Source organism: Kluyvera intermedia (assembly GCF_021440345.1).
In the GTDB taxonomy this organism is placed as follows: Bacteria; Pseudomonadota; Gammaproteobacteria; order Enterobacterales; family Enterobacteriaceae; genus Kluyvera; species Kluyvera intermedia_A.
In genome coordinates, this window is record NZ_JAKCNS010000005.1 from 1 (window position 1) to 89,312 (window position 89,312).

At 54.3% G+C, this 89,312-nt stretch carries 71 protein-coding genes and 2 pseudogenes; 33 read left to right on the top strand and 40 right to left on the bottom strand.

From position 1 onward, the window contains the following. Positions 1-302 precede the first annotated feature (302 nt). Together LZ634_RS00830 and LZ634_RS00835 are read left to right on the top strand one after the other, a co-directional pair. Positions 303-719, top strand: a complete 417-nt coding sequence (locus tag LZ634_RS00830) for a hypothetical protein (RefSeq protein ID WP_265178846.1) — start codon at positions 303-305, stop codon at positions 717-719. A 2-nt stretch (positions 720-721) separates the two neighbouring features. Further along, positions 722-1,609, top strand: a complete 888-nt coding sequence (locus LZ634_RS00835) for a bestrophin family protein (protein ID WP_265178845.1) — start codon at positions 722-724, stop codon at positions 1,607-1,609. Between the two features lie 72 nt (positions 1,610-1,681). On the opposite strand, the gene LZ634_RS00840 is transcribed toward LZ634_RS00835, so the two are convergent. Next, a complete protein-coding gene (locus LZ634_RS00840) occupies positions 1,682-3,274 on the bottom strand; it encodes an STY4199 family HEPN domain-containing protein (RefSeq protein WP_234501858.1) in 1,593 nt (530 codons plus the stop codon). Positions 3,275-3,410: 136 nt separating this feature from the next. Here LZ634_RS00840 and LZ634_RS00845 point away from each other — a divergent pair, with 136 nt between their 5' ends. Both LZ634_RS00845 and LZ634_RS00850 read left to right on the top strand, forming a co-directional pair. Then, positions 3,411-3,956, top strand: a complete 546-nt coding sequence (locus tag LZ634_RS00845) for a GNAT family N-acetyltransferase (RefSeq protein WP_234501859.1) — start codon at positions 3,411-3,413, stop codon at positions 3,954-3,956. A gap of 53 nt (positions 3,957-4,009) precedes the next feature. Continuing rightward, on the top strand, positions 4,010-4,453 hold the full coding sequence (locus LZ634_RS00850) for a lysozyme (RefSeq protein ID WP_234501860.1): 444 nt from the start codon (positions 4,010-4,012) through the stop codon (positions 4,451-4,453). Here LZ634_RS00850 and LZ634_RS00855 read toward each other — a convergent pair. Both LZ634_RS00855 and LZ634_RS00860 read right to left on the bottom strand, forming a co-directional pair. Further along, positions 4,430-5,056 carry a helix-turn-helix transcriptional regulator gene (locus LZ634_RS00855; protein ID WP_234501861.1) on the bottom strand — a complete coding sequence of 209 codons (627 nt, stop codon included), beginning with the start codon at positions 5,054-5,056 and terminating at the stop codon, positions 4,430-4,432. The genes LZ634_RS00850 and LZ634_RS00855 overlap by 24 nt on opposite strands. 351 nt (positions 5,057-5,407) lie before the next feature. Continuing rightward, positions 5,408-6,166, bottom strand: a complete 759-nt coding sequence (locus LZ634_RS00860) for an SDR family NAD(P)-dependent oxidoreductase (protein WP_234501862.1) — start codon at positions 6,164-6,166, stop codon at positions 5,408-5,410. 118 nt (positions 6,167-6,284) lie between these two features. On the opposite strand from LZ634_RS00860, the gene LZ634_RS00865 reads away from it, so the two are divergent. From LZ634_RS00865 to LZ634_RS00875, 3 genes are all read left to right on the top strand, one after another. Continuing rightward, positions 6,285-7,184, top strand: a complete 900-nt coding sequence (locus tag LZ634_RS00865) for a LysR family transcriptional regulator (protein WP_234501863.1) — start codon at positions 6,285-6,287, stop codon at positions 7,182-7,184. A gap of 118 nt (positions 7,185-7,302) precedes the next feature. Continuing rightward, positions 7,303-8,301, top strand: a complete 999-nt coding sequence (gene yhjD / locus LZ634_RS00870; RefSeq protein ID WP_234501864.1) for an inner membrane protein YhjD — start codon at positions 7,303-7,305, stop codon at positions 8,299-8,301. 274 nt (positions 8,302-8,575) lie between these two features. Continuing rightward, a complete protein-coding gene (locus LZ634_RS00875; RefSeq protein WP_234501865.1) occupies positions 8,576-9,892 on the top strand; it encodes an MFS transporter in 1,317 nt (438 codons plus the stop codon). 36 nt (positions 9,893-9,928) lie between these two features. Here the strand turns inward: LZ634_RS00875 and pdeH are convergent, their stop codons facing one another. Beyond that, entirely contained in the window at positions 9,929-10,702 is a 774-nt protein-coding gene (pdeH, locus tag LZ634_RS00880; RefSeq protein WP_112202126.1) for a cyclic-guanylate-specific phosphodiesterase, read from the bottom strand. A gap of 228 nt (positions 10,703-10,930) precedes the next feature. On the opposite strand from pdeH, the gene LZ634_RS00885 reads away from it, so the two are divergent. Beyond that, positions 10,931-11,860 carry a sugar kinase gene (locus tag LZ634_RS00885; RefSeq protein WP_234501866.1) on the top strand — a complete coding sequence of 310 codons (930 nt, stop codon included), beginning with the start codon at positions 10,931-10,933 and terminating at the stop codon, positions 11,858-11,860. 249 nt (positions 11,861-12,109) lie between these two features. Here the strand turns inward: LZ634_RS00885 and LZ634_RS00890 are convergent, their stop codons facing one another. From LZ634_RS00890 to bcsR, 9 genes and pseudogenes are all read right to left on the bottom strand, one after another. Next, on the bottom strand, positions 12,110-13,600 hold the full coding sequence (locus tag LZ634_RS00890) for a M16 family metallopeptidase (RefSeq protein ID WP_234501867.1): 1,491 nt from the start codon (positions 13,598-13,600) through the stop codon (positions 12,110-12,112). Between the two features lie 284 nt (positions 13,601-13,884). Next, entirely contained in the window at positions 13,885-15,171 is a 1,287-nt protein-coding gene (locus LZ634_RS00895) for a dicarboxylate/amino acid:cation symporter (RefSeq protein ID WP_234501868.1), read from the bottom strand. Between the two features lie 154 nt (positions 15,172-15,325). Next, positions 15,326-17,332, bottom strand: a complete 2,007-nt coding sequence (gene hmsP / locus LZ634_RS00900) for a biofilm formation regulator HmsP (RefSeq protein ID WP_234501869.1) — start codon at positions 17,330-17,332, stop codon at positions 15,326-15,328. A gap of 271 nt (positions 17,333-17,603) precedes the next feature. Beyond that, a complete protein-coding gene (bcsC, locus tag LZ634_RS00905) occupies positions 17,604-20,900 on the bottom strand; it encodes a cellulose synthase complex outer membrane protein BcsC (protein WP_234501870.1) in 3,297 nt (1,098 codons plus the stop codon). Next, entirely contained in the window at positions 20,882-21,979 is a 1,098-nt protein-coding gene (gene bcsZ, locus LZ634_RS00910; protein ID WP_234501871.1) for a cellulose synthase complex periplasmic endoglucanase BcsZ, read from the bottom strand. The genes bcsC and bcsZ overlap by 19 nt, the downstream gene beginning before the upstream one ends. A gap of 6 nt (positions 21,980-21,985) precedes the next feature. After that, positions 21,986-24,300 (bottom strand): annotated as a pseudogene (bcsB, locus tag LZ634_RS00915) (cellulose biosynthesis cyclic di-GMP-binding regulatory protein BcsB). A gap of 13 nt (positions 24,301-24,313) precedes the next feature. Beyond that, positions 24,314-26,935 (bottom strand): annotated as a pseudogene (gene bcsA / locus LZ634_RS00920) (UDP-forming cellulose synthase catalytic subunit). Then, positions 26,932-27,681: a cellulose biosynthesis protein BcsQ gene (bcsQ, locus tag LZ634_RS00925; protein ID WP_234501872.1), complete on the bottom strand. Its 750-nt coding sequence runs from the start codon at positions 27,679-27,681 to the stop codon at positions 26,932-26,934. Before bcsQ ends, bcsA begins: the two are co-directional and overlap by 4 nt. Positions 27,682-27,691: 10 nt before the next feature. Beyond that, a complete protein-coding gene (gene bcsR / locus LZ634_RS00930; RefSeq protein ID WP_234501873.1) occupies positions 27,692-27,892 on the bottom strand; it encodes a cellulose biosynthesis protein BcsR in 201 nt (66 codons plus the stop codon). A 314-nt stretch (positions 27,893-28,206) separates the two neighbouring features. Between bcsR and bcsE the strand changes: the two genes are divergently transcribed. The 3 genes from bcsE to bcsG are packed head-to-tail and all read left to right on the top strand — an operon-like array spanning position 28,207 to position 31,623. After that, positions 28,207-29,766 (top strand): cellulose biosynthesis protein BcsE, encoded by a 1,560-nt coding sequence (bcsE, locus tag LZ634_RS00935; protein ID WP_234501874.1) that lies wholly within the window; start codon positions 28,207-28,209, stop codon positions 29,764-29,766. Beyond that, positions 29,763-29,960 (top strand): cellulose biosynthesis protein BcsF, encoded by a 198-nt coding sequence (gene bcsF, locus LZ634_RS00940; RefSeq protein WP_234501875.1) that lies wholly within the window; start codon positions 29,763-29,765, stop codon positions 29,958-29,960. The genes bcsE and bcsF overlap by 4 nt, the downstream gene beginning before the upstream one ends. Then, positions 29,953-31,623 (top strand): cellulose biosynthesis protein BcsG, encoded by a 1,671-nt coding sequence (bcsG, locus tag LZ634_RS00945; protein WP_234501876.1) that lies wholly within the window; start codon positions 29,953-29,955, stop codon positions 31,621-31,623. Before bcsF ends, bcsG begins: the two co-directional genes overlap by 8 nt. 70 nt (positions 31,624-31,693) lie before the next feature. On the opposite strand, the gene dppF is transcribed toward bcsG, so the two are convergent. The 8 genes from dppF to LZ634_RS00985 all read right to left on the bottom strand — a co-directional run bounded on the left by dppF (position 31,694) and on the right by LZ634_RS00985 (position 42,175). Then, positions 31,694-32,704, bottom strand: a complete 1,011-nt coding sequence (gene dppF, locus LZ634_RS00950; protein WP_234501877.1) for a dipeptide ABC transporter ATP-binding subunit DppF — start codon at positions 32,702-32,704, stop codon at positions 31,694-31,696. After that, positions 32,701-33,684, bottom strand: coding sequence for a dipeptide ABC transporter ATP-binding protein (gene dppD / locus LZ634_RS00955; RefSeq protein WP_234501878.1), 984 nt, complete (start codon positions 33,682-33,684; stop codon positions 32,701-32,703). The genes dppF and dppD overlap by 4 nt, the downstream gene beginning before the upstream one ends. 10 nt (positions 33,685-33,694) lie before the next feature. After that, positions 33,695-34,597 (bottom strand): dipeptide ABC transporter permease DppC, encoded by a 903-nt coding sequence (dppC, locus tag LZ634_RS00960; RefSeq protein WP_234501879.1) that lies wholly within the window; start codon positions 34,595-34,597, stop codon positions 33,695-33,697. 9 nt (positions 34,598-34,606) lie between these two features. After that, the gene (gene dppB, locus LZ634_RS00965; protein ID WP_234501880.1) at positions 34,607-35,626 is read right to left on the bottom strand and encodes a dipeptide ABC transporter permease DppB; all 1,020 of its coding nucleotides are present in this window, start codon (positions 35,624-35,626) and stop codon (positions 34,607-34,609) included. A 159-nt stretch (positions 35,627-35,785) separates the two neighbouring features. Next, positions 35,786-37,393 carry a dipeptide ABC transporter periplasmic-binding protein DppA gene (gene dppA / locus LZ634_RS00970; RefSeq protein ID WP_234501881.1) on the bottom strand — a complete coding sequence of 536 codons (1,608 nt, stop codon included), beginning with the start codon at positions 37,391-37,393 and terminating at the stop codon, positions 35,786-35,788. 793 nt (positions 37,394-38,186) lie between these two features. Next, a complete protein-coding gene (eptB, locus tag LZ634_RS00975) occupies positions 38,187-39,878 on the bottom strand; it encodes a kdo(2)-lipid A phosphoethanolamine 7''-transferase (protein ID WP_234501882.1) in 1,692 nt (563 codons plus the stop codon). A gap of 215 nt (positions 39,879-40,093) precedes the next feature. Further along, positions 40,094-41,296, bottom strand: a complete 1,203-nt coding sequence (locus LZ634_RS00980; protein ID WP_234501883.1) for an MFS transporter — start codon at positions 41,294-41,296, stop codon at positions 40,094-40,096. A 171-nt stretch (positions 41,297-41,467) separates the two neighbouring features. After that, positions 41,468-42,175: an autotransporter domain-containing protein gene (locus LZ634_RS00985; protein WP_234501884.1), complete on the bottom strand. Its 708-nt coding sequence runs from the start codon at positions 42,173-42,175 to the stop codon at positions 41,468-41,470. A 154-nt stretch (positions 42,176-42,329) separates the two neighbouring features. Here LZ634_RS00985 and tag point away from each other — a divergent pair, with 154 nt between their 5' ends. Together tag and LZ634_RS00995 are read left to right on the top strand one after the other, a co-directional pair. Beyond that, complete coding sequence (gene tag / locus LZ634_RS00990) at positions 42,330-42,911, top strand: DNA-3-methyladenine glycosylase I (RefSeq protein WP_234501885.1); 582 nt, start codon at positions 42,330-42,332, stop codon at positions 42,909-42,911. Beyond that, positions 42,889-43,320 carry an N-acetyltransferase gene (locus tag LZ634_RS00995; RefSeq protein ID WP_234501886.1) on the top strand — a complete coding sequence of 144 codons (432 nt, stop codon included), beginning with the start codon at positions 42,889-42,891 and terminating at the stop codon, positions 43,318-43,320. The genes tag and LZ634_RS00995 overlap by 23 nt, the downstream gene beginning before the upstream one ends. Here the strand turns inward: LZ634_RS00995 and LZ634_RS01000 are convergent. After that, on the bottom strand, positions 43,298-45,577 hold the full coding sequence (locus tag LZ634_RS01000) for a molybdopterin guanine dinucleotide-containing S/N-oxide reductase (RefSeq protein ID WP_414467719.1): 2,280 nt from the start codon (positions 45,575-45,577) through the stop codon (positions 43,298-43,300). The genes LZ634_RS00995 and LZ634_RS01000 overlap by 23 nt on opposite strands. 220 nt (positions 45,578-45,797) lie before the next feature. On the opposite strand from LZ634_RS01000, the gene LZ634_RS01005 reads away from it, so the two are divergent. From LZ634_RS01005 to ghrB, 6 genes are all read left to right on the top strand, one after another. After that, complete coding sequence (locus LZ634_RS01005; protein WP_234501887.1) at positions 45,798-46,457, top strand: OmpA family lipoprotein; 660 nt, start codon at positions 45,798-45,800, stop codon at positions 46,455-46,457. Between the two features lie 98 nt (positions 46,458-46,555). Next, a complete protein-coding gene (locus tag LZ634_RS01010) occupies positions 46,556-47,572 on the top strand; it encodes a LacI family DNA-binding transcriptional regulator (RefSeq protein ID WP_052282954.1) in 1,017 nt (338 codons plus the stop codon). A gap of 100 nt (positions 47,573-47,672) precedes the next feature. After that, positions 47,673-48,422, top strand: a complete 750-nt coding sequence (locus LZ634_RS01015; RefSeq protein WP_234501888.1) for a sugar phosphate isomerase/epimerase family protein — start codon at positions 47,673-47,675, stop codon at positions 48,420-48,422. A 2-nt stretch (positions 48,423-48,424) separates the two neighbouring features. Then, positions 48,425-49,363 (top strand): sugar kinase, encoded by a 939-nt coding sequence (locus LZ634_RS01020; protein ID WP_234501889.1) that lies wholly within the window; start codon positions 48,425-48,427, stop codon positions 49,361-49,363. Positions 49,364-49,434: 71 nt separating this feature from the next. Continuing rightward, positions 49,435-50,715 carry an MFS transporter gene (locus LZ634_RS01025; RefSeq protein WP_234501890.1) on the top strand — a complete coding sequence of 427 codons (1,281 nt, stop codon included), beginning with the start codon at positions 49,435-49,437 and terminating at the stop codon, positions 50,713-50,715. A gap of 22 nt (positions 50,716-50,737) precedes the next feature. After that, complete coding sequence (ghrB, locus tag LZ634_RS01030) at positions 50,738-51,712, top strand: glyoxylate/hydroxypyruvate reductase GhrB (RefSeq protein ID WP_234501891.1); 975 nt, start codon at positions 50,738-50,740, stop codon at positions 51,710-51,712. Positions 51,713-51,750: 38 nt separating this feature from the next. Here the strand turns inward: ghrB and LZ634_RS01035 are convergent, their stop codons facing one another. After that, positions 51,751-52,461, bottom strand: a complete 711-nt coding sequence (locus tag LZ634_RS01035) for a DUF3053 domain-containing protein (protein ID WP_234501892.1) — start codon at positions 52,459-52,461, stop codon at positions 51,751-51,753. A 419-nt stretch (positions 52,462-52,880) separates the two neighbouring features. Between LZ634_RS01035 and LZ634_RS01040 the strand changes: the two genes are divergently transcribed. Beyond that, positions 52,881-54,254, top strand: a complete 1,374-nt coding sequence (locus tag LZ634_RS01040) for an MFS transporter (protein ID WP_234501893.1) — start codon at positions 52,881-52,883, stop codon at positions 54,252-54,254. Between the two features lie 340 nt (positions 54,255-54,594). After that, the gene (cspA, locus tag LZ634_RS01045) at positions 54,595-54,807 is read left to right on the top strand and encodes an RNA chaperone/antiterminator CspA (RefSeq protein WP_061284519.1); all 213 of its coding nucleotides are present in this window, start codon (positions 54,595-54,597) and stop codon (positions 54,805-54,807) included. A gap of 54 nt (positions 54,808-54,861) precedes the next feature. Here the strand turns inward: cspA and LZ634_RS01050 are convergent, their stop codons facing one another. The 4 genes from LZ634_RS01050 to LZ634_RS01065 form a co-directional block, all read right to left on the bottom strand. Further along, a complete protein-coding gene (locus LZ634_RS01050) occupies positions 54,862-56,481 on the bottom strand; it encodes an ABC-F family ATP-binding cassette domain-containing protein (protein ID WP_234501894.1) in 1,620 nt (539 codons plus the stop codon). 280 nt (positions 56,482-56,761) lie between these two features. After that, the gene (gene glyS / locus LZ634_RS01055) at positions 56,762-58,831 is read right to left on the bottom strand and encodes a glycine--tRNA ligase subunit beta (protein WP_234501895.1); all 2,070 of its coding nucleotides are present in this window, start codon (positions 58,829-58,831) and stop codon (positions 56,762-56,764) included. A 9-nt stretch (positions 58,832-58,840) separates the two neighbouring features. After that, the gene (glyQ, locus tag LZ634_RS01060; protein WP_061284525.1) at positions 58,841-59,752 is read right to left on the bottom strand and encodes a glycine--tRNA ligase subunit alpha; all 912 of its coding nucleotides are present in this window, start codon (positions 59,750-59,752) and stop codon (positions 58,841-58,843) included. Between the two features lie 138 nt (positions 59,753-59,890). Then, positions 59,891-60,196, bottom strand: a complete 306-nt coding sequence (locus LZ634_RS01065; RefSeq protein ID WP_234501896.1) for a YsaB family lipoprotein — start codon at positions 60,194-60,196, stop codon at positions 59,891-59,893. Between the two features lie 171 nt (positions 60,197-60,367). On the opposite strand from LZ634_RS01065, the gene LZ634_RS01070 reads away from it, so the two are divergent. Further along, entirely contained in the window at positions 60,368-61,363 is a 996-nt protein-coding gene (locus LZ634_RS01070; RefSeq protein ID WP_234501897.1) for an acyltransferase, read from the top strand. Here LZ634_RS01070 and LZ634_RS01075 read toward each other — a convergent pair. From LZ634_RS01075 to xylA, 3 genes are all read right to left on the bottom strand, one after another. Then, entirely contained in the window at positions 61,356-61,697 is a 342-nt protein-coding gene (locus tag LZ634_RS01075) for a YiaA/YiaB family inner membrane protein (RefSeq protein ID WP_234501898.1), read from the bottom strand. The two genes, LZ634_RS01070 and LZ634_RS01075, sit on opposite strands and share 8 nt — an antisense overlap. A 170-nt stretch (positions 61,698-61,867) precedes the next feature. After that, complete coding sequence (gene xylB / locus LZ634_RS01080; protein ID WP_234501899.1) at positions 61,868-63,322, bottom strand: xylulokinase; 1,455 nt, start codon at positions 63,320-63,322, stop codon at positions 61,868-61,870. Between the two features lie 78 nt (positions 63,323-63,400). Then, positions 63,401-64,723 (bottom strand): xylose isomerase, encoded by a 1,323-nt coding sequence (gene xylA, locus LZ634_RS01085; RefSeq protein WP_234501900.1) that lies wholly within the window; start codon positions 64,721-64,723, stop codon positions 63,401-63,403. A gap of 356 nt (positions 64,724-65,079) precedes the next feature. Between xylA and xylF the strand changes: the two genes are divergently transcribed. The 4 genes from xylF to xylR all read left to right on the top strand — a co-directional run bounded on the left by xylF (position 65,080) and on the right by xylR (position 70,109). Continuing rightward, positions 65,080-66,072, top strand: coding sequence for a D-xylose ABC transporter substrate-binding protein (gene xylF / locus LZ634_RS01090; RefSeq protein WP_234501901.1), 993 nt, complete (start codon positions 65,080-65,082; stop codon positions 66,070-66,072). An 82-nt stretch (positions 66,073-66,154) separates the two neighbouring features. After that, the gene (locus tag LZ634_RS01095; RefSeq protein WP_234501902.1) at positions 66,155-67,696 is read left to right on the top strand and encodes a xylose ABC transporter ATP-binding protein; all 1,542 of its coding nucleotides are present in this window, start codon (positions 66,155-66,157) and stop codon (positions 67,694-67,696) included. Beyond that, positions 67,674-68,855 (top strand): xylose ABC transporter permease XylH, encoded by a 1,182-nt coding sequence (gene xylH, locus LZ634_RS01100; RefSeq protein ID WP_234501903.1) that lies wholly within the window; start codon positions 67,674-67,676, stop codon positions 68,853-68,855. Before LZ634_RS01095 ends, xylH begins: the two co-directional genes overlap by 23 nt. 69 nt (positions 68,856-68,924) lie before the next feature. Further along, positions 68,925-70,109: a D-xylose utilization transcriptional activator XylR gene (gene xylR, locus LZ634_RS01105; protein WP_234501904.1), complete on the top strand. Its 1,185-nt coding sequence runs from the start codon at positions 68,925-68,927 to the stop codon at positions 70,107-70,109. 73 nt (positions 70,110-70,182) lie between these two features. On the opposite strand, the gene LZ634_RS01110 is transcribed toward xylR, so the two are convergent. Further along, positions 70,183-71,004, bottom strand: a complete 822-nt coding sequence (locus LZ634_RS01110; protein ID WP_234501905.1) for a protein bax — start codon at positions 71,002-71,004, stop codon at positions 70,183-70,185. Positions 71,005-71,313: 309 nt separating this feature from the next. Here LZ634_RS01110 and LZ634_RS01115 point away from each other — a divergent pair, with 309 nt between their 5' ends. From LZ634_RS01115 to LZ634_RS01130, 4 genes are all read left to right on the top strand, one after another. Next, entirely contained in the window at positions 71,314-73,350 is a 2,037-nt protein-coding gene (locus tag LZ634_RS01115) for an alpha-amylase (protein WP_234501906.1), read from the top strand. A gap of 173 nt (positions 73,351-73,523) precedes the next feature. After that, positions 73,524-74,777: a valine--pyruvate transaminase gene (gene avtA, locus LZ634_RS01120; RefSeq protein ID WP_234501907.1), complete on the top strand. Its 1,254-nt coding sequence runs from the start codon at positions 73,524-73,526 to the stop codon at positions 74,775-74,777. 360 nt (positions 74,778-75,137) lie between these two features. Further along, positions 75,138-76,235, top strand: a complete 1,098-nt coding sequence (locus LZ634_RS01125) for a collagen-like triple helix repeat-containing protein (RefSeq protein WP_234501908.1) — start codon at positions 75,138-75,140, stop codon at positions 76,233-76,235. A gap of 105 nt (positions 76,236-76,340) precedes the next feature. Then, a complete protein-coding gene (locus tag LZ634_RS01130) occupies positions 76,341-78,056 on the top strand; it encodes a ShlB/FhaC/HecB family hemolysin secretion/activation protein (RefSeq protein ID WP_234501909.1) in 1,716 nt (571 codons plus the stop codon). Here LZ634_RS01130 and LZ634_RS01135 read toward each other — a convergent pair. Then, the gene (locus LZ634_RS01135) at positions 78,048-78,509 is read right to left on the bottom strand and encodes a 4Fe-4S dicluster domain-containing protein (protein ID WP_234501910.1); all 462 of its coding nucleotides are present in this window, start codon (positions 78,507-78,509) and stop codon (positions 78,048-78,050) included. The two genes, LZ634_RS01130 and LZ634_RS01135, sit on opposite strands and share 9 nt — an antisense overlap. Before the next feature lie 259 nt (positions 78,510-78,768). Between LZ634_RS01135 and LZ634_RS01140 the strand changes: the two genes are divergently transcribed. Then, entirely contained in the window at positions 78,769-79,080 is a 312-nt protein-coding gene (locus tag LZ634_RS01140; protein WP_234501911.1) for a hypothetical protein, read from the top strand. A 44-nt stretch (positions 79,081-79,124) separates the two neighbouring features. Here LZ634_RS01140 and aldB read toward each other — a convergent pair whose 3' ends face one another. Beyond that, entirely contained in the window at positions 79,125-80,663 is a 1,539-nt protein-coding gene (gene aldB / locus LZ634_RS01145) for an aldehyde dehydrogenase AldB (RefSeq protein WP_234501912.1), read from the bottom strand. A 119-nt stretch (positions 80,664-80,782) separates the two neighbouring features. Between aldB and LZ634_RS01150 the strand changes: the two genes are divergently transcribed. Continuing rightward, positions 80,783-81,238: a glyoxalase gene (locus LZ634_RS01150; protein ID WP_234501913.1), complete on the top strand. Its 456-nt coding sequence runs from the start codon at positions 80,783-80,785 to the stop codon at positions 81,236-81,238. Positions 81,239-81,306: 68 nt separating this feature from the next. Here LZ634_RS01150 and yiaY read toward each other — a convergent pair whose 3' ends face one another. The 7 genes from yiaY to LZ634_RS01185 all read right to left on the bottom strand — a co-directional run bounded on the left by yiaY (position 81,307) and on the right by LZ634_RS01185 (position 88,577). After that, positions 81,307-82,458: an L-threonine dehydrogenase gene (gene yiaY / locus LZ634_RS01155; RefSeq protein WP_234501914.1), complete on the bottom strand. Its 1,152-nt coding sequence runs from the start codon at positions 82,456-82,458 to the stop codon at positions 81,307-81,309. A gap of 184 nt (positions 82,459-82,642) precedes the next feature. Beyond that, positions 82,643-84,493: a selenocysteine-specific translation elongation factor gene (gene selB, locus LZ634_RS01160; protein ID WP_234501915.1), complete on the bottom strand. Its 1,851-nt coding sequence runs from the start codon at positions 84,491-84,493 to the stop codon at positions 82,643-82,645. After that, the gene (gene selA / locus LZ634_RS01165) at positions 84,490-85,881 is read right to left on the bottom strand and encodes an L-seryl-tRNA(Sec) selenium transferase (protein ID WP_234501916.1); all 1,392 of its coding nucleotides are present in this window, start codon (positions 85,879-85,881) and stop codon (positions 84,490-84,492) included. Before selA ends, selB begins: the two co-directional genes overlap by 4 nt. A 97-nt stretch (positions 85,882-85,978) precedes the next feature. Continuing rightward, entirely contained in the window at positions 85,979-86,587 is a 609-nt protein-coding gene (locus tag LZ634_RS01170; protein WP_234501917.1) for a glutathione S-transferase, read from the bottom strand. A 74-nt stretch (positions 86,588-86,661) separates the two neighbouring features. After that, on the bottom strand, positions 86,662-87,798 hold the full coding sequence (locus LZ634_RS01175; RefSeq protein ID WP_234501918.1) for an HlyD family secretion protein: 1,137 nt from the start codon (positions 87,796-87,798) through the stop codon (positions 86,662-86,664). Positions 87,799-87,800: 2 nt separating this feature from the next. Beyond that, on the bottom strand, positions 87,801-88,169 hold the full coding sequence (locus LZ634_RS01180; protein ID WP_234501919.1) for a DUF3302 domain-containing protein: 369 nt from the start codon (positions 88,167-88,169) through the stop codon (positions 87,801-87,803). A 198-nt stretch (positions 88,170-88,367) separates the two neighbouring features. Then, positions 88,368-88,577, bottom strand: a complete 210-nt coding sequence (locus LZ634_RS01185; RefSeq protein WP_234501920.1) for a hypothetical protein — start codon at positions 88,575-88,577, stop codon at positions 88,368-88,370. A 274-nt stretch (positions 88,578-88,851) separates the two neighbouring features. On the opposite strand from LZ634_RS01185, the gene LZ634_RS01190 reads away from it, so the two are divergent. Beyond that, the gene (locus LZ634_RS01190) at positions 88,852-89,214 is read left to right on the top strand and encodes a YibL family ribosome-associated protein (RefSeq protein WP_234501921.1); all 363 of its coding nucleotides are present in this window, start codon (positions 88,852-88,854) and stop codon (positions 89,212-89,214) included. Positions 89,215-89,312: the final 98 nt, after the last annotated feature.

Here is an 89,312-nt window from a genome sequence, read left to right on the forward strand (position 1 = left end):
AGTTGGCAGCATCACCCAATCTGTCCTGTTAATATTTCTACGCAAGCCCTATTAATTAGCCCGCTAACGTCCTCGATAATATTAATAGCTTACTCATCATTGATTATCAAAATAACCCATAATAGGCAGCAGGTATCTACCTTATTATTTACGGTTCGTCGTTGCCACGCCATCATATAATCCATGGTATTTTGTATAGGCGGACACTTAGGCTCCCGGTAGATGCAATGCCAATAGCGCTATATCACGTTACTTCCATTACATCAGATATTTTCAAACTCCTTATTGATAAGTAAACCATGATGAACAGCGCGACTTCCCTGGAAGAAAAATCCATCCAAATCTTCAATCATAAAAACAAAATGGATAAATACTGGAACACATACTCCATGGAGTTGATAACCCAGATTACCGCCACCGAACGCCTCTACAACCATCAGATCCAACCTAGTGAAAAAGGCCGTCTTAGCGTCAACCTGTTCGGCAGCGTCAATATTAATATCATCCGTTCGCGTACCTTTGGTGAAGTCCGTATCGATTTCCAGGTAGTGTCAGATGAGTTAAGCGACCTGGAACTCCAGCCTTCCCACATTGATGCGCAGGGTAACCTCGATGGCATCATTTCAGTACAGGATAAAGCCGCCGTCTTTGCCCACTATCTGCAACGTCTGCAGGTCATTTATGACGCTATTCTGGCGCTGTCACAGGATAAGGCCTAATCATGATTGTCAGGCCGGAGCAAACCTGGTTTAGAAAGCTGTTCTCATGGCGCGGGTCGATCATGAGAAAAATATCGCCGCAGCTATGTTTCTTTATCATGCTTAACATCGTGTATCTATTTACGCTGCCGCTCTTACACCTCCACGGAATTATCGCCAAAGAGAGCTCGTTCTATTTCATTGGGATCTCTATTTCGATTTCAGTATTTCTCGGCTTTCGCAACAATACCGCCTGGCTACGCTATTGGGAGGCCCGCAAGCTGTGGGGCGACCTATTAATCGTCAATCGTTCGCTAATGCGTGAAATCATGAATACGACCCAGACCAGCCCGCAGGAGAAAAAGGTGGTGCTGGATTTAATGGTGACCTACTGCGAGACGCTCAAATCTAAACTGCGCCACGGGCCGGTGCCGGTTTGCAGGGCGCTGGATTATCAGCACCTGACGACGCCCTGTAACGCTCTGCTGCAAAACATCGGTCAGTGGCTGTATCAGCATCGCCCAAATGAATTTGTTTATCGTAACTTCAATACCTATCTGAACCAGATAAGCGCGATTCAGGGTGGCTGCGAACGCATCAGCAATACGCCAATCCCCTACGCCTATTCGCTATTGTTGCACCGCACCGTCGGTATTTTTTGCGCGGTCTACCCGCTGCTGCTGATCCACGATTTTGGTTTTCTGACGCTGCTGTTTTCGATCTTCACCACCTATGCCTTGCTGGCGTTGGATGCTATCGCCACGGAGCTGGAAGACCCCTTCGGCACGGAAGATAACGATCTGCCGTTAAACGCCATCTGCAATGCCATCGAGATTGATCTGCGGGAGATGCTAAAAGAGAGCATTGTGCCGATGAAAATGAAGCCAGACGCCCATTATCGTCTGCTTTAACACGCATTGCGCTACGTGAAAGGCGCCGAGGTACGGGGGTGTACTCAGCAAATTTTACGTAGCGCATCCCGCTTATCGAATGACGTCATAGACCGACTTTTGGATAGATAGCCACTTCTTGCTTTGCGCATCCCCGGTGGCTTTGCTGCGCTTTTGCGCACTCTCCACCGCCAGACGCTGTCGCGTAACAACCGCAGGGGTGGTGCAAAAAGTCCGCAGGTAGGATTGGCGAACCGCATCAAGCCGCGCACCGCGCGACAGTTCATGGGTCAGCGTATTGATAAAACGTCGGCAGGGCTTGGCTTCATCCATCTGGCTACGGTAGCGCAGCAGCAGATTCAGCACCGACTCATGCTGGGATGACATTGCCAGGTCGGTCCAGGCCAGCTGCCAGTTCATCCCGCCGCGTAAAAAAAGCTCGGCCACCTCGATATCGTTGCGATCGATAGCGGAACGCAGCGCGCTGCTATCCCAGAGAATTCCACGCCTGGCGAGAATTTCGCGCGCAGAGGGGAGCTGTCCCACCGCCTCATCAATGATATGCGTCGTATAATGCTGTTCGACCGGCTGCAAGGTTTCGGGTGGAGAGGTCAGAATGCTAATCCCGCCGAGCGCTATTCCCAGCACCAGAACGCCCACCGCGCCCCACAAAATAGCGGTAATCAGCCGCTCATGCGCATCCGAGTGCTCACGCGTTTCGTGATGCACGCGCTCAATGCTGTCGGCAATGGGCAGCGCATCCGCTCCCCACGCCTGCGCGTACTCGGCGGCCCGGTGCCAGTAATGCTGAACTTCACTGCCGTCGGCCGCCATCAGACTCGCTGGGTTAACCCGCGTACGTCCCTGCTCATACGCTCGCTGAACCGGCGCGGTAATTTGCTGCGTGTAATGCTCTAGCAGCAGGCATTCAATTTCAGTCAGAGGGTGATGAGCCAACAGCTTATTGCGCATCCGGCGAATATCATCCAGGAAGGCATGCAGCGTTAAACGTTGCTCAACCAGAAACGTCAGCGATGTTCCGTGGTTAAACAGTGACGAGTAATGGCGGGAAAAGGTCTTCTTATCTACCACCAGCAGCGCCAGTTCACTAAAAGACATACCGTCAAGGATCTCACCAGACGGGCTACGTGAGTGCCAGCGAGCCACTTCCTGCGCGCCAAATTGTGATTTGAGATGGTGGTGAAGATGCGGCGTATCCGGCCATACCTGCTCGACCAGCCCACATAGCATGAGCTGGATGGTCCTAATCTGCCGCTCCGCTTGTTCCTGAAGCTGATCGGCATCGCTGGCATAGCCGGTAGTAAACTTCAGCAGAGGCTGCTGTCGTTTTATCTGCTCCAGCGTCACCACAAAGCGCTCTGCGGCTATCAGCTGATTCTCCGTCGCCAACACCCCATGTTCGTACGAAGCAATTCCCTGCTGCAGATGGCGCAGCTGGAGCATGAATTCACTCAATTGACTGTCGTTAATCTTCAGGCGCTGCGCGACCACTCCCCATCCCCCCAGATTCAGACGTGCCTGATCGAGCTGTTCGAGAAACCAGCGTGGATCTTTGCCTTCCGTGACGCGCATTTTAAGTAAGGTGAGGATCTCAATTGACGCCTGACGGATGACGTTCAGGCAATGTTCAAATTGCAGGCCAATCTGATGCGATGGGGTCGGCATCTTCAATTTCCTTAATCAACAACAAGGCAATTTAGCCTTAGGATTAACATGTTGTTATTTTGTTATTTTTGTCGTTACACCATAGAGCAAATCAGGCAAATTAACAGTCCTGTCTCCTCCTTCAGAAGGTGAATTTATGATCGCGCTCACCACGGAACGTTTAAGCTGTACGCTCATTACGCCTGCCGACTGGCCTTTTTTTCTTATGCTGCAGCAGCACCCGCAGGTGATGCGCTATGTTGCGGATAACCGAAGCGAAGACGAGATACGCGAGACGTTTGACTCACGCCTGCGTCCATGGTCACCCGGCGCATCGCACTGGCTTTGCCTGGTCGTTCGCGATGCGCAAAATGTCGCGGTAGGCGTCACCGGATATATTCACCGGGAAGCTGATTGCGCCGAGGTGGGATTCTTATTTGCCCCCGAATCCCAGGGCAAGGGCTATGGCACGGAATCTCTGCGCGCTGTCTGTGATTATGCCTTTAACGAAGGTGGCATCCGCCGCCTGACCGCGACGGTCACGGTAGGCAATACGGCATCCCGAAAGACGCTTGAAAAGGTCGGTTTCAGGCTGGAAGGCGAGCTACGAGAAAGCTACCCGCTTGCCGGGAAGTGGTATAACGACTGGCTTTTTGGATTACTTAGCCATGAGTATGATAAGTCACCGACATCCGGCCCATAGGCACGCTCAGGGCTTTCTTTTACACTCTGCCTCCCGTTTATTGAGGATAAAAGATGCCGCTTGCTCCCACTATGCCCAGCCCGCAGGGACTGGATTTTATTAAACGTTATCAGGGACTTTCACTGGAAAAGTACTGCGATGAAGACGGACTGTGGCTGATTGGTTATGGTCATTTGATCCGCGACCATGAGACTTTTGATGCACCGATAACGCATTGGCTAGCGGATACATTATTCACGCTGGATGTCGGCTATTACCTGCGGGTTTTACATCAGTGTGTACGTTCGCCGTTAACACAGAGTCAGTTTGACGCCGTGCTGTCGCTGGCTTTTAGCCTGGGACCGGAAGCGGTGCAGAAATCGCCTATTGTGGATTGTATTAATCAGCAGAAGTTTCAGAGCGCGCTGGCTTTATGGCAAGGTGAAGGTGAGCGGCAAAGCAGCCTGGCCGTACAGCGCCAGGCTGAGTCGGCCTTATTCCAGACAGATATACGCTGACGCGTCCCGATTATTGAGCACCATGGCAGCCTGAGTGCGGTTCTTTACATCCAAACGCCGATATAAAGATTCCAGGTGTGCCTTGACGGTACCAGCGCTAATATTTAACGCCCGGCTAATCTCTTTATTCGATTCACCGTTAGCCAGCAGCACCAATATTTCTCGCTGACGTTGACTCAGATTATCCAGACCGCGTTTTTCCTGTTCGTACTCCATCCGCCAGTCACCCGGTAGACACATCAAGCCACGCAGCACGCTTTTGATAGTCTGTACAAAGACTTCAATACTGGCATCACGAGAGATAACCGCCTGTACGTTAAACGCCATCATATCGTGCAGCCACGCGCGATTGTACTCGTTGACCACCACGATGCTCTTCGAGTCTGGAAACTGTTGAAACTTTTCCTGCAATAGCCACTGGCAAAAGCCATGATCCATTTCACCATCAAGGATCAGTAGCGCATCCGGATGGCGCAAAAGCTGCCGCCACAGGTCATCGGCCTGACCAACTGCAGAAATATCAATTCCCGGAATATGTTCCTGTAAGCTGACTTTCATTCCATGAATAAATATTGACTGCCTGTCAAACATGACTACCTGCATAACGGATTCCCCATTGAAAAATAAACTGTTCTCTAATGACCGGAAGAGTAGTCCTCACGGTTTAAAATAAGAACTCGCCGTTTGGCCTGGGGCATTCTACGTAGATAATGAATAATCCAAATATTATAATTATGAATACTTACAACCCTGTGGCTACAATTACGCATTCACATGGCTCATTACAATTAAATTGAGGAAAGGATTAAAAAAGAAGAGCATCTAATAACATTAATTGACTGAATATAAGTCATTACAGCCATCATGGGAAATGTATAAACGGAATAAACCCGAAATCGGACTTATTCCGGCACAATGTGTTCATCGAACCCTTGCTGAGCGAGATGAAGCGGGTTACAGGAACATTCCACCCGACACTTCAATACGCTGTGCGGTCATCCAGCGCAAATTATCACTTAGCAATGCGGTAATGGCATCACCGATATCATCCGGTAAGCCGGTGCGGCCCAGCGCGGTTTGCGAAGCCACGTAGCGGTTCAGCTCTTCGTTATCACGCAGACGCCCGCCGCCAAAGTCGGTTTCAATTGCCCCAGGGGCAATACTGTTGACCGAAATCCCGCGCGCACCAAGCTCTTTGGCCTGATAGCGAGTCAGTACTTCCATCGCCCCTTTCATTGACGCATAGGCGGCATAACCCGGCAGAGCAAAACGCGCTAATCCGGTTGAGACATTGAGGATGCGGCCACCGTCAGCCATCAGCGGTAACAGCTGCTGGGTGAGGAAGAACGGCCCCTTAAAGTGGATGTTCATCAGCTCATCAAACAGGGCTTCCGAGGTTTCGGCAAAGGATGCGTAGAGGCCAACCCCGGCGTTGTTCACTAAATAGTCAAATGATTCGCGGCCCCACACCTGATGGAGCTGGGTTTTCACCTGCTGGGCAAACTCACCAAAACTCGCCACATCGCTAACGTTCAACTGCAATGCCACGGCTTTCGCCCCTGCCTGCTCAATTTCAGCGACAACCTGCAATGCCGCATCGCGCTGGCTGTTGTAGGTAAAAATAATATCTGTTCCAGCAGCAGCCAGCTTCAACACTGCATTTTTGCCTAAACCACGGCTGCCGCCGGTCACTAATGCAATACGTTGGGTCATAGAAACCTCATTTCAGATGGTGTGTACGTTGAGAACAAGCTTATTAGGTGATAAAAGAACAATAAATACCGCCAGTTGCGCTTCACTGTCTCATCTACAACAACAATGGGTCGTTTCGATGGATAAAATTCACGCAATGCAACTGTTCATCCGCGTCGCCGAGCTGGAGAGTTTTACCCGTGCGGCTGACACGCTGGGCCTTCCTAAAGGTAGCGTATCGCGGCAAATCCAGGCGCTGGAGAACCACCTCGGCTGTCGCCTGCTGCACCGTACGACGCGCCGGGTTCTGTTGACGCAAGATGGAATGGTGTATTACGAACGAGCCAAAGACCTATTGAGCAATCTGGATGAGCTGGACAGCATGTTCCAGAGTGACCCCAGCAGCGTTAGCGGACGACTGCGTGTGGATATGCCGGTCGCCGTCGCCCGCCACGTGGTGATCCCACGGTTGCCGGGATTTTTGCAGCACTACCCTGGGATCGAACTGGAACTCAGCAGCAGCGACCGTCTGGTGGATGTCATTCGCGAGGGGTTTGACTGCGTAGTGCGCGTCGGAACGCTGAAAGATTCGGGTCTTATTGCCAGGCCTCTCGGTAAACTGTCCATTATCAACTGCGCCAGCCCTGCCTATCTATCGCGCTTCGGCTACCCTGAGTCGCTGGACGACCTTAGCACCCATGCGCTGGTACACTACGCCACCACGATCGGCGTGCGCCCGCCGGGCTTTGAAGTAGCCCGAGAGAATGGCACCCAGTGGGTGAAGGCCGGGGGGGTTCTGACGGTGAACAGCACCGAAACCTATCACGCCGCCTGTCTGGCGGGGCTTGGTATTATTCAGGCTCCACGCGTCGGCGTCCGGGAAGCGCTGCACAGCGGCAAACTGGTGGAGATCCTGCCGCAGTATCGGGCAGAGCCGATGCCGGTGTCGTTAATTTATCCCCATCGCCGCAATCTCTCGCGCCGGGTTCATCTGTTCATGGAGTGGTTAACCGAGGTGTTGCAGGATTACGTTGATTGAATTCAGCATCGCAGCCAGGCCTGGCTTGCTGAAATGTAGCCCGGATGAGACGCGCCAGCGCCGACTCCGGGGAACGATCTATACTTAAGTAAAAGCTATAAAAAGGAAAATATCCCTGATGACGTCGGAAAATGACGAGAAACGTCCGCTGCAGGAATCAGAACTCAGCTCTATCTCCAGAACGCAGCAAAAAGCCAGCAAAGCGCTGGACACCGTCACCAGCACGGCGCAGAAGATCCAACGCCTCCCGGTTATCGCCCACCTGCTCCGCGCCGCCGAGCGCTTTAATGACCGGATGGGGAACCAGTTTGGCGCTGCAATCACCTATTTTTCGTTCCTATCGATGATCCCCATCATGATGGTGTCGTTCGCTGCCGCCGGGTTTGTGCTTGCCTCACACCCGACGCTATTGCAGGACATCTTTAATAAGATCCTCGTCAACGTCAGCGATCCAACGCTTGCCGCCACGCTCAAAAGTACCATCAACACCGCCGTCCAGCAGCGTACTACCGTCGGTCTGGTTGGTCTGGGGATTGCGCTCTACTCCGGGATTAACTGGATGGGTAACCTGCGCGAGGCCATTCGCGCGCAGTCGCGTGACGTCTGGGAGCGCACGCCGCAGGATCAAGAAGCGCTGTGGGTGAAATACCTGCGTGATTTCGTGTCGCTGATTGGCCTGCTCATCGCGCTTATCATCACCCTGTCGATTACCTCGGTGGCCGGCTCCGCGCAGCAACTGATCATCTCCGCGCTGTACCTCGATAGCATTGAATGGCTCAAACCTGCCTGGCGGCTGATTGGTCTGGCGATCTCTATCTTTGCTAACTACCTGCTGTTCTTCTGGATTTTCTGGCGTCTGCCGCGCCACCGTCCGCGCAAGAAGGCGCTGATTCGCGGCACGTTTATCGCAGCAATCGGCTTTGAGGTGATTAAAATCATCATGACCTGGACGCTGCCGACGCTGGTGAAATCCCCGTCAGGTGCAGCATTTGGCTCGGTCCTTGGGCTAATGGCATTCTTCTACTTCTTTGCCCGCCTGACCCTGTTCTGCGCGGCGTGGATTGCTACCGCCGAGTACAAAGACGACCCGAGAATGCCGGGTAAAACCCACGGTTAAACGTGATGTTGGGCCGAGAGATAATGAAAAATTTCGGCCCAACTCATCGTTTCAGCATATAAATCCAGCCTGTAACTTTTATTTAACCAAAAACTAGTTTTATCATCTGATTGACAAAAAATGTGAAGCATTTCATGTTTGATAATCTGCGGGTATAAAAATTATCCACTTTTTCGCTATTTTTGCCTGTTTTTACATTCCCGTTACACATTGAAATGTCGCTTTTGCTATGTCTAATATGGCCTTTCGTTCGCTATAAATATTAGAAAAGACTATGACAAGCACAACACTCGATAACGAACAGGCTTCCGCTCCGGTTAACTCACGTAATAAAGTCGTCGTGGCCTCACTCATCGGCACCGCCATTGAGTTCTTCGACTTCTATATTTACGCCACCGCCGCGGTCATCGTGTTCCCGCATATTTTCTTCCCGCAGGGCGATCCAACGGCGGCAACGCTGCAATCGCTGGCAACATTTGCTATTGCCTTCGTCGCCCGTCCTATCGGTTCTGCGCTCTTCGGCCACTTTGGTGACCGCGTTGGGCGTAAGGTCACTCTGGTGGCTTCGCTCCTGACCATGGGCATCTCAACCGTGCTGATTGGCCTGCTGCCAACCTACGAATCCATTGGCATTCTGGCACCGATGCTGCTGGCGCTGGCGCGTTTTGGTCAGGGTCTGGGTTTAGGCGGTGAATGGGGTGGTGCGGCGCTGCTGGCAACCGAGAACGCCCCACCGCGCAAACGCGCGCTGTATGGTTCGTTCCCACAACTGGGCGCGCCGATTGGCTTCTTCTTCGCTAACGGCACCTTCCTGCTGCTCTCATGGCTGCTAACCGACCAGCAGTTTATGAGCTGGGGCTGGCGTATTCCGTTTATCTTCTCTGCCGTACTGGTGCTGATTGGCCTGTATGTACGCGTCTCGCTGCATGAGACGCCGGTATTTGCCAAAATTGCCGCGGCGAAGAAACAGGTGAAAGTGCCAATGGGCACGCTGCTCAGCAAACATGTCCGCGTGACGGTGCTTGGCACCTTTATCATGCTGGCGACCTATACGCTGTTCTATATCATGACCGTCTACTCGATGACTTACAGCACTGCAGCCGCCCCAAATGGCCTGGGCTTGCCGCGTAACGAAGTGCTGTGGATGCTGATGCTGGCGGTTATCGGGTTCGGCGTGATGGTGCCTATTGCCGGTCTGCTGGCCGACCGTTTTGGCCGTCGCCCAAGCATGATCGTTATCACCAGTCTGATTATCGTCTTCGCGCTGTTCTTCTTCCAGCCGCTGCTGGGTTCAGGGGATACGTCGCTGATTATGCTGTATCTGTTGGTAGGTTTAAGCCTGATGGGGCTGACGTTTGGTCCAATGGGGGCGCTTCTGCCTGAATTGTTCCCAACGGAAGTTCGCTATACCGGGGCATCGTTCTCTTACAACGTGGCATCGATTCTGGGTGCATCCGTCGCGCCTTATATCGCGGCCTGGTTGCAGAGCAGCTATGGGTTGTTCTACGTGGGCGTTTACCTGGCGGCCATGGCGGCCCTGACCTTGATTGCGCTGCTGCTGACGCACGAAACGCGTCACGAGTCGCTGTAAATTGTTATTGCTGGCCTACGGTAGCGTAGGCCAGCGTTACACCAGGTGAATCATCAAATTATCTAAAGTCGACATCGGTACCGGTCGGGAAAGAAAATACCCCTGCGCCGCATGAGCCGGTGACTGCTGTACCTCACGCCACTCTTCCAGCGTTTCTACGCCTTCAACGATTACCCCTTCACAATAGCGGTTCATCAACTGCAACAGCAGGATAAACAGCTTGCGGCCTTCCGGGGTTTTACGCAGCATGATGAACAGATCGCGGGCCACTTTGATGTAGTCGTAGCGGACTTCGTTAAGCGCCGAGAAGTTGGCCATACCGGTACCAAAATCATCCAGCCACAGCGGGCCGAATTCACACAGCGAAGCCACCGTCGAATCCTGTGGCAACGCCATATGCTCTACCAGCTCAAAACGCAGCCACGGCAGCGTTTCAATCATCGTTTTCAGGATCCGGTCCTGCCGCATTTCCAGCAGCGTGGGCGCATCCACGTTGACCGAGGCCAGCACTTTATTCTGCACAAAGAAATGTTTCTTTTTTGCCAGCATTGCCACCTGTTCTTTGATGACATGAATTCGCTGACCAATAGAGACTGCGGCGAAGTAACGATCCGGAGCGATACGCTTTTGGGGGTCAGAGGGATGGGTCACTACCGTTAACACCTCTATCGCCATCAGGCGACCCTGGGTGGTGTAGATAGGCTGATATGTATAGACGCGCTCACACTCTTGCCAATAACGCAGCTGCTGTAGGCTATCCAGCTCCGTATCTGGAACTCTCGCCCGCTGGCTCACCTGCTTTAACGTCATTTAAGCTTCCTGTGAATAGAGGGTCAGAGGGTCTGGTCATAAGGTTATCGGCGGGGTATTTGATAACTTTATGTCCAGACCGAGCCATTTTATTTTTCTGCAAAGACGACAAATATGCCGTAACACGCGCTAGCTCAAAAAAAATAATGGAACGATGTTTTAATATAGTTGACCACCGATTAGCCACAGCGCACACTACGAAAAATTTACCGATTCAGGTTGATGACTATGTCTAAAAAAATTGCCGTGATTGGCGAATGCATGATTGAACTGTCCGAGAAGGGCGCACAAGTTAACCGCGGTTTTGGCGGTGATACCTTAAACACGTCCGTCTACATCGCGCGTCAGGTCTCCCCGGCTGAGCTCAGCGTCAATTACGTCACGGCGTTAGGCACCGATACCTTCAGCCAGCAGATGATGGATGCCTGGCAGGCGGAAAACGTCAACACCGACCTGATTCAACGCATGAGCGACCGTATGCCAGGCCTGTACTACATCGAAACCGATGATACCGGCGAGCGTACGTTCTACTACTGGCGCAACGAAGCGGCGGCTAAATTCTGGCTGGAGAGCGAGCAGTCTGCCGCTATCTGCGAACAGCTGGCGAGCTTTGACTACCTCTATCTGAGCGGCATTAGCCTGGCTATCTTAAGCCCGGCGAGCCGTGAAAAACTGCTGGCGCTGTTGAGCCAATGCCGCGCCAACGGCGGGAAAGTTATCTTCGATAACAACTACCGTCCGCGCCTGTGGGCAAGCAAAGAAGAGACTCAGCAGGTGTACCAGCAGATGCTGGAATGCACCGACATCGCTTTCCTGACCCTGGACGACGAAGATGCGCTGTGGGGCGAGAAGCCGGTTGAAGAGGTTATCGCGCGTACGCACGCAGCGGGCGTTAACGAAGTGGTGGTGAAGCGCGGCGCAGACTCTTGCCTGGTTTCCGTTGTCGGTGAAGCCCTGGTCGATGTGCCTGCGGTGAAGCTGCCAAAAGAGAAAGTGGTGGATACTACCGCGGCAGGCGATTCCTTTAGCGCGGGCTATTTGTCCGTCCGCCTTACCGGCGGCGATGCGCAGGCAGCAGCAAAACGCGGTCACCAGACGGCAAGCACCGTGATTCAGCACCGTGGGGCGATTATTCCGCGCGACGCGATGCCAGCGTAAGATTTTAGATTAAAAAAACCTCTTCCAGCTGGGAGAGGTTTTTTTTCGTCTGGAGCGAGGGTTTCCCCTCACCCCGGCCCTCTCCCCAAAGGGGCGAGGGGGAAAAGCAAACCCCACCAACCGCTCGATCCCCTCTCCCCGCTGTAGAAAGGGTTAGGGTGAGGAGAAGAAAGCCAAACTCTCCGCCGGCTCGATCGGTCCCCTCTCCCCTGTGGGGAGAGGGTTAGGGTGAGGGGTCAGCTGCTGCGCTTACTGCGCAGGTGGGATATCGGTGACATCCTGGTGGCTATCATCCACCACCGCAGCCGCTTCCGGCTTCGAGGTCAGCATGATTTTGTTCCAGGTATCCTGCAAATCCTTCATATTGAATTCAGGCTCGCCGGTCGGCTGTTGCAAAATCAGCGCCATATCCTGCGATAGCTGCTGACGCAGATCCTGGTTGAGCATATCCAGCGACAGCGTTTCAAGGAAACTCTGGCGTAGCTTCTGATACTGCTCAGGCGCGATGTCCACCACCTGATTTTGCAGCGAGCGAATCCGCTGATTCATCAGCACATCGGTGTCCATACGGGCGTAGGTCGCAAACAGCTTTTGCAGCTCAAGTTTTTTCTGCGCAACCAGCGCATTAAACTCGTCTGCCGGCAGGCCTTTATCACGCACGGCGGCCAGCTCACGCGCCACCAGCCCCAGATTGCCTTCGAGCTTGTCGCCCGGTGAGTCCAGATTAATCCCGCACTGTGCGCGCAGGTAGAGCACGCGGCAGTCAAAGCCCAGGCCGACATCTTTCATATTGGTACGGCTCAGCTTTTGCTGAACGTGCCAGAACAGCGCCTCACGGGCCAGATCGGCACGCCAGTAACGCAGCAACGTTGCCGACTCGCGGATAGGCTGCCATGCGCCGTCCCACATGATGGATAAGCGATCCTGCTGTACCGCGTTGGTCATGATGCTCACCGCTTCCGGGCGCAGCGGGGACAGCGTTGGTACCGCGGCGGGCGTTTCGCGCTTGCCTTTCAGTTCGCCAAAGATCTTGCCGATCTGTTCGATCGTCGCGCGGCTATCTACGTTCCCCACCACGATGAGGGTCATCGCGTCCGGGGTGTACCATTTGTGATAAAACTCGGTCAGCTGTTTCGCATCAACTGGCAGCTTCAGCGGCTCGGCGGGATCGTGTCCCAGCATGGTTGAGCCTTTCAGGCGATAGCGCCACCAGCCCTCTTTGGTATCCTGTGGCCACGTCGCCACCATATCCTGCACGCTCAGCGCGTAGCTGATGGTATCCGGCGTAATGTCCGGTTTACCTAACGAGTTAGCAAGCCAGGTCAGCGCCTCTTTTTGCAGGTCGCTGCGATTATTCGGCATACTCAGATTAAAGCGGGTGAAATCGTAAGAGACGATCGCTGGCGGCAGCGGTCGTTTTGGGTCGATGCTCTGCTGCCACATCGAGCGCACCTGTGCAGCTGGCATGCTGCCGCTTTGCGTCAACGCGATGCGCGGAATAAGGTGGCTGTAGCCGGTCTGCTGAGCGCTTTCATTCAGCGAGCCAATATCAATCGAGAGCCGGATTTCTACACGGTCACTCGGGCGCTGCGGCGTGGCAAGCACCTGCCACTGGAAGCCATTCGGCAGCGTGCCTTGTTGCCAGGCCGGGTCCGGCTGGAGCGTTTCTGCCTGCACAGAGCTGGCCGCTGCCATCATCAGCAAACCACCGGCTAAAAGTCGAATTGTTGTGCCCTGCATGTGAACCCCTGATGAACATTCCTGGTGATTCCCTTCATAGTTAAGTCCGCAGATACGTAAGTCGCCTGCGCGCTATTCCGGGTATAAAAGACAACCGACTCAAGCGATTGCCTAAAATCTTGAAGTAAATACGTCAGTAAGACCACACAATCGTAAAAACGTCACATGGCTAAGTAAAATAAAACGTGCGATAGCCATAGGCTATCACGGCCAACGAATAACGCCGCCTAATTATGCGCAGGAGCCCGCACTCCAGCAAGGGAGTACGGGCTTAAGTGATGGGATTAAGAGGATAATTCGTGCGATTTTGTTACGTTCGGACGGTTATTGAGCACGTCATCTAACTGTTTTGCGTCTAATTGTTTCACACGCTTCGCCACTACGATGGTCGCGACACCGTTACCAATCAGGTTAGTCAGCGCACGAGCTTCCGACATAAAGCGGTCGATACCCAGAATCAGCGCCAGCCCAGCGACCGGTAAATGGCCAACTGCCGAGATGGTTGCCGCCAGCACGATAAATCCACTGCCGGTAACGCCAGCCGCCCCTTTAGAGGAAAGCAGCAATACCACCAGCAGGGTTATCTGATGGAAGATATCCATGTGGCTGTTGGTCGCCTGAGCGATGAACACCGCCGCCATCGTCAGGTAGATAGACGTACCATCGAGGTTAAACGAGTAGCCGGTCGGGATAACCAGACCCACCACGGATTTACGGCAGCCCAGCTTCTCCATCTTATCGAGCATACGCGGCAGCGCAGACTCGGAGGACGATGTCCCCAGCACGATAAGCAGCTCTTCTTTGATGTAGCGAATGAATTTGAAAATGCTGAAACCGGTCATACGAGCAATAGATCCCAGCACCACCACCACAAACAGAATACAGGTGATGTAGAAGCAGATAATCAGCTGCCCCAGCTGTACCAGCGAGCCCACGCCGTATTTGCCAATGGTGAAGGCCATCGCCCCGAATGCACCAATCGGTGCCAGGCGCATGATCATATTGATGATGCCGAAAATCACCTGCGAGAAGCTTTCGATAACGTTGAAAATCAGCTGGCCTTTGTTGCCCAGACGATGCAGCGCAAAGCCGAACATCACCGCAAACAGCAGCACCTGCAGAATGTTACCGCTGGCAAACGCGCCGATCACGCTCGACGGGATGACATCCATCAGGAAGGCGACAATCCCCTGATCTTTTGCCTGTTCAGCGTAGATAGCGACCGCTTTCGCATCCAGCGTCGCCGGGTCAACGTTCATGCCGGCACCCGGCTGAAGTACGTTAACCACCACCAGGCCAATCAACAGAGCAATGGTACTGACCACTTCAAAGTACAGTAATGCGACGGCGCCGGTGCGGCCTACCGCTTTCATACTTTCCATGCCAGCAATCCCGGTGACGACGGTACAAAAGATAACCGGGGCGATAATCATTTTAATCAGTTTGACGAAGGCATCGCCAAGCGGTTTCATCTGCGCACCCAGTTCCGGGTAATAGTGACCAATTAACACACCGATCACTATCGCCGACAGCACCTGGAAATAGAGGCTTTTAAAGAAAGAGGTTTTCATAGGATGTCCTTAAGCTATAGCCACAGGAAAAGTAGGGATTATTTTCACCTGTGAGCACAAAGTAACATCCGAGAAACATAATCGAAATATTTGTACGTGAATTTGATACTTAATTGTTAAAACCTTGAGCTGACACGCACAATCGCTATCCATTTTATCCCGGTAGCAGTGATTTCTCCTCGCCTAAATAATCCTGCTCAAAGACCTCTGCTGGGACCGCGCGCGCAAACAGGAAGCCTTGTAGAACATCGACCTCTTCCGCCTTCAGCCATTCATATTGTTGTTTATTTTCAACACCTTCAGCAACCATCTTCAGGTTAAGGCTTCGCCCAAGCTGAATGATCGCTGCCACCATACTGGCATCTTCCGGCAGGGTGTCGATAAAGATTTTGTCGATTTTCAGGATGTCGACCGGCACCGATTTCATATGTTGCAGCTGGCGCAGTCCGGCATAGCCCATACCAAAATCATCCAGCGCAATGCGCACCCCGGCGTTGCGTAACGGGCGCAGAATGGCCACCGCGGCTTTTGGATCATCAATACGGCGGCTTTCCGTCACTTCCAGCACCAGCGTCCCCGGCGCAATACGGTAGCGGTTAAGCAGCGCCAACATGTCTGAAACCATATCGTGATGCAGGAGCTGTAGCGCGGAAATATTCACCGACAGCGGCAGCATAATGCCACGCGACTGCCATACCGCTAGCTGGCGGCAGGACTCCTCCAGCACCCAATGACCCACGGTCACCATCAGGCCACAGGATTCAATGTTGTCGATAAGATCGTTGGGTAATACCCAGTTGCCGTCCGGCTGACGCTGTCGTAGCAGCACTTCGGCGCTGCAAACTTTGCCGGTCTTCGTCTCAACCTGCGGCTGGAGCCAGATAGAAAACTGCTGGGTATCCAGCGCCATCAGAATGTCACTCTCTTCGGTCAGGCGTTTTTGTGCCTTCACCATCTGCTCAGGATCGAAGAACTCAATCTGATTTTTGCCTTTACGCCGTGCGGTAAAGGCCGCAGAGAGCGAGCGCCGGTAGAACTGTTCCGCCGTCAGGCCATCGCTGTACATGGCAATCCCAATGCTGGCGCTTGGGCGTAGCTGAATACCTTGCAGCGGCAGCCGCTCATTAATAATAGTGAGCACTTGCTGACCTAAAGTAATGGCATGCCACGGCTCTTTGATACCGTAGGCCAGAATAGCAAAGTCATAGCCGCTAATCTGCGCCAGCACCATGCGCGGCGAAATCACCTGCTTCACTTTCTCCGCCAGCGTCAGCAGCAACATCTCGCGCTGCTCTTCTTTCAGTACACCGGCCGTATCCTGCAGGGTTTCACAGGCGATAGTCAGCAAAGCCACCGGCGTTTGACGCTCCAGGCTCTGCTCCAGCAGCCCAAGCAGAAATGCTTTGTTAGGGAGGTCAGAAATCGGAAAACGGGTCGATTGGCTGCTAAGTTCGTCGTACTGACGCAATAACGCCTGTTGATTGCGGTTATAGCTACGCACCAGCGTACCAATTTCATCATCATGATGCAGGCGCGGCAGCGTCAGCTGATGCCCAATGCGGTCAGCCCCAGGCAGATCGTGGATTTCATAGGCAATCTTGCGCAGCGGCCTGACAATCAACCGGTTGATACACCAGGTCAGCGCCACGGTGAGGATCAGCACTAAAAGGAAGTAAGCGGTCACTATCGTTGCTAACGCGCTCATCACGAACTTATACATGCGATAAGAATCAGCCTGCAGCACCAGATAAGCCAGCGGCTGCGGGTTTGCCGGGCGCTCCAGCGAATAGAGCGGCAGCGAAATTTGCACCGGCAGCTCAAAAATACGGGTGATGTTCACCGGAACCGGCCGTTCCGGGATAAAGCTCATGCGCAGCGCCTGAAACTGGTTTGGCAACACCACGTCCGCGCGGCTGACTATACCCGCCGGTTGAATACGTCCGAGAATGGACTCGGCCTCTGGAATGTCGGCTTTCAGAATGGCAGCCGACAGCGGCTGGCGCACAGAGCGCGCAATACTTTCGAGTTGCGTAGCGGTGTTATAGCGATCCTGCTGTACGAAGTGGAACAGTAAAATGAAGCAAAAAACAAATAAAAACAACATGGTAACAACAGCAACCATAGCCATTTGTTTTATTGTAAGTGAACGGCTGACGCGCAAAAGAGCTCTCCACTGATACGAACGAGTTGCACAGGCAATGAGAATAACGAGGCTGGCAGCAAAGTCAAAATAGACTCCGGCGCAACGATTATAGCCCGGCATGGTGCCAGGTCATATAAGACGAATACCTATAACCCGTCATAGTTCGCTTTAGCGGCGCGTGGGGCTGGTTTACGCCCTCAGTCACTTACCTTAAGTAAGCACCTGAGAGCGTTTCCTTGTTGCCTTCCCGCCACGCGAACGATGAGGGTTTGAATCAGGATAGATGGAATTACCAATCCGCGTACGGGATCAGCGGCTGCGGCGGTATATCAAGATCGCCCTGCCAGCCTGCGGCAGAGTAGCGCACGTACAACAGCGCGTGGCTTGGGGTGTAGTCTTTGGCCTGCTGAATATCGACACCGGCACCGACAAACCAGTTGGACGTCACGCGGCGTTCCACAATAGCCCGTGCCGTATAGCCGAAGCCCTGACTGCTGCTGCCGCTATTGGTGTCATCGCTGGCATCCGCCTTCCATTGTGATGGGATGAGGCTCATCAGCGGATAGCTCTGCTCAGTGCGGGTGCGCGAATGCGACCACGACACCGAGCCGCCCAGCTCCCACGACCAGTTCTCAGTGCGCTGACGCCAGTTAACCGGCACCGCAAATGACACATACTCCTGAGGGCTGTAGTAGCCGCCCTGACCCAACGTATAACCGCTCAGGTCTTTCTGGTAGTGCCAAATCATATTGTTTAGCCCCACCGTTACCCGGCGGTTATTCTCGTTGATGACCTTGTAGTAGTAGCCGGTCATCCAGCGTACGCGCCAGTTATCAGCCACGTTTTTACCGGTAAGCTGATCGCCGCTAAGGGACGCCCATACGCCGTTGGCTTCGCCTTTGTCATAGCTCAGGCTCAGGCCGCCGCCGTCAGCACGCACGCCGCCCCAGGTGGTGCCAGGATGCGCACCGCTGCTGTTATCTTTTTGCCCGCCAAACGCTAACAGCGAGCTGGAGATCGGACGACGGTGCGCATTCACGGTATAGCCTAGAGGGCCAACATCGCTGCTGTAGCTCAGCCCACCCACCACATCAACCACGTTGAAGCCCATCGGAGTGGTACCGATATCGGCGTCCCAGGTGTCGTTCTTCCAGCCGATAGCAACGCTGGCGCCATTGCCGGATTGGTTTTTCGATCCATAACAGGTGGCTAAATCACAGGTGCCCCACTGCTCTTTATAGGCATTATTTTTGTCGGCAGAGAAGCTACCGGCGTCCATATTGATCAAATCTGAGCGGAAGAACATGCGGCCATCAGAGAGCGGCGCATCCACCTGGAACATGGTGGTGTGTGCTTTCAGATCCGAGTAACCGCCCGTACCGCTGGAGCCCCAAAATTCATGCTGCAACGTGACGTTAAGATCTTGCTGACGATAGAGATCGGCGGCATCGCTACGCACACCGCGCTTGAGCCAGTCGTCTTTTTCGTCGTTGCGAGTCAGGCGAGTGAAGCTGTCGTTATCCTGAGGACGCGTTGGCGTCACCTGCGCCGCCACCATCGCATCTTTGTAGGTTTCTAGAGCCTGTTTCGGATCCCCACTCTGCGCCTGATAGCTCGCCGCATCGCGCAGTACCATCGCACTTTCCATCGATGGCGGCTGGGATTTAGCCTGCGGTATCAGCGCAGTCATCATCTTCTGTGCCGTCTCGGTATCGCCAAGCTGCGCGTTCACTAGCGCAATACGTCGCTGGGTATTTAGCGAACGTTCGCCCTCGGTGGACAGTTCAGCAAGCTGCTGGCGAGCAGCCAGTTTATTGCCGTCTGCAGCGTACACTTCGGCCAGACCCAGATGAGCATCTTCGTCATGCGGATCTTTTTTCAGCACAGCGTTGTATTCGGCTAACGCGGTCGCGGTATCGCCACGCTGCTGTGCCCAGTCGGCCAGCGTCGAGTGAATCCGCGCCGATTCCGGCTGCTGTTTTAACAGCGCAATTGCTTGAGCTTCCTGGTCGCCATCACGCAGGCGGTTAGCCTGAGCAATAATCTGGTCGTTGCGCAGGCGCGTATCCAGTTCGCGGATGTTATCCGTCCACTGTGACGTCGGCAGCGCGGCCAGATGCGTTAGCGCCGCCTGATCCTGTCCATTACCGGACATATACAGCGAATAGGCGTACACCTGATCGGTATCAGTCGGTTTTTTGCGCGCCAGATTGAGCATCAGATTATCGGCTTCGCTTTTCTTCCCGGCGCTCACCAGGTCGCTAGCCAATCGGTAGGTCGTCCATACATCATCCGGTGACATGGCTAAGCGACGACGCTGTACTTCAGCCGCCTCAGCCCAACGCCCTTGTTTTTCCAGCGTTTCAGCCTGCTGCGACAATCGGTCGTTCGTCAGGCTGCGTTCGATATCATCAATGCTGCGCCGTTGGCTGGCAGAGAGGGTGTTGATAAAGTCGGTGGCTTTCTCAGGCGATTGTTCACGGTAGATATTGGCCAGGCCGCGTACAGCACCGCTGTTGGTACGATCAAGACGCAGAGCCTGCTGGTAGTAACGCTCGGCGCTGGCGCTATCTTTACGCGCCAGTGCAACATCACCCAGCCCCTGTACCGCGTAGCTGTCGGTAGCGTCGAGTTTGTGTGCTTGCTGGTAGAGATTTTCAGCCTGCGCAACATTTCCGGCCTTGAGCGCAGCATCGGCTTTACGCAGCAACGGCCAGTATATCTGCCAGGTTTGCGGTTTATTGGCCTCAGCTTCAGCCGCGGCCGCCTTCTGGCGGAAAACCGGATCGGCGAGCTGTTTTTGCTGCTCGGCCAGTAGCGTACGCGCGTCATTGGCATCGTCGCCGCTGTCGAAAACCTGCAGGAATTGCTGTAACGCTTTCTCGCTACCAGGGCTGACGGGTTGTTTTTTGATATCGTTAAGCCAGATATCACCCGCCGTTCCGCGCCCGCTGGACGATTTTGCCATCTGTTCGAGAATGGCATATGCAGCAGCGCGTTGATCGTTAGACAACAGCATATTCGCCAGCGCCGTTTGTAGGCTGACGTTGCCTGGATTCTGTTTGTTCAGCGCCTGAAGATGGCCCATAGCCTCTGCTTCACGCCCTGAAATACGCGCCACCGTCGACCAATATTCAACGGCCAGATCGCCATCCGGCGGCGGGCCATCAAAGGCTTTCTCGTAGTTCGCCACCGCTTCCGGAACGTGTCCGGTGGTCGCCTGGAGGCGCGCCTGCTGGAGCGCCTGACGCCCAGCGCTACCGTTCAGGCCCATTTCAACCCGCGACGTTTTGTATTCCGTCGAGCCAGGGGCCACCTGAGCCAGTTTCTCTAACTGTTTTTGCGCTCCGGCCGTATCGTTTTGACGCAGCAGGTAACGCAGACGCGCTGCCAGCACCTGCGGGTTGTTGGGATCAATCAACTCCAGCCGGTACAGCGATTGCTGCACCAAATCATCCCGTTTGCTGGCCTCTCCCAAACGCACCTGGCTGAGCAAATGCTCTTCCACCGAGGTATCCGCATAGCCTGGCTGAACCAGCGTCAGGCCCAGAGAGAGTGTGATTAAACTTAGTGTGAACTTGCGCATTCCTGGCCCCAGTCAGGTAGTAATTCGCCGCGGGCGTTGAAGCGAAAACGGTGTTGATCCCAGCCCTGCCCAAAGAGGGTCAGAACATAATTGTAATACGCATCCGCGCCGGGAAAATTATCAGCAACGCGCTGCCGCTGAGCGGCCTGGGCGTCACGGTTTTGTAAGAATGGGAGTAAAGAAGCTGAAAAACCCACCGGGCCATTACCGGTGACTTTGCCGGTGGCAATCGCCACTTTTTCCGGAGGAAGCCCCTGCTTGACGGTCTGCGCCGCCATCGCGTTAAAGCGTTTAAGCAGAGGTGCTTTTTGCGGGTCTGCGTCATGCATCATGCCAATCCACAGATAGACACGAATCGCATCATAACTACCGATGATATCCGCGGCCTTTACCTGCCAGCCGTGGGTTTTATCATAGCCCACCCAATCCGGGGAAAAGCCTTTCGGCGCAGTCTCCAGCAGCAGCTTCAGGTTAGTGTCACGCAGGGTCGTCCACGGCGCACCGAAACGACTGAAATACTGGGCTACCTGCGGCGGGAAATAGCTTGGGTTAAAGCGCCAGTGTTTTTCCTCAGCAAAGCCCACTCGCCCGGGCAGCAGCATGAGTCCTAATCCCGGCACTTTCACCACTTCGCCTTCGGCAATTTTCGCCAACAGCGCTTTCCCGGTGGCGGTGTAATCGTCGTTTTTCCACAGCCGACCGGCTTCCAGCAGCGTCCAGGCGATCCAGACATCAGAGTCGGATGCTGAATTGGTATCCAGCACCGTCCATTCGTTGTCACCCTTTTTCCCCCACAACCAGGCGGGGAGGTGCTCGCGCAGGGAGCCTTCGGCGAGGTTGTTCTGCGTCCAATTCAGCAAGGTCGCGAACATCTCACGATCGTTCGCCGCCAGGGCAAAGAACAGCGCGTAGCTTTGCCCCTCTGAGGTGGTGATTTTGCGGGCGTCGCTGGTATCAATCACGCGCCCTTCTGTGCTGACGTACTCTTTTTTGAACTGTTCCCAGGCAGGCCAGTTACAGGCTGCCTGGGCTTGTCCGCACAGGGCGCTTAACAACACGATCCAGCGTAACATCTTCATCGCGGCTTACTCGTCTTCCGGATTCAAACGACGGCGGCTGATGATACGTAGCAGTCGCCACAGTACCCATGCCAGCAGCACGATGCTGATAGCGGCAAAGATGGCCAGCAGAACCGGGTGGTTAGACAGAGCAAACCACACGCGTTCAAACCATGGCAGGTGACCCACATAGTACACATCACCTACACGCAGGCTGTTCACGCCGGATTCGCGGATAACCGACACCGAACCAAACATGGCCGCGCGTTTACCGCTGTCATTCAGCGCATTATTGAGCAGGCTGTAGCCTTTATCGCTATCGGCCAGCAGCGCAACTACGCTACGTTGTTTGTGGTACGGCGATTCAAAGCCCACGATTGCCGCCATCGGACCGGAGGATGAAACCTCGGTTTGTATGCTGGCAGTGCGATCGTCCTCATCCACGTAGATGCTCGGCAGGTCGTTGTGGCGTACCGGCGTTTTCACCCAGCTTTGGGTCGCATCCACCAGCAGATCCACTTTCTTATCGTCTTTCAGCGATTGTGGAATTGAGCCAATCAGCAGCAGGTCGGCATCTTTGTTGGCAATCTGGCTACCGTCATCGGTAATCGTCATGTTCGTACCAGCCAGACCGCTCTGACCGCCAATCACCGCGACGGTATTCAGCAGCGTGCTGAACTGTTCTTCAGACGGTTTTTCGGCATCACGATAGTCGTGTCGGAGAGATCCGCCATCCGCGTGAACGGGAAGCCCGCGTTCGCAAACGTGCGCAGGTCCGGCATCGGCAGGAAGTGGTAGTAGTGCGAGAAATCGATGGTCGAATCATCGCCCAGCACCACGTGGTTCTGCACCGGCTGGAAAGTCACACAGCTGTCAATTGTGCCGCCCGGCATCGGGTTCGAGTACTGGAAGTCAAAGCGCAGTTGGTTCATCGCACCCAGACGCAGCGCCGGAATGCTGACATCGTTTTTACCATCCAGCAGACCTTGTAACACCGGCAGGCGCATCATCAGTTTGTTGATGTCCTGGCTGCTATTCAGGCTAAACGACTGTAAGAACTGGTTGTTCAGGCTGATGTCCATGCGCGAGCTGTCTTTGATAGCCGGCATGGTGTAGCGATATTTCAAGTCCATATCGATACCGGTGCTGCGCAGCAAATACAAGTCCGGCGGCAGGTTCAGCGACAGGTTGATAGACGCCGGTTCCAGCCCGGTAGACTGCAGCTGTTGCTCATAGGTTTTCAGCTCGCCGAAGGTCACTGGGCGATCGGTACGTACCCAGTTTGGTGCATCGTACGGCACGCGAGCCAGCAGCGGTTTGACTTCATTGACCGTCACACTGTCGCCACGGAACAGGATGTTACCCGACGCGATACCCTGCGCCGCTTTCAGCAAATCTTTATCATCACGACCAAAGACCACCAGCATTTTCATGTACGGGTTGTTCGGATGGTCGATCATTTCGATCGTCGGCGCGGTAACAGGCGGATGTTCGCGCAGGAAGTCCGGACGATGATCGTTGGTCGCAAAGACTATCGCGTTACGATCCGGCAGTGTGTTATACAGCACCGGGAAAGTCTGACCGCGCCAGCCGGATTTCGCACCAAACCACGAAGCGATAATCGCTGCCGCCTGCTGCTGCTGCAGGTCCGGGGAACCGGCAAACACCATCGGCAGTTTCAGCGCGCGGTTATCGCGGGCGTCAAAGAATGGTACCGGGAAATGAGACAGGTCATTACGCACCTTCAGCGACTGGTAGGTTAAGTCCAGCGAGCTGTTACGGCCCACATCCAACCAAATGGTGTTGTTCGACGGGTTTTCACAGACGTCACGGTAATGGCCCACAAACTCGAGGCGCACCCGGTTAAAGTCGGTGATGTACAGCGGATCAACGGGCACCTGCGCCGTCACCTTTTTACCCAACTGCTCTTTGGTGACCGGCAGGACATCCATCAACTCTTCGTTGAGGTACACCTTGAGCTGTGAAGTCACCGGCTGCAGCGACGGTGACGGCGTATAGGTTAGATTCAGCAATGCCTTCGACACCACTTCGTCGCTACGCATACCAAATTCAACCCCACCGTTCGGGTTAGACCCGCGCAGCACCATGCTGCCCGGCGGTGGCGCAATCTGAGCAAAAGAAAGCTTTACGTCACGCGTCGGCGCATCTTCCACCACTACCGGTGTGTTCGCAGGCGTAGCCGCTTCCACCGAAGCCGCTGCGTTATCCTGAACAGACGGAGAAACTGATACCGCTGTTGTTGGTTCTGAATGCGTCGTGAGCGGTAGTAAACTGCCTACGCCCACTGCCACTGCACAAATCCAGGAAAGGTTTCTTTTCATCGTGTAATCATCATTATTGTTGTTGAGCCATAGCCGATAGCGGATGCTCGATAACAGCCTCTCGCTCTGGACGACGCGGTACAAATGAAGCCACCCATGCCACTAGCGAGGTGAGCGACCGGAAAATTTCTTTTGCCACCGGCGGCGCAAACTCGGCCAGGTGACGATAACCACGGAATCCTAGCTTCAGGATATCCATCAGACTTTCCAGCGGTTTATCTTCCGGGAAGCTGTCCTGCCAGAGCGCCCACGTATCCGCGCGCGCAAACGTACACTGCACAAAATCAATATGTTGACGGGTACTCATCGGCAGTAATTTAAGCCCCACTTCACTCCCCTGGACGCGCACAACCTGGGTTGGGAAGACATATTCTTGTTGACCACGCTTGAGCAGTAAGTTGACCTTCTGCTCTTCCAGCACCTGGGCGTCGCCGTTAATGTGGATCCCCACACCGCCGTCGGAGAAGTCGTGTACCGTACAGGAGAAGAGATGGCCATCTTCGCGGGAAATCGCCCCAGGCATTTTAATTTCCACACGGTGCGAGCGGCGCACCTGCTTACTTTCTACCGATACCGCTACTGCGCCACCGAGAATAATCAGGTTGTAGAACACCCATACCAGGCTCACCCAGATGGTGAAATGTTCATCTGCCGGGCCATACATGTAACGCCAGATACCAAACGCCACGCCCACCAGGTTCAGCAGCACCAGGAAGATGTACGGCCGGGAGATGACCCAATCGACATACTCTTCTTTTACCAGGCCGCCCTTCGCCGTGACGTTGAAGGTACCTTTGTGCGGCGCAAACAGCGCGACCATGGTTGGCGGCGCAATATACCAGGCCAACACGGTCTCATAGATTTCGCTCCAGAAAGAGTGACGGTACTTACCCTGAATCTTTGAGTTAGTCAGGCTGGCGTGAATCATGTGCGGCAATACAAACAGCGCAATCATCAACGCCGGAGCGTAGATGATATAGGCGTGCAGCAGCAGGAAGGCCAGCGGAGCCGTCAAGAAGATCAAACGCGGCACACCGGACAAGAAGTGGAACATCGCGTTGAGGTAGCACAACCGTTGAGGCAGCTTCAATCCCTTTCCAAACAATGGGTTATCAAGGCGGAATATTTGCACCATGCCTCGCGCCCAGCGTATTCGCTGGCCGATGTGTGCCGACAAACTTTCGGTTGCCAGCCCCGCCGCCTGCGGTAGACGCATATAGGCAGAGGTGTAACCCAGACGGTGAAGTCGCAGCGAGGTATGCGCATCTTCGGTCACGGTTTCAACAGCAATACCACCGATTGCATCCAGCGGTTCACGTCGGATAACCGCACAGGAGCCGCAGAAGAAGGTGGCATCCCACATGTCGTTACCATCCTGCAGCAGCCCGTAGAACAGCGTCCCTTCGTTCGGCGTTTTACGGAAACGGCCCAGGTTACGTTCAAACGGATCGGGCGAGAAGAAGTGGTGCGGCGTCTGCATCATCGCCAGCTTCTTATCTTTCAGGAACCAGCCCATGGTCATTTGCAGGAACGAGCGCGTCGGCACGTGGTCACAGTCGAAAATAGACACAAACTCGCCTTTCGCATATTTCAAGGCGTTGTTGATGTTCCCGGCTTTCGCGTGTTCGTGGGTGGCTCGGGCAATATATTCTACGCCGACATCCCTGGCGAACTGACGGAACTCCTAGCGATTACCATCATCAAGGATCCAGACCGATATTTTATCTTTCGGCCAGTCGATACCGAGCGAAGCGTAAACGGTATTTTTAACGACGTTAAGGTCTTCGTTATAGGTCGGTATAAAGATGTCCACCGACGGCCATTTGCTGAGATCTTTCGGCAGCGGAACGGGCTGACGGTTCAGCGGCCACACTACCTGGAAGTAGCCGAGCACCAGCACAATCCAGGCATAGGTTTCAGCAAACAGCAGAATCAGCCCGCAGACCAGGCTTGTCGGGTCGTTCCAGTTTAACGTTGAGGTGTAGCGCCACCAGATATAGCGGCAGGATACGGTTAACGACAGGACAATTAGCATCAGCGCGGAGAAGCGCCCTGGAATTCGCCGCACCAACAGCGCAACGCCCCACAGCAACATCAGGAAGATAAACTGCGCCAGCGGCGTAAACGGCTGAGTCACGCACACCAGCGCCAGAATCAACGACAATGTGACGACCACACCCAGAATTAAGCGTCGTAATTTCGGGCTAAGGTGTGCCAGCTCTTTCTTATCGTCAAGATGGCCGGTTTGCAGAGTTACCCGTTCTGGCAACTTGTGCAGCCACTGGGTATAACGCTCACGCAGATTCTCAATGCTCGCGCGAGGACGCCACTCGGTCGGTTTACGTTCCTCTGGCGGCTTGCTGACAATCAGCCAGATGGCCTGCAGCACATATCGCAGTGGGTCCAGCGGGCGAGGACGATGGCAATCAATATGAGGGAACAGTTGTTCATGACGTTCGCGCATCGCCTGAAAACGCGGGTTTTCCAGGGGCATCACTATCCAGGCCATTGCCACCCAGAAACACGCCAGCGTCGCGCTAAGCCAGGAGGACCCGGCACGACGATAGCCCTGGTAGCGCGTCTGTAAACGCGCGTATACCGACGGGACAAAAATCCAGTGGGCAAGGCGAATCATGCTTCGCTCTCCACCGCCTGCTGGCTGGCATAGTGCATCAGACACCAGTTGGCGAGGGTGATCATCTCTTCGGCAGCCAGAGAATCATGACGATATTCGCCTAGCGGTTGTTTATTGGCGAGGCTTTCCGCCATCGCTTCATCCGCGTGCACCACGACCGGCAGCATCCGACGTTGAGTCTGTAGCCATACCTGGAAGAGGTCTTCCTGTAACGGGCTACTCATCCGCAGACCGTTAATCAGCAGGTTTGAATCAGCGGGCTGCAGCTGTTGATGTAAACGGATATGGCAGTTGGCATCGAGTTGAACAATCGTTAACGTGTGGTGGCAGATATCCACCAGAGAAGGCGTCCAGGGGTAGAAGCCGTGCGGGAGGTCGATCAGTATCCACTGATAGCGCCCCTGGCGCTGTAGCGTTTGTGCAATATCGACGATTGCCGCGAGCGTATTGCTAAGCGCGCCAATATTTTGCTGCTCGCCGGCCTGCAATTTGCCAAATGGCAGTACATCAATCTGTGCCGTGTAACGTAAAGCGGTATCGCGCCAGTCTTGTCCGTCGATCACTGCGCGGGCCCAACCGCTATGACGGTCGATATCATCGTTGAACGACAGGCGCAGCATATTGTCAGGACAGGCATCGATAACTAACACCGACTCCCCAAGCAACTGCAATGACCACGCAAGAGCTGCTGTGATAGACGTCGCGCCAACGCCGCCACGGATGCCCTGTAATCCCAGAATAGCCATTATGGCTTCCTTATTTTTGTTCGACTTTTTGTTCTGCAAACTCTGCCAGCAGCGGCCAACGCTTAAACGCGGCGGCTAATTTTTCACGCTGGGAAATATCAGTGTAATCTATATCGGGCAAGGAGAAAGCCCGGCTCAATGCGAGAAAATCGTTCTGAAAAGTATAACCTAGTTGAGAATCCACAGATGTTTTGGGTTCATTATCTGACATTTTTATGTGCCCTCAGAAATCAAAGTCCGAATACGCCGCGTCAATCGAAGGGCAACCTTTCCAGGAAATTCGTTTATACTCATCATACTTTCGATTGCAGATGCGTCGCTTTGCGTTCACTCATCTCAACCACATAGTTATGCAAAATAGTTATGCAGGTTTCAGGAAAGTTACATACTTATCACCTGACGATAACTCGTGCTATTTAGAGTATACATGCTAAATCTGATGCTATTTAATTTCAATATTAGGTTTATTCTGCCGTTTACACTAGTAAACTTATACGCAGAATTATCGTCGATAAGAGGGACACGATGAACCCCATATTTACTCTTGGCATCCAGTCATTGTGGGATGAAGTGAGCCATATGCCGACTGGCGGCGTGTGGTGGATTAATACCGACCGCCATGAAGATGCCGTCAGCCTGCTTAATCAGACGCTATCCGCACAGCAAAACGATGCGAAGGTAGCCGTGGTAAGCATGGGGGAAAACCCCAATGACATCATTGAAATAAACGATAATCGTGGCCCGAAAAAAATTTCACTATTCACCATGCAGAATAACCCAGATGGTCTATACTGCATGCGCCGCGATTTGCTCTGTACATTAGATCCCAAAGATTATTTGGTGATCCTTTTATGCTCCCACAATACGTGGGGAAACATTCCTTCCGCTAAACTCCAGCATTGGTTGAACAAAACTCAGCAATGGGCAAAATACCATCAATGCACTTTGTTAGTACTAAATCCTGGAATCAACGCCGATACTCAGACCTCGTTATTATTAGGTGAGTATCGTTCGCTTTCAGGTCTGGCAAGTTTACGTTACCAGGGTGATAGTCAACTTCTGGATATTGTTTTCTGGGCTAACGAAAAAGGCGTAAGCGCACGTCAACAGCTGCTAATTAATCAAAAAGACGATGGCTGGCATTTAGCTCAGGATGAAGTTGCGAACGTTCAGCCACGCAGCGATGAAAAAACGGTACTGAGTAATATCAATATTCTTGAAGGGGCTCCGGCACTTTCAGAACACTGGATGTTATTTGATACCAATGACGCCGTCTTTAATGCCGCACGTACCGCGCAGGCGGCTACGGTCATATTCTCACTTTCGCAAAATAGCCAGATAGAGGCTCTTGCCCGCAACATTCATACGCTGCGTCGCCAGCGCGGCAGTGCGATAAAACTTATCGTCCGTGAAACAACGGCCTGTTTACGTGCCACCGATGAACGTCTGTTATTAAGCTGTGGTGCAAACGTGGTGATTCCGGCCTCGGCACCGTTATCTCGCAGCCTGACGTTAATCGAAAGCGTACAAACACAGCAGTACACCCGCCACGTACCAGAAGATTTAACCACCCTGCTGGCCAATACGGAACCGCTGAAACTGAAAGGTTATCAGACGTGGGATGTATTCTGCGATGGAGTGCAGAGAATCGTGAACAATACGCTGTTACCGGCTGACGGTAAGGGCGTCATGGTGGCTCTGCGCCCGGCACCAGGCCTGCGTGTTGAGCAGGCGCTGACCCTTTGTCGTCCGCACCGTATGGGCGATATAGTGACGATTGCTGACCGCCGCCTGGTACTGTTCCTGCCATTCTGCCGGGTTAACGACCTCGACAAAGCGCTGAACCATATCTTCCCGCTGCCAACCGGCGATATTTTCTCTAACCGTATGATTTGGTTTGAAGATAAACAAATCGCTGCGGAGCTGGTCAACATGCGCGATGTGAAGCCTGAGCTGTGGACCAAGCCGCTGGATATTGCGCCAAAACCGAAAAACGTGATTAACGCGACCTATGAAGGCAATGCCTGGCGCCGTTATCCTGAGCCTATGCGCCTGTCTACAGAGACCGGAGAGAAACCGTCATGATGTCGATAAGCGATATTATTCAACTTGTTGTGCTTTGTGCGCTGATCTTTTTCCCGCTGGGCTATCTGGCGCGCCATCATCAGCGACGCGTAGTGAACACATTCCGTCTGATCTTTCTTAAACCCCGTTATGTTAAACCAGTAGGCGTATTACGCCGGGATCTGGCCGTCAGGGCAAAATCAAAAAATGACTAAATCGACGCAAAACGCCGCCACTACCCCTTCCCCGCTTTGGCATTATTGGCGGGGGCTATCCGGCTGGAACTTTTATTTCCTGGTCAAGTTTGGCTTACTGTGGGCTGGATACCTGAATTTCCACGCCATGATGAACCTGGTGTTCATGGCGTTCTTACTCTTCCCGCTGCCTAACAGCCGACTGCATCGCTGGCGGCAGTGGATTGCCATTCCCGTTGGGTTTGCCCTGTTCTGGCATGATACCTGGCTGCCGGGCCCGGAAAGCATCATGAGCCAAGGGTCACAGGTCGCCGGTTTTAGCGCCGACTATCTGTGGGATCTGGTGACTCGCTTCATCAACTGGCAGATGATCGGTGCATTCTTTGTGCTGCTCGTTGCCTGGTTATTCTTAAATCAATGGCTTCGCCTGACCGTCTTTGTGGTCATCGCGATGATATGGGTCAACCTGACTGCGCTGCTCGGCCCTTCCTTTACGCTGTGGCCAACCGGGCAAAACGGCGGCGCAACCACCGTCCAGACGACGGCCCCAACCACGACAACAGCGGACTCCTCTAGCAGCGATATTCCGCCACAAACCGCCGCGCCAACGTCCGATAACCTGAACGCCTGGCTCACCAGCTTCTACGCTTCTGAAAGCAAGCGCGCCACCACGTTCCCAACGCAGCTTCCCGCAGACGCACAGCCGTTTGACCTGCTGGTCATTAATATCTGTTCTCTGGCGACGTCCGATATCGAAGCCGCAGGATTGCTGCAGCACCCGCTGTGGTCCCACTTTGACATTCGCTTTAGCGATTTCAACTCCGCGACCTCTTACAGCGGCCCGGCGGCTATCCGTTTGCTGCGCGCCAGCTGCGGTCAGCCATCGCATACTGACCTGTATCAGCCGGCAGGCAACCAGTGCTACCTGTTCGATAATTTATCCAAACTGGGCTTTACCCAACATCTGGCGCTGGACCACGACGGTGTATTTGGTAACTTCCTGAAAGAAGTGCGTGAGTACGGCGGTATGCAAAGCCCGCTGATGGATCAAAGCAATCTGCCGGTTAACCTGCGTTCCTTTGATAACTCACCGGTATACGACGATCTGGCCGTACTGAACCGTTGGTTAAAAAATGAAGAGACCGCTGCAGGTGGGCGTACGGCGACCTTCTATAACATTCTGCCGCTGCACGATGGCAACCACGAGCCGGGACAGAGCAAGCCCGCAGATTACAAAGTTCGCGCGCAGAAACTGTTTGATGAACTGGATGCCTTCTTTACCGAGCTGGAAAAATCGGGTCGTAAAGTGATGGTCGTTGTGGTGCCTGAGCATGGTGCGGCGCTGCAGGGCGATAAAATGCAGGTCTCTGGTCTGCGTGATATCCCAAGCCCGTCCATTACCCACGTTCCGGCAGCCGTTAAATTCTTCGGCATGAAGGCGCCGCATCAGGGCACGGCGATTGATATCAACAAACCAAGCAGCTATCTGGCTATTTCTGAGCTGGTTGCCCGCGCCGTTGACGGCAAAATCTTCACCGAAGATAACGTCGACTGGTCAGCCTACACCGGTAATCTGCCGCAGACAGCCGCAGTGTCCGAAAACGCCAACGCCGTTGTCGTTCAGTACCAGGGCAAACCATACGTTCGTCTGAACGGCGGTGCATGGGTGCCATATCCGCAATAACAACAAAAAGGCCGCCGGGTGTTACCCCGGCGGCCCAATTCATTTCCCTTCTTAGCAAAACGCCTTTCTGCTATACCGCTTTCTCTGGATTCTCATCCTGATCGACCGCGAAACATGCCACAAGCTGTCCACCATAGTCTTTCAACTGCGGCTGAAGCTGAGTGCACGGTCCAAAACGACGGCGGCAGCGGGCGTTGAATGCGCAACCCGGAGGCGGGTTCAGCGGGCTTGGCAGTTCACCGGTCAGCTTAATACGCTCACGACGCTCATCCGGGTTCAAGCGCGGTGTGGCGGAGAGCAGCGCCTGGGTGTACGGATGTTGAGGGTTGTTGAAGATCTGGTCCTTCGTCCCTTTCTCTACGCAGCGCCCCAGATACATCACCATCACTTCATCGGCGATATGCTCCACCACCGACAGGTCGTGGGAGATAAAGACATAGGACAGCCCCAGCTCCTGCTGCAAATCCATCATCAGGTTTAATACCTGCGCACGCACGGAAACGTCGAGCGCAGAGACCGGTTCGTCGGCAATCACCACGTCGGGATCGAGCATCAAGCCACGGGCAATCGCAATACGCTGACGCTGACCGCCGGAGAACATGTGCGGGTAGCGGTCATAGTGCTCGGTTTTCAGCCCCACTTTCGCCATCATCGCCAGCGCCTTTTCACGGCGCTGCTCTTTGCTAAGTGAAGTATTTATCTGCAATGGCTCTTCCAGAATCTGCCCCACTTTCTTACGCGGGTTCAGGGAACCGTACGGGTTCTGGAACACAATCTGGATTTTCTGCCGACGCAGTTTCTGTGCGTGCGGGTCGTGCTTGAGCAGATCCTGACCCTGGTAATAGAGCTCACCGCCGGTCGGGATTTCAATCATCGTCAACAGGCGGCCCAGGGTGGATTTTCCACAGCCCGATTCACCCACGACCGCCAGCGTTTTACCGCGTTCGAGGGTAAACGATACGCCGTCCAGCGCTTTAACCAGGCGCTCAGGGGCAAAAAAACCCTTCTTCACCGGGTAGTGTTTTTTCAGGTCAATGGCTTGCAGCAGCGGCTGCTGCGAGGTGGCCTCGTGCGTACTCATAGTGTGGGCCTCCCGGCATCATCGAGTGGGTAGTGGCATTTCGACTGGCGACCGCCATTAAGCAGATTCAGTTCAGGTTCAACGCTGCGGCATTTATCGGTTGCATACGGACAGCGCGGGTTCAGCAGACAGCCGTTCGGGCGATCGTATTTACCCGGCACCACGCCCGGCAACGACGCCAGACGCGCTTTATCCTGAGCAAATTCCGGCAGCGCGCGCAGCAAGGCCTGGGTATACGGATGACGAGGGGCGCGGAAAATATCATTTGCCGCCCCGGTTTCCACCACCTGGCCTGCGTACATCACAATAATTTTGTGTGCCGCTTCCGCCACCAGCGCCAGATCGTGAGTGATCAGAATCAGCGCCATGTTCTCTTTTTGCTGCAGTTCCAGCAGCAGCTCAATGATCTGCGCCTGAATAGTTACATCCAGCGCCGTCGTCGGTTCATCGGCAATCAACAGCTTCGGACGACAGGCGATGGCCATCGCAATCATCACGCGCTGACTCATGCCACCGGAAAGCTGGTGCGGATAAACGTCAAGACGTGATGCCGGGTCCGGAATACCCACCTGATTGAGCAGGTCAATCGCCCGCTGACGGCGGGTTTTCTTGTTACCGCCCTGATGCACCTTGATGGCTTCCATAATCTGGAAACCGACGGTGTAGCACGGGTTAAGGCTGGTCATCGGATCCTGGAAGATCATCGCCACTTCGGCGCCCACCAGATTACGACGTTCTTTCTCTGAAATGCGTTTCAGATCCTGACCGTTGAACTGCAGGCTCTCGGCCATTACGCGGCCGGGATAGTCAATCAGCCCCATGATCGCCAGCGAGCTGACGGATTTCCCGGAGCCGGATTCCCCAACGATACCGACCACTTCACCCTGATTTACGCTGTAGCTCACGCGGTCTACGGCTTTAAACGGTGTGCCTTCGTCACCAAAGTGCACCGATAATTTATCTACATTTAATAACGCCATCTCGAACCTCTTACTGCTTCAGTTTGGGATCGAGCGCGTCACGCAGACCGTCACCCATCAGGTTAAATGCCAGCACCGTCAGCAAAATCGCCAGGCCCGGGAAGGTCACAACCCACCAGGCGCTTTGCGCGAACTGCAGAACGTCAGAGAGCATGGTGCCCCATTCCGGCGTAGGCGGCTGTGCGCCCATCCCCAGGAAGCCAAGGGCAGCCATATCGAGAATGGCGTTAGAAAAACCGAGCGACGCCTGAACAATCAGCGGCGCCAGGCAGTTTGGGAAAATATTAACGAACATCTGGCGCATCGCACCGGCACCCGCCACGCGAGAGGCGGTCACGTAGTCGCGGTTGACCTCCACCAGCACCGCCGCGCGCGTTAAGCGGACGTAGTGCGGTAAGGCAACAAAGGTCAGCGCCAGCGCGGCGTTACCAATAGAAGGACCGAAGATCGCCACCAGTACCAGCGCCAGCAGCAGGCTTGGCAGGGCCAGCATGATATCGACGACGCGCATGATGATGTTGTCGACGATGCCGCCGAAGTAACCGGCAACCAGCCCCAGCACAACCCCCATGACCAACGAAAGCACGACCACCAGACAGCCTACCAGCAGCGACAGGCGCGCGCCATACATCAGGCGCGACAGCACATCGCGGCCGACGTCATCGGTACCAAACAGATGCGCCCATGAGCCACCTTCCTGCCACGCAGGCGGTGCCAGAAGGGTATCGCGGAACTGATCCGCCGGGTTATACGGCGCAATCCAGTTGGCGAAAATGGCAATAAACAGCACGATGGCCACGTAGACAAGGCCAATGACGGCGCCTTTATTGCGTTTAAAGTAGTGCCAGAATTCCTGGAAAGGGGTCATCGGCACCGGTGCGGACACCGCTTTGTTCTCAGTAACTTGTGTCATGACGGCCCCTTACTTCTTATGACGGATGCGCGGGTTTACCACGCCGTACAGCAGGTCTACCAGCAGGTTGACGAGAATAATCATCGTCGCCACCAGCAGCACCCCGCCCTGAACCACCGGATAGTCGCGGCGCTGCAGAGCATCAATCAACCAGCGTCCCAGGCCAGGCCAGGAGAAGATGGTTTCCGTCAAAATTGCCCCGGCCAGCAGCGTACCGACCTGAAGGCCGATAACGGTGACCACCGGCAGCATCGCGTTACGCAGCGCGTGAACCACGATGACGCGCATCCGGGTCAACCCCTTGGCGCGGGCGGTACGGATGTAATCTTCACCCAGCACTTCCAGCATCGACGAACGGGTCATACGCACGATAACCGCCAGAGGGATCGTGCCAAGCACCATCGCTGGCAAAATCATATGCGCCAGCGCATCGATAAAGTTACCCTCTTCGCCCCAGATGGCGGTATCAATCAGCATGAAACCGGTCAGCGGGTTACTGTCATCAAGGAACACCATATCGCTGACGCGCCCGGAGACCGGTGTCAGGTTCCACTGCACCGATACCAGCATAATCAGCATCATGCCCCACCAGAAAATCGGCATGGAGTAGCCGGTCAGCGCCAGGCCAACCGCGGTATGATCGAAGATGGAACCGCGTTTAACCGCAGCCAATACGCCAACCGGGATCCCGACGGCGATAGCAAAAATCATGGCGCAGATACCGAGTTCCAGCGTCGCTTTAAAACGCGGCACGAACTCGTCCCACACCGGAAGTCGGCTTTTTAATGAAATCCCTAAGTCACCGTGCAGTACACCCCAGATATAGTGGAGGTACTGTTGCCACATCGGCTTATCGAGGCCGAGTTCAGCCAGCAGCTGGGCGTGGCGCTCAGGGGAAATACCACGTTCGCCGGCCATAATCATCACCGGATCGCCGGGGATCATATGCACGAAGGCAAACGTCAGGAGGGTGATACCGATAAACGTTGGGATCACCAGACCCAACCGTTTGAGGATAAACTGCAACATAGCCCTGATTCTCTATAATGACGGCCCGCCTGGTCACAGGACGTCTGTATTGCTCACAAATCTGCCGCCAGCCTCAAATGAGGCAGACGCAGATACGGCGCGGCTTCCCACCCCAAGGGGGGTAGGAAGCGTGCGCTGCCGGTTAAGGCGTCGTCTTTATTATTCGATGGATACGTTTTCGAAGTGGTGCTTACCTAATGGATCAACCACATAGCCTTTGACTTCTTTACGCACCGGCTCGTATACGGTGGAGTGGGCAACAATCAGCGCTGGCGCTTGATCGTGCATCACTACCTGAGCCTGTTTGTACAGTTCAACGCGTTTTTCGTGGTTGTCGGTCGCACGTGCCGGCTGAATCAGATCTTCAAACGGCTTGTAGCACCAGCGGGAGTAGTTGGAGCCATCTTTCGCCGCCGCGCAGCTGAACAGTGTCGCGAAGAAGTTGTCCGGATCCCCATTGTCGCCGGTCCAGCCCATCATGACAGCCTGGTGTTCACCGGCTTTCGCACGCTTGAGGTATTCACCCCACTCGTAGGTCACGATTTTGGCCTGTACGCCGATTTTCGCCCAGTCAGCCTGAATCATCTCAGCCATACGGCGAGCGTTCGGGTTGTATGGACGCTGTACCGGCATCGCCCACAGCTCAACGGTGAAACCTTTATCCTGGCCCGCTTCTTTCAGCAGCGCCTTCGCTTTTTCCGGATCGTAGGTATAGTCTTTGACGTCGTCGTTATAGCCCCACATGGTAGGTGGGATCAGGTTCTTAGCCGCAACGCCTGCACCCTGATAAACCGCTTTGATGATCGCTTCTTTGTTTACCGCGTAGGTCAGCGCCTGACGCACTTTCACGTCATCAAACGGTTTTTTCTCGGTGTTGAAGGAGAGGTAACCTACGTTCAGGCCTGCCTGTTCCATCAGATTGATGTTCTTGTCTTCTTTCATGCGCGCGATGTCAGCCGGGTTCGGGTACGGCATCACCTGGCATTCGTTCTTCTGCAGCTTAGCGTAACGCACGGAAGCGTCAGGCGTGATGGAGAAGACCAGACGGTCGATCTGCGGCTTGGTGCCCCAGTAGCCCGGGAACGCTTTGTACAGAATACGAGAGTCTTTCTGGTACTGCTGCAGCTGGAATGGACCGGTACCGATTGGGTTCAGGTCAACTTTCTCCGGCGAACCGGCTTTCAGCATGTTGTCAGCATATTCTTTTGACAGAATAGAGGCAAAGTCCATCGCCAGGTCAGCCAGGAATGGCGCTTCTGGACGGGTCAGAACGAATTGAACGGTATTATCGTCGACTTTTTTCACTTCGCTAATCAGGTCTTGCAGGCCCATGCCTTCAAAGTATTCATAGCTGCCGCCAGAGACTTTGTGGTACGGGTTTTGGGCATTTTTCTGACGGTCGAAGGAGAAGACGATATCGTCGGCGTTCATATCACGCGTCGGTTTAAAGTCTTTGTTGTCCTGCCACTTCACGCCAGGGCGAAGGTGGAAGGTATAGGTTTTGCCGTCTGCGCTGATGTCCCACTTCTCAGCCAGACCCGGAACGATTTCCGTGGTACCGGTTTTGAATTCAACCAGACGGTTATAGATTGGTACGGAGCTGGCATCATAGGTGGTGCCAGACGTGAAGAGCTGTGGGTTAAAGCCTTCCGGCGAGCCTTCTGAACAATAAACCAGGGTTTTCGCCTGTACGCTGGCAGCAACGGTCATAGCGACCAGGCTCAGACCCAGCTTCAGCATCCCTGACTTCTTCAAGGAAATACTCATTATTCTGCTCCAAAGTGATTTGTGTTGTTTTTACCCTTTGCATTGGGTTACACCGCCTGGCCTTTATTTGTGTTTTACCCGGCTTGGTCGATGTGTTGTAGAGGCGGGATTCCTTTCACTGGAACAACTGAGTTGCAGCGCGGATTCTCCATGAAATGCCCCTCATGCCCTACAATCTGTCAACAGAATGTGAAAACGTCAATACAGTTGTCCGGGATTTGTATTGAAGGTGAGAATGGATGGGCAAAGATTAAAAAAACCCCGAAGGGCTATTTTCAGCAGAGAAATTTATGCTATGGGCACTAAAGCAGAGTTATTCACTTAATACTTTGCAACATCTAGTGATTAACAATTAGCCTATATGTGAAAAATTTATTTCGATATGATGAATATCTGAGCGATTAATGCCATGAACGTTAAAACGCACAGGGGAAAATGCTGGGCCGAGCCATAAGCAGCGTGAAAAAAGATTCGTCTATGCATAAAAAAAAGCAATGGAATATGTCACAGAATTGTGAACAAACAGGGGAAGAGTTTGTGGCATTGGACCGTGAGGCTGCATCTTAGTTTTCGCCCCCGGGGGAGTTGATATCCCGGAGGCTAGACATAAAAAACCGCTCAAAGAGCTAACACCGTTCAGTTAAGTAAAGCGATTAGGGGAAACGCCGGGATTTGGTTCCCGGAGGGACGCCAAACCCGGTGGTCGCCCCGGGTATCTCAATCTTATACTGACGGTGTTACTCATAGAGCGATTTTTGGTCTGGCCCGTAATTGTCCCGTCAAGAGAAAGCCATTACTGCGCTGTTACTGCCTTCTCCGGGACATGGCACCAGTTGTTGTACTCATTAATGCCACCGTTTGGCGAGGTGTAGCCCAAACATCCCATAATGGTGTCGTAAAGCTCAACGTGACGCTTTGGCTGCTTCATCGCCGCCTGCTGTTGCAGGTAGGCGAATGACCGGGCATGGTCCGGGTTTTCCAGATACTTATCCGACATCCAAACCATCATCGGCACTCGGAACTGCTCCGGTGGTGCCATCTTGCGCGGCGTTCCGTGCAGACGCTCATGCTCGTTGATCGACTCCCCGTGATCGGCGGCAAAGAAGACAATCGCCTTTTTATCGCGCATCTGGTCAAACACATTCACCAGGAAGTGGTCGACGTAGGTTATCGAGTTATCGTAGGAGTTAATCAGCTCCGCCTTGGTGCATTTATCGTCCACGTTCACACACTCCGGCTGCCACTTCGCAAAGCTGCGTGGGTAGCGCTGGGTATAGTTAAAGTGTGAGCCTTTGGTATGAAGAATAATCAGATGCTTACCGTCTACACCGCTGCGCGCCAGCACGTTTTTAAGCTCATCGGCGAGCAGCATGTCATCCACGCTTTTGCCACGGTTACGCGGCTCTGCGCCAATCTGCTCGCGATAGGCGATGTTATTTGCCATGGTGTTGCTGTAGAACCACAGCTCACTTTGCATCGCCATCAGATCGCCGGTGAAGCCCAACTGGTGCAGCACGGCAAACACGTTTTGCTCTTTGACCGTACGCTGCGGATTATCGCTGGCCCCACCCTGCCGCACGAACATGCAGCGCAGCGACAGCTTGGTGGCGGTATCGCAAGAGTAGCCGCGGAACGCGACCAGGTTTTTCTCTTTGGCCAGCTCAGGCGTGGTATTACGCTCATAGCCAAACAGCCCCATATGATCCCAGCGGGTCGTTTCCCCGATAATAAACACCACGTAGATGTCATCGATCCCCTCAGGCGCGACGTAGGTGAATTTTTTAGCCGGGTCGATAAGCTCTTTGGTATCAAAAGATTCATCGATCTGCGTCCAACCGTACAGGCTCAGCGCAGAAACCCAGTTGCTCGGTAAATAGGAGTTTGCCAGCACGCCGCCGTAGCTTGGCAAATCAACCTGCGATAGGCGCTCACTCTCTTTGAGATGGGCTTCCATCAGGCGAATCGGCCCCCACACCAGCAGCGCACAAACAAGAATAATTGCCACGCTGCGTATCCGCTGGCCCGGCGTACGCAGCTGCTGTAGCAGCGTGTCACGCGCGCCGTTAAGCCAAATGAACACCAGCGGCACGATACTGGTCATTACCAGCCATGAGATAAAATGCCAGCCCACCACCTCTTTGGAGAGATCCACGTCGGTGGTCATCACCGACGCAATAATGCCGTAGCCAATAACCACATTCAGATTGGTCATGTAGTAGCTGGCACCGGCGGAAATCAGTACCACTAGCGTGGCCAGTACCTTCCACAACGTGCGTCCACCGAGTGACAGTAAGCGCAGCAAGAAAAAAGTCGCGAGCACGGGGCCAACAACTTCAATAGCAATGAAAATCCCTTTATCGACGCTAAAATCCTGCAGGTACCCTTCAAACCGACGGACAAACACGGAATAGTTCATCAACCAGCCGATGTAAACCGCCAGCAGCATACACAGCATCTGCTGGGACATCGTTTTTATGTATTTCATGAAAAAACCCTGGGAAAAGGGAAAACCAAAGGCGGGTGGCAAACGACAGCAGTCAGTTGATCCGCGAATAATTGTCATGAGCCATTAAGGACTCATACGCAAGCGCGGTAAGTAGACAACAAGAAAGGGGAAAAGTATTCGGAGGGATCGTGATCTAGCCAGATATTTACAAAAATACCTGGCCAGAATCTACTTAATAAGTGAGGAAATTATTTTTAAGCGTGAGCTTCGCGCAGAATTTCCGTTTTTGGCTGGCGGATAGTCGTCGACAACGCCAGGGAAATAATCAACAGTGCGAAGATAACGCAGAAGGTCACGTAGAAGCCGCCGAACAGCGAAGCTATCAGCGAGCCGCAGATGCTGCCAATCCCGAAACCTAAGTAAATCACCCCGTAGTTTTTCGCCAGATTATTCAGACCAAAGAATTCACTCACCAGCGATGGGAAGACGGTAATGGTGCCACCGAAGTTGAAGGCCACACAGGCAATCGCCGCGAAGAAGGTCACTTCGTTAAGCGGGGCGAACAACAGCGCAGCCATCCCCACCAGGGAGATAATCTGGCCGATGGTGATAACGCGGATACGAGAGATTTTATCGGAAAGGATACCCAGTACCAGACGGCCGCTCAGGTTCGCAATCGAGATAATCGTCACCGCGTTGGCGGCAGTCGCCAGGTCCAGATGCACCATGCCCTGCGCAATATCTTTTGCCACACCGATGACATACAGGCCGCTCATACAGGCGGTCAGGAACATCACTGCCAACATCCAGTACTGTGGTTTACGCATGGATTCAGCCAGCGTGAAGTCGTTCTCCATTACGCCGTTATGGCTGGCAACGGCCTGGTTTGGTGCGTCTTTCATCAGCATTGCGCCAAAGACAATCATCACCAGCACAATCGCGCCCCAGATCATGAAGGTTTTTTCCAGGCCGACGGTTTCCAGCAGATGGCTGTCGATGAATTTGAAACCGAGGCTGCCTAAACCGTAGGAACCGATAGCGAAGGCGGAAATCAGCCCTTTGCGTTCCGGGAACCATTTAACGCAGTTGGACAACGTCAGCAGATAGCCCGCACCATCGGCAAGGCCAACAATCACCCCGGCGCTCAGCCACAACATTGGCAGGCTGTTCGCGTGTGCGGTCAGGAAGAAGCCGAGTCCCAGCAGAATACCGGAAGCCATGGTGACGTGCTTAACGCCAAAACGCTCCTGCAGCTTACCGGCAACGGAGGATGAAATAGCCAGGCCCAGGCTTAATAAACCAAAGGAGAACGCCACCTGGCTGACCGAGGCATCCAGCTTGGTGGACAGCGCGCTGTTGAACAAGCTCCAGGTATACACAGAGCCTAACGCGAATTGGGTGATGATGGTGCCGAATAATGTCAGCCAGCGGGTATTATTTTTAGTTGCAGCGTTCATGATGAAGATGCCTTCGTAGATTAACTGCTGCCAACAATAACGAAGTTAGCATTTTTGCAGGTTGAAAAAGGCATGAAGTGCATTCAGGACGGAATGAAATGCATCAGCGGCGGAATGAATGACATTGAAAAAATGACCTGCCGCTGATGTTGGTGAGACAAACTAATACTTTCAGAAGCGCGCGCTGACGCCCATGGTATAGAAATAGTTAACGCCGGTAGGCATATTGTCCGCCTGCGACAGTGCCGCGTAGGCCGCCAGATGTGAATTCAGTAACATATCTGCGCCAACGGTAACATCAACCCAGCTACCATCCTGCAGCGCGGTAGGCGTGCGATTAAACCCAGACTGCGCCTTCCACTGATTATCACCAAACTGCTGGTTATAGCTCACCTGCGCCCACGGCCGTATGCCAAGCCAGGTGTGCGAATCTACCCGCCAGCCAAGCGTGCTGACGCTGGCATGCCACAATGGGTCGGTTAGCGACGTCGTGGCAATCGTATCGCCAGATTCATTCCACATAAAACCCGGCGAACCATCATAACGCCATTGCGCCACCGGCCCGGTTGTCACGCTGCTGGTCAGCGGAAAATTCCAGCCAACGCTCATGGTTTTGGTCGCATCCAGCGGCATATTGTCCGGTGAATTGAGGTTCACTCCGGCACCAGCCTGCACGGCTTTAATACGCTCCGCCAGAATGTCATCGTAGCGCGGTTGGTGATCGCTATCCCATGTATAGCGCTCGGCAGTATTACTTTGTGAGTCAGACACGATATATTCCTGTTGCCAGGCATTCGCATGTGGGGAAAATAACATCCACACGAAAACCGATGCCGGCGTAACATATCGCCAGGGGCCATTGCATTTCTTATTATTCATCAAGTGACTCCAGAGAAGAGCCAGATTCGGCAGTTATTGTTATGTTTTAAGGGATAGTTCCCTATATTAACTATTACCTCTTTATTATCGGCGTCAAGAGAAGTGCAGGGTTTTATTATCGTGCGTGAGCCATTGGCAAAAAAGGGAGAATCACATGCAGCGTTGCGGTTGGGTCAGTCAGGATCCGCTTTACATCGAGTATCACGATACCGAGTGGGGAGTTGCCCAAAGAGATAAGCAAAAACTGTTTGAAATGATCTGTCTCGAGGGCCAACAGGCCGGGCTGTCATGGATAACCGTGCTGAAAAAGCGCGAAAACTACCGTCAGGCCTTCCATCACTTTGACCCGGTTAAAGTGGCGGCAATGACCGAAGAAGACGTGGAACGTTTAGTGCTGGACGCCGGGATCATTCGCCACCGGGGAAAAATTCAGGCCATCATCGGCAACGCACGCGCGTTTCTGGCTATGGAGGCCAACGGCGAGCCGTTCAATACCTTCGTATGGTCATTTGTCGATAACACCCCCATCATCACCCAGGCCGCGACGCTTGCTGAAATTGCGACCTCAACGCCCGCATCAGATGCATTATCTAAAGCCCTGAAAAAACGCGGCTTCAAGTTCGTCGGCACCACAATTTGTTATTCCTTCATGCAGGCCTGCGGTCTGGTCAGCGACCACGTCACGGGCTGCTTCTGCCATCCTGGAGTTCAGCATGATCAGAAAATGGAACACTAGTCAGTTCGATTCTTTACTCGAGCTGTGGCTGGAAAGCACGACTTACGCACACCCGTTTATCGCCGAACAGTACTGGCAAGAGAGTCTGCCGATTGTGCGCGACACCTATCTCCCTGCCGCCGACACCTGGGTGTGGGAGGAAGAGCAGCAGGTGCGAGGGTTTGTCAGCGTCATTCAGGGGCGCTTTGTTGGCGCGCTGTTTGTCGCACCGGAGTTTCTCCATCTCGGCATCGGTACGGCGCTGCTGGATGTCGTTAAGCAGCACTTTAGCGACCTCAGCCTTGAGGTGTACCAGAAGAACTGCCGGGCGGTAAATTTCTACCACGCGCAGGGTTTTCGTATTGAAGACAGCGCGTGGCAGGACGAGACCCGGCATCCTACCTGGATTATGCGTTGGCAGGCGGATTAAACGCCGTTAGCGTAAGCTCAGGGCCGTCATATTTTTCGACCCAGGCCAGCGCCGTGTTACCCGCGCAGCCGTTCCCCAGCCGCGAGCTGGGGATATCTTTGGTGAGCACGTTTACCGCCCCATTTTTGCAAATCCCCCCCGCTTGAGGATCTAAATCTGGCCATGCGCCTTCATGCAGGCACATGACGCCAGGTTTAATGTCTTCACTGACCACCGCTCCGGCCAGCACCTGCCCACGGTGATTCCATAACCGTACGACATCCCCATCGTTGATTTGCCGTGCCTGCGCATCCTGAGGATGCAGCGTCAGCGGCTCGCGCCCGGCCACCGCGTATTGCTCGCGCAATGAGGTGTGGTTGAGCTGGCTGTGCAGGCGGTGCGCCGGATGCGCCGACAATAGCTGAAGCTGCCCCGGCTGCGCATTGCCGTACCACTCATCCGGCTCCAGCCACATCGGATGCGGCGGGCAGTCCGGATACTGGAAGCTGGCAATGCGCTCAGAGTAAATCTCAATTTTGCCGCTCGGCGTTTTTAGCGGGTTCGCCTGCGGGTCGGCACGAAACGCGCCGAAACGTACAAACGCCGCGTTTTGTTCGCTTTCAGGCATTTCAATCAGTTCGTTGGCCTGCCAGAACTGTGCAAACGGCGGCAGCGTCACCTGCTGGCTGGCACCGCGCTCAGCGGCGATGTTGTAGAACGTTTCCAGCCACTGCAGCTCGCTTTTTCCTTCGGTATAACGCGCTCGCCCGCCAGGCTGCCAAAGCTCACTCAGGTCAGCAAACACCTGCCAATCGTCACGCGCTTCGTCCTGCGGCATCACCACCCGTTTCATCGGCACCAGATGCTGGTTGCTATAATCGCCGGTCATGGTCAGATCGTTACGTTCAAATGAGGTGGTGGCGGGCAGGACAATATCCGCATGCCGCGCCGCCGCCGTCCAGTTACATTCCGAGATCACCACCAGCTCCGGCTTTTGCCAGGCGCGAATCAAACGGTTGGTGTCCTGATGATGGGTAAAGTTGGCGCCGCCGGCCCACCAGACAAAGCGAATATCCGGGAAGTGGCGATCCAAACCATTGTGCTGATACGGCGCACCGGGGTTTTCCAGCGCTTCGACAATCCGCGCCACCGGGATTTTATCTACCGCATCAACGCCGCCCTGTACCGTGCCCTGCATTGAGGCCAGTACCGCCGCGCGGCGCGTCGGGTTGCCGCCGTTCGCGAAATGATAAGAAAGACCAAAACCGCCGCCTGGGGTGCCTATTTGGCCCAGCATGGCGGCCAGCGTCACCAGCATCCAATGTTTTTGCTCGCCAAACTGCTGGCGCTGCATGCCCCAGCCGGACATCAACATGGTGGTGTTATGACGGAAAATGTCTGCCAGTTCGCGTATTTTGTCTGCACTGACGCCGCAGATAGCCGCCGCCCATTCGGCAGTTTTAGCTTCACCATCGTTTTTGCCTAGCAGATAATCGGCAAACGTCGGGAATCCGGTGGTATAGCGCGATAAAAAGTCCGCATCGTGCCATTCATTAACCAACAGCGTATGGGCGATACCCAGCATCATCGCCACGTCGGTACCCATATGCGGCGCAATCCACTCCATCGATTTACCGAAAAAGGCGACGGTTTCCGACAGCATGGGATCAATGCAGATCAGCCGCTTGCCGCTTTGGCGCAGCTGCTCAAAATAGGGCAGCCCCTGCTCATCGGAAGCGTTCCACGAAATCTTAAGCGTATTCAGCGGATTGGCGCTCCACAGCACCACCACGTCCGAATGCTCCAGTATCATCGGCCAGCTGGTTTGCTGTTGATACACCTCATTCCCGCCCACCACGTGGGGCATGATTGCCTGCGCCGCGCCGGTCGAGTAATCCCCAAGATGGCCGGTATAACCGCCGGCGAGACTCATATAGCGCTGAAGTAGCGTCGCCGCTTTGTGTAACACGCCGTTGGAACGCCAGCCGTAGGAACCCGCGAAAATCGACGACGGGCCATAGCTATCGCGAATACGTCGGTGCTGGCGGTCAATAAGCGCCAGCGCATCGTCCCAGCTTACCCGCACAAACTCATCCTGCCCGCGAATACCCTGCGGGCTGTCCGGTGACGCCAGAAAACCTTTACGCACCATTGGGTAACGCACGCGCGTTTTGCTGTGCACCTGGTCGCGCACCACGCTTTGCAGCGAGTTGGTAAACGTGGTTTTAAGCGCGCCGCGCGAGGAAAGAACCTGCTCGCCGTCGGTCTCAACCCACATTGGCCCCCAATGGGCGGCGGTGAGGATGGTTTGTGTTGTCGCTGAATTTGCCAAGGCGTGCTCCTGGATAGCTGATGCAGGTGTTACGGCGAGCTTTTCATCATCGCTCGAAATTATTTACAAAAAGTTAAAAGCCGAGGGGAATTTTCCCCGCTTTTGCACGTCATAATCAACCGCCACACCTGCCGTGGCAAAGAATAAAAAGGATTAAGGACATAAGATGAAAAAACGCATTTTCATGATTGCGGCTCTGGTGAGCGGCGCAATGGCGGTTTCTGGCTGTACCACTAACCCGTATACCGGTGAACGCGAAGCAGGTAAAGCGGGGATCGGTGCAGGACTTGGTTCTCTGGTTGGTGCCGGCATTGGCGCACTGTCATCGTCAAAACATGACCGAGGCAAAGGCGCGCTGATTGGCGCCGCAGCGGGTGCCGCCGTCGGCGGCGGCGTGGGTTATTACATGGACGCGCAGGAAGCAAAACTGCGGCAGAAAATGCAGGGTACCGGCGTGAGCGTCACCCGTAACGGCGACAACATCGTGCTCAACATGCCAAACAACGTCACCTTCGACAGCTCATCTTCCACGCTGAAACCAGCGGGTGCCAATACGCTGGTTGGTGTCGCGATGGTCCTGAAAGAGTACGAGAAAACCGCAGTTAACGTGATTGGCTATACCGATAGCACCGGCAGCCAGCAGCTGAACATGAAGCTGTCACAGCAGCGTGCTGATTCCGTAGGCAGCTCGCTCATTACCCAGGGTGTCGCCGCTGCGCGCGTGCGCACGACCGGTATGGGCCCGGCAAACCCGATTGCCAGCAACAGCACCGAAGAAGGCAAAGCGCAGAACCGCCGCGTCGAGATTACACTCAGCCCGATGTAATCTTTTTATTGCCGGGTGGCGCAATACCTCCCGGCAAAACACTTGCTTAGCCAGATTTTCGCGTTAAGGTGTTCTCACTTTCAGGCGAGAGAACTTCCATGGCAAAATCAGCACGCCCCACCATCAGCGATGTGGCAAAAGCCGCGAAAACCGGCAAAACCAGCATTTCGCGCTATCTCAATGGCGAAAAACATCTGCTCTCCGATGCGCTGCTCGCCCGCATTGAAACCGCCATTGCTGAACTCGACTATCGCCCAAGTCTGATGGCCCGCAACCTTAAACGCGGCCGCACCCGCCTGATTGGCCTTATCATCGCCGATATTACCAACCCCTATTCCGTCAACGTGTTGAGCGGTATCGAAGCCGCCTGCCGTGAGAAAGGCTTCACCCCGCTGGTGTGTAACACCAACAACGAGGTGAACCAGGAGCTGCATTACCTCGATCTGCTGCGTAGCTATCAGGTGGAAGGCATTGTGGTAAATGCCGTGGGGATGCGTGAAGAGGGCCTGCAACGCCTGCAACAATCCGCGCTACCGATGGTGCTTATCGACCGAAAAATCCCGGATTTCTCCTGCGATGTTGTGGGGCTGGATAACACTCAGGCCGCGACAACCGCCACCGAACACCTTATCGAACAGGGCTTTGAAGCGCTGCTGTTTATCAGTGAACCGCTGGGTACCGTCAATACCCGTCGCGAGCGCCTCAGCGCCTTTCGTGCCACCCTCGCCCGCTATCCCGGCGTGGTGGCTGAAAACGCCGAAGTGCCGCTGGCAGAAAACACTCAGCTTGATAACACCCTGCGCCAGTTTCACCAGCAGCACCGCGGCATGCGCAAGGCGGTCATTTCCGCTAACGGCGCATTAACGCTACAGGTTGCCCGCTCACTCAAGCGTATTGGCCTCAACTGGGGCAGCGATATTGGCCTGCTCGGCTTCGATGAGCTGGAGTGGGCAGAGCTGGCAGGCGTGGGCATCACCACCCTGAAGCAGCCGACCTGGCAGATTGGCTACGCCGCCGTCGAGCAGGTCGTGCGCCGCATCGAAGGGGTTTCCGAATCCATCCATGAGCAGGTCTTTTCCGGGGAGCTGATCGTCCGCGGATCAACGGCGCGTTAACATTCCTTCGTGATGGTGATCATAAATTCAACACCCTGAGATTTTCTTTGGAACCGATTCCATTTAGCGTATTAGAAAGAACGCTGGATTTGGAGTCCCTATGCAAAGAAAAATCATGGTGGTCACTGCCGCTTATGGCTATGACCCGGTACGTGCCGCAGGCGGGCAAATCGCTATGCTGCCGGTTATTGCGGATGCGGGGGCTGACGGCGTCGAAATTCGCCGTGAAATGTTCACCCCGGCCGAACAACAGGCGCTTCCCCAACTCGCAGCGGCGATAGCCTCAACGGGCCTGCTGGCCTGCTACTCAGCGCCCGAGCCGTTGTTTATGTCCGATGGCACCCTCAACCCCCAACTCCCGGCGCTGCTTCAGGAAGCCAAAACGCTCAACGCGCTGTGGTTGAAGGTTTCGCTTGGCCACTTTGCCAACGCACTTCAGTTCACGACGCTGCGCGACTGGCTCGACAGCAGCGGGATGAAACTGGTCGTCGAGAACGATCAGACAGTCTGTGGGCGATTGCCGCCGATGCAGCGCTTTAACGCCGCTTGCCACACGCAGAAGCTGCCCGTGCAGCTGACCTTCGATATGGGCAACTGGCTGTGGGTCGGCGATACGCCTGAAGTCGCCGCCGAGCAGCTCGCCCCGTCCGTGGGCTATATCCACGTCAAAGCCGCCGTGGCGCACCGCGACAGCTATCGCGCAGTGCCGCCGGATGAAGCGGATCCTCGCTGGCTACAGCTGCTGAATCAATTGCCTATCGACGTACCGTGCGGTATCGAGTTCCCGCTGGAAGGGGACGACCTGACCCAGGTGACCCGTCGCTACGTCGAACTGTTACGCAAGGAGTAGACATGAAAAATTCTTTGGATGTCATCACTATAGGCGAAGCGATGGCGATGTTTGTCGCAACGCAGACCGGCGATCTGGACGAGGTTGAACAGTTCATTAAGCGAGTCGCGGGTGCTGAGCTTAACGTCGCTACCGGGCTGGCGCGTCTGGGCCTGAAAGTGGGCTGGGTCAGCCGCGTCGGCAACGACAGTTTTGGCCGTTTCGTTCTGAACTCACTGAAAAAAGAGGGCATTGATAGCCGTGGCGTTACCGTCGATGGCCAGTTCGTAACGGGCTTTCAGCTCAAATCTAAAGTCGAAAATGGAACCGATCCCATTGTGGAGTATTTCCGTAAAGGCTCGGCTGCCAGCCACCTCAGCGTAGACGATTACCACGACGCGTACTTTGCTAGCGCCCGTCACCTCCACCTAAGCGGCGTAGCGGCAGCACTCTCCGCCAGCTCTTATGAATTACTGGCACACACCGCCAGTACGATGAAAGCCGAGGGCAAAACGATCTCTTTTGATCCAAACCTGCGACCGGTGCTGTGGAAGAGCGAAGCGGAGATGGTTGAAAAACTCAATGCGCTGGCATTCCAGGCCGACTGGGTTCTGCCGGGATTAAAAGAAGGGATGATTTTAACCGGCCAGCACACCCCACAAGGGATTGCCGATTTCTATCTGCAGCGCGGCGTCAAAGCGGTGGTGCTGAAAACCGGGGCCGACGGTGCCTGGTATAAAACCGCCGACGGCGAGCAGGGCAGCGTGGCACCGGTAAAAGTGGACAACGTAGTTGATACCGTTGGGGCTGGCGATGGCTTTGCGGTAGGCGTTATCAGCGCCCTGCTGGAAGGCCGCACGCTGCATCAGGCCGTGACCCGCGGGAACAAAATTGGCGCACTGGCTATCCAGGTTCAGGGCGACAGCGAAGGATTACCCACACGTGAAGCGTTAGGTGAATAGCATCACGTTACGATAACCGCCTCCCTGTACCCTACATGCAGCGGCGGCAAAGCGATAATAGAGGCAGGCCTATGAACAGCTCAACAAACGCAGCAAAACGTTGGTGGTACATCATGCCCATCGTGTTTATCACGTACAGCCTGGCGTATCTTGACCGCGCGAACTTCAGTTTCGCCTCCGCAGCCGGTATTAACGAAGATTTAGGTATCACCAAAGGGATCTCCTCCCTGCTTGGCGCTCTTTTCTTCCTCGGCTATTTCTTCTTCCAAATTCCCGGGGCGATTTACGCCGAGCGCCGCAGCGTGCGCAAGCTGATTTTCGTTTGCCTGATTTTATGGGGTGGCTGCGCCTCGCTCACCGGGATCGTCAGCAACATTCCAGCGCTCGCGGCCATCCGCTTTATCCTCGGCGTGGTCGAGGCTGCGGTAATGCCGGCGATGCTCATCTATATCAGCAACTGGTTTACGAAATCGGAACGTTCGCGTGCCAACACCTTCCTGATCCTCGGTAACCCGGTGACGGTGCTGTGGATGTCGGTGGTTTCCGGCTACCTGATTCAGGCGCTCGGCTGGCGTGAAATGTTCATCCTCGAAGGTTTCCCGGCGGTTATCTGGGCATTCTGTTGGTGGGTGCTGGTAAAAGACAAACCGTCGCAGGTGGGCTGGCTGAGCGAGTCTGAAAAAGCGGCATTGCAGGCGCAGCTTGAGCGCGAGCAGCAGGGGATCAAAGCGGTGCGTAACTATGGAGAGGCCTTCCGCTCGCGCAACGTGATTCTGCTGTGCATGCAGTATTTTACCTGGAGTATTGGGGTTTACGGCTTCGTTCTGTGGCTGCCATCGATCATTCGTAGCGGCGGCGCAAACTTAGGCATGGTAGAAGTCGGCTGGCTCTCTTCCGTACCTTATCTGGCGGCCACGGTGGCGATGATTGTAGTGTCGTGGGCCTCCGATAAACTGCAAAACCGTAAACTGTTCGTCTGGCCGCTTCTGCTGATTGCCGCCTTTGCCTTTATCGGTTCCTGGGCCGTCGGCGCCAACAACTTCTGGCTCTCTTATACCCTGCTGGTGATCGCCGGTGCTGCCATGTATGCCCCGTATGGGCCATTCTTCGCCATCATTCCTGAAATGCTGCCGCGCAACGTTGCCGGGGGCGCGATGGCATTAATTAACAGTATGGGTGCGCTGGGTTCATTCCTCGGATCGTGGTTTGTCGGCTACCTCAACGGCACCACCGGCAGCCCGTCCGCATCGTACATATTTATGGGGGTAGCGCTTTTTGTCTCAGTATGGCTAACTCTGATTGTTAAGCCTGCTAATCATCAACAGCTACCGGTTGGCGCACGCCACGCTTAAATTTTAACTTACGGAGATTCGCATGAAGCCGTCCATTATTCTCTATAAAGCGTTACCTGACGATTTACTGCATCGCCTGGAAGAGCATTTTACCGTGACCCAGGTGGCTAACCTGCGTCCGGATACCGTCGCGCAACATCAGCAGGCTTTTGCCGAGGCTGAAGGCCTGCTGGGCTCCAGCGAAGCCGTCAATACCGCCCTACTGGAGAAGATGCCTAAGCTGCGTGCGACCTCAACGATCTCCGTGGGTTACGATAACTTTGACGTGGACGCGCTGAATGCGCGCCGCGTATTGCTGATGCACACGCCAACCGTCCTGACCGAGACCGTCGCCGATACGCTGATGACGCTGGTGTTAAGCTCCGCCCGCCGCGTAGTGGAAGTGGCCGAGCGGGTGAAAGCCGGTGAATGGACGAAGGGCATTGGTCCGGATTGGTTTGGTGTGGATGTGCACCACAAAACGCTGGGTATCGTCGGCATGGGGCGTATTGGCATGGCGCTGGCGCAACGCGCCCATTTCGGCTTCAACATGCCGATTCTGTACAACGCCCGCCGCCAACATCCGCAGGCGGAAGAACGCTTTAATGCCCGCTACTGCGATTTAAATACCCTGCTGGAAGAGGCCGATTTTGTCTGCCTGATCCTGCCGCTAACCGAAGAGACGCATCACCTGTTTGGTGCCGAGCAGTTTGCCCGCATGAAGTCCTCAGCCATTTTCATCAACGCCGGTCGTGGCCCAGTAGTGGACGAAAATGCGTTGATCGCTGCGCTGCAAAATGGCGAAATTCATGCCGCTGGCCTTGATGTATTCGAGAAGGAACCGCTGCCGGTTGATTCACCGCTGCTGAAATTGCCCAACGTGGTGGCGCTGCCGCATATCGGTTCCGCGACTCACGAGACGCGCTATAACATGGCGGCCTGCGCGGTGGATAACCTGATTGATGCATTGCAGGGGAAAGTAGAGAAGAACTGCGTGAACCCGCAGGTCGCGGGTTAAAACGAAAAAGCCCGGCGGACGCCGGGCTTTCTGAATGCTTATTTAGTGGCGTTCACTGCCGCAGTCCAGGCCTGACTAAATGCCTGATGCTGCGATGCCAGCGGCCCAATCAGCGTATTGTACTGACTTGCCTGCTGTGACGTTGGGAACTGAATACCGTTAGCCACAAAACTCACCTGAGTGCCTTGCTGAGCGACAAAATCGCCCACCTGCACCAGCTGCTGAGTGAAGATCTGGGCAGCAGGAATCAGCGGCTGCAGCGCGTCGGACGGCGCAGTAACCACTTTGCTATACACCTGGTCAAACACCGGCTTCAGATCGTCGGCCTGTTTCAGCGCGGAATGTGCGGCATCAGCCTGCATTTTCGCATTCTGCAGCTGCTGGCTCAGGACGTTCAGCGAACCATTGGCCTGACGCAGCGGCTCGCGCTGAGTCATATAATCCTGTGGGACGCGAATCGCGTTAACGCTATCAACAACCGGGCGTAAACCCGCGTCCATCGCCTGGCTCACCTGCTGTGAATAGCCATAAATGACGGCATAGTCGGAAACAAACGGCCCGAACTGTTTTTTCTGGTCAGCTGTCAGCGTCGGCAGACGTTCACCACCACGCATCACCGTATTCTGTAGGAAATCGACGAATGCTTTACGTTGATCGCCTTCCTTATCAAAACACCCACTCAGGCTAACAACCATCAATAACGCCGCAATAGGCGCAAACCAGCGAGAGCAGGACTTTCCTGTCGCCATTTTCTTACTCCTTCAGCCAAAAAAAGCGCAAACCGGCACACGCGTGCCTAACGGTGACAAGGATAGTCCAGAGCCGCGTCGCAAGATACCTTTTTCACACCTTCCCAACGGGTTCCGCTGAAATGTTAACAAGGTGTTGCATTCATCACATTTATTGCAATGAACTCCATTCACCAGAAAACATTTAATTTGCTGATATATATCATATTTTAATTAAATCACGGCGGTCATTACTGGCAGGAGAACGATAATCGCACACTTCCGTTTGGCAATGCATTGTGGGATGCGCGGGTAAGTGATTTTATTTAGTGAACGATTAACGACATTACGTTCGATAATCGCCCAAACATCTCGATACCCGCGAGAGAGATAAGAGATATCAATCCGGCTCTCTCACATCGCTTAGCAGGAATTGCCGCATGACAACACAAACAACCACGGATATTCAGGCTTTTATCAACCGCCATCCCTTCTCAAAGTACCAGTGGATGATTCTGGTGCTGTGCTTCGTCACCGTCGCCATGGACGGATTTGATACCGCCATTATCGGTTTTATCGCCTCTGACCTCGTTCAAGAGTGGGGCGTACAGAAATCCGATCTCGGCCCAGTCATGAGCGCCGCTCTGGTGGGTCTGGCATTCGGTGCGCTGACCGCCGGACCGATGGCCGACCGAATTGGACGTAAGAAGGTGCTGGTCCTGTCGATTCTGGTATTTGGCGGTTTCAGCCTGATCACCGCCTTCGCCACATCGTTAACGCAGTTGACCATCCTGCGCTTCTTAACCGGTCTCGGGCTGGGCGCAGCAATGCCAAACGCTGCCACGCTGATGAGCGAGTACGCGCCGGAACGTCGCCGCGCGTTGCTGGTCAATTTGATGTTCGTCGGTTTCCCCATTGGTTCTTCCATGGGCGGATTTATCTCTGCCTGGATGATCCCGCATTACGGCTGGCAGAGCGTGCTGGTTCTCGGCGGCGTGATGCCGCTGGTACTGGCCGTCGCGCTGATTTTCTTGTTGCCAGAGTCTGCCCGTTATCTGGCGGCGAAGAACAAATCCCAACGCGAGATCGCGGGCGTGCTGCGCCGTATCGCACCGCTGCCTGACAACACGCAATTCGTATTGCAGGAGGCGGGACAGGTCAAAGATAAGTCCGCGCTTGGCGTCATCTTCTCGCCGCGCTATCTGGTGGGCACCATCATGCTGTGCCTGACCTACTTTATGGGCTTGCTGATTTTCTATCTGCTGACCAGCTGGCTGCCGCTGCTGATCCGTGAAACCGGCGCAACCTTAAGCCAGGCTTCGGTTATCACTGCCCTCTTCCCGCTGGGCGGCGGTATTGGCGTTCTGGTACTCGGCGCACTGATGGATAAAATCAATCCCAATAAAGTGGTCGCGGTGGGCTATTTACTCACCGGCGTCTTCGTCTGTCTGGTCGGTTTCGCCACGGACAACCTGGTGCTGATGGGGGTTATGGTCTTTATCGCCGGTACCATTATGAACGGCGCGCAGTCGTCAATGCCGGCGCTAGCTGCAGGCTTTTATCCAACGCAAGGCCGTGCAACTGGCGTCGCCTGGATGCTGGGGTTGGGACGTTTTGGCGGGATCCTGGGGGCGTTCAGCGGCGCATTCCTGATGCAGGCTGAACTGTCCTTTAAGACCATTTTCGCCCTACTGGCGATCCCTGCGGTGCTGTCTGCTATCGCACTGATGGTGAAATACGCGGCCAGCAAACGCCTGCCGAATCACGCAGACAAAGCCCCGACCTCTCTGCCGGAATCTGTGCAAAAAGTATAAAATTCGCCCCGGCAGTGTCGCTGCCGGGGCGAAATGACATTTTTTTACACTTCGCAGAAAACAAATTATTTTATTACAAATCAATTAATTAAACTAAAAACACCACCCATAAAACGAAGCGGCATCAGAAAGTTTATACGGATAACGTTTGCTTTCCAGATAAGAAGTATGCGTTAATGCATGCACGGTTTGACGTACAGACCACAAAGCAGTGAGTAAAGCAGTTCCCTTCAAGGTTATCCATTGGTACCCCTCGTAGCGACATTTTCTTTACGCTTTTAAATTCTGTAAAGCATGCCATAATGCCGTAAGGCTCACTTAATATTTAAAGGTAATTTCTATGTCCGGTAAAATGACTGGTATCGTAAAATGGTTCAACGCTGATAAAGGTTTCGGCTTCATCACTCCTGATGACGGTTCTAAAGATGTATTCGTACACTTCTCCGCTATCATGAACGATGGCTACAAATCTCTGGACGAAGGTCAGAAAGTTTCCTTCACCATCGAGAACGGCGCTAAAGGCCCAGCAGCTGGCAACGTAACTTCCCTGTAAGTTAACGCCGCTAAGAATTGTAAATCCCTGCCTTATGGCGGGGATTTTTTTTATCTAAAGTTCGCTAAAATGCCAGCCTGACTCGCGCCACTCCAGACAGTGCGTCAACTTAAGCCCCTGCAGAAAAGCCTCATCATGAGATACCACCAGCATTGCGCCGGGAAAATTAGCCAGCGCTGACTCAATCGCCTGCACCGATGCTAAATCCAGATGGTTAGTGGGTTCATCCAGTAACAGCAGCTGCGTCGACTCGCGCCGCCAGAGCACGCATGCCAGCGCCGCTTTTAACCGTTCACCTCCACTCAGCATAGCCAGTGGCAAATTTACCTTGTCTGCACCAAGCTGCAGTTGCGCTAGTCGAGTACGAATCATCCCTTCATCCAGTGGCGTTTCCCCGGCGTGCAGATGCGCTATCACCGACAGAGACAAATCCAACTGTGTCAGGTGCTGATCCAGCCAGGCCGCGGTGACCGATAGCTGACAATGCCCGGAGATTGGTGCCTCCAGTCCTACCAGCGTTTTCAGCAGCGTTGTTTTCCCGCAGCCGTTTGGCCCGCGAAGCGCTACCCGCATCGGCCCCGCCATCCGCCAGTCGAGGGGGGATAACCTCTGGTGCGCCAATTGCAGCGCCTCCAGAACGAGGATCTGTTTTCCGGCCGTAACATGGCTACCCGGCAGCGTAAACATCACCGGATTATTATCCTCAACCCGCTCACGGGCCTGCTTCACCGCGCTATCCAGGGCACTATTTTGCTCCCGGTGCTGGCGCAATAACGTTCCGGGGCGTTCGCGCGCCGCGCCTTTGTATTTCACCCGTTCAAACGAAGCGATATTCAGGCTATCCACGGTCCGAAGCGTCTTTGCCGAGCGCCTTTGACAGTCATCATGCTCTTTATGCATTCGTGCACGAGTGCGTCGGCGTTCGGTGGCCGCATGCTCAAGTGCTGCACGTGCTGCATTCTGCTCGGCATCGCGCTGCTGCTGGTAGTCGGTAAAATTTCCGCCGTAGCTTCGCAACGCGGTCGGGGTGAGCTCGAGAATACGCGGCATGCGTGACAGCAACTCACGATCGTGGCTGGCAATAAGCGCGCCACCACGCCAGCTTTCAAGCTGACGGTAGAGCCATTCACGGCCGCTTCTGTCCAGATGGTTGGTCGGTTCGTCCAGCAGGAGGTAATCAGCCCCCGAGATAAACGCCGCGCAAAGTAAGGCTTTAATCCGCTCGCCGCCGCTAAGAGAAGAGGCAAGCCGCTGTGGCGAAAAGGCTCCCAGCCCCGCATCCTGGAACGCCGCATCGAGACGTACCGGTAGATCCCAAAATCCGTCCAGGGTGTCGATGTCTTCAGCCAATGCATGGCCACATTCAAGGCGTCGCAGAGCCGCAAAAATGGACGTATAGCCCAGAAGCTCAGCGAGCGTGGCTTCGGGAAAAATCTCGTGCTGCTGTGCCACATAGGCGTGAGCAGAAAAATATTCGATATGACCCGTCGATGGCGTATCCACGCCGGCCAGCAGGCGTAAAAGCCGCGTTTTACCGACGCCATTACGCCCAACAAGTCCGCAGAGGGACTTCTCCAGCGAAAGATTCAGCGGGCCAAAAAGGGTGTCACCCGTCGCGAACTGACAGGAAACCTGATGCAAAATATAAGAAGGGGATTGCGCACAATGGGCCATAAGCACTCCTGAGTGAAATCAATAACTCCCCTGCTTGCAGCATGCTGCTCAGCAAGGATTCGAATTCAGCAGGTGTGTTTGTCCATTTTCAGTGTGCCTCAGTGAGACGAGGGATTCGTCGCCGCACAGGATAAACGCATTGCGTTACGCAATTCAAGATTCTTTTTTGCGCACCTTACGGATTCATCCTGTGCCCACCACCATCCATCCCCTTTGGAGTCACGAATTACAGACATAAAAAAACCTGCCCGAGGGCAGGTTTTTGACTATCCAAAAGCGATTACTGCAGCAGGGAAATATCCGCTACCTGCAGGAACAGATCGCGCAGTTTGGATAGCAGCGTCAGGCGGTTGATGCGCACATCTTTGTCTTCGGCGTTAACCATCACGTTTTCGAAGAACTCATCCACCGGCTCGCGCAGAGAGGCCAGTTCAACCAGCGCTTCCTGGTAACGGCCTTCAGCAAAGTACGGCTGCAGCTTATCGCGCAGAACAACCAGGTTACTGGCCAGCTTAATCTCCGCCGCTTCTTTCAGTACCGACGCATGAACGATGTCATTCAGCGTTTCGTCAGATTTCGCGAGGATATTCGATACACGTTTGTTGGCCGCAGCCAGCGCCGCCGCTTCTTCCAGAGTACGGAAGTGCGAAACCGCCTTCATACGTGCATCAAAGTCAGCCGGACGGGTCGGACGACGCGCCAGTACTGCCTGAATGGTGTCAACGGTGTAGCCTTCATCCTGATACCAGGCGCGGAAACGACCGAGCATGAAGTCGATAACTTCATCAACCACTTTGGCGTTAGTCAGCTTGTCACCGTACAGACGAACCGCTTCTTCGGTCAGCGTTTGCAGATCGAGGTTCAGGTTTTTCTCAACGATGATACGCAGCACGCCGAGCGCCGCACGACGCAGCGCAAACGGGTCTTTATCGCCTTTCGGATGCTGACCGATACCGAAAATACCCGCCAGGGTGTCCATCTTATCGGCAATCGCTACGGCACAAGCAACCGGGTTGGACGGCAGGTCATCACCCGCAAAGCGCGGCTGATACTGCTCGTTCAGGGCAACCGCCACATCTTCCGCTTCGCCATCGTGACGCGCGTAGTGCATCCCCATCACGCCCTGGGTGTCGGTGAACTCGAAGACCATGTTGGTCATCAGGTCACACTTGGACAGCAGGCCCGCGCGGGTTGCGTGATTCACATCAGCGCCAATCTGTGCGGCAATCCAGCCCGCCAGCGCCTGAATGCGATCGGTCTTGTCACGCAGCGTACCGAGCTGTTGCTGGAACAGAACGGTTTGCAGACGCGGCAGATGGTCTTCCAGGCGTTTTTTGCGGTCGGTGTTGAAGAAGAACTCGGCATCCGCCAAACGTGGACGAACCACTTTTTCGTTACCAGAGATAATCTGGACAGGATCTTTCGATTCAATGTTGGCAACGAAGATGAAGTTTGGCAGCAGTTTGCCCGCGTTGTCGTAAACCGGGAAATACTTCTGATCGCCCTTCATGGTGTAGACCAGCGCTTCGGCTGGAACCGCGAGGAATTTCTCTTCGAATTTCGCCGTCAGAACAACCGGCCATTCCACCAGGGAGGCCACTTCTTCCAGCAGGCTTTCGCTCAGATCGGCGTTACCGCCAATTTTGCGCGCCGCTTCTTCAGCATCGGCTTTGATTTTGGCTTTACGTTGTTCATAGTCAGCAATGACTTTGCCGCGCTCAGCCAGAATCTGCGGATACTGATCGGCATTGTCGATGGTGAATTCCGGCTCGCCCATAAAGCGATGGCCGCGAATCACGCGATCGGACTGAATGCCGAGAATGGTCGCAGGGACGACTTTATCGCCCAGCAGCAGGGTCACGGTGTGAATCGGACGCACAAACTGCACGTCGGACGCGCCCCAGCGCATCAGTTTTGGAATTGGCAGCTTAGCCAGCGAGGTCGCAATCATGTTCGGCAGCAGCGCTTCGGTGCTTTCGCCCTTCACGTGCGCGCGATACAGCAGCCATTCACCTTTGTCGGTGGTCAGACGTTCAGCCTGATCAACGGTAATACCGCAGCCACGTGCCCAACCTTCGGCCGCTTTGCTTGGTTTACCTTCCGCGTCGAACGCCTGGGCAATCGCCGGGCCGCGTTTTTCAACTTCGCGATCGGCCTGTGCAGCCGCCAGATTTGCCACTTTCAGCGCCAGACGACGCGGTGCAGCAAACCATTCAACTTTACCGTGCGCGAGGCCAGCGTTATCCAGCTCTGCGGTCACGTTCGCAGCAAAGGATTCAGCCAGGCTGCGCAGTGCTTTTGGTGGCAGCTCTTCTGTGCCGATTTCCACCAGGAAAGTTTTCTCAGACATGGCCGCCTCTTATTTATTCTTGTTGCACATCGGGAAGCCAAGGGCCTCACGGGAAGCATAGTAAGCTTCTGCCACTGCTTTAGTCAGGGTGCGAATACGCAGGATGTAGCGCTGACGCTCGGTGACGGAGATGGCTTTACGCGCATCCAGCAGGTTAAAGCTATGGGCGGCTTTCAGAATACGCTCGTAGGCAGGCAGCGGCAGCGGGTTTTCCAGCGCCAGCAGCTGCTGAGCTTCTTTCTCGTACTGCTCGAAGCAGGTAAACAGGAAGTCCACATCGGCGTATTCGAAGTTATAGGTGGATTGCTCCACTTCGTTCTGATGGAACACGTCGCCGTAGGTAGTTTTACCCAGCGGGCCGTCGCTCCAGACCAGATCGTAAACGCTGTCCACGCCCTGGATATACATCGCCAGACGTTCCAGACCGTAGGTGATTTCACCGGTCACCGGCTTACATTCCATGCCGCCAACCTGCTGGAAGTAGGTGAACTGCGTCACTTCCATACCGTTCAGCCACACTTCCCAACCCAGACCCCAGGCACCCAGCGTTGGGTTTTCCCAGTTATCTTCCACGAAACGAATATCGTGGATGGTTGGATCCATACCCAGCTCTTTCAGAGACCCGAGGTACAGCTCCTGGATGTTGTCCGGAGACGGTTTAATCACTACCTGGAACTGATAGTAGTGCTGTAAACGGTTCGGGTTTTCGCCATAGCGGCCATCGGTTGGACGGCGGGATGGCTGCACGTAGGCAGTTGCCATTGGCTCTGGGCCCAATGCACGCAGGCATGTCATTGGGTGAGAAGTGCCCGCGCCAACTTCCATGTCCAGTGGTTGAACAATGGTGCAGCCCTGACGAGCCCAGTAATCCTGTAAGGTCAGGATCAGGCCCTGGAAGGTCCTGGTATCAAACTTTTGCATATGATTTCGTGCTGGATACGTGTGGATTTATAGGAAGGATCCAGTATACCCGCTGGCTGCGAGATATACAGTACGAAACGGGGTTGTTTAGGGAAAATTGGGGAAAACCGAGTGAATTTTACTGGATTCTCTCCTGCTCTAGCGCATCGAGAGATGTAAAAAACTGCCATCCGCATCAAAAGAGCAGACAAAACTTTCATTCTGCGCAGTATAGCCGCGGAGCTCATAGCTGCCCTGATAACGCTCAAAACCGGTCACGTCAATTTTCTTCGACGCCGTATTATAACGCTGGGCCGCATTATTTTTGCATAGCTGCTCCATTTCCAGCGAGAGCGCAGGATTCACTCTGGCGCTTTGCGTTTTCTGCACCACCGGCGGTTCCGCCGTCGAGCACCCAACCAGCAGGATACCAACCAGCAAAAGCGGGAGAGACTTCATCATCATTATTTCTATTTCCGGGCGGTTATTTTAGGCTGTAGCCCTTTATGCCACCGCATTGTGCGAATCTCGCAGCGACTCCACAAGCACGGGGCGGAAAACTCAGAATTATCCATTGAAATAGCGCCAGCTAAGGCGAGTCTGAATCTCTATTAATAGCCAGGAAAAAGGCATCTGATGCAAGCAAAGATTAATTGGATTGATAACCTACGCGGAATCGCCTGTTTGATGGTCGTGATGATCCACACCACCACCTGGTTTGTGACCAATCCACATCAAATCACGCCACTCAGTTGGGATTTCGCCAACGTCCTTAATTCTGCTTCTCGCGTCAGCGTACCGCTGTTCTTTATGATCTCGGGCTTTCTGTTTTTTGGCCCGCGTAGCGCTCAGCCGCGCCATTTCCTGCGTATCGCCCTGTGTCTTTTATTCTACAGCGCTATAGCACTCCTCTTTATCGCCGCCTTCACCCACATCAATGTGGAAATGTCATTGAAGAACCTGCTGCAAAAACCGGTGTTCTACCATCTGTGGTTTTTCTTCGCCATCATGGTGATTTACCTGGTTTCTCCGCTGATTGAGGTCAAAGCCATTAGCGGGAAGATGTTGCTGGCGCTAATGGTAGTTATTGGCATTGTGGCGAACCCTAATACAGTTTCACTCAGCAGCGATGGGGCGAAATGGCTGCCAGTCAACCTGTACATCAACGGCGATACCTTCTACTACGTGCTGTACGGATTACTGGGCCGCGCGCTGGGCATGATGGAAACCAGCCGCAAATCGCTAACGTGGATCTGCGGCCTGCTGTTTATCGCGGCGGTATGGGGGATTTCACGGGGAACGCTTTATGAGCTGCAGTGGCGCGGTAATTTTGCCGACACCTGGTATGTTTACTGCGGGCCGATGGTCTTTATCTGTGCAGCCGCATTGTTCATTGTGGTCAAAAACACGCTAAACCAGCGCGTGCTCCCCGGTCTGGGGCTGATCTCCCGCCATTCGCTCGGCATATACGGTTTCCATGCTTTCATCATCTACGCAATCCGTAGCTGGAATCTCGACCTTAAACACTGGGCTGCGCTGGATATTCTCTGGGTGTTTACCGCCACGCTCGCCGGCAGCCTGCTGCTCTCGCTCGCCTTACAACAAGTAGATAAGAGACGGCTGGTTAGCTAGTTTGCTGTAGCGATGATGCCCTCCAGCCGGACGAACCGTACATGCAGGCAAACCATGCCACCACGGATAGTCCTTTGTAGGCAAGCGCCAGCGGCATATTCAAGACGCCGACCAACAGCAGCCCGGCCGCCAGGAGCAGCATCAGCCCACAAAGCCTTTCAAACTGCTGGGTGACGGCCTGGCGGTGCGCAACGATAGCAAAACTTCCCAGCACCAGCACCGCCAGAAAATAGCCTTTATCTTCCAGCTGCGGGCACGCCCGCCAGAGGCAGAAAAGGTACAGTAAAACACCGAAAATAAGCGCGATGCGTGGTGACTTAACGATATCCCTCATGATGTCTCTCCCTTATCCATAACGTCACCATTATGAGCAGGGGGATAATTTTCACAGCACCGCAACAAAGAAAAACGGCAGTTTCAGAATTCATCAATACAAAATATCGATGTAAAGTTCGCAGGAAATGGCGAGTTACCCGCCCCTTGGGGGACGGGTAGACAGTATCGTCAGGACATCAACGGTTGCAGTTGCAGGTAGATCTTACGGAACATTTCACGCAATGGAGCGTAATACGCCACGCGTTCAGGATCGGGGTGATGCTCTTGCTCCAGCGCCAGCTGCGGCAGTAGCTCAGCGTATGACCTGTCTTTACAGATGGCCAACTGCGCCAGACGAGCAGCGCCAAGCGCTGGGCCGACATCGCCACCGGTGCGATAATCAAGCTGCTTGCCACAAATATCCGCCAACATTTGACGCCAGTAGGCACTACGCGCGCCGCCGCCAATGAGGGTGATACTCTTCGGCTCAACGCCGCAAGCATGAACAACATCCATCCCGTCGGCTAGCGCGAAACCAACGCCTTCCAACACCGCGCGCGCCAGCTCTGCCGGGCCATGCTGATGAGTGAGGCCGAAGAACACGCCTTTAGCCTCGGGATTGTTGTGCGGCGTGCGTTCACCGGAAAGATACGGCAGGAACCAGACTGGCCCCGCGCTCGCATCGGCCGTTTGCGCGGCGTCAATCAGCGCAGGAACCGTCCCCAGCCCCGTGAGCTTAGCCGCCCAATCCAGGCAAGATGCGGCGCTGAGCATGACTGACATTAAGTGCCAGCGGCCAGGTAACGCGTGGCAGAAGCTGTGCACCGCGCTTTCTGGTTTACTCAGGAAGCCTTCGCTCACGGCAAAATAGACGCCCGAGGTCCCCAGCGACAGCATCGCCTGCCCGGCATCCGCCATGCCTACGCCCACGGCACCGGCCGCATTATCCCCGCCGCCGGCAACAACCGGCACCGCAGGCATTTTCCAGGCGCTGGCAACCGATGCCAGCAGATGCCCGGTAATGTCGCAACCTTCAAACAGCGCCGGCATATTATCGCGAGTCAGACCACAGGCCGCGAGCATCTCATCGCTCCAGTCACGCTTCGCCACGTCCATCCACATCGTGCCCGCCGCGTCGGACATATCGCTGGCAAACTCGCCGGTCATCCGCAGCCGCAGATAATCTTTAGGCAAAAGCACCTTATCAACCTGGCGGAAAATTTCCGCTTCATGACGCTGTACCCACAGCAGTTTCGGCGCGGTAAAACCGGGCATCATCAAATTGCCGGTGATTTGCCGCGAAGTCTTCACCTGCGCTTCCAGCAGCTCGCACTCTTCCGCACAGCGACCGTCGTTCCATAAAATTGCCGGGCGCAGTACGCGCTGCTGCTTATCGAGAAGCGTTGCGCCGTGCATCTGCCCGGCAATCCCCAGCGCTTTCACACCCTGCAGGCTATGCTGCTCGCCTAACCCTTTCATAGCGCGATCGGTTGCCTGCCACCACTGCTCAGGATCCTGTTCTGACCAAAGAGGGTGCGGACGAGAAACCGTCAATTTTTCTGTTTGCGAAGCCAGCACGGTGCCCTGCTCATCAAGCAGGATCGCCTTTACGCCAGACGTTCCGAGATCTATGCCGATATACATCGCGACTGCTCCTTTAATTAGTACGATGCCCGGCAAGCTTGCGCTCCCGGGCATTATTTATCCTGCAGGACTCAAACCTTACTTATCGAACAGGTAGTGGTTAACCAGCCCTTCCAGCAGTTCCTGATGACCGCTCTGATGCTGTGGCGCCAGCTGATGCTGCTCGGCGTATTTCGCCAGTTCCTGCAGCGACATCTGGCCTTTGAGGATCTGCTGACCCAGTTCGCCATTCCAGCCGGCATAGCGTTTAGCGACGCGTTTATCCAGTTCTCCGCCTTCAACCATGCGGGCCGCCACTTTCAGCGACAGCGCCATGGTGTCCATTGCGCCGATGTGACCATAGAACAGGTCGTATTTGTCGGTGCTCTGGCGACGGACTTTGGCATCAAAGTTCATCCCGCCGGTGGTGAAGCCGCCCGCTTTAAGGATTTCATACATCACCAGCGCGTTTTCTTCGACGCTGTTCGGGAACTGGTCGGTATCCCAGCCCAGCTGCGGGTCGCCGCGGTTAGCATCTACCGAACCAAACAGACCCAGCGCAATGGCGGTGGCAATTTCGTGATGGAAAGAGTGACCCGCCAGCGTCGCGTGGTTGGCCTCGATATTCAGCTTAATCTCTTTTTCCAGGCTGAACTGTTTCAGGAAGCCATATACCGTTGACGCATCGTAGTCATACTGGTGCTTGGTTGGCTCCTGCGGTTTTGGTTCAATCAGCAGGGTGCCCTGGAAGCCGATTTTGTGTTTGTGCTCGACCACCATCTGCATGAAGCGGCCAATCTGCTCGCGCTCCTGACGCAGGTCGGTATTGAGCAGGGTCTCGTAACCTTCACGACCGCCCCACAGCACATAGTTTTCACCGCCCAGTTTGTGGGTCGCATTCATGGCGGTAAACACCTGAGTGGCCGCCATGCTGAACACTTCCGGATCCGGGTTAGTTGCCGCACCGGCGCCGTAGCGCGGGTTGGTGAAGCAGTTTGCGGTCCCCCACAGCAGCTTCACGCCGCTCTGCTGTTGTTTTTCTGCCAGCACATCGACCATCTGAGCAAAATTATTCAGATACTCTTTCAGGTTTGCACCTTCCGGAGAAACGTCGACATCATGGAAGCAATAGTAAGGGACATTCAGTTTGTGGAAGAATTCAAACGCCACATCAGCTTTACGTTTCGCACGCTCGATGGCTTCGCCCGGCTGCTGCCATGGACGATCAAATGAGCCAACGCCGAACATATCTGCGCCGTTCCAGCAGAAGGTGTGCCAGTAGCAGGCGGCAAAGCGCAGATGGTCTTCCATACGTTTACCCAGCACCAGCTCGTCCGGGTTGTAGTGGCGGAAGGCCAGCGGGTTCTCTGTTTTTGGGCCTTCGAAACGAACACGATCCAGTTGGTCGAAATAAGCTTGCATAATGAACTCCATAATCTGACACGCGGCGAGGAATACTTCGTGTTGTCATACTGAATACTGAATTGCCGTTGCTCAATTACGTTATTTCACACTGCTATTAAGATAATCCACAAATGTGCGCTGGCTCCCAAAATAAAAAGACAAATTCTTCGTTCCGGTTTGTAATTTCTCCATTTAACAAAATGAAAATCAGATCGCGGTCATAAATTAGCAATTAAACGAAATATCGTAATGGCAAGATAAAAATCTGTAATTGCCAGACGCTATATACATGTTAAGAATTTGCTGCGTGTTAAGTCATTTCTGTTTCTTTTATCGCCAATCTCACCCCTATCCCTACAGAAGGCATTACGATTATGAAGATAAAGAACCTTTGCCTCACACTCTGCGCATCGCTCCTCCTGACCAGCATGGCCAGCAGCGCCAAAGAAGTTAAAATTGGCATGGCTATTGACGATCTGCGCCTTGAACGCTGGCAGAAAGACCGCGATATCTTTGTGAATAAAGCCGAACAGCTCGGCGCAAAAGTCTTTGTACAGTCGGCAAATGGCAACGAAGAGACGCAAATGTCGCAGATTGAAAATATGATCAATCGCGGCGTCGATGTCCTTGTTATTATTCCTTATAACGGCCAGGTACTTAGCAACGTAATTAAAGAAGCAAAACAAGAAGGAATTAAAGTCCTCGCCTATGACCGTATGATTAATAATGCGGATATCGATTTCTACATCTCTTTCGATAACGAAAAAGTGGGTGAAATGCAGGCGCAAAGTCTGGTCAACCAGGTTCCTCAGGGGAATTATTTCCTGATGGGCGGCTCCCCGGTTGATAATAATGCCAAACTTTTCCGTGCCGGTCAGATGAAAGTATTAAAACCATATATTGATAATGGGAAAATTAAAGTCGTCGGCGATCAATGGGTTGACGGCTGGCTGCCGGAAAATGCGCTGAAGATTATGGAAAATGCGCTGACCGCCAACAATAACAAAGTCGATGCCGTTGTTGCCTCAAACGACGCCACCGCAGGTGGGGCTATCCAGGCGCTAAGCGCGCAGGGACTGGCTGGCAAAGTGGCTATCTCCGGCCAGGATGCAGATCTTGCGGGTATCAAACGTATCATGAACGGTACGCAGACCATGACCGTGTATAAGCCGATAACGCTGCTGGCAAACAGTGCCGCAGAAATAGCCGTCGAGCTAGGCAATGGTCAACAGCCGAAGTCAGATGCCACGCTGAATAATGGTCTGAAAGACGTCCCATCCCGCCTGCTTACCCCGATTGAAGTCAATAAAACCAATATTGACGAGACCGTCGTTAAAGATGGTTTCCATAAGAAAAGCGAACTCTAAATGGCATGCCCCAGCCCAGCGCTGGGGCGGCTCGACTGGCGATAAGAGCCGCTGGTCAGGTTTACGTGGAGCACAAACACTTATGCCATATTTACTCGAAATGAAGGGCATCACCAAAACCTTTGGCGTGGTTAAGGCTATCGATAACGTCAGCCTGCGCCTGAATCCTGGTGAGGTGGTGTCTCTATGCGGTGAGAACGGTTCCGGCAAGTCGACGCTGATGAAGGTGTTATGCGGTATTTATCCGCATGGCAGCTACGACGGCGAGATTGTTTTTGCCGGAGAGACGCTCCAGCCGACACATATTCGCGATACCGAACGCAAGGGTATCGCCATTATTCACCAGGAGCTGGCGCTGGTTAAGCATTTGACTGTGCTTGAAAATATTTTCCTTGGGGCGGAAATCAGCCGCCACGGCGTGCTCGATTACGACACCATGACGTTACGCTGCGAGAAACTGCTGGCCCAGGTCAACCTAGCCATTTCGCCGGATACCCGAGTAGGTGATTTAGGGCTTGGCCAACAGCAACTGGTTGAAATCGCCAAAGCGCTGAATAAACAGGTGCGGCTGCTGATCCTCGATGAACCTACCGCCTCATTAACCGAGCAAGAGACCGCGGTGCTGCTGGATATCATTCGCGATCTGCAAAACCACGGTATCGCCTGCGTCTATATCTCCCACAAGCTTAACGAAGTGAAGGCGATTTCCGACACCATCTGCGTTATCCGCGATGGTCAACATATTGGCACCCGCGATGCCAACAGCATGACCGAGGATGACATCATCACCATGATGGTCGGACGCGAGCTGACTGCGCTGTATCCGAATGAGCCCCACGCGGCGGGAGATGAGATCCTGCGCGTAGAACATCTCACCGCCTGGCATCCGGTCAACCGCCACATTAAACGGGTTAACGATATATCGTTTAGCCTGAAACGCGGGGAAATCCTCGGCATCGCTGGGCTAGTCGGTGCCGGGCGCACCGAGGCGGTACAGTGCCTGTTCGGCGTCTGGCGCGGCCGCTGGGAGGGGAAAGTGTTTATTGATGGCAAACAGGTTGATATCCGCAATTGTCAGCAGGCGATTGCCCACGGTATCGCCATGGTGCCGGAAGACCGCAAAAAAGATGGCATCGTGCCCGTGATGGCGGTTGGCAAAAATATCACCCTCGCCGCGCTAAATGATTTTAGCGGCACGTTAAGCAGTCTTGACGACGCGAAAGAACAGCAGTGCATTTTGCAATCCATCCAGCGCCTGAAAGTCAAAACCTCTTCACCCGATCTCGCCATCGGACGCCTGAGCGGCGGCAACCAGCAGAAAGCCATTCTGGCGCGCTGCCTGCTGCTGAACCCACGCATCCTGATTCTCGATGAACCAACGCGCGGTATCGATATTGGCGCGAAGTATGAAATCTACAAACTGATCAACCAACTGGTGCAGCAAGGCATTGCCGTCATCGTGATCTCCTCTGAATTACCGGAAGTGCTGGGTCTCAGCGACCGGGTGCTGGTTATGCATGAAGGAAAACTCAAAGCCGACCTGGTGAACCATAACCTGACCCAGGAACAAGTGATGGAAGCCGCCTTAAGGAGCGAACGCCATGTCGAAAAACAATCCGTCTGAACTGAAACTGGCAGCCCCTGCGCCGTCTGCGGCGCTGCGGCTAAAATCACTGAATCTGCAGGTTTTCGTCATGATCGCCGCGATCGTAGTGATCATGCTGTTCTTCACCTGGACCACCGACGGTGCGTATCTCAGCGCACGTAACGTTTCTAACCTGCTGCGTCAGACCGCGATTACCGGCATCCTGGCGGTGGGTATGGTGTTTGTCATTATCTCCGCCGAAATCGATCTGTCCGTCGGTTCAATGATGGGCCTGCTGGGCGGGGCAGCGGCAATTTTTGACGTCTGGCTCGGCTGGCCGTTGCCGCTCACCATCATCGTGACGCTGGCTATGGGTCTGGTGCTTGGCGCGTGGAACGGGTGGTGGGTGGCCTATCGCAAGGTGCCTTCGTTTATCGTCACGCTAGCCGGAATGCTCGCCTTCCGCGGCATATTGATTGGTATCACCAACGGCACGACGGTCTCGCCTACCAGCGCCGCTATGTCGCAAATTGGCCAGAGCTATCTGCCAGATGGGGTTGGCTTCACCTTCGGCGCCATCGGGCTGATGGCATTTGTCGCCTGGCAGTGGCGAGGCCGGATGCGCAGGCAGTCTCTGGGCCTGACGACGCCAGCGTCCACCGGAATGGTGGGTCGTCAGTCGTTGACGGCGGTCATTGTTCTGGGCGCTATCTGGCTGCTCAACGATTACCGGGGTGTTCCTACACCCGTGCTGCTGCTGACGCTGCTGATGCTGGCAGGAATGTTTATGGCCATGCGTACCGCCTTCGGTCGGCGCATTTACGCCATCGGCGGGAATATTGAAGCCGCCCGCCTGTCGGGCATTAACGTTGAGCGTAACAAGCTGGCGGTATTCGCCATTAACGGCCTGATGGTGGCGATTGCCGGGCTGATTCTCAGCTCGCGGCTGGGCGCCGGTTCGCCCTCGGCGGGGAATATTGCCGAACTGGATGCGATCGCCGCATGCGTTATCGGTGGAACCAGCCTCGCGGGCGGCGTCGGCAGCGTGGCAGGGGCCGTTATGGGCGCATTTATTATGGCGTCTCTCGACAACGGAATGAGTATGATGGACGTCCCGACTTTCTGGCAATATATCGTTAAAGGTGCGATTTTATTGCTTGCCGTCTGGATGGACTCCGCCACCAAACGGCGCGCGTAATTGCCTGGCCGTGGTGTTGCCGATAGCGTCTGCGGCAACCCCCTCATGATTCACGAGGAACCCTGAACCATGTTTGGAAAACGTCACCGCGTGACGCTGTTATTCAACGCTAACAAAGCCTTCGACCGTCAGGTGGTCGAAGGTGTGGGTGAATACTTACAGGCGTCGCAGTCAGAGTGGGATATCTTCATTGAAGAAGATTTTCGCGCGCGTATTGAAAACATCAAAGAGTGGCTCGGAGATGGCGTTATCGCCGACTACGACGACCCCACCATCGAGGCGCTGCTGACCGATGTCAATGTGCCTATCGTCGGCGTTGGTGGCTCTTACCACCGCCAGGAGCAGTATCCGCCGGTTCACTACATCGCGACCGATAACTATGCGCTGGTTGAAAGCGCATTTTTGCATTTGAAGGAAAAAGGGGTCCATCGCTTCGCGTTCTACGGCCTGCCCACCGCCAGTGGTAAACGCTGGGCCGAGGAGCGCGAGTACGCGTTTAGCCAGATTGTCGCCAAAGAGAAATACCGCGGCGTGATTTATCAGGGCCAGGAAACCGCGCCAGAGAACTGGCAGCATGCCCAGAATAGGCTGGCCGATTGGCTGCAAACGCTGCCGCCGCAAACCGGGATCATCGCAGTCACCGATTCCCGCGCACGCCATATTTTGCAGGCCTGTGAGCATCTGCATATCCCGGTGCCGGAAAAACTCTGTGTTATCGGCATCGACAATGAAGAATTGACCCGCTATCTCTCCCGCGTGGCGCTCTCGTCGGTGGCACAAGGTGCACGCCAGATGGGCTACCAGGCGGCAAAACTGATGCAGCGCCTACTCGATAACGAAACGCTACCGCTACAGCGCGTACTGGTGCCGCCCATGCGAGTGATGGAGCGGCGCTCCACGGACTACCGCTCATTGAACGACCCTGCGGTAATTCAAGCCATGCACTACATCCGCAATAACGCCTGTAAGGGCATCAAGGTCGAGCAGGTGCTGGATTCAGTGGGCATTTCCCGCTCTAACCTAGAAAAACGTTTTAAAGAAGAAGTCGGCGAGACCATTCACGCGGTGATCCACAGCGAGAAGCTGGAAAAAGCGCGCAGCCTGCTGGTCTCGACTTCGCTGTCGATCAACGAAATCTCGCAGATGTGCGGCTACCCGTCGCTGCAATACTTCTATTCTGTGTTTAAGAAAGAGTATGACACCACGCCGAAAGAGTATCGGGAGCAGCATAGCGAGGCGCTGATTCAGGCTTGATGGATTCAGGACCGGTCAACGGATAAAAAAAAGCCTTCCATAAATGGAAGGCTTTTTTATGATTCAGGATCGATTACATGTGTGCGGCAATCAGGCGCTGGTTGTCCTGGTACATCGCGAACAGATAGTCGTTGTAGCTAGAACCTTTAGTCGAATACCCTTTCAGCTTATGAATCATCGCCGTGGCGGTGACTTCCTGATCCGTCTTACGCAGCTGTGCGCGTGATTTACGGAACGAGGCATAGGCCGGATGCGTGTTCAGGTTTCTTGCATACGCCTGCACGGACTCTTTAACTGACTCAAACTTGGTGTAGCCGTTAACTGAACCCGCGCCATTTTTACAACCTTTACCGCATTTCATGCCGAACAGGTTGTTGTTGCTACGCGCCAGTTTAGAGGTACCCCAGCCGCTTTCTGCTGCAGCCATGGTTGCCACCATGCTGCCCGGGATAATATCCACGCGCTCAAGCAGAGAGTTCCACGGCACCTTACGAGTGTTGCCGTTCCAGCTAATTTTGTAGCGAGCGGCAATGTCTTTCAGACGCGCACGCTCAGACGGCGACCAACGGCCTTCGTACTGTTTGGAAACCAACCAGTTACGATCCGCCGTGATGGCAGCATTTTGACTCGTGATATAAGGCATTACCGTCCGGAGAAACGCTCTTTTCCTTGGTGTCCCGGAAGGGTATTTTCGCAAATCAGGAAGTGAACTGCTCTTTACACTATTGCGAGAATACTCTTGCTTACTGCTGGCCTTACTAAAACTTGTCTTTGTTACCGAGGCTTTCTGATGCTTTGTTACCGTGTGTGTTTTTGCGAACACCCCACCTGAAAATGTGCAGATGAGTAACATTAGTATCGCGGCCCCATATCGTCGAATGGGTGTCGATATCATTAGGTCTCCTGGTCGGATGCAATCATTCCAACGCCTTCTTATTTCATAAAATTGAGAGCTGAATCTCAAATTATAGCAAAAATAGCCCGTAAACGCACGTACAAGAAATAGTCCGATTCCGAAACGGTCTCACGGACGCGATTCAGCATATGACAATTTACACAGGTAAAATGCCGGGCAGCTCTCATTTTAGTTCATTTTTTGACCTTCATCACTCAGCCCTTTCCCTCCTCCTGATTCAGGGATGAGCCCAGCGTAGCCAGCGGCTGGCACACTACGAAAAAACACCTTCAGGCACAGGATATTGGAATGAAACTCGCCGCAATCCTACCGTTACTGTTCCCCGCCTTCGCCAGCGCCGCAAGCTGGACGATGGATGACTTCCCTGCCTTTTCCGCCGACGGGACGGGAAAATTCAGCAGCCAAAAAACACTCACGAAGGGTACTCGCCCTCTCAAACTGAATTTTGACCGCAAGTGCTGGCAGCCCACTTCCGCCATTCGGCTCAATCAGATGCTCTCTCTGGAGCCCTGCCGGGGGGATGCTCCCCAGTGGCGACTGTTCCGCGATGGCGTGTATACGCTGGAAGTGGACACCCGATCCGGTACACCAACGCTGACGATTGCGGTCAAAAGCGCCGCCGAGAGCAACGTCGAACAGGTCAACGTCCGCCAGTGCCCTCGCTGGGATGGAAAACCGCTGACGCTGGATGTCGCCAAAACATTTGCGGAGGGTAGTACCGTCCGCGATTTCTACAGCGGACAAACGGCGGTGGTGCAACAAGGAAAAATCACGCTCCAGCCTGCCGACGGCAGTAATGGCCTGTTGTTGCTTGAAAGTGCAGACGTAACTCAGAGTGCACCGTTTAGCTGGCATAACGCGACGGTTTACTTCGTACTGACCGACCGCTTTGTCAACGGCGACCCCAGCAACGACAACAGCTATGGGCGGCATAAAGACGGTATGCAGGAAATTGGCACCTTCCACGGTGGCGACCTTAAAGGGTTAACCAGCAAGCTGGATTATCTCCAGCAGCTCGGTGTCAATGCGCTGTGGATAAGCTCCCCGCTTGAGCAAATCCACGGCTGGGTCGGCGGCGGCACCAAAGGTGACTTCCCTCATTATGCCTATCATGGTTACTACACCCAGGACTGGACACGGCTTGATGCCAATATGGGCACCGAGGACGACCTGCGCGCGCTGGTCGATGGAGCCCACCAGCGTGGCATTCGCGTTCTGTTTGATGTCGTCATGAATCACACCGGTTACGCCACGCTTGCCGACATGCAGCAATATCAGTTTGGCGCGCTGTACCTTCAAGGCGATGAGATAAGAAAAACGCTAGGCCAGCACTGGACCGACTGGAAGCCCGGCCCGGGGCAAACCTGGCACAGCTTTAACGACTACATCAATTTCAGCGATAAAGCCGGATGGGAGAAATGGTGGGGCAAAGCGTGGATCCGTACCGACATTGGCGATTATGACAATCCCGGCTTTGACGATCTGACCATGTCGCTGGCGTTCTTACCCGATCTGAAAACCGAGTCCACCACGCCGGCCGGGCTACCCAATTTCTATCGTCACAAACCGGATACTCATGCCAAAGCTATCGACGGCTACACGCCGCGCGACTACCTCACCCACTGGCTCAGCCAATGGGTGCGCGATTACGGCATTGATGGTTTTCGCGTCGATACCGCCAAACATGTTGAAATGGCGGGATGGCAGCAGTTGAAAACACAGTCTATTGAAGCGCTCGCCGCATGGAAAAAAGCCAACCCGCAAAAGGCGCTGGATGACGCGCCATTCTGGATGACGGGCGAGGCCTGGGGTCATGGTGTAATGGAGAGCGAATATTACCGCCATGGCTTTGACGCCATGATTAACTTTGATTACCAGGATCATGCGACGAAAGCCGCAAGTTGTCTGGCGAATATCGATCCCACCTGGCAGCAAATGGCCGACAAACTACAGCACTTTAATGTCCTGAGCTATTTGTCATCCCACGATACCCGTCTGTTCCGCGAGAACGGCAGTCACGCCGCCGAACTGTTGTTGCTGACTCCAGGCACGGTGCAAATTTTCTACGGCGATGAGTCCAACCGTCCGTTTGGCCCAACCGGCTCTGACCCACTACAGGGCACGCGTTCGCAGATGAACTGGCAGGATATTGCAGGCAAGTCTGCCGAGACGGTTGGACACTGGCAGAAATTGGGGCAATTCCGCGCTCGTCATTCTGCCGTTGGCATGGGTAAACAGACGACGCTCTCGTTACCCCAGGGCTACGGTTTTGTCCGTGAAAATGGGCAGGACAAAGTGATGGTGGTTTGGGCCGGTAATCACTGATTTATACTTCACATAACCCTGCGCCTCAGGCGCAGGGTTATCAGAATAAAATACCGTCCAATAGTTAAAGTAACGCGTTATACGCTACACAAGCCTACGGAGGGCCATTTGCACCACATCGTGAGTGGCGTTATCGTTACCCACTTCACAGAACAAGCAATAGAAAATCAGCTATGACATTCTCACTTTTCGGCGACAAGTTTACCCGCCATACAGGCATCGCCCGCCTGATGGAAGACCTCAACGACGGTTTACGCACCCCTGGCGCTATCATGCTCGGCGGCGGTAATCCGGCGCAGATCCCAGAGATGAATTCATACTTCACGAATCTCCTGGCTGAGATGCTGGAAAGCGGCAAACTCTCTGAAGCACTTTGTAATTATGATGGCCCGCAGGGGAAGAATGATCTGCTGGTTGCCCTCGCCGATATGCTGCGTAATGAATTAGGTTGGGAGATTGGCCCACAGAATATTGCACTGACAAATGGCAGCCAAAGCGCATTTTTCTACTTGTTTAATCTGTTTGCCGGGCGTCGCGCGGATGGCACGACCCGCAAGGTGCTTTTCCCTCTGACACCAGAGTATATCGGCTACGCGGATTCGGGACTCGAAGACGACCTCTTCGTTTCCACCCGTCCTCATATTGAGTTGCTTCCTGAAGGGCAGTTTAAGTACCACGTCGATTTCGATAATTTGCCGATTGGTGAAGACACCGGGATGATTTGCGTCTCGCGCCCAACCAACCCAACGGGTAACGTCATCACCGATGACGAAGTGAAACAGCTGGATGCGTTAGCGACCCACCACGGCATACCGTTGGTTATCGACAACGCCTATGGCGTTCCCTTTCCGGGAATTATCTTCAGCGAAGCCACGCCGCTGTGGAATCCAAACACCGTACTGTGCATGAGTCTGTCCAAACTTGGCCTGCCGGGCAGTCGCTGCGGGATTATTATCGCCAACGAGGAGATTATTACCGCCATCAGCAACATGAACGGCATTATCAGCCTTGCCCCCGGCGGAGTTGGGCCTGCCATCATGTGCGAAATGATCAAGCGCAAGGAGCTGCTGCACTTATCTGAAACGGTGATCAAACCGTTTTACTACCAGCGGGTACAGGAAACGATCGCGACGATTCGCCGCTATCTGCCCGAAGAGCGCTGCCTCATCCATAAACCGGAAGGGGCTATTTTCCTGTGGCTGTGGTTTAAAGATTTGCCCATTACCACTGAAGAACTGTATCAGCGGTTGAAAAAACGCGGCGTTCTGATGGTCCCTGGCGACTTATTCTTCCCGGGCCTGGATAAACCCTGGGAGCATACTCATCAATGTATGCGTATGAACTATGTTCCGGAACCAGAAAAAATAGAAGCAGGGATTAAGATCCTTGCCGAAGAAATTGAAATAGCCTGGAACGAAAGCCTGTAATATAGGATATATCAGTCTCTAATTATAGAGGCTGATATTTTCTGTGATCCCGGTTGTTATTTAGTAAATATCAACGCTAAAGTTCAACGCCCTCCCCCACTCGGATTACTCCCAATTTATTATTCCATTTAACTTCCGCTAAACAATCACCCCCATTATTTATTCCGGCTTACTATGTTAAAAACGGAGTAACAGCATGTTTCATAACGGCATATTATTTTACATAGCAGACTTGGTTTATTCCTAAGTTAAATCGGATTTTTCAAACTTTCGTATGAAAAAAAACACCCCGTGCAAGGCTTATTTTTCTACTTACACTGACTAATACGCACTCGGCGTTTTAACTGGTGGAGAAGAATCATGACTTCTAATAACGTTAGCCACTTAAGCATTATTGCAGTGGCAGTACTGATTGCATTCTCACTCTCTGCCTGTAGCGGTAGCGGCGGAGGTTCTCATTCAACGGCTAAAAATGGCACTACCCAGGGCGGGGGTGGCGGTACAGGCGGTGGTGGTGGCGGTACAGGTGGCGGCGGTACTGGCGGTGGCGGCACCGGCGGCGGGTCAACCGCCAGCAACGCAGGAAATAACATCCTCGGCGATGCGGGTGAAGCGGTCTCTGGCGTAGGTGACACGCTGGGCGGTCTGGGTAGCCAGCTGGCAACGAGCACCGGCAACAACCCGGTGACCTCCACCATTTCAACCACCGTAAGCGGTGTGGGTAACGCCGTCGACACGCTGGGAACCGGCGTCACGAACGGCGTGGGTAATTCATCCAATGCCAACGGCGTCGGGACAACGCTTCAGGGAACGACCAGCACCGTCACCGTATTAGGCAATACCGTGTCCGGCGTGGGAAGTAACCTATCAACCAGCACATCGGGAACACCGGTCGCAGGGGTGACAGGCGTTGTAGGTAATGTCGTCAACAGCGCGGGCCAGATTGTCAGCAGTACCGGCAGCGGATTGACCAGCACGCTGCAAAGCCCTGGTGCGACAGCTGCAACAACGGGCGTCACCTCAGTGGTCAACAATACGCTGGGCGGCGTACAGGGCGTGACGCAAGGCGTCGGCTCGGCCACCGGTCTTGGTACCCCGGTTAATGGCCTGCTGACACAAGTGGGCACCTCCGTTAGCGGCGTGGGCAACCAGGTCGGAACATCATCCCCAGCCTTGGGCGGCGTAGGGCAGGTGGTCTCCAGCGTCGGCAATATCGTCACCGATGCAGGCGGTCTGGTGAAACCTACCGGCACACAAACGGGCAGCGGCGGCCTGCTGGCGAGCAACTCTCTTGGCTCAACGCTTAACACCACCGTAAGCTCACTGACCGGCAGTCTTAACGTCAGCACATCAGCCAGCGCGAGTGCCAGCGGTAGCGCAACTGGCAGCAGCACAACAACAACCAGTCCTGTTGGTGGATTATCTGGTTTGCTCGGCGGGTTAAGCGGTAAAAAATAAGCTATATATTTATTAATGCTTTCCGTGCCCCCGCAATGGGGGCACGTTTTTTAAGCAGCATAACAAGAATCATCCTTGCACAATAAAATACACAAGGAATGCGTCATGAAAACTACCCTGGTTTATGCGCTATCGGGGGTCGTTCTGCTTAATATAGCCAGAGCCGACACATTACCCGCGTTAATTGACCCGAATAACCCCGCTAAAGCGGAACGTAACAGCACTCCGCAAACGCCCCCTGCCGCCACCCCAAGTTTAACCGTCAGCGTTCCCAAAAATAAATTAACCCCTGAAACGTTGATTAAAGTTGATCATATTCAATTTATTGGCGGTACGGTTTATCCGTTAAAAGAGTTATTACAACCTTTTGCTCCTTACGCGCATAAACAGGTTCCTTTAAAAACAATCATTGGGATCGTTAACGATATTACATTGCGTTATCGAGCCGATGGCTACCCGCTCTCTTATGCCTGGCTGCCGGATAACAATTACCAGGACGGTACTATCAAGATAGTGTTGGTCGAAGGTTACGTCGCCCACAGCGATATTCAAAGTAACAATCCCAATATTGCGGAACGCTTAAAGCGATTAGCCGCCAAAATCATGGCAGAGAAGCCGCTGACCCAAGCCACCTTTGACCGCTATACCCAGCTGATGACGCGCACCCCTGGCGTCACCGTCGATGCCAACGCGCAGCTACCGCAGAATATTTATGGCGCCGCTGCTATGCAGGCCAAAAGCATCCAGCCGCATATCTGGGACATCTCATCAACGCTCGACACCCGCCGCAACCAGAATATGGCATTCGTCAACGGCTCGCTGAGTAACCTCACCAGCTATGGCGATCAGTTGGGCATTGCGACCCTTATCCCGCTGGATAGCTCGACGCGTAAATCATACCTGGGGATGAACTACCAACAGTTCCTGAGCGATGAGGGGCTGATGATGCAGCTAAAAGGCAGTTTTTATCGTGATAATCCGCGCGACTACTCGCGGTTACTGACCTTCACCGACGGTTATCTTGATTCCCGCCAGAAAACCACCCAATACAATGGTGGCGCAACCTTCAGCTATCCGGTTGTCCTCACCGGCAAACAGCAGTTCAACATTAACGGTGGGATGGATTACACCGACAGACGCAACGATAACAACATCCGCGCAATTTTGAACGATGAAACGCTGGGGGATGCGACGCAAAAAACGCATGTCCGTTACCCGGCACTTGAATTCGGTATGAATGGTTTCCAGGCATTTGAGCGGGCCAGCATTAACGGTAAATTGACGTTACGTCAGGGTATTAACGCGGGCTCGTTAGCCGACTCGGCCCCCATCCAGGGCAACAATCTATCGTTTACGTTGTGGAAAAGTAATATCGACGCGGCCTGGATGGTAACCGATACCTGGCGCCTGTCGACATCAATGGAAGGGGATTGGTCAGACAACGATCTACCGGAACCTGAACGCGTGAGCTTCGGTGCCCAACGTTTTGGTCGCGGCTACCAGGACGGTGAGGCCAGCGGCGATTATGGCTACGGCGGGCAGGTCGAAGTGCGTTATCTGCACCAGCGTAAGGAGAGTACCTGGATTGCCACCGTTCAGCCTTACGTTCTGGCCGATACCGCGCAGACCTGGTTCAACACCCAGGGGCTGCCTCATCAACGGCTGGCATCCGTGGCCACCGGTGTGATGTTTGGCGATAACAAACACTACAGCCTGACGGTCGAAGCGGCGCGCCCGGTCGGTGATTTACCGACCGATAGCCATAAGCGCGACTGGCGCTATAGCCTGACGCTAAGCTGGAACTTCAACAACCTACATTAGTTTCGGCGTAGCAGCCTGCCCAACATCGACACAGGCCAGCGCCTGCGTTGGGCAAGCTGCCACGCAGGCGGGGCCTTCTTCGCGATGGCGGCATAAATCACACTTGATAGCCTGTGGTCGCGACTGCTGCACGGCCACGGTCATCGCGCCAAACGGGCATGCCAGCATACAGCTCTTACAGCCGATACAACGCGACTGCTCAACCCGAACGTAGCCGGTTTCCCGGGTAATCGCACCGGTTGGACAGACGTTGCTACACGGCGCATCTTCACAATGATGGCAGGTTACCGCGGTTGAAAAGGTATCGCCCTTCACCACCCGTATACGCGGAAGGAAAGCATCCCGCGATACGCTGGCGCACGCTTGCTGCGCCTGATGAGCCACCACGCAGGCCACTTCACAGGTACGACAGCCAATGCACTTCATTGAATCAGCGACAATAAACGGGTTCATTCTCCACTCCGCTGTGGACGATAAACCCTAAGAGTGCCAGAGCAAGCCGCCGCGCTGCTTTGATCCGACATGGGTGAGGAGCACTTTTTGTAATATGTCAGAACTCATTCAGTCATTTGCCTCAGGCCGAGTTGATATGTTCCTTACAGTAACGCCGCTTCCACGCGGCGGGCGTCAGCCCGGCAGGTTCCTCTTGCCGGGCCAAAAAGATTCCGCCATGATGCCAACAGAGAGTTAACCATCACCATGAGGAATCAGTATGAGCAAGGATGTCCCGCCAGTCGTCAGTATTAAACGCGTCAAAGCCTCCGTCATCTACCGCCTGATGCTTATCGGCCTTGCGGTGCCGATGCTGATTTTTAGCTTATTTTGCGGCGTGATGGGGATTTTCGGTTACGACATGGTGAAGTGGAACGACGAGTCCATCCACGGCATTCTTGCCCTGCCGGTGGCGCTGTTTAGCGGCCTGATGGTTACGGTATTCTTTACGGCATTCCTGGGTTCCATCATCTGCCTCGGCCTGTGGATTTACAGCCGCTTCCGGCCGCTGCAGGTCAAAACATTTGATTAAATAACAGGCCCGGCGAGCACAGCGCAACCGGGCCTGTCACTACCTTAGAACAGTCCCAACGGTTTATCCGAATAGCTCACCAGCAGACATTTCGTCTGTTGGTAATGTTCCAGCATCATTTTGTGGGTTTCGCGCCCAATACCGGACTGCTTATAGCCGCCAAACGCCGCATGCGCGGGGTATGCGTGATAGCAGTTGGTCCACACGCGCCCGGCCTGAATGCCACGCCCCATTTTATATGCCAGATTACCATTACGACTCCACACGCCCGCCCCCAGGCCATATTGCGTATCGTTGGCCAGCGCCAGCGCTTCCTCCACGGTTTTGAAGGTCGTTACCGCCAGCACTGGGCCAAAGATTTCTTCCTGGAAAACGCGCATGTTGTTTTGACCAAACAGGATAGTCGGCTCAAGGTAATAGCCGTCCTTCAGCTCGCCTTCCAGATGCTTGCGCCGCCCGCCGGTCAACACATCCGCGCCTTCTTTTTTACCAATATCAATGTAGTTGAGGATGGTTTCCATCTGCCCTTGTGAGACCTGAGCGCCCATTTGCGTTACCGCATCCAACGGGTTCCCGCTGCGAATACGCTCGACGCGACGAATGGCTCGTTCCATAAAGCGCTCATAGATGGATTCATGTACCAGCGCCCGGCTTGGGCAGGTGCACACTTCCCCCTGGTTAAACGCAAACAGGGCAAAGCCTTCCAGCGCTTTATCAAAGAAAGTATCTTCCTCGTCCATGACGTCGGCGAAGAAAATGTTTGGCGATTTACCGCCCAGCTCCAGGGTCACCGGAATGATGTTTTGCGTGGCGTACTGCATGATTTGCTGGCCGACTTCCGTTGAGCCGGTAAAGGCGACTTTGGCGATCCGTTTGGAGGTCGCCAGATATTCACCAATTTCGCCACCCGCCCCGTTCACCACGTTAATCACGCCAGGCGGCAGCAGGTCACCAATAATCTCCATAAGCAGCAGTACGGACAGCGGCGTCAACCGCGCCGGTTTGAGCACAATGCAGTTACCCGCAGCCAGCGCAGGGGCCATTTTCCAGCTCGCCATCAGCAGCGGGAAGTTCCACGGGATAATTTGCGCCACCACGCCCAGCGGTTCATGGAAGTGATAAGCCACGGTGTCTTTGTCGACCTCGCTGATACCGCCCTCCTGCGCGCGAATACAGGACGCAAAGTAGCGGAAATGGTCGATGGCCAGCGGCACATCTGCGCCGTTGGTTTCACGGATCGGTTTGCCGTTATCCCAGGTTTCGGCCGTGGCCAACAGCTCCAGGTTTTGTTCCATGCGATCGGCAATTTTCAGCAGGACCGCTGCTCGATCCTGTACGGAAGTTTGCGCCCATTTATCCTTTGCGCGATGCGCGGCATCCAGCGCTAAGTCGATATCGCGCGTCCCTGACGAAGCCACTTCACATAAAAGCTGGCCGGTGACTGGTGTGAGGTTTTTATAGTATTCACCATCAGCCGGAGCGACCCACTCTCCGCCGATAAAGTTGTCGTAGCGTGCTTTCAATTTAAAGGGGAAACCATATTCGCCGGGCTGGATACGTGATGAAGGGGGGTTATTGGTCATGACCATCTCCTTGCTGTGGGAATACTACAAAGGTAGACTGGCCTGGCGAAATATTCGCCAGCAGGTTACAGCTTTACGACTGCGGTCACGTTATCCGCAGCGCCTTTCAAGGAGACATAATGGAACACCAGATCCCCGGCGTTGATGTGTTATTTGTGGCCGGTTTTGGCCCTATCACGCGCAGCACGGATTCCAGCACAGCGTTTTATCAGACCGCGTTAGGCCTACCGCTCAAAGCGATGGAGGGAAACGAGGAATACCTGCTGACAGACGTTGACCAACTAAAGGGCGTGAAACATTTTGCACTCTGGCCGCTGTCACAGGCAGCAACCTCGTGCTTTGGTCAGGAACAATGGCCCGCTGACCTGCCTATCCCCCAGGCGTGGATTGAGTTTGAAGTCCGTGATATTGCAGTCGCCACGCAGGCGCTGCTCACTCAGGGCTACACATTATTAATCGCTAACCGTATGGAACCGTGGGGACAATCGGTGACGCGCTTGCTAAGTCCTGAAGGTTTACTGACTGGGGTGACGATTACCCCGTGGCTGCGTGAGGGATTTGAGAATAGAGCGTGACGGAAACGTCATCTAATACGGCCTACAAAATCATACGATTCGTAGGCCGTGTCACTGTTCGCGGTTAATTACATCGCCGCGCGGAAAATGGCCATGATTTCGTCGTGCGTGGCCTGAATCGGGTTAGTAAAGCCGCAGGCATCTTTCAGCGCATTGGTCGCCAGAACAGGAATGTCCTCTTCTTTGACGTTCAGATCGCGCAGACCCGCCGGAATATTCACCTGACGCGCTAGTTTGCGAATGGCATCGATACAGGCCTGTGCGCCCTGCTCATTGCTCATTGCACTCACATCAATACCCATCGCCTGGCCGCAATCACGCAGACGCGCGGCCGCCACTTTGCTGTTGAACACCTGCACATGCGGCAGCAGAACGGCATTACATACGCCGTGCGGCAGATCGTAGAAACCACCCAGCTGGTGCGCCATCGCGTGGACATAACCCAGCGATGCGTTGTTGAACGCCATCCCCGCCAGGAACTGCGCGTAGGCCATCGCTTCGCGTGCTTCGCTGTTGCTGCCGTTTTCCACCGCCGTTGGCAGATTTTCGACAATCATGGTGATCGCTTTCAGCGCGCAGGCATCGGTAATCGGCGTCGCGGCAATAGACACATAGGCTTCAATGGCGTGGGTCAGCGCATCCATACCGGTCGCCGCGGTCAGCCCTTTCGGCATTCCTTCCATCAGGGAAGAGTCGTTGACGGACAGAACAGGCGTCACGTGCTTATCAACAATCGCCATTTTGATATGACGCGTCACGTCGGTGATGATGCAAAAACGGGTCATTTCAGACGCCGTACCCGCCGTGGTGTTGATGGCAATCATCGGCAGCTGTGGCTTGGCAGAGCGGTCAACGCCTTCATAATCGCGGATATGACCACCGTTCGCGGCAACCAGCGCGATACCTTTTGCACAGTCGTGCGGAGAACCGCCGCCTAATGAAATCACACAGTCACAGTGATGGGCGCGAAGCAGCTTCAGACCATCCTCTACGTTGACCGTGGTTGGGTTCGGGTGTGTTCCATCAAAAACGACGCTTTGAATATCATATTCCTGGAGGCGTTTTTGAATATCACCCGCAACGCCTAGCTTATTCAGAACTGCGTCGGTCACAATTAAGGCATGGCGATAGCCATATTCCTTCATTGTATTCATTGCATCATTTAATGCGCCATTACCGATAACATTCACTGATGGAATGAAGAAAGTGGATGCAGCCATGATAGTTCCTTTATTTAGTAAGCAGGCCACGAGAGTAGAGGAATAGTGGGTGTGAAAATATGATCATCATTGCATTTTCACCGTTCGGAAAAATAAAAAGCACGTCAGGTTAAGATTCCTAACGTGCTGATTATTAATTAATATGTTTTTTGTATTCAGAATGATATATTTTTCACATTAATTGTTAATTTTTATTATCCGGGAACAACAATGCATCGCGCAATAAATGATCATTTCCACGGCGACGCGTGAAACCAATACGGTTGAAATATTCCAGGATCTGAATGGCTAATTTACGGCCCACATTCAGTTTATCGCGGAAATCAGCCGCACAGGTCGAGCCTTTTTCCAGATCGAGTTCACGAATCATACTGGCAAAAGCGACAATACGGTCATTACGATAATAGCGATCTTTCACTATCGCGGTAATCATCCCCTGCTGCGCCGCCAGCCGCAGGACAACGCGCATGGTGTTCTCATCCGTTCCGGTCTGCGTCGCCAGATCTCGTACCCACCACGGTTCATCGCCAAACAGCGGCTCGGCTTTCAGCCAGATAGCCCGTTGTTCATCGGTCAAACCCGCTTTGTGATCCGGCAGATGCAGCCAGCCGTGGTGGCTGGCAATCGTACCGCTTTCGCGCATCCGCTCAATCAGCGTCAGTACCAGCGCCTCTTCTTCCATCGGCAGAGCGATACGGCGTAAGCGCTCGCGTCCTGGGCCCGGTTCGTCTTTATGCTGCTCGTGATAAACCGCCAGCGCGTCCAATAGCTTGCGCTGCCAGCGGGCCGCCAGCGGCGCATCCAGAAGGCTATCGCCGGCGAGAATAAAACCTGGCTGCGCAATCAACTGTTGCAGCCCCAAGGGGCTCAACTGGCGCGCCCAGCCAAATTCACCGAGCTTCACCGCATCACGGGAAAGATGTCCCGCCAGCGCCTGAGCATCATCCTTTGCCAGCGCCAGCGCGGCAATCCACGCCAGATATTCCGCCTTGCGTTTGCCACGCCGCGGTGAATTCAGCGTCACCACCCGAGCACCCGCCAGCGTGACTTTGGCCGAAATATCGCGCAGCACCAGGCGGTCGTTATCGGCCAGCCACAGCGGCGCATCGAGCACCAGCTCCGCCAGATTATTTTCCAGCAGCGAAACGCGTCCAGTGATATGACTCGCCGCATGGTGGATATGCAGCGGCTGCCATTGGCTAAGCGGGGTGTGGCTTTGCAGTTCGACAATCACCCGTTCGGACGGCGCTGGCGGCTCTTCCGAAAGCAACCAATCGCCCCGGCTCAGGTCGTCCTTTTCCGCCGCGCCGACGATATTGAGCGCAATACGCTGCCCGCCGTGCGCCTGTTCTACCGGCTGGTTCTGCGCATGCAGACCACGCACGCGCATTGGCGTGTTCTTACCGGTCAACCATAGCGTATCGCCGATGCGGACATCGCCCGACAGCGCCGTACCGGTCACCACTAAACCTGCTCCTTTGACGGTAAACGCGCGGTCAATCGCCAGGCGGAAACGCTGATGCGTTAGGTGTTCGCGAGCGGAAAGCTGGCGTAAATGGTCGCGCAGCGCTTCAATACCGATATTTTCCGTCGCCGCCGTTTCAAACAAGGTCGCGTCGTCGAAGCCATACTCACGCAGAACATCGGTTATCTCACGGCGAACCTCATTGATGCGTTCAGCATCCACGCGGTCGGTTTTGGTGAGCGCTACGGTGAGCGTAGGGTTCCCCGTCAGCTGCAGGATCGCCAGATGTTCGCGCGTTTGCGCCATCACACCGTCATCACATGCCACCACCAGCAGGGCATGATCGATCCCCCCCACGCCCGCCAACATATTTGAGAGAAACTTTTCATGGCCTGGCACATCGATAAAACCCAGTACGCGTCCATCCGCCTGTGGCCAGTAGGCGTACCCTAAATCGATGGTCATGCCGCGGGATTTCTCTTCCGGCAGGCGATCGGCGTTAATACCGGTAATCGCCTGCAGCAGGGTGGTTTTGCCGTGGTCAACGTGCCCGGCGGTGGCAATAATCATTTCAACAACATCTCCAGAAAACGAGGTTCATCTTCAAGGCAGCGTAAATCCAGCCACAGACGACCATCATAAATTCGCCCGATAACCGGGATAGGCAGGCTGCGCCAGCGAGTTGACAGCACTTCCAGCTGGCTGCCCCGACCGTCATGAGGCGTCAGCGCGATTGCCGCGCTAGGCAGGCTTTCTGACGGCAGCGAGCCGCTGCCAATTTGCGACGCGCACGGCATCACCTGCACGGCAAATTCATCGCCATAGCGTGCAGCCAGCGGTTCACGTAAGCGTTCGGCCTGCCGCTGAATATCTTGCGCACTGCGGCTCAACAGCCGCAGCGTTGGCAGCTCAGCCGCGAGCTTTTCAGGATGCAGGTACAGCCGCAAAGTGGCTTCCAGCGCGGCGAGGGTCATTTTGTCTGCCCGCAGCGCACGCTTAAGCGGATGCTGCTGCAGCTGGGCAATCAACGCTTTTTTCCCGACGATAATGCCGGCCTGCGGGCCGCCCAGCAGTTTGTCACCGGAGAAGCTGACCAGGCTCACGCCGGCAGCAATCATCTCCTGCGGCATCGGTTCTTTCGGCAGGCCGTAGCGGCTGAGATCGATAAGTGAACCGCTGCCCAGATCGGCAACGACAGGCACATCCAGCTCGCGACCCATTTCCGCCAGCTCCGCTTCATCCACCGATTTGGTAAAACCTTCAATACTGTAGTTGCTGGTGTGCACCTTCATTAACAGGCCGGTGTTGTCATTCACCGCCTGGCGATAATCTTTGGCGTGGGTGCGGTTGGTGGTGCCCACTTCGTGCAGTACGCAGCCCGCCTGGCGCATGACATCGGGAATACGAAACGCGCCGCCAATCTCCACCAGCTCGCCGCGAGAAACGACCACCTCTTTGCCCGCCGCCGTCGCCGCCAGCATCAGCAGCACCGCGGCAGCGTTGTTATTCACAATACAAGCGTCTTCCGCACCGGTTAAGCGGCACAGCAGATCCGCCAGCGGCCGATCGCGGTGGCCGCGCCCCGCGCCGTCCAAATCGTATTCCAGCGTCACCGGGTCGCGCATCGCCTGCGTGACGGCCTCAATTGCCGACTGCGACTGCTGCGCGCGCCCCAGATTGGTGTGCAACACGGTCCCCGTCAGGTTAATCACCGGGCGCAGCGCGCTCTGGGCATCTTGCTGTAAACGGCTCGCTGTTTCCTGCGCCCAGTCCCCGCACCATGCGGGCAGCGTTTGCTGCTCGCGAATACTCAGACGCGCTTCTTCCAGCATCTGGCGGAGCAGTTCCACCACCTGAGAATGGCCATGAGCATCGAGTAGACGGGCGAACGCAGGATCGCGAAGTAAGCGGTCGGTTGCGGGGAGCTGACTGTAGAGCGAACGGTTTTCGGTAGTCATGGATAGGCCTGACGGTTAAATGTTACCCCTCCCGGCCGAGAGGGAGTCATAGAAAAGGATTGTACAATGTACAGCGGCTTAGCGTTATAGCGTTCAATCAAGCCTTTGGCGGTTCGGTGCGCGCAAAACTTTCGCGCAGGAAGAGCGTTTCCGCCAGTTTGACCAGGTTTGGGCGATCGACACACCAGCCGGGGGCGATGCGGCGGAAGTTGAGGTAGCCAATTGCGCAGGCAATGGCGATAGTCGCGAGATTCAGGGTATCAGGCTTCAGCGTACCGTCGGCAAGATAGCCTTCCAGTGCGTCGAGGCTACGGCTAATTTTCTGCCGCTGACGCAGTACTTCCGATTCGGACTGCTGCGCTGCTGGACGCGCCAGCTCGCGCACGGAAGCGAGGCCCGCATCCATAATGCCATCAGCCAGCGATTCAAGCTGGCGCACTTTGAGCGCGGCCAGAGGGTCGTGCGGCACCATATCCGGGGCGATGCCAAGCAGCTCGATGTATTGGGCGATAATCGGTGAATCAAACCAGCACTCACCGTCGTCTGTAACCAGAGCGGGAACTTTACCCAGGGGATTAAACTGGGCAACGCCATTTTCCACGCTGTAGGGTTGCTCGTTCACAAACTCAAACGCGATCCCCTTCTCCAGCAGCAGGATTGAGATTTTACGTACAAAAGGGCTGGTGTAGCTGCCGACCAATTTCATCTTTGTCTCCTTCGCGCCAACAAAGAGATCAGTATGGCTCAGGCCGCCGCATTCGCCCTCTGGTTTTTACCGGCCTAGTGATCCAGATAGAGATAATGCATCCAGCTGGTCATGCGCAGCAGCACCTTACGCATCACCGAAACGTGGGCGAAATGATCAGAGTAAACCGCCACCTGAGCGTAGATACCGTCCGGGAGCGCATCGACATCGGCATTTGGGTCCAAATCAATCAGCGCCAGAACGCCGTCGGTCCCCGGCACCACGGTTAACGACTGCAATGCCCCCTGTGCTTGATAGGAACCACCCGGAACAACCGGCAGAATACTCGACAGCTTGCCGTGGAAAACCTGCCCCGGCAGGGCGTTAAACACCACTTCCGCGTCATCACCAGCCTCAAGACGCAACAGCGAATTCTGGCGGAACTGGGCGACTATCTGCCGTTTCTGATCGGGAATGAAGACCATCACCGGACGCAGCGGCAACGCTGCGGCATAAGTGCCCGGACGAATAAGGACCTGGGTGACGTAGCCATCGCTCGGTGCACGGATAACGGTTTGGTCGAGGTTATACTTCGCCTCCGTTAACTGCGCCCTTAGGCTGACAATCTGCGACTGCTCGCCGTTGACCATGCTGTCTAACTGGCTTTGTATCTGCGCCTGTTCAGCCACGGAGCCTTTGACCATCGCATCCTGCGCCAGATAGTTTTGCCGCGCGTTATCAATATCGCTTTCTGAGAACGGATTGACCCGTGCCTGGCTGCCTTTTAAGTATCGCTGGTAATCTTTGTACAGGCGGTCTCGCTCCGCCGACACGCGGGTGGTGTTGGCCTGCGCCTCAGATAATTGGCCTTTCAGCGTCTGCACATTGTGCGTCGCCGTGATCAAATCCGCCTGTAGGCGATCGACCCGGACCTGATAGCGCGTGGGATCAATTTTAAACAGCACATCGCCCTTTTTAATAAGCTGATTATTTTTATCCGTCACTTCGCTCACCACGCCGGTGACCTGCGGCGTAATAGGAATAGAAATAACCGCTTTTTGCGCAGTAAACGTATAAGGGTGGTTGTAGTTCATTAATAAAATAAGCCCGCTAACCAAAAATATACCGCCCAGCGCAGCGGTAGCCAGCGTCCATTGGTTAACCGGAATACGGAATATTTTAAATATCGCCCACGCCAGCGCGACATAGGTCAAAACAATCAGCAGATCCATGATTATTGCTCCGGCGTGTGCGCGTCAGTTGAGGGACGAAGTTCCGCAATCTTTTGCTCCAGTTCAGCTACCCGGAGGGAGAGCTGCGTGAGCGTGTCATCCCCGCTGGGAGCTTGATCTGGTGGCTGAATGTGCGACTGCATTCCCCAACCGCGTTCAGGCTGGTAGAGCGTGGCCCAAATCCATAAGAATGGCCAAATCACGTGCAGGGTAAAAAGACTCACCCAGCCCGCGGTATGAATAGCATCCGCGTGAGGATGATTGCGCTTTTTCGCAATCGTATAGGGAATATCGTGAATCATGATGATTCCGTAAAACAGAACCAAAAAGACGAAGATCAGCACACCCAACGCAAAATAGTTTAGAAACATACTTGCCTCAGAATTACGCTAATAAGAGTTATAGACCGGAGGCAGCCGCACGCAATCCAGGCTGATAATAGTGAAGATAATGTGCGTTGGTGATTTTCGCCATCATACCGAAGGGGAATTTTTACTTCTGGAGACTGGCCGAAATAATTGCTGGCAACGCCGGGGAGGCGTTACCAGCAGGTGACGCTTTTCAGCGCATTATCTGTGATGGCTTTCCACTGGACGATACAAGTTACGGTAGTATTCCAGCCGGGACAGAAACATCTCCGTCTTGTCCTTGGGAATCTCTGAAGGGACCCGATCAGAATGCGGCCGCTTTTTTAGATACTCCATAAACGCCTGGCTGGAGGCCATGAAATCTACCGCTTTATCGATGATTTGCGGTACGTTCTCACCCATTTTGCTCATCGTGCGTCCTCCCTTTTTTAAGACCTTCTATTAAGAATGGATAATTGAGCCAAAAGGGTTGAGGAAAATGTGCGTATTTATGTCAGTAATTTTCAAAAAAGCGATCAAGTTAACCATTTCAAATAATGTAGATATTATTCAATCTCTTATGTAAATACCTTGCTGACTATAACGCAAAGAAACCACCTCATTTTGTATAATTAACTACCAGAAATGAGCGACAACGCGCATACTAGTGGCCATTACGTCTATTTTATTAACAGATATCAGCAACATGAAAGAAATCGAAAAGAACGAAATCAAACGCCTGAGCGACCTGCTTGACGCCATCCGCCACCAGCAGGCAGCGCTGTCTCTGGTCGACAGCGCGGAGAAATACGCCGAGCTGGAAAGCGAAAAAGAAAAGCTCGAAACCGAAATCGCTCGCCTGCGTGAAGTACATACGCAAAAGCTGAGCAAAGAAGCGCAAAAGCTGGCGAAATTGCCGTTCAGCCGCGCCATCACCAAAAAAGAACAAGCCAACATGGGCGCACTGAAAAAGAGCGTTCGTGGTTTAGTCGTTGTTCACCCCATGACCGCTCTGGGTCGTGAAATGGGTCTGCAGGTCATGACTGGGTTCGCTAAAAGCGAATTCTGATTCTCCCGCCCCCTGACCTTCTCCCACTCCGGGAGAAGGTTTGGTTTTCCGGCCCCCCGGGCCCGCCAAAGTGGCGCGACCCATGTACCAACCACATC

Excerpts from the sequence above, each read along its gene's own strand:
- LZ634_RS00830 (WP_265178846.1), top strand. The coding sequence starts at position 303 with ATGAACAGCGCGACTTCCCTGGAAGAAAAATCCATCCAAATCTTCAAT.
- LZ634_RS00835 (WP_265178845.1), top strand. The coding sequence starts at position 722 with ATGATTGTCAGGCCGGAGCAAACCTGGTTTAGAAAGCTGTTCTCATGG.
- LZ634_RS00840 (WP_234501858.1), bottom strand. The coding sequence starts at position 3,274 with ATGCCGACCCCATCGCATCAGATTGGCCTGCAATTTGAACATTGCCTG.
- LZ634_RS00845 (WP_234501859.1), top strand. The coding sequence starts at position 3,411 with ATGATCGCGCTCACCACGGAACGTTTAAGCTGTACGCTCATTACGCCT.
- LZ634_RS00850 (WP_234501860.1), top strand. The coding sequence starts at position 4,010 with ATGCCGCTTGCTCCCACTATGCCCAGCCCGCAGGGACTGGATTTTATT.
- LZ634_RS00855 (WP_234501861.1), bottom strand. The coding sequence starts at position 5,056 with ATGCAGGTAGTCATGTTTGACAGGCAGTCAATATTTATTCATGGAATG.
- LZ634_RS00860 (WP_234501862.1), bottom strand. The coding sequence starts at position 6,166 with ATGACCCAACGTATTGCATTAGTGACCGGCGGCAGCCGTGGTTTAGGC.
- LZ634_RS00865 (WP_234501863.1), top strand. The coding sequence starts at position 6,285 with ATGGATAAAATTCACGCAATGCAACTGTTCATCCGCGTCGCCGAGCTG.
- yhjD (WP_234501864.1), top strand. The coding sequence starts at position 7,303 with ATGACGTCGGAAAATGACGAGAAACGTCCGCTGCAGGAATCAGAACTC.
- LZ634_RS00875 (WP_234501865.1), top strand. The coding sequence starts at position 8,576 with ATGACAAGCACAACACTCGATAACGAACAGGCTTCCGCTCCGGTTAAC.
- pdeH (WP_112202126.1), bottom strand. The coding sequence starts at position 10,702 with ATGACGTTAAAGCAGGTGAGCCAGCGGGCGAGAGTTCCAGATACGGAG.
- LZ634_RS00885 (WP_234501866.1), top strand. The coding sequence starts at position 10,931 with ATGTCTAAAAAAATTGCCGTGATTGGCGAATGCATGATTGAACTGTCC.
- LZ634_RS00890 (WP_234501867.1), bottom strand. The coding sequence starts at position 13,600 with ATGCAGGGCACAACAATTCGACTTTTAGCCGGTGGTTTGCTGATGATG.
- LZ634_RS00895 (WP_234501868.1), bottom strand. The coding sequence starts at position 15,171 with ATGAAAACCTCTTTCTTTAAAAGCCTCTATTTCCAGGTGCTGTCGGCG.
- bcsC (WP_234501870.1), bottom strand. The coding sequence starts at position 20,900 with ATGCGCAAGTTCACACTAAGTTTAATCACACTCTCTCTGGGCCTGACG.
- bcsZ (WP_234501871.1), bottom strand. The coding sequence starts at position 21,979 with ATGAAGATGTTACGCTGGATCGTGTTGTTAAGCGCCCTGTGCGGACAA.
- bcsQ (WP_234501872.1), bottom strand. The coding sequence starts at position 27,681 with ATGGCTATTCTGGGATTACAGGGCATCCGTGGCGGCGTTGGCGCGACG.
- bcsR (WP_234501873.1), bottom strand. The coding sequence starts at position 27,892 with ATGTCAGATAATGAACCCAAAACATCTGTGGATTCTCAACTAGGTTAT.
- bcsE (WP_234501874.1), top strand. The coding sequence starts at position 28,207 with ATGAACCCCATATTTACTCTTGGCATCCAGTCATTGTGGGATGAAGTG.
- bcsF (WP_234501875.1), top strand. The coding sequence starts at position 29,763 with ATGATGTCGATAAGCGATATTATTCAACTTGTTGTGCTTTGTGCGCTG.
- bcsG (WP_234501876.1), top strand. The coding sequence starts at position 29,953 with ATGACTAAATCGACGCAAAACGCCGCCACTACCCCTTCCCCGCTTTGG.
- dppF (WP_234501877.1), bottom strand. The coding sequence starts at position 32,704 with ATGAGTACGCACGAGGCCACCTCGCAGCAGCCGCTGCTGCAAGCCATT.
- dppD (WP_234501878.1), bottom strand. The coding sequence starts at position 33,684 with ATGGCGTTATTAAATGTAGATAAATTATCGGTGCACTTTGGTGACGAA.
- dppC (WP_234501879.1), bottom strand. The coding sequence starts at position 34,597 with ATGACACAAGTTACTGAGAACAAAGCGGTGTCCGCACCGGTGCCGATG.
- dppB (WP_234501880.1), bottom strand. The coding sequence starts at position 35,626 with ATGTTGCAGTTTATCCTCAAACGGTTGGGTCTGGTGATCCCAACGTTT.
- dppA (WP_234501881.1), bottom strand. The coding sequence starts at position 37,393 with ATGAGTATTTCCTTGAAGAAGTCAGGGATGCTGAAGCTGGGTCTGAGC.
- eptB (WP_234501882.1), bottom strand. The coding sequence starts at position 39,878 with ATGAAATACATAAAAACGATGTCCCAGCAGATGCTGTGTATGCTGCTG.
- LZ634_RS00980 (WP_234501883.1), bottom strand. The coding sequence starts at position 41,296 with ATGAACGCTGCAACTAAAAATAATACCCGCTGGCTGACATTATTCGGC.
- LZ634_RS00985 (WP_234501884.1), bottom strand. The coding sequence starts at position 42,175 with ATGAATAATAAGAAATGCAATGGCCCCTGGCGATATGTTACGCCGGCA.
- tag (WP_234501885.1), top strand. The coding sequence starts at position 42,330 with ATGCAGCGTTGCGGTTGGGTCAGTCAGGATCCGCTTTACATCGAGTAT.
- LZ634_RS00995 (WP_234501886.1), top strand. The coding sequence starts at position 42,889 with ATGATCAGAAAATGGAACACTAGTCAGTTCGATTCTTTACTCGAGCTG.
- LZ634_RS01000 (WP_414467719.1), bottom strand. The coding sequence starts at position 45,577 with ATGTGGGTTGAGACCGACGGCGAGCAGGTTCTTTCCTCGCGCGGCGCG.
- LZ634_RS01005 (WP_234501887.1), top strand. The coding sequence starts at position 45,798 with ATGAAAAAACGCATTTTCATGATTGCGGCTCTGGTGAGCGGCGCAATG.
- LZ634_RS01010 (WP_052282954.1), top strand. The coding sequence starts at position 46,556 with ATGGCAAAATCAGCACGCCCCACCATCAGCGATGTGGCAAAAGCCGCG.
- LZ634_RS01015 (WP_234501888.1), top strand. The coding sequence starts at position 47,673 with ATGCAAAGAAAAATCATGGTGGTCACTGCCGCTTATGGCTATGACCCG.
- LZ634_RS01020 (WP_234501889.1), top strand. The coding sequence starts at position 48,425 with ATGAAAAATTCTTTGGATGTCATCACTATAGGCGAAGCGATGGCGATG.
- LZ634_RS01025 (WP_234501890.1), top strand. The coding sequence starts at position 49,435 with ATGAACAGCTCAACAAACGCAGCAAAACGTTGGTGGTACATCATGCCC.
- ghrB (WP_234501891.1), top strand. The coding sequence starts at position 50,738 with ATGAAGCCGTCCATTATTCTCTATAAAGCGTTACCTGACGATTTACTG.
- LZ634_RS01035 (WP_234501892.1), bottom strand. The coding sequence starts at position 52,461 with ATGGCGACAGGAAAGTCCTGCTCTCGCTGGTTTGCGCCTATTGCGGCG.
- LZ634_RS01040 (WP_234501893.1), top strand. The coding sequence starts at position 52,881 with ATGACAACACAAACAACCACGGATATTCAGGCTTTTATCAACCGCCAT.
- cspA (WP_061284519.1), top strand. The coding sequence starts at position 54,595 with ATGTCCGGTAAAATGACTGGTATCGTAAAATGGTTCAACGCTGATAAA.
- LZ634_RS01050 (WP_234501894.1), bottom strand. The coding sequence starts at position 56,481 with ATGGCCCATTGTGCGCAATCCCCTTCTTATATTTTGCATCAGGTTTCC.
- glyS (WP_234501895.1), bottom strand. The coding sequence starts at position 58,831 with ATGTCTGAGAAAACTTTCCTGGTGGAAATCGGCACAGAAGAGCTGCCA.
- glyQ (WP_061284525.1), bottom strand. The coding sequence starts at position 59,752 with ATGCAAAAGTTTGATACCAGGACCTTCCAGGGCCTGATCCTGACCTTA.
- LZ634_RS01065 (WP_234501896.1), bottom strand. The coding sequence starts at position 60,196 with ATGATGATGAAGTCTCTCCCGCTTTTGCTGGTTGGTATCCTGCTGGTT.
- LZ634_RS01070 (WP_234501897.1), top strand. The coding sequence starts at position 60,368 with ATGCAAGCAAAGATTAATTGGATTGATAACCTACGCGGAATCGCCTGT.
- LZ634_RS01075 (WP_234501898.1), bottom strand. The coding sequence starts at position 61,697 with ATGAGGGATATCGTTAAGTCACCACGCATCGCGCTTATTTTCGGTGTT.
- xylB (WP_234501899.1), bottom strand. The coding sequence starts at position 63,322 with ATGTATATCGGCATAGATCTCGGAACGTCTGGCGTAAAGGCGATCCTG.
- xylA (WP_234501900.1), bottom strand. The coding sequence starts at position 64,723 with ATGCAAGCTTATTTCGACCAACTGGATCGTGTTCGTTTCGAAGGCCCA.
- xylF (WP_234501901.1), top strand. The coding sequence starts at position 65,080 with ATGAAGATAAAGAACCTTTGCCTCACACTCTGCGCATCGCTCCTCCTG.
- LZ634_RS01095 (WP_234501902.1), top strand. The coding sequence starts at position 66,155 with ATGCCATATTTACTCGAAATGAAGGGCATCACCAAAACCTTTGGCGTG.
- xylH (WP_234501903.1), top strand. The coding sequence starts at position 67,674 with ATGTCGAAAAACAATCCGTCTGAACTGAAACTGGCAGCCCCTGCGCCG.
- xylR (WP_234501904.1), top strand. The coding sequence starts at position 68,925 with ATGTTTGGAAAACGTCACCGCGTGACGCTGTTATTCAACGCTAACAAA.
- LZ634_RS01110 (WP_234501905.1), bottom strand. The coding sequence starts at position 71,004 with ATGATATCGACACCCATTCGACGATATGGGGCCGCGATACTAATGTTA.
- LZ634_RS01115 (WP_234501906.1), top strand. The coding sequence starts at position 71,314 with ATGAAACTCGCCGCAATCCTACCGTTACTGTTCCCCGCCTTCGCCAGC.
- avtA (WP_234501907.1), top strand. The coding sequence starts at position 73,524 with ATGACATTCTCACTTTTCGGCGACAAGTTTACCCGCCATACAGGCATC.
- LZ634_RS01125 (WP_234501908.1), top strand. The coding sequence starts at position 75,138 with ATGACTTCTAATAACGTTAGCCACTTAAGCATTATTGCAGTGGCAGTA.
- LZ634_RS01130 (WP_234501909.1), top strand. The coding sequence starts at position 76,341 with ATGAAAACTACCCTGGTTTATGCGCTATCGGGGGTCGTTCTGCTTAAT.
- LZ634_RS01135 (WP_234501910.1), bottom strand. The coding sequence starts at position 78,509 with ATGAACCCGTTTATTGTCGCTGATTCAATGAAGTGCATTGGCTGTCGT.
- LZ634_RS01140 (WP_234501911.1), top strand. The coding sequence starts at position 78,769 with ATGAGCAAGGATGTCCCGCCAGTCGTCAGTATTAAACGCGTCAAAGCC.
- aldB (WP_234501912.1), bottom strand. The coding sequence starts at position 80,663 with ATGACCAATAACCCCCCTTCATCACGTATCCAGCCCGGCGAATATGGT.
- LZ634_RS01150 (WP_234501913.1), top strand. The coding sequence starts at position 80,783 with ATGGAACACCAGATCCCCGGCGTTGATGTGTTATTTGTGGCCGGTTTT.
- yiaY (WP_234501914.1), bottom strand. The coding sequence starts at position 82,458 with ATGGCTGCATCCACTTTCTTCATTCCATCAGTGAATGTTATCGGTAAT.
- selB (WP_234501915.1), bottom strand. The coding sequence starts at position 84,493 with ATGATTATTGCCACCGCCGGGCACGTTGACCACGGCAAAACCACCCTG.
- selA (WP_234501916.1), bottom strand. The coding sequence starts at position 85,881 with ATGACTACCGAAAACCGTTCGCTCTACAGTCAGCTCCCCGCAACCGAC.
- LZ634_RS01170 (WP_234501917.1), bottom strand. The coding sequence starts at position 86,587 with ATGAAATTGGTCGGCAGCTACACCAGCCCTTTTGTACGTAAAATCTCA.
- LZ634_RS01175 (WP_234501918.1), bottom strand. The coding sequence starts at position 87,798 with ATGGATCTGCTGATTGTTTTGACCTATGTCGCGCTGGCGTGGGCGATA.
- LZ634_RS01180 (WP_234501919.1), bottom strand. The coding sequence starts at position 88,169 with ATGTTTCTAAACTATTTTGCGTTGGGTGTGCTGATCTTCGTCTTTTTG.
- LZ634_RS01185 (WP_234501920.1), bottom strand. The coding sequence starts at position 88,577 with ATGAGCAAAATGGGTGAGAACGTACCGCAAATCATCGATAAAGCGGTA.
- LZ634_RS01190 (WP_234501921.1), top strand. The coding sequence starts at position 88,852 with ATGAAAGAAATCGAAAAGAACGAAATCAAACGCCTGAGCGACCTGCTT.